Below are 115343 nucleotides of genomic sequence, written 5' to 3' on the forward strand. Positions count from 1 at the left end.
GGCTAGCAAAAGGACAAACACCCAATGCAGGGAGTATCGTCCTGATTCATGGAAATGGCAATGAAGAAATTGGGGTGAAAGATTTCATTCAATTGCTCAAAAACAAACAAGTTGACGTAAAAAATAAACAATGGTTATTATTTGATTTAAGGCAGGGCTTAGAAAAAGAGTTTGATCAATAACCTCCTTTATTTATGAAAGGTATCTACATATAAATCTTCCACCTTTTTACGGGCCCAAGGCATTCTTCTTAAGAAATTTAAACTCGATTTGATACTTTGATTATTGGTGAAACAATCAATCCTGATTAAAGAACCGAGTTTTTCCCAACCATAATGAAACTGTAAGTCAGTTACAATTTTTTCTAAAGTGATGCCATGTAAAGGATTGTTCTTTTGCGTTTCTGCCATAGCACAAAGGTAAATGATTTATCCTTTAATTACAGCTAGATAACACTAATCAAAAGACAAACTGATAAATGAAAAGCTAACCACTCCCTTCCCCTCATAGTTGTATAATATTAAACCTTTGGTTGGTGTTATCACCAATCAACCTTGCAAGTCAGCATTATAGACATCTTTAGCTGATCGGTGATAACACCAACTAGAAGAAGAAAAATCCCCTATCCGCCTAGCGGCACCTTTCCCCTGAAAGGGAAAGGGCGAAAGAAAATAAAACCTTTGTAATTAGAAAAGTTCAGAACTACGAACTACTATAAACCTTTGGTTGGTGTTATCACCAATCAACCTCACAAGTCAGCATTATAGGTATTTTAGCTGGTCGGTGATAACACCAACCAGAAGAAGAATAAAAACAGTATCTTAGATAATGTCATCAGGGATTGAATTTTTTACAGCCACTTGCTTAAACTGGCAAAATCTGCTCTTAGAAAAAAGGCATAAGGAGATAGTTCTAGATAGCTTAAAATTTCTTGTTAAGGAAAATAGAATATGGCTTTACGGATATGTTATCATGCCAAATCATATTCACATACTTTGGTCTAAGCAAGATGAATGGATAGAAAAAAGTATACAACAGCAATTCTTAAAATATACAGCCCAACAAATAAAATTCAATCTTATCGCAAATTTTCCAGAACAGCTTAGAAATTATAAAAGTACACAAGCAGATAGGCAGTATCATTTCTGGGAAAGGAGGCCATACAATGCAACAATATTAACGAGAGAAATTTTTGAACAAAAGTTAGAGTATGTTCATTATAATCCAGTAAAAAAAGGACTTTGCTTGGAAAGCCATGATTATGAGTACTCTTCTGCAAGATTTTATTTAATGAATCAGAAGAATGAAATTATCACACATTACATGGAACATATTTAACCCTTTGGTTGGTGTTATCACCAATCAACCTCGCAAGTCAGCATTATAGGTATTTTAGCTGGTCGGTGATAACACCAACCAGAAGAAGAATAAAACCTTTGTAATTAGAAAAGTTCAGAACTACGAATTACTATTTCAGACCTCGGAACTGAAAGTTTAGAACTATTAACTGACACTTTAAAACTATCATCAGAAAGTTCAGAACGACTAACTGATGGTTCAGAACTACCGTCAGAAAGTTTGGAACTATCATCGGAAAGTATAGAACTATGAACTGAAAGTTTAGAATTATTAACGGCAAGTACTGAACTACCGTCGGAAAGTTTAGAACTATGAACTGAAAATAAAAAATGGAAAGAAAAAAAGCCTCTATCCGCCTGGCAGCTCCTTTTCCCTGAAAGGAGAAGGGCGAGAGAAAATTAACCCTTTGGTTGGCTTTATCATCAACAAACCTCCTGTCCACTCATAGCTGTAAAATTAGTAGCTGGCACACTAATAACACCAATCAGACAGAAATTCTTAAGAATTATATTGTGCCATCCAAACGTTTGCACCACCACAGCTTTGATCATTAATCTGATGTTTGAGTACTTTAAAATTGTTGCCCAATAAAAGCGCTTCATAACTGGATGTATCTAATGATGCATGATATAAGTCCTCACCACCTATAAAGCCCCAGGCCTCGCCGTTTTCCGTTCCTGAAGTAAATAATAAAATACCTCTATCATGAAGATGATCTGCAAAAACACTAAACATATCCGGCTGATCTGCTGTAGGCAAATGAAAGAAACTGTGCCAGGCAATAATGGCATTAAACTTTCTACCCAATTTAAGTTTTCGCATATCTTCGAGTATAAAATTTTCTTCAGGGAAATTTTCTCTTGCCAGTTCAAGCATTTTATCACTGGCATCTACACCTGTTACCTTCAACCCTGACTGGAGCAAATATTCCATCATTGGTTTACCATTTCCGCAGCCTAAATCTAAAACTTCAGCCTCTGAAGGTAGAAACGTCATCGGTTCATCCAAATAATTCTTTTCTCCTATCGCATGAGATCGATTTTTTGAATACCAATCTGCAATCTGATCATAAACTTTATAAACGTTTTTTCGTTCGGCAGATTTATCCATTATTTAAAAACTAACAGCAACTGCATCAATTTCAATTAACATTCCTTCCAATGCTAACCTTCCCACCGGAATCAGGGTATTCACCGGAAATTTTAGGTCGGCCCATATTTTAGTTGATTCTTCTATCAGGATCTGATGTTTTTCATCATCATAACCTACTAAAAGCGTAGTCAGTTTTGCAATATGATGCATTGTTAATCCCTTACTGGCTAGTGCAATGGCAATATTTTCAAACACAATCTTTACCTGTGTTCTAAAATCGTTAATCAAAATCCCATCCATTCTGCTTCCCCCCTGTCCAGCTACAAAAACCAATAAATCTTTTGCTGATACGGTGGCCACATGCGAATAAGCATGTGGACGGGGATCATATATTCCAGCCGGGTTGGTAATTTCTAAAGCATGTTCTTCCATAATCACAATATTTAAAACACGAAAATATTCATTTATACAGATGAAAGTGTAGACCTATTGCCATAAAAAAAGCCTGGCAATCTAATTTGCCAGGCTTCAAGTTTAAAATTTTATAATTATTTATCCTTTGTAAAAAGTGTGGTTCCTCCACCTTGAGTAATGTTAAATTCTTTTTTAGCAGGGTTGAATAATATCTCTATACCAGCGTCTTCGAAGGAAAATTTATTTTCACTTACATAAGTTAATGGGAAAGATTGTTGTCCGGTTGCCTGTGCAACTAATCCGCCATCTTCTTTTGTAATCGTGAATTTGATAGCCATCTTAGTTGTAGAATATACACCTAAATACTGATCTAAATTAACCGTTGGCGTACTAGCGCCTGTTCCGGCAGTCCAGGTATTATTATCAGGGTTGCTATCTGGTAAAACCTTATTTGGGTCCAAAGTAACAGAAACAATTTCTTCAGTTGTTGGATAACGGACCAACCAGCTGTTATTTTTCATCCATACATCAACAGGAACTTTAACCGTATCAGTTTTACCGCTTTTGGTTTTCACCTGAAGGATAATAGGCATTGGCATTTTTTCCAAATTGAGTACTTTAATGGAATAGCCTGTAAGTTTTCCATCAGTTTTAACTTCCTGAACTGAACTCACCGCCTGATCCATCTTCCAGCTATTTAAAAACCAGCTTCTCCAAAACCAAGCTAAGTCTTCACCCGCACCATTTTCCATCGAGCGGAAAAAATCATAAGGTGTAGGATGTTTATATGCCCAATTCTTAATGTATTGGCGGAAGGCATAATCAAAACGATCCTCTCCTAAAATCTCTGTTCTCAAAATATCCAGTCCCCATCCTGGTTTTGCGTACAAGTTAATACCAATGTTACCTTCAATCATTCCATCAGGCATTAACATGATGTTTTCAAATTTCGGATTACCAATTACCTGCTTGCCAATGATATTCATATTTGTAGCACGCTTAGCATATTCACCCTTGTTGAAATTTTTAGATGAAATACCGTTGATAAAAGTATTAAAACCTTCATCCATCCACCCGAATTTACGTTCATTCGAGCCAACAATCATTGGGAACCAGGTGTGGCCAAACTCATGATCAATTACGCCCCATGCACTGCCTTTTTTAGCAGTCCATCCGCAGAAAACAATACCCGGATATTCCATCCCACCGATGTTTGTGGCTACATTAACAGCCATTGGATATGGATATTCAAACCATTTTGTAGAATAATGTTCAATTGATGTTTTTACATATTCCACACCTCTTCCATAAGCATCTACACCATTGCTTTCTACTGGCTGTGCAGAAACGGCCAGTGATTTTTTACCACTTGGCAAATTGATCCTTGCGGCATCCAGAACAAAAGCTTTTGATGAAGCCCAAGCCGCATCACGTGCATTGATAATTTTATATTTCCAGGTTAATTTATCTTTTTCAGGACGTGATTTTGGATCTGTAACTTCTGCTTCCGTGCGAATATGAACTGTTTCATCACTATTTTTTGCGGCGTTCCATCTTTTTAATTGCTCAGGCGTAAACACCTCCGACGGGTTCAAAAGCTCACCCGAACCCATCACAATGTGACTGGCAGGGGCTGTAATGGCGAAATTGATATCACCATATTCACAATAAAACTCACCTCCACCCCAGTAAGGCAAAGTGTTCCAGCCAATTACATCATCATATACGCACATGCGTGGAAACCATTGGGCAACGGCGAAGATTTCTCCATTTTTAGTGGTTAAATGACCTGTTCTATCCGATCCTTCTTTCGGTACCACATAAGAATAGTCGATTTTAATGGTAATCACCTCACCATTCGCAGCCAAAGGTTGATCCAGGCGAATTTGCATACGTGTATCTTCAATCAATGAGGTAAATTTTACCGCACTGGATTTTTTAGATACGCTCACATTTTTAATCTGGTAGCCACCATCAAACTTTTCGCCCTGGGCACCATAACGGCTACGGGATGGTGTAATTTGTTTGCCACGGGAATTTTCTTTGAATGTATTCTGATCCAACTGTAACCATAGATATGGAAGCTGATCAGGACTATTGTTTTTATATGTTAAGGTAACCGAACCGGTAACCAGATTTTGGGTTTCATCAAGATTTGCGGTGATATTATAATCTACCCGGTTCTGCCAATATTTAGCGCCCGGAGCGCCACTAGCAGAGCGAAATTCATTTCCATTTTGAGTGTAAAAAAGTGGTCCGAAGGCATCGGCCGAATTGTAATTGGATACTGGTGCAGCCTGTTGCGCAAAAGCAGATAAAGCGGAAGCACAACTAAAGGCGCACAAAGCGATTAGTCTGGTTATTTTCATGTGAATAAGTTGTATTACGGATGTAAATATAAATAATAAGCACATATGACGACATATGTGCTTATAATGTTACTGCCAGAAATTCGGTTTCCTATTAATTCACCTTTAATTTGGGTAAATCTTGTAACTTTTTTTGCTGTGGAGTTAATTTTTGCCACGCAACAAATGCTCTTGAGATATAATAATTATAACGATAAGGCCTTTCTGCTTTTATCTGCTCTATTGAAGGGCGGTAAATGATCATAAAATTTTTAAGATCTTCACCTTGCAGTTTAGTTAAATCTGTAACGGCTTTTTCGCTAAAGTTTGCATCAATCTCTTCCTGGTACATATCCTTCTCTTCCATTTCAGCCTCTTTGCGTTGTTGTCTTTTATACTTACCGTATCCCAAATTGAGGCTCAAGCCGCCAACTTTATCTGTCATTCTTTTTCTGTTCAGGTTTCCACCTGTATTTAATAGTGTATATTTCTCAGCTAAAGGATCTTTCGCATCAGTAATCTGGCTATTCATTCTTACCCCTCTTACATCAACATCAGCTAAGCTATTGGATTTTACCGGAAGGTAAATGGTTCTGTTTAATAAGTTGGTTAGGTATAAGGTATCGGTATGATAGCCAACCGCTGAGAATTCTATTAAATCGCCAACAGTAGCAGCAATAGTATACTTACCTTCTCTATTTGTACTGGTTGTCTTTTTGCTATTGATGTTTCGGACAGATACACCAGGTAATGAGATTGTTTTTTTTGAGTAATCGAACACCGTACCAGTGGTTACGGTTTGTGCGATAACGCCGGCAGGCAAGGCGAGGAAAAGAAAAATGATCAGCTTATACATATTCAAAAGTAAGTTAGGAAAATATCTAAAGCTTGCATTTAACAAACTTTAACAATACAACACATGAGTTAGGCTAGTGTTTTAGCATAAAGAGATTCATCAAAAGATATTAAAAGTGGCTGACCTTCCTTTTCAATCACCGGACGCTTGATGGCACTCGTATTATCGATCAGGTACGCAATCGCTTTTTCCTGATTGTTGATATTGGCTTGGTCTTCTTTGCTGAGTTTTTTCCAGGTAAGCCCCTTGCGATTCAACACCGTTTCCCAGCCAAAAACTTTACACCATTCATTTAGCTTTTCTGCAGTAATTCCTTTTTTCTTAAAGTCATGAAATTCAAAATCAATTTTATTTTCCTTTAACCAGTCGAGTGATTTCTTTACTGTATTGCAGTTGGGTATTCCGTAAACGATCATATAATTATTAAATGAATGAATTTTGAATGCGTGAGTGACTTATTGAATATTTTTTTTTGTGCTCAAAGATAATAAGTGAATACGGAATGAGATAATGAAATATTCATGTTTATCCCTTTACACCCATTAACTTGTAAATCTTACGTTCATCACATTTTTTAATGTATCCGTCACATTTTAAATAACAAATAAATAACTCTTTGTAGCATTGTGATATAATTTACAATCCATATGCACATCCTATCAGAAACTACACCTCCTACAAAAGCAAAAAACATCAACCAGCTGGAGTTCTGGATTTCTACTACCCTTTATATCCTGGCTTTGATCAGCATTTGCTCACAAACCACTTATGGCTCTGGTCACAGCTATCGGTTTGAAGATAATGATATTGATTTTTCGGTAATAGAAAATTTCTTCCTTCCTGAATTATTCAAAATCAGCATTATATACATCAGTTTTCTACTTTTTAATTTCTGTTTGATGCCCCAGTTAACCCGTAAAAATAACATTGCATTGAATGTTATTTTATCGGTTATCGTTACCGCTATTTCTGTAGTCACCTGGATGGTTGCCAATACCTACTCGCAAGCCTATCGCCTGGTAGAAATGGAAGATGTAAATAATGTGTACGGCATTTTTTTTGGGGAGGCCTTTACCTATATTTTCTTTCTCTACTTACTTTTTAATATCTATGCCTATTTTAATGAACAAGGACTGGCACTCATCAATAAAATTCAGTTTTTGAAAAGCTATAGTAAAAACATTATTCCTGAAATATTTATAACCACCAGAATATGGTTAATCTCTTTAATGATTTTGATGGCAGTGATATCTGCTAAATCTGATAATGAAATTCTGGTTTTTTGGCTCATTGCACCACCAGTAAATGTGATTATGGCTTTTATCTCTATATATTACATCATCCCTAACCTTAGAAAGGAAATGAAGGGATTTGGGCGATATTTTTGGGGAAATTTAGCCATTTCAATTCTGATCATTCCATTTATTCTCCTTTTACTTGCCGGTTTTATGAGCGGAGGAAATGCAGTGCCGCTTACATTGGCGTTCACATTGATCAGTTTAGTTTGTATAACTACCCCGGCCGCCTGGTACATTTATAAAAATAAATTCGAGAAGCAGAATGAAATTCAAATGCTTAAAACTGAACTAGGAAAATCGGATGCCAATTTAAATTTTCTAAAATCTCAAATTAATCCCCACTTCCTTTTCAATGCATTAAATACTTTATTTGGAACAGCCTTACAAGAAAATGCCGAACGAACTGGCGAAGGAATTCAGAAACTTGGAGACATGATGCGCTTTATGTTGCATGAAAATATGCAGGATAAAATTTCCTTAACCCGCGAAGTTGAATACCTGAATAATTATATTGACCTTCAAAAACTCAGAACATCACGCACCGGAGATATAAAAATCGACACCGCTATTGAGGAACAAATTAATAACCTAAAGATTACGCCGATGTTATTAATTCCCTTTATAGAAAATGCCTTTAAACATGGGATCAGTTTGCAACAGCCGTCTTATATCAAAATCACCCTACAAACAAAAGAAAACACCTTGTACTTCGATGTCAGCAACAGTATTTATATCAAGGCAGACAACGATCCTGAAAAACTTAAAAGTGGCATTGGACTTGAAAATGTGAAACAGCGTTTATCATTACTCTATTATGGCAAGCATGAACTGATCATCCGTGAAACCGCAAAAGAGTTTTTTGTTCATTTAACATTACAACTGGATTAATCTTATACCTATATTGCTGCATTGAATAAACTAAGATGATTGCTATTGCCATAGATGATGAACCCATTGCACTGGATATTGTGAAATCTCATGCAGCAAAAGTTCCCTTTTTAAATCTGTCTGAAACTTTTACAGATGCTTTTCTAGCCATTAGCTTCATGCAGCAAAATAAGGTTGATCTGATTTTTCTGGATATTAAAATGCCCGACATCAGCGGCATTGATTTTCTGAAAAGTTTAAGCAATCCACCTATGGTTATTTTTACAACAGCGTACACTGAACATGCGGTGCAAAGCTTTGAATTGGATGCAGTTGACTATCTGCTCAAACCTTTCTCACTTTCTCGCTTTTTAAAAGCCTGCAATAAGGCGCAAGAGTTATATAACCTTCGTAACCTAATCACAGGAGCAAAAGCAAATTATATTTTTATTAAAGATGGTTATGAACAGATTAAAGTGGAGTTGGCCGATATTCTTTACGTGGAAGCTTCAGGAAATTATACTCAGCTCCAATTGAAAGATAAGCTTTTAAGTTCAAGAGTCACGATTAACGATTTAGCAGAACTTTTACCTAAGGCTGCATTTATCAGATGCCACAGGGCTTTCATAGTGGCCAAAAGTCAAATTACAAAGTTCGACCGAAATCAGATTTGGGTAGGGAATAAAATCATTCCGATTGGTGCAACTTACAGTGGTATTCAATTAACCTGATTAAATCTTACAACCGTTAAACATTTCTGCTTCCAACATTGAAAGCTTAGCCTTATCTTTGCGCCATGTCAACACAACTTAAAAATCTTTCTGATTTCTCTCACACCACGGTACCAAATGGCGCTAACTATAAATTTGGAATTATTGTAGCCGAATGGAATGCTGAAATTACTGGTGCTTTATACAACGGTGCTTTAAAAACCCTGATAGAAAATGGTGTGAAGGAAGAAAATATTATTTCTTTGCCCGTTCCCGGGAGCTTTGAATTAACTGGTGGAGCTGAAATATTATTAAGTAAAAGAAGTGACATTGATGCCGTAATCTGTTTAGGTTGCGTGATTCAGGGCGACACCAAACATTTTGATTTTATTTGCGATGCCGTAGCTCAAGGCGTAACCAATGTAGGCATCAAATATAGCAAACCTGTTATTTTTGGTGTATTAACTACCAACAACCTGGAACAAGCTCAGGATCGTGCAGGCGGTAAGCATGGTAATAAAGGAGATGAAGCCGCAATAACGGCCATCAAAATGGCTGATTTCGCAGCAAATATTTAACCTTGCGCTTTCGTAAACTATTTGTACCTTAGCGAATTAAATTAACCAATCCAATGAAAAAAGTAGCCATCCTATTATTGGCGGTGTTTTGCACCATTACCATTTTAGAATCTTGTTCTTCTAAACTTTGTCCGGCATATAGCTCTTATCCTGAAGGCAAACGCAGGCGAAACTAATCTTCAATATTTATTAATTTTCATTTTTAGGTTATTTGCAGAACATTACCTTCATGCAAGTGTTATGCCTATAAAAAATATTTACTATGACTTGGGTTAATTTAACATCACTGGATCAGTTAAACGAAATTAAAAATGCAGAAGGCTATAGCTTAATTTTTAAGCACAGCACCCGTTGCTCCATTTCGATGATGGCAAAAAGAAATTTCGAATTTAACTGGGAAGTGATTCCGGAAGATACAAAACTTTACTTTTTGGATTTAATCAGCTATCGCGAAATTTCCAACTCAATTGCAGAAATTTTTAATGTAGCACACCAGTCTCCACAAATTTTATTAATCAAAGATGGAGAATGTGTTTTAGAAGCGTCACACAGTGATATCTCTGCAGAAGAAGTTGCAGAAGTAATCGCAGCCTAGAAATATTTAGAGTTATTAAAGCATAAAAAAGGGCGAAAAATAATTTTTCGCCCTTTTTTATAAGCTATCCTGAAATCGATCAGGCATTTTCTATTTCCAAAACTTTAGAAGTTCTTTCTCTCGTTTTTTTACAAAGGTCAGCATCATCAGATAGTTCCTGCCCATAAGTTGGGATCATATCTTTTATTTTAGCCTGCCACTCATCAGTAGCCAAATCTTCTTTGAAACAACGCGCCAGTAATTCCAGCATAATGGAAACAGCCGTTGAAGCACCTGGAGATGCACCTAAAAGCGCCGCAATAGAACCATCTGCCGCACTAACTACTTCAGTACCAAATTCTAAAACGCCACCTTTTTTCTCATCCTTTTTAATTACCTGTACCCTTTGTCCGGCATATTCCAACTCCCAGTCCTTTAATTCTGCCGTAGGTAAATATTCTTTTAAAGCCTCTAATCTATCTTCAGGTGATTGTCTTACCTGCTCGATTAAGTATTTTGTTAAATCAAGATTATGTAACCCCGCAGAAATCATTGGGCGGATATTGTTAAACTTGATGGATTTAGGCAAATCCAAAAAAGATCCATTTTTAAGAAACTTGGTAGAAAAACCAGCATAAGGACCAAAAAGGAGGGCCTGTTTGCCGTTAATCATTCTCGTATCTAAATGGGGAACAGACATTGGAGGTGCACCAACTGCCGCTTTGCCATAAACCTTTGCATGGTGTTTGGCAATAATTTCATCATTTGTACATTTTAACCACTGTCCGCTTACCGGGAAACCACCAAAACCCTTACCTTCCGGAATGCCCGACTTTTCTAATAGTGGCAAAGAACCACCACCAGCACCAATGAAAATGAATTTAGCCACACGCTTGCGCGTATCATTGGTTTCTAAATCTTTAACCTTAATTACCCAGTTGCCATCCTTATTTTTCTTTAAATCACGGATTTCGTGGTTAAAATATAAGTTTACGTTTTCCTGTTCCTTAAGGTGATTGAACATATCCCGGGTTAGAGAACCAAAATTAACATCGGTTCCTAAATCCATTTTAGTAGCTGCAATTTTTTCATCTTTCTTGCGTCCTTCCATAATCAGAGGGGCCCAGGTATCAATTACTTTTGCATCATCAGTATATTCCATTTCGCTAAAAAGCGTGCATTTTTGCAATGCTTCATAACGTTTTCTAAGATAATCTACATTTTTCTTTCCCCAAACAAAACTCATATGCGGAATTTTCCGAATAAAATTTCCTGGACTTGAAACCAATCCCTTTTCGATAAGATAAGCCCAGAACTGTTTAGAAACTTCAAAATTTTCGGCAATTTGTACCGCTTTTTTAGTTTCAACGGTACCATCACTTTTTTCGGGTGTATAATTTAATTCGCAAAAAGCAGAGTGACCCGTTCCTGCATTATTCCAGGCATCTGAACTTTCGGCTGCTGCAATATCAAGTCTTTCGTAAATTTCGATACTTAAACCGGGCTCTAACTCTTTTAATAAAACACCAAGGGTAGCGCTCATAATACCAGCGCCAATTAAAATCACATCTGCGTCAGTTTTGCCAACTGTCTTTTTCTTTTTAGTCATTTTATATTAAAGGAGTTACAAATTTAGAATCATTTCAAACATACAACGAATTTTGCATTTGGAAAACTAAAAAAATTGCCGAAAAATTAGAAATTAATTTAGTAAAACATTTCTTAAACAATCACTTTTCGCAAAAGCCATTCCGTTTTAAATCGCTAAAGGGAAAATTGATAAAAATGGCATTATAAAAACAGAACTAAAGACCAAATAGGTCGATTTGAAAATTTCCGCCCAATTTCATTGCTATTATTTAAGCATAATTTGAATTTACATGCCAAGTAGTATTCAAAATCAATTTCGTTAAAGGAATAATTGACACTAAAATAATAATGAAAAAGATTAGTTTTGATAAATCAGCCTCGGTATAACCATTTTATTTTCAATTGATGAAGTATTTACTTTTATTAATTTGTACTATTTTCCTTTGGGCTTGTTCTGGTGACAAGACAGATGAAGCCTTGCTCCTATTGGATAAACAAAAGCTAGACGAAAATATCAATTACGATAAAATCGTTTTTTATAAGTTCATCAAAATTGCCATTCGTTCAAATGCTGTACTAGACACAAATATGGCGGAATACCAGCATTTTTCTAGGCACACCCGATCTACTTTGGCATTAATGGACAAGATAGATACCAACGAGCATAGCATTTCGGTGATAGAGGCCCTTAAAATCTACAACAATTACCGTAAGGTGAAAGCCTTTGTAAAAGAAACTGATGAAGATATTTTCCCGGGATTGATTCAAGGACTCAATGTACTTCATGGCGCTCCTAAGGTAGATTTCAAAACCATTTCCCCGGCTGAAAAGCTTCGTACGCAGAATATAGAACACGCCATTTTAAGTATGGCCGTATTGACTACCCGTGATTTAGGTCAGCCATTTGCCCTATATGAATGTTCGAAAACACAGCCCGAACTTTTGCCTGATTCTGAAATCAAAACCCTATTAGAGTTTGTAAGAGGGTTTTTATTTTTTGGCAATAACCTGTACTATCTTTCAGAGGATGGATTATCAAGGAACATCAAGTGGCTTGATAAAAATGAAAATATCCCGTTGCCATATACCAAGGCATTTTTTGGCTGGAGAAATTTAAGTGATACCCAAACCCATACTGCATTTCATGGAATGAATTATCTTTTCAGAGGCTTTGACAGAATGCGGATGGAACGAAAGATTGATGAGGAAAGATCGTTGGAAGATTTTGAATTCTTTTTAACCGATATGAACAAACTCGGCCTTCAAAACGAATTGGTATGGATAATTGATGCCTATCTCAATTTAAAAAGAGACTATCCTGAAAAGGCTGTTCTGGCACTTGAAAAATTAAAGAAAAGCCCTCTGTTTTCTGAAACAGAACATCAAGCCTTTCAAGAAATCATTGATTTTGCAAACGAAAGAAAACCCGATGCCGCGTTGAAAGGTGTTTATGACAAAGCCTTTATAACAAAATTGGTATCAAAATATATGATTGCTACCATAGCAAAAATTAATTGGGAGCAGGTGATGAGAGATAACAATGTTCCGCACACTAAAGAGATTTTTGCAGGTGTTCATAAATTCAGAAACATTTCAAATGCTGTGAGTCAATATACGGAGTCATCCACGATAAATAACAGTAAAAAGGAAATTACTAAAAAGGGAAGTGAGTTGTTGAACAAAGCAAAAAATTTATGGTAAGCTGTTTAGTTTCTGGTTTACAAGTTTGCATAAAGTAAATCTGTATTCACTGAATTGAGTATTGAACCAATAAACCAGCAAACATTACAACATTACAACATTTCCATATTGTCACATTTCAATCCTAATCCTTAACTTTGCATTATGATTGATCTACCAGTAGTACCTGCTGTAACTGAAGTTAAACGTAAACCAGATTGGTTGCGTGTAAAGTTGCCTGTGGGCAAAGAATACGCTCAGGTTCGTAGTCTGGTTGATACCCATAAGCTTCACACCATTTGCGAAAGTGGTAACTGTCCGAATATGGGTGAATGCTGGGGTGCTGGTACTGCAACTTTCATGATTTTGGGAAATATTTGTACCCGTAGCTGCTCTTTTTGTGCAGTAGCAACCGGTCGGCCTTTAGCCGTTGATGTTGATGAACCCAATCGCATTGCAGATTCAGTAAGATTAATGGGAGTAAAGCATTGTGTCATCACATCTGTAGACCGTGATGACCTGAAAGATGGCGGTTCCATTATCTGGGCAGAAACACTGCAGGCTATCCGGAGAGAAAGTCCAATAACTACACTTGAAACATTAATCCCTGATTTTAAAGGTCAGTGGGATAATTTATACCGCGTATTAGAAGAACGTCCTGAAGTGGTTTCACATAATATGGAAACTGTTAAACGTTTAACCAGACAAGTAAGAATCCAGGCGAAATATGATAGAAGTCTGGAAGCTTTAAAAAGAATTTCTGAATTTGGCTTGAGAACTAAAACGGGTATTATGCTAGGCTTAGGTGAAACTGATGAAGATATTTTTGAAGCAATGGATGATCTGGTTGCAAATGGTGTACACATTTTAACACTTGGACAGTATTTACAACCTACCCGTAATCACCATCCGGTTATCGATTGGATTCATCCAGATCGGTTTGCCATGTACAAGGAAGTTGGTTTATCTAAAGGATTAAAATATGTAGAAAGTGGTCCTTTGGTTCGCTCTTCTTACCATGCTGAAAAACATCTTTTCCCTATTGAGGGTATAGCATAGCTCAAAAATTATAGATGATGAATAGAATGTTTTATAAATCGCACTCCATAAAGGAATTAGTTTATAAAACATTTTTTTGCTTTTTGTGTTCAGTAATGTATCTTAGTATTCATAGTGACTGCATTAAAAAAATCTACATTAACTGAACCTGAACTTGTTCTTGCACTGCAATCGAAAGATTCGACAGTGTTAAAAACATTGTACAGCATGTATTCACCGGCACTTTATGGCGTTATTTCCAGAATTATAACCCATACTGAACTGGCTGAAGATGTGTTACAGGAAACCTTTGTAAAGATCTGGCAATCTGCCGAGCATTATGACAATACAAAGGGAAGACTATTTACGTGGATGATGAATATCGCCCGTAATTTGTCTATAGATAAGTTACGTTCTAAAGATTTTAAAAATTCACTCAAAAACCAGGATATAGAAAATAACGTAAGTTTCGTTGATGAACAAAACAAAGTTACCTTTAACCCAGATGTACTTGGGATTAAGCAACTTGTTGAAAATCTTAAACCGGACTTACAAGCCGTTCTTGATTTAGTTTATTATAAGGGCTTCACGCATGTTGAAGCCGCAGAAAAGTTAGATCTGCCATTAGGTACGGTAAAAACCCGTATTCGTTTGGCTATTATTGAATTGAGAAGGAATTTTAATTGAGCGTGGAAAATTTAAAAGCATATATCGAATCAGGAGTACTTGAACTGTACGTTTTGGGTGATTTATCGCCTGAGGAAGCGTTGCAGGTAGAAGAAATAGCTATTAAACATCAGGAGGTTAGAGATGAACTTGCTGCCATTGAAAATGCCATTGAAAAATTTGCGATGCAAAACGCATTACAACCACCCGCATCTGTTGAAACAAAATTATTTGAAAAATTAGGTATCAGTCTAGATGAAGAGACTGAATCTGTTTCTATACCATCTTTAACACAGGAAACAAAAATAGTTCAGTTCGAAAGCCATGACGGAAAGGTTAGAACTTTACGTTATGCATTGGTAGCCTGCGTAGCACTTTTAGTGATTAGTACAGCTGCACTATTTATTACCTATACAAAGTTAACAGATGCACATGATCAGATTGCAAGCTTAAATTTAGACAAACAAAAATTTGCAGGCATTGTAAGCAAGCTGGAATATTCTAACCAAGGTTTAAGCAATCTGGTGGAGATGAATGACAGTAAGGAATGGGCAACCATCAAAATGCAGGGACAGGCTATTAGTCCTCAGTCAAAAATGAATGTCTATTGGAACAAAAAGAATAAAAGCGTACTGATTAATTACCTGGCAATGGATCTTCCAAAGGCAGATGCTCAACATGAATATCAACTTTGGGCAATGGTTAATGGCAAACCAGTAAGCCTCGGTGTGTTCGGTAAAACTGATTCTACTTCAAAGGAAGCACTTTTAAAAATGCAAACCATACAGGAAGCACAGGCTTTTGCAGTTACCTTAGAACCAATGGGTGGAAGTGTAAATCCAACCATGGAAAAACTAACCGTGATGGGTGGTGTATAATAACAGCGTTTTAAAATATTAATCCCGACAAATTAAGATTTGCCGGGATTTTTTTTTATGATGTAATTATTTTTGAGCGTATTTCACTTCTTCATATGGCTGAACTAAAACCCAACCTTCTCCAAAAAATTCTAACTGAAATGATTCCCCACTGCCTCTTCCTATAAATGATCCGAAAGTAAGATTCGTTTTAATATTTGGTGATAAATTTTCTGACCAGGCCACTGTAGCATTTGGATCAGTATATACAGGTTGATTTGCACTTACCCTTAACAAAATTGGCTCTCCATGAGTGGTAATCGCAATATATCCGCTACCTGATAGTTTAACTTGAAATAACCCACCACTCATCATTCCCGCTACACTTTTCAACATTTTGATTTCATTTTTAATGCTATCTTCAAGTGCCAGAACATCATTTCCGTTTACAAAAACTGATTCATTTTGAAGCTTAATGATTTTGACCTTTTTACCCTCATCAGCTAAATAAAGTTTTCCTGTTCCTGCGGCATGCATCAATGATGTACCTTCCCCAGAGATTGCTTTTTTTAATAAGCCTCCTAATCCTTTGCTTAACAAGCCTTCACGTTTAAAATCGACATTGCCAATATATGCAACCATTGATCCGGCCTTTGCCATAATCTTCTGATTTCTTAAATTGACTTCCAGTAGTGCTGGCTTCTCTAGTTCAAAAAAATCATTTTCGTTTGGATCCTCTGCAGATTCCTGAATAAGTTCCTTTAGGGTATACTCTTTTTTTGTTTCCATAATTAATTAAATTGTTTTCGGTTATGAACACCCATATCAATTCATGAGCCAAATTCATTTTAAATCATGCGCTTAAATGAAAACAAAAACATCAATAAGATGGTAAAACATCTATATACACCTATAGAATATTCTTAAAAGGGGTTTAGTAATTATGGTATTAATTTATTTATTTTTTAGTAATAGTTTATTTACATGCTGGCCATTGGAAGATAACAAGTACAATGCATACTTTTTAAAACATTTGCTGTGCTACCAGAACAGCAGTATTGATAAGTTTAGAACAAAAGCTATTAATAGTTATCGAACTTAAATTAATAAACAAATCACATCAGTTCGTGAATTGTTGAAGCAATTCCTGGAGCAACTTCCGATGCCGTTACCACATATTTATCTTTTGCCAACTGATCACCGGTTTTCCCATGAACATAACAGCCTAAAATCGCCGCATCAATTGTGGCATATTTTTGAGCAAGAAATGCAGCAATTACACCAGTTAAAACATCACCCATTCCACCTTGAGCCATGGCTGGATTACCTGTGGGATTGATATATACTTTCCCTTCAGAAGAGCAAACGAAGGTATACTGATTTTTAAGAACAATTACGATCTTCAATTTTACTGCTTGTTCTTTTGCGGTTTGTAGTCTTTCCCACCAGCTTTCATGAGCACCAAAAAGTCTGTCGAATTCTTTCATGTGAGGCGTTAAAAGAGAATGGGCAGGCAGTTTACTTAACAAATCCTGCCGCTCGGCTAATATATTCAGGCCATCAGCATCAATAATTAAGGGTTGATTTGTTGTGATTAAATGTTCCAATAAACGTTCATTTTCATTGGAAACACCTAAGCCTGGTCCGATGGCGATCGCCTGGTATTTTTCAGGGTTTTCGATTTTAGTATATTCATCACGCGGCAGGGACATCACTTCAGGTAATCTGGTGTTCAATGCAACTAATCCACTAGGTGGAATACAGGCCGTGGTTAAGCCCGCACCGGTATGCAGGCAAGCCATGGCGGATAGTAAAGCAGCACCCATTGTATCTGTATTTCCAGCTATAATTAAAGCGTGTCCATAAGTACCTTTATGGCTAAATAGTTTTCTCGGTTGGAGTATCTGTTTGATATCGTCTTCTTCAATCAAATAGAAATCAGCAGTTTGCTTCTGAATGAAGGCCTCATCCAATCCAATTGCTACAACTTCAAACTGTGCCGTTGCCAAGGCAGATTCGGGCATAAAAAAATTTATTTTTGGCCGCTGGAAACAAATCGTTTTTAAAGCTTTAATTCCATTATATTCCTTTGGCAATTTTCCTTCAGCGAAAAAACCTGTAGGCACATCAACAGCATAAACCCGTTTTTTTGATTGATTAATATGATCAACTAATACAGCATATTCGCCCTCTAAGGGCTTATTCAGCCCAGATCCTAAAATGGCATCAATAATAATATCTGATTTGATGCTTTTTAAATCTGCAGCGGTATTTAAGACTATTTTTTTACACCTCGATTCTTCTAAACGTTGTAAATTAATGGCGTAATCTAAACTTTGCTTATCACTGAAGTTAACCAGATAAACCTTAATGTTTGAATATCCATTATGAAGCAAAAGATGCGCTATCGCCAAGCCATCACCACCATTATTCCCTTTACCGCAAAATATAGCGATACTTTTATTGGTATCAAATTCATTTCTTAAGAAACAATGAACAAAAGCACGGGCTGCCTTTTCCATTAAGTCAATAGAAGCTATGGGCAGATGTTCAATGGTAAATTCATCTGCTTTACGCATTTGTGCTGAAGTAAGTAGAGTTTGCATGAAACTAAGTTAGGATTTAAGTATAATAAAGATTTGCGTATTATTGTTTTGGCAAGGTATTCAGGTATTAAAAATGATTGGCACGAATACTGACCAACCAAAAATTATATATCTTTAACCTTTACCAAAAAAATCAATTTTAATTAAATGCTAATCAAATGAATCAAAAACCATCAAATGCATTTATAGCCGCTTCGTGGATTGCCTTAGGCACTGGCATGATAGGATTTATTGTTGGCCTTTGGCGTTCAGACATGCTACTGAATGAAAAAGGATATTATTTTACTGTTTTAATGTTCGGCCTTTTTGCTGTAATCTCCCTACAAAAAGCTGTTCGTGATAGACTGGAAGGCATTCCGGTTACAGAGATTTACTATGGCATAAGCTGGTTTTCAACTTTACTCACCATCACCTTGCTGGTCATTGGTTTATGGAATGCCACACTTTTACCCAGTGAAAAAGGTTTTTATGCCTTTGCCTTTTTACTTTCCCTCTTCGGAGCCATCACCGTTCAAAAAAACACCAGGGATAACCAGATCATAAATAAAAATAAAGATCTCAATTAATTGCGTTTAATTTAATGGCTGAAAAAATAATCATTGGTGTAACAGATTGCAGCAAATTCTCTATTTATCGTGATTGGGTTTTATCATACGATAGCCGCATAGAAGTTATTCAGCTAGGTTATAAACTGAGTAATTTTGAAGATATCAAAAACTGCAATGGAATTGTATTAACTGGTGGAGAAGACGTTCATCCACGGTTTTACAATCATCCAGAGTATTATCCTTATTGCCATGAAGATGATGTTGATGAACTTCGGGATGAATTTGAATTTAAAATTTTAGCTTATACGGAGGCGAATCATATTCCGGTTTTAGGCATTTGTCGGGGAATACAGGTAGCCAATGTTTTTTTTGGTGGAACGCTAATTCCAGATATCGCGGCTTGGGGAAAGTTTGACCATGCTAAAATGCCCGATAAGCAGGATCGATATCATGATATCATTATTAATCCAACTTCATGGTTAAAGCAAATTGTACATACTGATTTAGGTTTGGTTAACAGCAATCACCATCAAAGTACCGATAGAATAGGAAAAGGCTTGGTGGTAAGTGCTATCTCGCCAGATGGCATTGCTGAAGCAATAGAACGCCTTGAACCAGCAGGCAAATCATTCCTTTTATTTGTACAATGGCATCCGGAACGTTTAAAAGATCAGCAAAGTCCGTTTAGCAAAAACCTACATCAGGCATTTATTCAAGCGATTATAAATCAACCCTAACCTTCTTAACTTACTGTTTCCCAATTCATAAAGGTTTGGCAAAACAGTTTAAATGCTGCAATAAATTAAGGGCTTATTTTGAAGATACTAAATCGACTTAGGAAGGCTACCCATTTATGATTAGTGAAGAGAATAATAGCTAATTCCTAACTTTTTAATAAATTGCAGATCAATAATTTTCAATTCATCAATTTAGATATTTAATGAAGAAACTATTCCTTTTGTTGTCATACTGTATTTTCACAGCCAATACATATGCTCAAACTTTAGTCAATGAAACTGAAATAGGCGATGCTGAAAATGCAGTTTCAACAGCACCAATTGCCATTATTCCAGAGCCTGTTTCGCTCATGAAAAAAGCCGGGCAATTTACCTTACCAGAAAATGTGAGTATTCAGGCGCCAAAAAATGAAGGTTTAAAACAGAGTATTGCTTTTTTATCAGAAAGAATTAAAACGGCTACAGGGAAATTTGTGAGCACCGTTTCTACAGCAAACCACCCTACAATTAAATTGATACTGAATACTCAAAATGATGTACAATTGGGCACGGAAGGCTATAAGTTAAATGTTAACCCCACTCAAATTATCATTACGGCCAATCAACCTGCTGGTATTTTCTGGGGTGTTCAATCATTAATTCAACTGTTTCCGGTAGCGATAGAAAGTAAGGAACTGGTAGAAAATGTAAAATGGAAATTGCCTTGCGTTGATGTAGTTGATTATCCAAAATTAGGCTGGAGGGGATTAATGTTTGATGTTGCCCGCCACTTTTTTACAAAAGACGAGGTGAAGCAATTTATCGATAATATGGTTCGCTATAAATTTAACCTGTTACATTTTCACTTAACGGATGATGAAGGATGGAGAATCGAAATTAAAGGTTTACCAAAATTAACCGAAGTGGGTGCCTGGAGTGTTAAGAAAACCGGCACTTTTGGTGACTTCATTCCGCCTACCGCCGATGAGCCCAGAAATTACGGTGGTTTTTACACACAGGAAGATATTAAAGAACTGGTACAATATGCACAAGAACGTTTTGTAAATATTATGCCGGAGATTGACGTTCCAGGTCATAGTTTAGCCGCAATCGCTTCTTATCCCGAACTTTCATGCACACCAGAAGCTGTTAATTACAAGGTCCGTTCAGGCGAAAAAATTATGGATTGGAGTCGTGGCGCTCCTCCCCTAGCTTTAGTTGATAATACACTTTGTCCGGCAAATGAGAAAGTTTACGTTTTTCTGGATTCGGTGATTACACAAGTCGCTAAACTTTTTCCTTTCGAGTACATCCATATGGGTGGTGATGAGGCACCACATAATTTCTGGGAAAAGAATGATCAGGTGAAAGCGCTTATGCAACGAGAAGGATTAAAAACCATTCCGCAAGTACAGGCTTATTTCGAAAAACGTGTAGAACAGATTGTAGTTTCTAAAGGCAAAAAATTTATGGGATGGGATGAAATTCTGGAAGGCGGTGTTTCGCCTACAGCATCGGTTATGAGTTGGAGAGGTTTAAAATATGGTATTGAGGCCTCAAAAGATAGGCATAACGTGGTGATGAGCCCAACTGAATTTGCTTATTTAGATTACATGCAGGCCGATGTAATCACAGAACCCAAGGTTTATGCCTCTTTGAGGTTAAATAAAGCATATCAGTTTAATCCAATACCTGCCGGCGCAGATCCTAAATATATTATCGGAGGGCAGGCCAATCTCTGGACGGAACAGATTTTTACTTTCCGCCAGGTACAATATATGGTATGGCCACGTGCCTTTGCCATTTCTGAAGCCATCTGGAGTCCTATAGAAAAGAAAAACTGGACGAGCTTTATAGATCGTACAGAAGAGCATTTTAAAAGATTGGATTTAGCTGAAGTTAAATATTCGCCAGCTATTTATGATCCGATTTTCACCGTGAAACGCAGTTCAGATAAACAATTGATGATTGAATTGACACCTGAAATTGATGGCTTAGACATTTATTATAGTTTCGATAATTCTATGCCAGATCGTTTCTACCCTAAATATACAACGGCCATTACGCCACCAAAAGATGCAAGTATGCTCCGTGTGATCACCTATAAAGGAAAACAGCCAATAGGAAGAATGATCAGTATGCCGATTGCTGATTTACAAAAAAGAGCCAGATAATGGGAATAGAAATCGAAAGAAAATTTTTGCTCCATCATGATGCATGGAATAAACTTGTTAAACCAGTTGGGAAAAGCTTAAGGCAAGGTTATATCTTGAATGACCCTGCTAAAACCATTCGGGTAAGAATAGCTGAAACAAAGGCTTGGTTAACAATAAAAGGCATTACACTTGGCGCATCAAGATTAGAATATGAATACGAAATCCCGTTAGAAGAAGCAAAGGAACTGCTGGATAATTTTTCGGAAGGTGAACTTGATAAAATCAGATATGAAATTGACTATCAGGGAAAAACCTGGGAAGTGGATGTATTCTCTGGTGATAATGATGGATTAATCGTAGCAGAAATCGAGCTGTTATCTGAAGACGAAGATTTTGAATGTCCAGAATGGATTGGTGTAGAAGTAACTGGCGACAAACGCTATTATAATGCCAGTTTAACTACCTATCCATTTAAAGACTGGACAGCGTAAATTAGATTGCAATCATTAAAATACCTCCAAAAAAATAAGGCTTAGAATTCTCGATTCTAAGCCTTATTTGTTATGAGTTAAATATGCTTTTTCTCAAAGCAGCGACTCTATTATTTAATTGCTTTTAAAGAGATATCAAAAACCAAAGGAGTAAAAGGATTGATCGGACCACCACCATTTTCTCCATACCCTAATTTGGAAGGAATGATAATTTTGATCTTTCCACCTACACCAATCATTTGAACGCCTTCAATAAATCCTGGAGCCAACTGCCCTAAAACTAATGGACGAGCTGAATATTGCGCCATTGGTGAATAAATACCAGCCTCTTTTGCAATCTTCGCATCAGATGTATCGAAAACATTAATTTTACCGTCAGCCTTTTTATTCGTGAACTGACCTGTATAGTCAACCATGATGGTATCAGTTAAGGTAGCCCGTTGAGTATTACCCGGTGCTTCAATTATGTATTGTAAACCTGATGCTGTTTTCTGCGTTTTCAAGTTGTTATCAGCAATATACTTGGCTATTTTCGAAGCTTCATTTGCTTTATTTTTAGCAATTAAAACTTTATATTCTTCTTCAAAAAATGAACGTTTCTTTTTCTCGAAGGTAGAATCAGCCTCATTGGCAGCTTTATGTAAAACCTTTTCTATTTTAATGGTGAAAGTAGAAAAGTTATCTTTTGCACCAGCTGGTTTAGGCTGACCAGAATATTTAGCCATAGAATCCAGATTCAATTTAAAAACAGCGCTATCCCCTTCACCTAATAATTTTAAAGCAGAAGCTAAATCCCCTTTAAACATCGATTTACTGATGGGAAAAAATGCTGGCCTTTCATTATCATATGTATTCACCAAAGTAGAATCTCCATTTTTGGTTTCAATCACCTGGATCCCATTTAACTTAACGAAATCGCCCTCTTTAATTTTAGGTTTTCCTTCGCTATTGTAAATTTTATAGGTCATATCACCCTCACCCTTTTCAAATTTATTACAGGCGGATAAACCTAAAGCTGCCACCAATATAATAATTACTCCTTTTTTCATCTTCTGCTATAATTTAATGCACAAAAAAAGTGTTGCTCAAATGAAACAACACTTTTTAAGATTTAAATTTATTTTTTAATCGGCGCTGCTGCAGCAGGTGCCTTTTTTATATCTGTTATTTCAATATCAAATACAATTGGATTGTAAGGCATAATTCCAACCTGTGGAGCACCTTGCTCACCATATCCTAATTTAGAAGGGATGATAGCGGTGATTTTTCCACCTTTACCAACCAATTGCAATGCTTCAGTAAAACCTGGGATGGTTCCACCCAAAGCCATTTTAGTTGGACCATATGGTCTGCCTGCCTGAAATTTATTTTCAGCTTTAGCAATTTTTTCATCACTGGTATCAAATACCGGATATTTACCTTTACTATCTTTTTTAGCCAGTCTTCCTGTGTAATTTAATGTTACTGTATCACCTAGTTGCGCACGTTCAGCATTTCCTGGAGCAGTAATGATATATTGTAATCCACTTGCTGAAGTTTTAGTTTTTAAATTGTTATCAGCAACGTAAGCTTTGATTTTACCGTCTTCAGCACCTTTCTTTTTCTCTGCAGATGCTTTAAAGTCTGCCTGGAAAAATTCACTTGCTCTTTTGTTGAAGGTTGAATCAGCTTCACCAGCATTCTTTTTGAAAACTTTCTCTACCTTAATCGTGAAAGTAATGTATTTATCTTTTTTAAACTGCTCTGGCTTAGGCTGTTTACTATAAAAAGCCATCGTATCTAAATTTACCTTAAAAGTTGCACTATCACCTTCTCCGAATAAAGTAAGCACATCATTCATGTCGCCAGCGTACATTTTCTTTTGAACAGGGAAAACCTGTGGGTTTTCGTTGTCATAAGTACTTCCTAAAACAGAGTCTTTATCGTTTTTCTGGATGAAATTCATTTTAATGATATCACCTTCTTTGATTTTCTCTTTACCTTCAGAATGGTGAATGGTATACAATAAACCGCCAGCACCTTTTTTCTCTTTGTTACAAGCTGCTAACCCTAATGTTGCTGCTACAAGAACAATAATTCCTTTTTTCATTTTGTATTTAAACTTTATTTAATTTGGTTATTTGCTTTACGCAATTAATTGGTTTTTATATTCTTCTAAAATGGATTTGAAATCGTTTACCACGTCATTCAAAGGCTTTTCTGAGGCGCCACCAGCAGCATTTCGGTGTCCCCCACCGTTAAAATATTTTTTACAGATTTCATTTGCAGGAAAATCGCCGGTAGATCTTACTGAAAGCTTCACCTTATCACTGCGTTCTACAATCAATGCAGCAAGCTTAATTCCGTTAATAGAAAGTGCATAATTTACGACACCTTCCGTGTCGCCCGTTGTACTATTAAAACGAGCAAGTTCTTCTTTGGTTACCGCAATAATTGCAGTATTGTATTCTCTGATGATTTCAAGTTTGTTAGACAGGCAATAACCTAAGAATCTTAAACGATCTTCGCTTGCATTATCATATACCTGCTGATGAATTTTCCAATGTTCAGCACCTAAATCGATTAAATCGGCAGCAATTCTATATACATTAGCGGTAGCCGACTCGAAACGAAACGATCCCGAATCCGTCATGATACCTGTGTATAAACAAGCTGCAACATCTTTATTAATTCCAGCTTTGTCTTCTAACTGATTGACAATAAAGTCATATACCAATTGTGCGGCCGCACAAGCATTAATACTCCAGTGGCGGTAATCATCAAAGTCTTCAGGTTCTAAATGATGATCAATCATCACTTTCTTAGCACCTGCCGCCCTAACAAGTTCACCTAATTCATTAATCCGACTTAAAGTATTAAAGTCCAGACAAAAAATCAGTGCAGCTTCATCGACCAGTTTGGCAGCCTTTTCCTGCTCTTCTGTAAAAATAATTACATCTGAGTTATTGGGCATCCAGTGTAAAAAAGTTGGATAATCAGTTGGCGTAATTACTTTTACGTGATGACCTTTTTGGATTAAATAGCCATACAAACCTAATGATGAACCCATTGCATCGCCATCTGGTTTGTGGTGCGTAGTGATGACAATTTGTTGTGGCGTAGCCAGTAATGATTTTAACTCAGGTAGTGTAAGCATATATTTTTTGCGTTGCAAAGCTAAGGATTTTTAGTATAGGATTAAAGGATTTTAAGATTAGCCAACTCATATATTATAAAAGTGATTATAAGTTACTCCATCTGGTTCTATCAACTTTGAATTGTATTAGGATCTTACATAAGGTTTGTGATTATTCATCAATAAAACGTATTTTTGCAGAAAAATTGATATTCAAACACAATGAGCACTAACAGAACTTTTACCATGATCAAGCCTGATGCAGTTGCAAATGGCCACATCGGATCGATCATAAACGACATTACCAATGCAGGTTTCAAAATCATTGCATTAAAATATACCAAATTAACTGATGAAACTGCTGGTGAGTTTTACGCAGTTCACGCTGAGCGTCCTTTTTATAAAGATTTAGTAAGCTTCATGTCTTCAGGACCAATTGTTGCTGCTATCCTTGAAAAAGATAATGCTATCGAAGATTTCAGAAAATTAATCGGTGCAACTAACCCTGCTGAAGCTGCAGAAGGTACGATCCGTCAGAAATATGCTAAATCTATCGATGCAAATGCAGTTCACGGTTCAGACTCTGATGAAAATGCTGAAATTGAAGGTAATTTCTTCTTCAAGGCAGATGAGCGTTTCTAGTCATCAATAAAAATATTTTTATTTAAAACCTCGATATTTTCGGGGTTTTATTGTTTTATCAATTTTGTATCTTTCAGGCTTAAAATATTCAGCCTATATAACCGTTTCAATACTACACCTTAATCATTAAATGAAAACAATTCTCTTGGCAGCATGCCTTTCAACCATTACCGTTGCATCTTATGCACAAAAAAAACCGGTGGCAAAAAAAACGATTACTAAAAAGATTATCAAAACCACCAGCATTATTTCTGGTTTAAGATCTGGATTAGATTCTACCAGTTATGCTTTCGGGACATCAATTGGTGCCGGATTAAAATCTACCGGATTATCAACATTAAACTATGAAATGCTGCTAAAAGGTTTAAAAGATTCATTTACGGGTGGAAAATTGATCTTAACACAACAACAGGCTCAGGAAACCATTAATGCAGCCATTACTAAAGCATCAGCAGTAAAAAATAAAGCTGAATCAGAAGCAAATAAAATTAAATACGGACCTATGATAAAAGAAGGACAAGATTTCTTAGAAGAAAACAAAAAACGTGCTGGTGTACAAACTACCGCCAGTGGCTTGCAATACGAAGTTTTAACGGCTGGAACAGGTGTTAAACCTACCGCTACAGATTCTGTTTTGGTACATTACAAAGGAACTTTGTTAAACGGGAAACAATTTGACAGCTCATACGATCGTGGCGAACCGATCAGCTTTCCACTAAATAGGGTTATTCCAGGATGGACAGAAGGGGTACAATTGATGCCAGCAGGATCTAAATACAAATTTTTTATTCCATACCAACTGGCTTATGGCGAACGTGGTGCTGGAGCTGATATTCCACCTTATAGCGCTTTAATTTTTGAAGTTGAATTGCTAAAAGTTAATGGCAAATAAGCATTTATTAAAACATTCTTTATTATTCAATGTTAGCTATTAAAAATTAGCATTAATATGAAAAGAATATTTCCAATAGCACTCATTGCATTTTTATGCACTACCTTAAGCAGTTGTGAACTGGTAGGAGGTATATTTAAAGCCGGCGTTTGGGTTGGTGTAATTGTGGTAGTTGTTGTAGTGGCACTACTGATCTGGATTCTGAGCAAAATATTTGGCGGCGGAAGAAGTTAGTTTTAATAGGGCTTTTAGTCCGAAATCAAAATAAGAAAGCGCTGGATTTTATTAATTCAGCGCTTTTTGCTTATAACGCATTGCATTAAAGAAATACCATTTCGTTAATCACCACACTACCGGCGTGTTCATTTAACTTTTGTATGATGCCCTGGCGAACCATCACCAGTTCATTTTTAATTACAGAGGATTCTATTCTGATAAATAACTTTTTATCCTTGATGTAGATTTGCGTGGTTCTATTCGCGATAGCTGTACCCATAATTTCCGGCCAGATTGCCAGAATGGAGGTTTCATCAAATTTTCGGCGTAAGCGATACACATCAAGCATTTTGCTAATGGCATCTTTCATGGTTACATCATTCGGTTTACGCATAGCTTATTTGTCCTTCCTTAACTTCAAACAAAGTTACATCAACTTCTATTTTTTCAAAAACTGATTTTACTCTTTCTTTTCCTGTATCTGTAATAAAGATTTGTCCAAAATCCTGGTGAGATACCATTTGCATTAATTTCTGCACGCGATGATCATCTAACTTATCGAAAATATCATCCAGCAGTAATAGTGGTTTAAAGCCTTTATTTTTAGCCAGATATGCATATTGTGCCAGTTTTAAAGCAATTAAAAATGACTTCTGCTGGCCTTGTGAACCAAACTTTTTCAATGGCATATCACTAATTACAAAAGCAAGCTCATCTTTGTGAATTCCGGTTGTAGTACGTTCGAGCACCCGATCTTTTTCCACGGATTTTCTCAATAACTCATCAAAGGGCATATCTAATAATTGCGATTGATAATTTAAAGCAACTGTTTCTTTATTTTCGGTAAGGTACAGATAATAGGCATTAAAGAGTGGAATAAACTCATCCATAAATGCTTTTCTGATTGCAAAAATTTTATTTCCTGCGATCACCAATTGTTCATCCAGAATTTCCAGTAATGTTGGATCATATTTTCTGGTTACTGCAATCTGCTTTAAAAAGGCATTTCTGTTTAAAAGAATGCGGTTATAAGTAATTAGCTGATCAAGATAATGAGAATCAGTCTGAGATATAACGTTATCTATAAATTTTCTTCGCTCCTCACTGCCTTCCATAATTAAGTTCACATCGTATGGAGAAACCATCACCACAGGAAACAAACCAATATGGTCAGCCAGTTTTTCGTATTCCTTTTTATTCCGTTTGAACTGCTTTTTTTGATTTCGTTTTACGCCACAGGTAATTTTATCATTTTTTTCATTGCGGTCAAAATCCCCCTGAATCATGAAAAGATCTTCTCCAGTCTTGATCTGCTGACCATCAATCGGGTTAAAATAGCTTTTACAAAGGCATAAATAATGAATGGCATCGAGCATATTGGTCTTACCCGATCCGTTATTCCCCGTAAAAACGTTTACAGTATCTGAAAATTGAAGATCTGCATCGCAATAGTTTTTAAAATTTAAAAGCGTAATATTCTTTAACCACATAAATATGGCGCAATTTACCGTTTTTTAACCTCTAAATAACTAATGTTTAATTAAATACTTCAAAATAAAGGTTGATACTTTGATTGAAAAATGTATTTTTGCAATCTTAATTTTTTAAACAAACATGTCTACAACAGATAACCAGACTACTCAACCTATTAAAAAAGGTTCATTTTTACAGGAAAACAATAAGAGCTTGCTTTTTATTGCAGGTGCTGTAGTTTTATTAATCGGTGTATATTTTTGGTATCAAAATGTGTACTTAAAAGGCCGTGCTGAAGAGGCTGCAAGCAAAATGTTTAAAGCTGAATCTTATGTAGGTGTTGATTCTTTATACAATAAAGCCGTTAAGGGTGAAGGTGGTTACCCAGGCTTAGCACAAATTGCGGACGAATACGACAATACTAAATCTGCTAACTTAGCCAACCTTTACCTTGGTGGAATTTATTTACGTAAAGGTGAATATAAACAAGCCATTGATGCATTAGGAAAATATAGCGCTACTGGCAGTCCGGTTGCAGATCCATTGGCTTTGGGTTTATTAGGAGATGCTTATAGTGAATTGAAAGACTATAAACAAGCTGCTACTTACTATAAAAAAGCATCTGATAAAGCCAGTAAATTTACTTCACCAATGTTTCTTAAAAAGTTAGGCTTGGTAAACGAAAACCTTAAAGATTTTAACGGTGCGGTTGATGCTTATACTAAAATTAAAACACAATATCCTGAAAGCGCTGAAGCACAATTAGTAGATGCATATATCGCTAGAGCACAAGGACAAGTTAAATAATTTAAACAACGATATAAAGATTGAAGACCATTGAAAGATGGTCTTTTTTTGTTAGTTGAAATTTTTAATTAATCTTATACTTTATCGTTAAGGATTTGCTTATAGAAATCGTATGACTAATTCTTGCCATTCTTCTTCTAAAGACATTTGTGAACGAGTTTCCTTGGCTCTCCTATACCAATAATCTGCATTCCAGATATCGCCTTCTTTACGATGTAAATAAGCATGAATTAAAGCAGATGAAGTATCATTTAATTGATCCACTTCATGATGGGCTTTATCCCAATCTCCTTTTCCATCATACCAAAGTGCCTTTAATGGAATAGCCAGGTCTAGTGGCGGTTGATCGGATTTTATGGAATCTTTAAATTCGAGGAAAGTCATGATAATATATGATTCGATCTTATTTATTAAAAGCAGTCATGGTATGTGCCGGACCAACTGTAACAAAACTCTTGATCAGTTCTACACTTTTATCAATCAGCGCTGGCAACTCTAATTGTTCATTTTTATCAAACAGACCTAAAACGAAATCAATCTGACGACCTTTAGGATAATCATTCCCGATACCGAACCGTAAGCGGGCATAATTTTGTCCACCACAAATTTCCTCTATGCTCTTTAAGCCATTATGGCCGGCACTTGAGCCTTGCAACTTTAAACGAAGTTTGCCCAGCGGAAGTGCTAAGTCATCAACAATAACCAATACGTTCTCTGGTGCGATCTTTAATTCCTTCATCCAATAGTTCACTGCTTTTCCACTCAGATTCATAAAGGTGGTTGGTTTAATTACATGAAGTTTTTTTCCTTTGAAACTTACCTCAGTATAATATGCCAACCGAATATTATCAAAACTCCCACCCAAGCCTTTTACCAATTCATCAGCAATATCAAACCCAATATTGTGCCTGGTATGTGCATAATCCGGACCAATATTACCCAAACCAACTATCAGATATTTCATGGTTGCAAAGGTAGAAAAAAAGGTTGAGGGCGGAAAGGGAGAGGGTGGAAAGGCAGAAAGTTAAAAGCTTAAAGGCTAAAGACCAAAGTGGAAGGACTAAAAAGCGATCCTGCCAACAAAGCAATCTACTCAAAACCATCATGCTGAATTTAGTTCAGCACCTATCTGGATAAGATCCTGAAACAAGTTCAGGAGGACGGGTCTTAATCAGCTCATCGTCAGCAATGACGACTGTTTGAGGGAAGACTAAAGCTAAAGACCTTCTTGATCCTGAAATCCTTAAATCCTAAAAAATCCTGATCACAAAAAAACGGCTCGAATAAATTCGAGCCGTTCCTTCTAATCAAGTTATCCTGACTATTTTTTACCTTTAGCAGCTTCAGTTTCTGCTTGTTTCAATGCTCTACTCATTCCTACAGACACGATTGTATCTTCTGGAGTATTTGTAATTACATATCCATCACCTTCAACATCACGAACGCGAACCAAACTACCAACTTCTAATTTAGCAATGCTCACTTCAACGCTTTGTGGCATTTTATTTGGCAACGCCTTAACACGAAGTTTACGTAATTTCTGAACCATTTTACCCCCCATTTTAACACCTGGAGAAGTTCCTGTTAGTTTAACCGGGATTTCCATAACGATTTCTTTTTCATCAAATAATTGAAGAAAATCGATGTGCATTAAAACATCAGTTAATGGATGAAATTGAGTATCTTTTACGATAGCTTTAGTTTTTGTACCGTTAACATCAAGCTCAACGAAGTTTACTTCAGCAGTATAAATTACATCTCTCAAATCTGAAATTACAACAGCGAAATGTTGTTGCTCTTTTCCACCGTACAATACCGCCGGAACTTTACCTTCGTAACGAAGTTCCTTGGCATCGCGTTTCCCTACGTTCTCTCTTGGAGAACCGCTAATTGCGATTGTTTTCATTTTATTTATATTTATTTATTAGTATCAAGTTTTTAGTATCGAGTATCAAGACCTTAAGCCCTAAACTATTAACCTCCAACTTTTTTAAACTCTTTTTTTGTTCAGCTTAAGTCGTTTTCTTCTTTTAAACGCTTAACGCTATACTCTAAACAAGTCGCTGATTGAACCGTGCTCATTTACATTGGCAATTGCCCTGGCGAATAAACTTGCGGTACTCAGCACTCTTATTTTTTCACTTTCCATTCTTAAAGGAATGGTATCCGTTACGATCAGTTCTGTTAACACAGAGTTTTCAACCGTTTCTATCGCTTTACCTGATAATACAGCATGCGTACAAACTGCTCTTACGCTGGCAGCACCATTTTCCATAATCAAGGCCGCAGCTTTTGATAATGTTCCGGCAGTATCACAAATATCATCAATCAATACCACGTCCTGCCCGGTTACATCACCAATAATCGACATGGATTCAATTTCATTGGCACGTTTACGACGTTTATCGCAGATAATCACTTCTGCATTAAAAAACTTAGCAAAAGTTCTAGCCCTGTATGAACCGCCCATATCAGGAGATGCAATAGTTAAATTCGGCAGATTTAAACTTTTAATATAAGGCACAAAAATAACCGATCCATCTAAGTGATCTACCGGAATATCAAAGAAACCCTGAATCTGAGCCGCATGCAAATCCATCGTCATGATGCGGTGGATACCTGCTGATTTTAATAAGTTTGCCACTAATTTGGCACCGATCGCTACACGGGGTTTATCCTTTCTATCCTGACGGGCTAAACCATAATATGGAACAACTGCTGTAATATAATGTGCCGACGCTCTTTTAGCCGCATCAACCATCAACAAAAGCTCCATTAAATTATCACTAGGCTGACAAGTAGATTGGATTAAAAAAACATCACAGCCGCGTATTGATTCGTCAAAAGAAGGTTGGAATTCTCCATCGCTAAATTTGTGGATCGTAACATCACCAAGTGGTTTGCCGTAACTTTCAGCAATTTTTAGTGATAATCCTCTAGAACCTGTTCCGGAAAATAATTTTACCGGGTTAAACTGCAATGGCATAATCCGTGTAGTTTACGGTTAAAAAAAATCGGATCATGTTATTTAAAAACACGATCCGATGATAAATTTGTTGTCCGACCTGGATTCGAACCAAGACAAACAGTACCAAAAACTGTCGTACTACCCTTATACTATCGGACAAACTTTCTCGAGGTTAACCCCTCGAAAGGGAACGCAAATGTAGGAAGCTTATTTGAAATATGCAAGAGTGATTTTAAAATATTTTTAATTTCTTTCCTGCTCTTCCTTTTTGCATTGCAAAGATAAAAAAATCATCATATGGTGTGCAACATTTTATTTTTTTCTACGACATTTTTAATCAAGAACCACATAAATCATTTATTATCAAAGACTAAATTTTTTACTATGAATTACTCAAAGATCAATACTATTGGCGGTTGGCTGTGTTTTATCGTTGCCGCGACCACTTATATCCTCACTTTAGATCAGTCTGTAAGTTTCTGGGATTGCGGTGAATTTATCGCATCAGCATACAGAATGGAGGTTGTTCACCAACCTGGTGCACCAATGGTATCCATGATTCAGAAGTTATTTTCTACCCTAGCCTTTGGCGATAAAACCAAAGTGGCCTATTTCATTAATGTTTCATCAGCATTGGCAAGTGCCGGAACCATTATGTTCTTATTCTGGACGATTACAGCATTAGCCAAAAAGACAGTTGTTAAAAAGAATGAAATCCTCACGAATCAGAACATCATTAGTATCATTGGCGCTGGTATAGTTGGCGCCTTGGCCTATGCTTTCTCTGATAGCTTTTGGTTTTCTGCAGTGGAGGCTGAAGTTTATGCCCTGTCATCGCTTTGCACCGCTGTAGTATTTTGGGGAATTTTGAAATGGGAATCGCAGGCTGATGAACCAAAAGCAGATCGCTGGCTCCTTTTTGTAGCTTACATTATGGGGATTTCCATTGGCATCCATATTTTAAACCTTTTAACTATCCCCGCAATTGTTTTTGTTTATTACTTTAAAAAAGTAGCCTCACCAGATTGGAAAGGAATCTTAAAAGCTTTCATCATTTCGATCATGGCATTGGCCATTGTTCAGTTTGGCATTATCCAATACCTCGTTTCTATCGCCGCAAACTTCGATTATTTCTTTGTAAACACATTGGGTTTTGGATTTGGGACTGGTATCATATGTTTCGCCATCTTATTAATTTCTGGTTTAATATTCGGCATCAGGTATTCTATTCTTAGAAAGAAAAGGATACTTAACCTGATTATGCTATTTACCGTGTTGCTTATTTTTGGATATAGTTCATTTGCCATGCTTATGATCAGGGCATACGCAAAACCAAATCTCAATAACTATAATGTAGATAATGTGTTTTCTTTCTCCAGATATGTGGGCAGAGATCAATATGGCGATCGTCCATTGCTATATGGAGAAAATTATAATTCTCAAAAAGTTGACATCAAAGAAACCGGAGAAATTTTTCGTAAAGGCGACAAGCGGTATGAATCGGCAGGAAAAAAATCAGCTTATGTGTATGCCGATAAAACCCTTTTGCCACGCATGTATAGTGATAAGCCAGAGCACATCAGGTTTTACAAAAACTATATGGGTTTTGATGATGAGCACAAACCATCTCTTGCGGATAATCTAAAATACATGTTTTCGTTTCAAGCTGGCCAAATGTACCTGCGCTATTTTATGTGGAATTTTGTGGGTAGACAAGATAATGAAGATGGGCAACGTGGTGGAAATGACGGTGCATGGCTGAGCGGAATAAAACCGATAGATGCAATACGTTTAGGTGATCAAAAAAATCTTCCTCCATCTACCCTGGAAAATAAAGCTTACAACCGTTTCTTCTTTTTACCCTTTTTGATTGGATTAATTGGCATTGTTTGGCACTTTAAAAGAAACCAGAAAGATGCAAGTGTTGTTGGATTGCTATTTGTTTTTACTGGTGCGGCCATTGTGATTTACCTTAACTCTGTTCCGGTAGAGCCACGCGAAAGGGATTATGCCTATGTTGGTTCTTTTTATGCTTTTGCCATTTGGATTGGCTTAGGTGTTTTCGGATTAAAGGAATGGGTATTTAAAAAAGTTACCCCTGCAAAGGCCGGTATTTTTGCTTCAGTTTTAGCCATGTTTGCGGCACCTATTTTGATGGCAAGCCAGGGCTGGGACGACCATGACCGTTCTCAAAGCCATGTAGCCAGAGACATGTCAGTAAATTACCTTAAGGCTTGTGCCCCAAATGCTATCCTTTTCACTTATGGAGATAATGATACTTATCCGGTTTGGTATGCCCAAGAGGTAGAAAATATCCGTCCGGATGTAAGAGTGGTTAACCTGAGTTTATTTACTGCTGACTGGTACATTGACGGAATGCGCAGAAAACAAAATCAATCAGCACCGTTACCCATCACTTTAAAACCTGAGCAATACGTAGAAGGAACAAGAGACATCATGTACTTTCAGGATTATAAAGTTGCACAGCATGTTGAACTCCAACAGATCTTAGACATTCTGCTATCTGATAACGATGCGGATAAAGTAACCATGAATGACGGTTCAAAATACAATATCTTACCTACAAAAAACCTTAAACTAACTGTAAACCCCCAACAAGTATTGGATACAGGAACTGTACCTAAAGAAGATGCTGGCAAAATCGCAGATAGCATTAAATGGACATTTAACCAGGAGTATGTAACCAAAGGTACGCTGGCCTTATTTGATATTCTTGTTCATAATCATTGGAAACGCCCTATTTACTTTACCGGGGCCATGCCTACTGAACAATATCTGGGTTTAGATCAATACCTATATACAGAAGGTCTTAACAGAAGGTTACTTCCACTTAAACCTAATCAAATTTCTGCAGACTCAGACCCTATTAACCTAAAGCCTCTATACCAAAACATGATGAATACCTATAGCTACGGCAATATCAAAAATGCCAATCATTTAGATCGGCAATCAGCTGATGATGTGGTGATGCTTTCTAATATGTTTGGCCGGTTGCTGAATGGCTTAATTGTGGAAGGCAATATCATAAAAGGCAAAAAGGTTGCAACTAAATATCTCGAGGTAATTCCCGATCAATTTTACACCTATCGACAGGCAATAAGCACAGTTTATCTTACTGAAAACTTGTATCAAATCAATGAATTAAAACAGGCTAATACCCTGATTAAAAAATCTGCAGATTACTTCGACAAAGAGCTTATTCATTTGGCTGATGTATCAGAAAGTCAGGGTTATCTGGCATCAGAGCAACAGGTTAGAATTTACATGAGCATGCTGAATGAGATGATCAAATTAACTGAAAAATTTAAACAGCCAGATTTGAGCAAAAAGATTGAAGGTAGATATAATATCCTTTTAAATCGCTTTACACCATTTGTGAGTGGTTAAGCTGAAACCATTGAACCTTAAATATGTAGGCAGATATTACAATTTAAAACTGATTTAAAAAAAATGAATGCCTTTTAAAATAGGTTAATCACGTTAAAAATTGTTAAATCAATCTTAAAATTTACCAGTTTTATCGACTAGAATAGTTAATTTCGGCAGCATTTTTATGTGAAAACCATTTTTTAATATCATTAAACAACCAATGAATTATTCTAAAGTCAATAATATAGTAGGCTGGATCTGCTTTCTAATTGCTACCATAACTTATGTTCTAACCTTGGAGCCTTCAGCAAGCTTTTGGGATTGTGGCGAATTTATAGCCTCAGCTTACAGAATGCAGGTTGTACACCAACCAGGTGCACCATTATTCTTAATGATTCAACGCTTTTTCTCTATTTTTGCCTTTGGTGATGTAACAAAAATTGCCTACTGGATGAACATTGGTTCTGCCGTTTCAAGCGGCGCCACCATCATGTTCTTATTCTGGACGATTACCGCATTGGCTAAGAAAACACTGGTTAAACCTGGTGAAGTGATTTTAAAAAGCACTTTAATTAGCATTATGGGTGCAGGAGCAGTTGGTGCATTGGCCTATACTTTCTCTGATAGTTTTTGGTTTTCTGCAGTAGAATCAGAAGTTTATGCACAGTCATCTTTATTTACTGCCATCGTATTTTGGGCGATATTAAAATGGGAATCTCATGCTGATGAGCCAAGAGCTGACAGATGGCTTTTATTCATTGCCTATATCATGGGTTTATCCATTGGTATTCACTTATTAAACTTATTAACCATTCCGGCAATTGCTTTTGTTTATTATTTCAGAAGAACAGGCAAAGCTACTACCGCTGGTATTTTTAAAACGTTGATTGTTGGAATCTTAATTTTAGCTGTTATTCAATATGGCATTATTCAATATTTAGTTTCCTTTGGTGCTTATTTCGATTTATTTTTCGTTAATACATTAGGTCTTGGTTTTGGAACTGGTGTTTTGTTTTTTGCGATTGTATTAATCGGATTATTGGTTTGGGGAATCAGATATTCTATTAAACATCAGAAGAAATTATTAAATCTGGGCTTAATTTCAACAGTACTGATCATTTTCGGATATGCCTCATTCTCCATGATCATCATCAGGGCAAAAGCTGATCCTAATCTAAACAACAGCGCACCTAAAGATGCCTTTTCATTTTTAAGTTACCTCAACCGTGAACAGTATGGCGACAGGCCATTAGGTTACGGGCCAAACTATAATTCGGAGCGGACAGGTATTAAAGAAGGTGGAAAAACCATCTGGAGAAAGGGAAATGATAAGTATGAGAAAGCGGGTACAAAAACTGAATATGAATACAGCAATAATACTTTGCTACCTCGTATGTACAGTGATGATGCCCCTCATGCTGCATTCTACAAAGAATGGATGCACCTTGATGATGCTAAAAAGCCAAACCTGGTAGATAATGTGGGTTTCTTATTCAGCTATCAGATTGGCTACATGTATATGCGTTATTTTGGCTGGAACTTTATTGGCCGCCAGAATGATGAACAAGGTCAGGGAAGTGGCTACGAAGGTGAATGGTTAAGTGGAATTAAGGCTTTCGATTCATGGAAAATTGGCGATCAAAGCCATCTTCCTCCATCAACTGTTGATAATAAAGCTTACAACCGCTTTTTCTTCCTACCACTAATTATTGGTTTGTTGGGTGCCATCTGGCATTTCCAACGCAATCAAAAAGATGCTGGCGTAGTTGCTTTGCTTTTCTTCTTTACTGGTATTGCCATTGTTTTATACTTAAATCAAAAGCCATTAGAACCACGTGAACGTGATTATGCTTATGTAGGATCGTTTTATGCTTTTGCCATTTGGATTGGGCTCGGCGTGCTCGCCATTCGAGAGTGGGTACTCAAAAAGCTTACGCCAACGACTGGTGCCATTGGCGCAACGGTAATTGGTTTATTGGTGGCTCCGGTAATTATGGCAGAACAAGGCTGGGATGATCACGACCGTTCAACAAAAATGGTGGCACATGATATTGCTTTGGATTATCTTCAATCCTGCGCACCAAATGCTATTTTATTTACTTACGGAGATAATGATACTTATCCGCTTTGGTATATTCAGGAGGTTGAAAATGTTCGTCCTGATGTTCGGATTGTGAATTTAAGTTTATTCGATACTGACTGGTACATTAATGGTTTAAGACAGAAACAAAATGAATCGGCGCCATTGCCAATCACTATGAAACCCGAGCAATATGTTCAGGGTGAAAGAGATGTAATGCCTTTCGATGACTATAAAATCGCCGGTAGTATTGAACTTAAAACCATCGTAGATTTACTTTTATCAAATGATGATAGTGATAAAGTAGCCATGCAGGATGGCACTAAATCGAACTTCCTGCCAACTAAAAATTTTAAAATCACCGTTGATCCGCAACAGGTAATTAGCACAGGAACAGTTTCTGCTGCGGATGCTGCAAAGATAACTCCCGAAATGGACTGGACCTTTAATAAAGGTTATGTTACCAAGGGTACATTAGCCATGTTAGATATCCTTGCGCATAATAACTGGAAAAGACCTATTTATTTTGCATCTACTGTTCCTTCTGAACAATACAATGGTTTAGATAAATATCTATACAATGAGGGTCTAGCTTTACACTTAATGCCATTAAAACCTGATACTACAACAAATCAGGAGAGAGCAGAACAGTTAAATACGCCTGTGTTGTACAATAATGTGATGACTAAGTTTAAATGGGGCAATATGAAAACTGCTACTTATTTAGATCCACAATCATCAGACGATACTTTTATTTTCACCAATATCTTCAGCAACTTAGCCGGAAGTTTAATTAAGGAAGGTAAAAATACTGAAGCTAAAAAGGTAGTTGATAAATATTATGAGATAATGCCTCAAAGGTTCTTTGGTTTGCGTACGGTAGTTGTAAAATACTACATGGCAGAAAATCTATATAAACTGGGTGAAACGGCAAGGGCAAATGAGATTTTAACCCAATCGGGTGATTACATCAATAAAGAACTTATTTTCTTAAGTGATATTTCAAAATCTAAAGGGTCGTTAACCGGATCTCAAAATGTTCAAACTGGTTTATACTATTTGGACAGAATGATTAAAACGAGTAAAGCCGCAGGACAAGAAAAGGTAAGTACACAACTGGGAAAAATATTCTCTGGTTTGGAAGCTAAATTTTCTGGTTATTACGCACAGCAAGGCCCTACTGAACAGTAATTAGTAATTAATTTTAAAGGATATGAAGCAGCTACTTTTCAGTAGCTGCTTTTTTTTGATTTAACTTAAGAAGTCTCAAAGGGTTTGTGGGCAGAAGGACTTAGGGCCTGTCGTTTCTATAATATAATATATTTACCGTAAAATACGGTTTCCTATATACAAACTCGTTATAAACGAGCGTGAGCACAAGCGCTGTTTGATATTTAGACTGACGAAGTTCCCCATTTCACACGGCCGACAAACTTCGTAAGTCTTGGTGTAAAGTTCAAAGGGTTTGTAGACTGAAGGACTTAGGGCCTGCACTCGTTTCTATCATATAATAATTTACCGTAAAATACGGTTTCCTATATACACACTCGTTATAAACGAGCGTGAGCACAAGCGCTGTTTGATATTTAGACTGATGAAGTTCCCCATTTCACACGGCCGACAAAACTTCATAAGTCTTGTTGTAAACTTCAAAGGGTTTGCCGGCTGAAGAACTTAGGGCCTGCGCTCGTTTCTAACGAGCGCATAATAGCTTTACGATTCTATCGTATAATAATTTACCGTAAAATACGGTTTCCTATATACACACTCGTTATAAACGAGCGTGAGCATAAGCGCTGTTTGATATTTAGACTGACGAAGTTCCCCATTTCACAGGCCAGCAAAACTTCGTAAGTCTTGGTGTAAACTTCAAAGGGTTTGCGGGCTGAAGGACTTAGGGCCTGCGCTCGTTTCTAACGAGCGCATAATAGCTTTACGATTCTATCGTAAAAAATAATTAGCTTTAAGCTATGTCTGACCAATATACAGCAAGAGATCCTAATGGAATTTACTTTTTAACCTTTACGATAGTAGATTGGGTTGATATTTTTACGCGTCAATCTTATAAAGGGATTATTATTATTGACTCATTAAAATATTGTCAAACAGCTAAAGGTTTAAAATTATTTGCCTTCTGCTTAATGACTAATCACATCCACTTGATTGCATCGTCATCCGGCAACTACCAGTTATTTGAAATTATTAGGGATTTTAAAAAATATACTAATCGAGCTATTATAAAGGAAATTGAGGATGGAGATGAAAGTCGTAAGAAATGGCTTTTAAATAAATTTGAGTTTGCAGGTAGATATCTAAAAAGGATTGAAAACTATAAAGTTTGGCAGGATGGATATCATGCAGTTGAATTAAACTCCATTCATTTTACTTATCAAAAACTTAATTACATTCATCAAAATCCGGTTAGAGCAGGGATAGTTTCAGAACCTGAACATTACATTTATAGCTCAGCCTCAAATTATACAAATATGGGTGGGGTTTTAGATGTGGAATTATTAGATATTTACTAAAATTACATTCTTTGAATTTTATTGGTATCCATTAGTTTTCTCATTATTTATCAGCTATTTGAATGATATCGTAAAATACGACTTTCTATTCTCACGCTCGTTAGAAACGAGCGTGAGCACAAGATAAATTTAGCGCCTGCACTCGTTTTTAACGAGCGCATAATAGCTTTACGATTGTATCGTATAAATACTTAGATTGATCATTAAATGATAATATTACCGTAAAATACGACTTCCTATATACACACTCGCTAGAGACGAGCGTGAGCACAAGCGCTGTTTGATATTTAGACTGACGAAGTTTCCCATCACAAAAGACCTACAAAACTTCGTAAGTCTTGGTGTAAACAAAAAATCCCGCTTGGCTAGGCCAAACGGGACAAAAAAAATATAGTTAGTTAATGATTATTCGTTTACAACACCCATGGCACAGAATTTATTAATTCTTTGCTCAATGAGTTTATCTGTTTTTAGCTTTACTAAAGAAGCTAAATCTTTTATGATATAATCTTTTAAAGTATTTCCCATCAATTCAGGATCCTGGTGTGCGCCGCCAAGTGGCTCAGGAATAATTCCATCAATCAGCTTGTTACCAAACATATCATCAGATGTTAGTTTTAGACACTCTGCGGCTTTTTCTTTAAAATCCCAGCTTCTCCATAAAATAGAAGAACAAGATTCTGGTGAAATTACAGAATACCAGGTATGTTCTAACATATAAACCTTGTCACCAATACCAATACCTAAAGCACCACCTGATGCTCCCTCTCCCACTACTATACAGATAATTGGCACGCGGAGAATAGACATTTCAAGTAGGTTTCTGGCAATTGCCTCACCTTGTCCACGCTCTTCTGCTTCTAAACCTGGGTAAGCACCCATCGTATCAATAAATGAAATCACTGGTTTATTAAACTTTTCTGCTAAACGCATTAAACGTAAGGCTTTACGGTAGCCTTCAGGATTGGCCATACCGAAATTACGAAACTGACGCTCTTTAGTATTTTTACCCTTCTGATGACCAATTACCATTACGGTTTGGCCGTTTATTGAAGCAAAACCACCAATAATAGCCTTATCATCTTTAACTGTTCTATCGCCATGTAACTCAATAAAATCATCACAAATCATGCTGATGTAATCAAGTGTTTGCGGACGATCTGGATGACGGCTCATCTGAACTTTATTCCAGCCAGTTAAATTTTTATATAAGTTATTGGTAGTTTCATTTAATTTACTATCAAGCTCATCTAAAGTGGCAGACATATCTACCTTGGTTTTATCGGCAACTTGCTGAACCTTTTCTATTTGCTGAACCAGATCGGCAATAGGTTTTTCAAAATCGAATGATGTTTTTATTTGCTGCATAATTGAACCACAAAAATAAGTAATTATTTTTAGTTTGCAGCCAACAGTTTTTTTACAATGTTTTTTAAAGCGTTAATCATGCTGTTAAAACTTAGCTGCCTCTCCCACTTTTGGCAAAGCATTCTGAATAAATTGCCTAATGTGGTTATTTGCAGTTTTGAGATCATCTTTACGCAAATACATCATATGGCCGCTACGGTAACCTTCCCAAAATATTCTATCTTTTAATTTCCCGGCAGCATCTAATTGCCACATACTATATTTTGCATTAAAATAATCGCAGGCTCCATCATAATAGCCCGACTGAACCAATAAGTGAAGAAATGGATTTTGTGCCATGGCCTGGCGGAGATTATCACCTGTTTGGTCGCCGGTTTTATCCCAAGGATAAACCGAGCCGAACATATTATACTTTAAATCGGTTTTATAATTGAGTTCATTGCGGATGTACATATTAATAGCTGGTGTAAAGGAATGTAGCCACGAAGTAAGCTCCGCATTGTAATCAGGCCCCTCACCTGCACTCATTTTATCGATACCACGGTATCGGGAATCTAAGCGCCCTACCGTAAAACCTTTATCCCGCATTAATTCTTTCCAGAAGAAATCAGTAGGAACATTAAGGTTATAATCTAAAATTACCTTTTCTGACAAGCCTGAATATCGGGCCATTTTAGCGGCTATTACTTTTCTTTTATCTGGGGCTAACATTCCTCCCTGCGCAATTGCCGGCATGAGTTCGTTAATGGTAAACATTTCTACCTCTGGCAACATCGCCGTTAAATCTTTCGATTGTAAATCTGTAGGCAATACTTTATGGTACCAGGCCGTAGCTGCGAAGTAAGGTAAACGCAATGCCGCATCAACGGGTCCACCTCTTTCAATCCCCAATTCTGTTGGAGAAACCAAAACCACCCCATTTAGGTACATCCATTGGTTATTTTGAAGTTCTAAAGCCAGGCCTGAAACACGTGTTGTACCGTAGCTTTCTCCTATTAAAAATTTTGGTGATGCCCAGCGGTTATTTCTGGTTACGAAAGTGTTTATCCACTCAGCTAAATATTTGATATCTGCCCGAACGCCAAAAAACTTTTCTTTAGGTATATCTTTGCTTATTGCTCGTGAATAACCTGTATTTACAGGGTCGACATAAACAACGTCAGCAACATCAAGAATAGAGTATGGATTTTCTTTATAACCATAAGGTTGTACCGGATAGCCCTCATCATCAATATTTAAAACTACCGGACCAGTATACGCGATGTGCATCCAAACTGATGCAGAACCTGGTCCTCCGTTAAAGGAAATAACCAATGGTCTTTTATCTCGATTGGAAACATCACTTCGCTCATAATAAGTGTAAAACAAGCCAGCAATTGGTTTTCCATCTTCATCCCACACCGGTAAAGTGCCGGTTGTGGCTTTATAAGGAACGGATTTGCCCGCTATATTAACAGTATGATTGGTAACTACAGCACTTTCTACCTTGATGGTCCGTTCATTTGCTGCAGTTTTAGCTTCATCTTTAACGGTAACTTGTGTGGTGGTGGTTGTTTCTTTTGCAGCTGTTTTCTTTTGTGGTTGTTGCGCAAAAACAACCATTCCGGTAAACAAAAAAGTGGTGAGTAAAAGTTTAAATTTCATGTAGTTTAGTTTGGATTATAAATATCCAACTAAAGCTTTATTATTCAAAAATCACAGTAGAAATGTTACTGAAAAATGGAATGACGGAAACGGCGGGTTCATAACAAGCGGATCAAACCCGTGCGGTTGAAATAAATAGCGCAAATTAACCACCCCGCCTTTCAGGCACCCCTCCTTGAAAAAAGGAGGGGAGTTAGCGATCGCTATAAAAGCTTGATAAGGTCTATAATATGCTGTGATCCTTTAATAATTCAAATCGTACGTCCTCCTGAACTTGATTCAGGATCTTTTGCGAAAGTTTCTTTCTTTTGGTGTCAAAAGAAAAAAGCCCGTCCTGCTATGATAAGATGAAATAGTAACAACCTGGGATGTTATGTTATTCGATAATTGATAGCTCTAGCTTTCATAGCTTGCAGATGCCTCATGCTTCGGCTTGACAGCGTTTGCTATAGCGATCGCATTAAGATAATCTCTAAACAGACCTATTTTCTTCAACACCTAATTTTGCTGTCAAAACATCATCTGATTTTTTAGGTTCTCTAATAAATAAATAACAGATTATAGCGGCCAGAATCATCAAACCACCACCCAATTGAACTGCTAAGAGTCTATCGTTATTCAATACATTTCTCATTAACCAGCCAAAGCCTAATGAAGCTATAATTTCTGGTAGCACAATAAAGAAGTTGAAAATGCCCATGTAAATGCCAATTTTATCTTTTGGCAGTGAACCGCTCAACATGGCGTAAGGCATAGAAAGAATACTGGCCCAGGCAATGCCAACACCCGTCATGCAGAGATACAACATATTTTTATCATGTACCCAGGCCACACTAATTAATCCAATGGCACCGCAGATTAAACATATAGCATGCGTAGTTTTTCTTCCTAAAGCATCGGCAATTTTAGGCAGAACTAAAGCAAAAAGAAATGTGATTACGCTATAATAGGCTAAAGTTAAACTTCCAAAATCGGCACCTTGGGCATAGATGGGATCTGCAGCATCTTTACCACCAAAAACATTTACGGCAACAGCAGTGGTGTAATAAAACCACATCAGAAATAATCCTGGCCAGGTAAAAAACTGAACTAAGGATACAATCTGCATTCGTTTCGGCATATTTCTCAACGCACTAAAAATTTCATTCACACCATCACTAAATCCGTTAGTGTTTTTTTTACTAGAATCTTCTTCCTGTGGAGGATATTCTTTGGTGGTAAAAACCGTCCACAATACGGCCGCAAAAAAGAAAAAAGCACCTATATAAAAGGAGAATCTTACATTTTCAGGAATGCTACCTTTAGCCGCTGTATTTTGTAAATGAAATACGTTGTTCATTAGCCATGGTAAAGCTGAAGCCACACTTCCACCTAAACCAATCATCATACTTTGCATGATAAAACCGCGGTTTACCTGGCTATCAGGCAATTTGTCCGTAACAAAGGCACGAAAGGGTTCCATGGCAATATTTCCAAAAACGTCTAAAACCCAAAGCAATCCTGCCGCCATCCAGAGCACACTACTATGTGGCATAAAGATTAGCGCAATGCTACTTACAATTGCACCAATCATAAAATAAGGTCTTCTCCTACCCCACTTTGGATGCCAGGTATGGTCACTTAAATAGCCGATAATGGGCTGCACTAAAAGTCCGGTTAGGGGTGCGGCTAAAAACAATAAGGGAACCTGATCTGGATTGGCACCCAGGTTTTCGTAAATACGGCCCATATTGGCACGCTGTAAATCCCAACCGAATTGGATGCCAAAAAAACCCACACTCATGTTGATGATCTGTACGAGGGTTAATTTCGGGTTCTCGAAAATTGTTTTTAAGCTCATTGTTTTTCGTTATTTTACCACTGAGGGCATAGAGTTTTTCACGGAGGACACAAAGTTTCTTTTTGCTAACTGTTCATTTCCTCTATAAGCTCATTGTTATTTGGTTCTGTTTTTTACCACATAGCACACCGAGTTTTTACACAAAAGACATTGACATTTTAAAACTTCTCTGCTTGCTCTGTGCTTTTTCTTTGTGTACTCTGTGGTTAATCCTTTTTAAAATTCTATCACCTGTGCCGATACCGGTCCGAGTTTAACCGGAATACTGGTTCCTGCAGGAATGTTTAATTTTCTATCCGTTAATAAATCTGTAACGGGAGATGAATTTTTAACTTTCAGAATCTGATCAGGGATTTCAATATTGGCTTCCAAAGTTTGTGTTCTGTCGAAATTGGCAACAACAAGCAAACGTTGCTTACCTGAATAACGGATAAAGGCGTACATTCGGTTATTCATGTTTCCAGTTTGCGGAACATCATAAATATCCCCATTTAAAATGGCATCACTAGCTGTTGTTACTTTTAAAAGCTGTTGATAATATGCACGTAAATGCTTTTGATCTTCGTTTAATTTTTTACCATCAAAAGCACCATTATTCATCCATTTCTGGTGATTAGGAACACCCCAGTAATCAAAAATAGTTGTGCGGTTATCATCACCACCATATCCTTCAGCACCTTTTCCAGGCTCACCTACTTCCTGACCGAAATAAAGCATTACTGGCCCGGCACCTAAAGTAGCAGAAACCACCATTGCAGGTAAAGCCAGTTCGGCCTTGCCTGCAAATCCTGCAGAAGCAATTCTTTCCTCATCATGGTTTTCTAAAAAGCGCAACATGTGTTTGCCAAAACCAGCACTTTCTACCTGCCATACCTGACGGATATCCTTTACATCTGCATTTGGTTCGTTCTTAATTAGTTTTTTTAATCCATCGTACAAGCCTACTTTATCATATAGGTAATCAAATTTACCATCTTCCAGGTATTGTTTGTACACTTGCGGATTATAAGCTTCACCAAGAAAAATTAAATCTGGATTAACTTTTTTCACTTGAGGAATTACCCAGTTCCAGAAAGCAATGGGCACCATTTCAGCCATATCGCAACGAAATCCATCCACACCCTTTTTAGTCCAGAAAATCAGGATATCCCGCATTTTCGTCCAAACAGGAGGAATCGGATCAAAATATTGTTTTTCGCCATTTTGATAATCTATCCCATAATTTAGTTTGATGGTTTCATACCAGTCGTCATACTTTGGGGAAGCAGAAAAAACGTTATTTCCGGTTGCCTTTGCTGGGACTTCATTAAACTTTCCATCCTGCAAAGCAGAAAGTGGCGTTTTTATTCCGTTGGTTGGCACCATAAAAGGCTGATTGGGGATATAATAAAAATCATTTTTCGGGCTAAAGCTTTTGGTGACATCATCTTCTGCTCCAAAATCAATTATATTTTGTGGCTTGGCACCAGAATGGTAACTCCTTGCTACATGATTGGGAATAAAATCAATAATTACTTTCAGGTTTTTAGTATGTGTTCGCTTAACTAATGCTTCAAATTCCTGCATCCGGTTTTTAACGTTTACGGCCAAATCTGGATTTACATCATAATAATCACGAATCGCATAGGGTGAACCTGCCCGGCCTTTCACTACATCTGCATCATCTACAGGAATTCCGTAAGCAGTATAATCTGTTAAACTGGCATGGGCAATGGCACCTGTATACCAAACATAATTGGCATGGAGTTCTTTAATTCCATCCAGCGCTTGATCGGTAATATCATTGAATTTACCAGAACCATTTTGTTCAATAGTGCCATAAGGGATGTTGGCTGTATTTTTATTTCCGAATAAACGAGGCAATAACTGATAGATAACGATTTGTTTATCGTTCATACTGATTTGTTTTTGTTGTGCAAAGGATGATGATGAAATAAATAAAAGGAAAAATGCAAATACAAAAACCTTCGAAGTGAGATTGCTTCGTTGTTTCTCCTCGCAATGACGAAGCATTGAAAGGTTGCGATTTTCCTTCTTACATTTTACCTCTACAATCATACCAACTCCGCGTTATTTACCACTATTTCAGCATTACCTGCCAGTTTATGATATTGGCCTTTGATTCCGATTTCTAAATCAACAGCATTGTTATTTTTGATATTGATTCCGTTTTCAGTGATGTTGATTTTTAAAGTAGCCCCTCTGAAACCGATGGTAAAAGAGAATGCTTTCCATTGCGTTGGCAAAAACGGACTGAAATGCAATTTACCTTTACGAACCCGCATTCCGGCAAAGCCTTCAACCACACTCATCCAGGTTCCAGCCATTGAAGTGATGTGCAAGCCATCCTCGGTATCGTTGTTGTAATCATCTAAATCTAACCGGGCTGTACGCAAATAAAATTCATATGCACGGGCTTCATCATTTAATTTTGCAGCTAAAATACTGTGTACGCAAGGCGATAGAGAACTTTCATGAACGGTACGTGGCTCGTAGAAATCGAAGTTTCTTCTAATCGTTTCCAAATCATAATTCTCCTCAAAGAAATACAATCCCTGCAAAACATCAGCTTGTTTAATAAAAGGCGAGCGTAAAATTCTATCCCAGCTCCATTTCTGGTTAATGGGTCTTTCACTAGCGGGAAGATCCTTTACTAAAATTTGTTCCTTATCTAAATAACCATCCTGTTGCAGAAAAATTCCTTTTTCCTGATCTTCCGGATAGTACATTTTTTCGATGATATCTGCCCAATCTGCAAATTCCTGATCATTAAAATTTAAGCTTTCGAGCAGGTTTTTATATTTTTCTGGTTGTTGTATTTTTACCATTTCCGCAGCTTCGGTGGCATATTTCATACACCATGTAGCCAGTAGGTTCGTATACCAGTTGTTGTTTACATTATTTTCGTATTCATTCGGACCGGTAACCCCAAGCATCACATACTGCTGTTTATCGCTGCTCCAGTTTACACGTTGTTTCCAAAAACGGGCAATGCCGATTAATACTTCCAAACCGAAATCAGCCAAATAACTTTCGTCACCGGTGTAACGGATGTAGTTGTAAATCGCAAAAGCAATGGCACCATTTCGGTGGATTTCTTCAAAGGTAATTTCCCATTCGTTATGACATTCTTCACCATTCATGGTCACCATTGGATAAAGTGCAGCTCCATCTTTGAAGCCAAGTTTTGCTGCATTTTCTATCGCTTTACCCAATTGTTTATGGCGATAAATCAATAAATTTTTACTTACCTCTTGTGGTGCGGTTGCCAGATAAAACGGTACGCAATAGGCTTCCGTGTCCCAATAGGTGGAACCTCCGTATTTCTCGCCGGTAAAGCCCTTTGGACCAATATTTAACCTATCATCTTTACCAGTATAAGTTTGAAACAACTGGAAAATATTGAAACGAATAGCTTGTTGAGCAGAAACGTCGCCCTCAATAATGATGTCGCTTTCTTCCCATTTGGTCGCCCAGGCTTCAGTTTGTTCTTTTAGTAAAGTATCAAAACCTTTCGCTGTTGCTTGAGCAATAACCGCTTTAGCTTCTTTTAAAAGAGATTCTTTTGTGTAATTTTCAGAAGATAGATTCGCAGCGATTTTAACCAAAGTGATTTCTTCGTTTGCCTTGATATCTACCGATAAAGTTTGCCCGACGAACTTTTCTTTGCGAACAGCGTCTGGATTTATCGCTACCTGTTCTCCGTTTTTATATAATTCAATATGACTTCCGGTACAAACTTCGAACTCCGTTTTCTTAGTTTTTAGTTTGATGTAGGCTTCTGTTCCGGTAATTTCATCAGCAACCAGTTCCCAGAATTTTTCGTCATAGTTACTGTCCTGATTTTTAATATCGCCATCAATGAAGGGCATTAAATTTAGTTTTCCATCAAAATCAACAGAAGTAATGCTATAACGGATGGCACCAACTTCATCATCAGCGATGCTGCAAAAACGGGTAGCCTTAACCTTTACTGATTTACCACTTTTTAATTTTGCTGTGAAACTCCGCTCTAACACACCCGCGTGCATGTTCAACACCCGTTTGAAATCGCTTACCTCAGCAGTCGCCAGATCTAAAATTTCATCATCCAGCTTTACTTCAATACCTACCCAGTTGGCAGCATTCAACACTTTGGCGAAATATTCCGGATAGCCATTTTTCCACCAACCTACACGGGTTTTATCCGGATAATAAACACCAGCGACATAATTGCCCAGTAAAGTTTCGCCAGAATACGTTTCTTCAAAGTTAGCACGTTGGCCCATCCGGCCGTTACCTAAACTGAAAATGCTTTCTGAAATTTTATTTAAATGTGGATCAAAGCCTTCTTCGATAATGTTCCACTCGTGTGCTTTAATGTAATTCTTCATCTTTTATGCTTTCATCATTACGAGGTACGAAGCAATCTCCTTTCAGAGTGTTCATACCCGCAACTGATTTGATTTTTTTATTAGATTGCTTCGTGCCTCGCAATGACGGCAGGACTTAACCTATAAGTTCTCTAAATCTTTAACCGTTAATTTGTCTAATCCACTTACCACCACATCTGCCTGGGTAAGTACACTTTTTTCGCCTATACCGATGGCTTTCATTCCACCTCGTTTTGCGGCTTCCACACCGGCTACAGCATCTTCAAAAACCACGCATTCTTCTGGTTTGAAACCTAACAGCTCTGCACCTTTAAGAAAAACCTCTGGGTCTGGTTTAGATTTAGTAACCATATTTCCATCTACAATTTCATCAAAGAAATGAGCCAGGTGGGTACGTTCTAAAATGATTCCTGAATTTTTACTGGCTGAACCGAGTGCCAGTTTATAACCTGCTTGATGAATTTCAGTTAAAAAACCAACTGTTCCTGGAAGTACTTCTGCAGGTGTCATCTTAGTGATCATCTCTACATACCAGCTGTTTTTTAATGTGGCCAGTTCTTCCTTTTCTACGTCGGTTTTTTCTACGCCACCCCAGGCTAAAATTTTATTTAAGCTTTCTACTCTGCTCACGCCTTTTAATTGCTCATTTTGTTCTTCTGTAAAATCAAAACCCATGGTATTGGCCAAACGCTTCCAGGCCTGATAGTGGTAAACTGCGGTATCTACCAATACGCCATCAAGATCAAAGAGACAGGCTTTAATTGGAGTTTGTGGTATAGCGTTTGAGGTTTGGAGTTCTTCTTGCATTGTGTTGTTTTTGGTATTGAGTAGTAAGTATTAAGCAATTAGTATCAAGTATCCAGACAGGGTGCTTTACCTGCATTGTACATAATCTTTCTACTTTTTCTTTATGCTTTAGTCTTTAAGCTTTCTTAGTTTAATTCTAAAACCAGCGTTGTCTTTGCAGGTACTTTAATTTCTTTAATGGATTGACTTTCGCCTGAAATCACATTCTTCGCAATCGTTATTCCATTTGTTCTTTCCGCAAAGCGATCAGTGTTCAATGTCTTTTCTTTTTCAGTATTGTTCACCGCCACCATTACGGTTCCTTTTGCATTTTCATTGTAACGAAAATAAACATAAACATCATCTTCTGGTACAAATTGCATTAATTTTCCTGTTTGTAAAGAGACGCTGTTTTTACGATAATTGGCTAAAGTTTTAACAAAATTAAATGCTTCGTTTTCTTTGCTTGTTCTACCTTTTGCGATGAACTTATCCTTTTTATCTCCAATCCATCCGCCAGGAAAATCAGAACGAACCAATCCATCTGGATTAGAAAAATTTTTCATTAGAATTTCGGTACCATAATACATTTGAGGAATGCCACGCATGGTTAGCAAAATGGACATTCCCATTTTATATTTATCAAAATCTTCATTCACAACAGAATAAAAACGACTCATATCGTGGTTATCTAAAGCGATACAGTTTTGAGTCGGGTCTTGATATAGGAAATCATGGGCAATCACATCATACAAACGATTCACACCATCTGTCCAGCCATTTTTACCATTTAATGCTTCGTAAATCCCCTCTTTCACTGCCATGTCGGTAATACCAGGCAAATGGGTATTAAAACCACGGTTTACAGTATTCCCTTGAGTAAAGTAAGCCTGATTAGCCACGCCGCTCACAAACGTTTCACCGAAGATGGACAAATTTGGGAATTCCGCTTTCAACTTCAACGCCCAATCGGCCATGTATGCCGGATCGTTGTAAGGATAAGTATCTAAACGTAATCCATCAATGCCTGCATATTCAATCCACCAGATGTGGTTTTGGGTTAAATAATTTTGCACGTAAGGATTTTGCTCATCCAAATCGGGCATAGAAGGCACAAACCAACCATCCAGCATTTTTTTCCGGTCTGCTTGTGAAGCATGCGTATCCATTACTGTTTGATCGCGATAGCTTGTTTGTGTGTATTTTGGCCATTGGTGTACCCAGCTTTTCATGGGTAAATCTTTATAAAACCAATGTCCGGTTCCAATATGGTTGTGTACAATATCTTTAATCACTTTCATGCCTTTCGCATGAGCAGTTTCTACATATTTCTTAAATAATTCGTTTGTTCCGTAACGAGGGTCTATTTTATAATGATCGGTTACCGCATAACCGTGATAAGAAGCCTTTGGCATGTCATTTTCAATCTCTGGAGTCATCCAAACGGTGGTGATGCCTAAATCTTTCAGGTAATCCAGGTGATTGATCACACCCTGAAGATCGCCACCATGGCGGTAGTACATGCTATCGCGATTGAGTGTGGTTTCAGTTAATCCCTTTACCACGTCGTTACTTTTATCACCATTCGAGAAACGATCTGGCATCAATAAGTAAATAAAATCTTTTTGTGTTACTCCTTGAATTCTTCCTTCACTCTTATCGCGATTTTTTAATTCATAGGTGTAGTTCAATAATTTTTTTCCGTTAACTGTAAAGTTAATTGGAAATTTTCCGGCCTTAGCCGTTGAGGCAATGGTTAAATCTAAAAACAGGTAATTTGGATTCTCCACTTTATTAACCTTCACCAGCTTTACGCCAGGATAAGTTAACGATACCGTACTTGATGCAATGTTTTCACCATGTACAATAAGTTGTAATGCCGGATTGTGCATGCCTGTAAACCAGAACATGGGTTCAATACGTTCCAATTTTTGAGCAGATAAATTAATGCCGCAAAAAAGAATGAGCAGTGTGATAAATGTTTTCTTTATTCCAGCAAAATATAATGAATGAGGATGAGCTATAGAAAAAGATGATGGAGTTTCGAGTTTGATCATGCTGAAAATATAAAAGATAAAATCCCAGAAGAACCATGTTCTTCTGGGTATATGTTTAAAATTAGTTTTTCACTAAGGTTGCTTTCTTAGCCGCAACATCTAACGTGATGGTATAAGTGCCGGCAGCAGTAATGGCAATGTTATCTCCACCAGTGGTTAAGGTTCCAAGTGCCCCACCCAAATTAGTCGCCCAGTCATGCTGGAATCTGAATTTTAATGCACCTACCGTTAAGTTGGTTTTAATGGTGTAAAAGTTTGCTTTACCATCATTGGTTACTTTCATATCCGTATCTGTCGTCCAGCCGCCTGGCGTAGCGTCACCAATAATCGACCATTCGTTTGGTGTACCGAAGGCAATGGTCTTTTTATTTAAATCTACTGTTACCTGTTTTACAAGGGCATCAGGAGAGATCAGGTCGCCACCAGAGGTGCTGATATTTCCTGATCCTGCATCACCATAAGCACCATCCCATTTCTTAGCAGGCGTAATTTTGAAAGCGAGGTTATCAGCCGTAAAGGCAATCATTCCGGTGTAAATACCATTGCTTGATAAAGACACTAAACTATCAGCAGTAGTTGGTTCCCAACCTTGATAAGCACCAGGTAAATAAATCCATGCTGAAGCCAGGTAAGGTGTTGCATTTAAAGTAACTACATTAGAATATGTGATATCATTCACAGCTGCACCAGATTTTAGCCTCACCTCTACTTGTGCAGGTGTACCTACTACACCACCTAAAGCCAAAATCATGCTATTGAATTGTGAAACCGTTGGTGCGTATGAGCCTGTGGTTAATACAATTTCTGTGGGTGTACTAAAGTTTTTTCCTTTTAAATCAAATTGTAAGGTTGAAGTGACTGGAACAACGTAACCTGTAACCGTTGAAAGCGGAAAACTTAAAGTAAGGGCCGCTTGTGTACCATTTGATTGCACTAAATTCAGGTTGGTTGACGAAGCCGTTAACGTTCCTGCAGGCGTAATGTTGGAAACGGTTTGTGTTTCCTCCTTTTTGCAAGACCATAGCGATAAGACCATTAAGCCTAACGCCAGGGATTTGAATAATTTTGATTTCATATCTTATTGAAAATTAAGATTAATAACCTGTGTTTTGAACCAGATTTGGATTGGCAATTAAATCGGCTGTTGGAAGGGCGAAAATATTGCGGTATGCCGGAATAGATGCACCAGCTTTCACACCACCTTTATATGGCCACAAATAGGTTGAACCTGCATATTTTCCAAACCGCACTAAATCTGTACGGCGATGTCCTTCCCAATATAATTCACGTCCACGTTCATCCAGATAAAAATCAGTTGTCAGCGCCGCAGCACTCACATTACCTGATGTATTTCCATAAGCCCTGAAACGCAATGCATTTACGTAAGTTAAAGCCTGTGCTGCGCTCCCGCCTGAACCACCACGGGCAACAGCCTCACCATAAATTAAATATTGCTCTGCTAAACGGAATAAAGCAAAATCCATGGAACTGAACACGCCATTTAAAGATGCAGGGGTTGTTCCTCCTGAGGTGACATTTTTGAATTTCGTTACACGCAAACCATCGGTAAAAGTACCCACGTCATCAATTGTATTTTTTGTCCCGAAGAAAACACCACGTTTATCAGCAGTTCCATTGACATCAGGAAATAGCGCAGGTAAATTCTGACGGGTTCTGTTACCGCTCCATCCACCGTTTGGAACACCGTAAGTTGCAGGCAGCATATCTGCGTTAATGGCCGCATTGATTAAGAAAGTGGTACCTCCATAATTTGTTCCGTTAACGCCATCGTAATTAATGGTTAAGATATTCTCTGTATTGTTTTTATCATTATCCGCTTTAAATAAATCCATGTAGTTATCTTTCAAAAAATAGCTTGATGCAATTACTTTACTGGAATAGGTAATGGCTTCAGTATATTTTGCTGTGCCAGTATAAACCTGTGCATTTAAATATAATCTTGCCAATAATGCCCAGTCTGCACCTTTATCTGCACGTCCATAATCGTTTGTGCGCGCATCTGCTAAATCGCCTTCTATGGCTTTCAACTCAGATTCAACATAGCTGAATAAAGCTGCCCGTTGAATTTGTTTAGGCGCTACTTTACCAATATTGTCATCTTCGGTTACGAAAGGTGGATTACCAAAGGCATCTAACAATACCCAATATTGAAAAGCACGTAAAAAACGAGCTTCAGCACGATACCTGGTAATTGCAGTAGCATCTGCACCTGTAATGTTACGACTGGCCAGTTTCTCCGGTGTACTTTCTCTTAAAAATTCGTTACAGAAAGTAATCTGCAATAAACTTCTGGAATATAAACCTCTTAAAAACTGATTATCATTACTCGGTATGCTGTAGTTTAATTCCGGAATCCCTACATCACCCCAGGCGCAAATGGCCTCATCGGTAGTCAGTTCTTGCGAAGTCCAGAATAACCTGAAGAAATCTGCAAAACCAGCATTTAATCCACCAACGTCGCTGTTATCAGAACCTGAAGGACTGGTTAGGGCATAGGTTGCATATAATTTGACTAAGCTATTTTTATATCCGGCCGGAGTGGCGTACACATCATCGGCGGTAACATCATTGGTTGGCTTTAAATTTAAATCCTCCTTTTTGCAGGAATTTAAGGATAAAAGCAATAACCCTGATGCTAATATGATTTTAAATGAATTTTTCATTTTTATGTTTCTTTGATATTAAAAACCAACATTTAAACCCAAAGTATAGGTTCTAGGTCTTGGATATAAATTGAAATCAATACCTGTAGATAATTCAGGATCTAAACCTTTATAATTAGATACAATAAATACATTCTGCACGTTCGCTGAAATTCGCATGGTGGTATTGCTGTTTCTAGAAAGTTTACCCAAATTATAAGATAGGCCAACGTTATCCATTTTCAGGAAGGATGCATTTTTGATAAAATAATCACTCAAATACTGGATACCAGAACTTCCGGAGAAATTGGTGTTATACAAATCTACACCTGCATTATTTAAAATTCCTTGGGTACTTAAGATGTTATTCCTGATGCCAAAGTTTGAGGAGATATTATCATAAACATAGTTACCAATACTTGCCCTCAGCACCGTGGTGGCTGTCCATTTTTTATACGTAAATGAAGTATTAAAACCAAAAGTAAAGTTTGGATCTGGTGATTTGTAGAAATATTGATCGTTGGTATTAATGATACCATCACCATTTAAATCTTCGTAAATTCCTTCCAAAGGCATTCCGTTTGCATTATACACTTGTTTGTAAACAAAGAATGCACTTGGAATCTGGTTAACGGCATTCCACTTTAATGTATTTCCCGTACCGCCAGTAATGTCACCAGCACCAACTTTAGATCCTGCATCAGGATTTAAGGTTAAATTGGTGATTTTTCTTTTGTTGTAAGCTGCATTTACCCCAAACTCCCAGGTTACATTTTCTTTCTGGATAGCAACAAAATTTAAGCTGGCTTCAGCACCTTTTACTTCCATATTCCCTACGTTAGTCGTCAGTAAATTGCTAAAATTCGTACCTACAGGGATGTTAATCGTACTTAATAAATCTTTTGTTTTTTTATAATAAACATCAACACTTCCATACAATCTTCCCTTTAAGAAACCGTAATCCAAGCCTGCATTATAAGTGCTTGTGGTTTCCCATTTCATGTCCGGATCGTATCCGGCAGGGCTATAATAATTATAATAGTCATTTCCAACCTGATATTGACCTTGATTGGTATTGGCATAGTATCTGGAAAGATAATTGTAGTTACCAATCGTTTCACCGTCTTTGTTTCCGGTTTCACCATAACTTAATCTCAGTTTCAAATCAGATACCACTTTGCTATCCTTTAAGAAATTCTCTCCAATAATTCTCCAGGTAAAGCCAGCTGAAGGGAAATATCCCCAACGGTTAGCTTCCGAAAATCTGGAAGATGCATCTGCACGCATGGTACCTGAAAGGATGTATTTATCGGCAAGGGTGTACACAAATCTACCGTAATAAGAAAGCAATTTTTGTCTTTCTACCGAATTGGCAAATACTGGAGTGGTTAATATTTCACCTGTTCCTCTGTATGTTGGAAAATTATAAGTGGTTGTAGCATTATCGTAATAACCATAACCTGCTGTTACATCAAATCTACTTTTAATGCTTTCTACAGTTTTAGCATAATTTAAATAGAATTCGGAAAATTTATCAGAACCTGTATTTTGTCTGCTTTCGTAATAACCATTGGTTGAGGCACGTTGCGCTGCATAAATGGGTACAGCAGTAGAGCCAGATCCTTTAGAAACATCATAACCTAAGTTTAGATTTGCATGTAATTCTGGCAAGAAGTGAAATGAATAATCAAACCTGGCATTACCAAAACTTCTGGCCACATCACCTTGATTATTTTGCTGTCTGATTAAAGCAACCGGATTACGTGGTGCATTCGGGTTGGGAACAGCTGCTGCTCCGGTTCCTGAAATCCACTCGTAATAACCACCGAATTTATTATCAGCGTAAACTGGCTGAGTCGGGTCAAATTGAATGGCATTTTGAATGGCTGCATCATTTGGATATTGAGAGTTGCTTAGCGTACCTTTTAAACTTAAATCAATTTTTAAATGATCTTTAAACAAACGCGGCGATAAAGTAAATCCGCCAGTTGCCCTTTTTAGTTTTCCGGTAATGACCACACCATCCTGATCCAGATACCCTGCCGAAACACGGTAAGGAACACCTTTAAACGATCCGGCAATGCTTAAGTTATTATCTGTAGAGAAGGCATTCTGATAAATTTCATCCTGCCAATCAGTGCTGGCCGTACCAAGCAATGCTTTCTGAGCAGCCGTTCCATTTGCATTTACATAAGCACGAACCTGATCTGCAGAAAACACATCTACTTTTTTAGCTACCGTAGCAATAGAATTATTGGTACTGAAATTAATTACCGGCGCACCTGAGGCACCTTTCTTGGTGGTGATTAAGATGACACCATTTGATGCTCTTGATCCATAAATGGCAGTTGCATTGGCATCTTTTAATACCGTAAAGGTTTCAATGTCATTCGGGTTAATTAAAGATAGCGGACTTGGTGCGTTACCAATACTATTTCCACTGAAAGGAACACCGTCTACCACAATAAGTGGGTCGTTGCTTGCATTCAAAGATGCGCCACCACGGATACGGATCTGACTTCCTGAACCAGGGGCACCGCCACCAGAAATAATGTTAACACCAGCTACTTTCCCTTGAATTAACTGTTCGGGATTAGTAATGGTACCTTTCTGGAAATCTTTTGCACTTACCGTAGTAATAGAACCCGTTAAGTTTTTCTTTTCAGCAGTACCGTAGCCGATCACCACTACCTCATTCAGTTTCTGTGCATCGGGCACCAGTTGAAAGTTAACTGTTGCATTTCCGGTAACGCTTACTGCTTTATCAAGTGTTTGGTAGCCAATAAAACTGGCAGATAAGGTTACCGAACCATTCGATAAACCTGCAAGTTTGAAATTTCCGGAACCATCTGTTGATGTACTTCTGGTGGTACCTTTTACAACCACAGAAGCACCAGGTAATGGCAGACCGGTTTCATCAAGCACTTTTCCGGAAATTGATCCGGATTGTGCTTTTACGATTAATGCTGAAAAAACTAACAGCACCAAAAGCCCCTGTTTTAACAGGTAAAATACTCTCATATTCGAAGCTCGTTTAAGTATAAAAATTTGGTTAAATATTATAGTGATTTACACACAGGCCTAATTTACAGCGCAGAATGAGATTTCAAAATTTATTTAAAAAATATATTTGAGGTGAAAATAAAGCGGATTTAAAATGATTGTTTCCTTAACTTTTTCTGAAAATAAAAAATTATAAAAAATGGATTATAAAAAATAAAACACTTACAATCAATTAGTTAAAAATGTAAAAACAATATTTAAAGTGTATTTTTTACACTAAGCCTATTTCGGCCTATTTTTCGGGAACGTTCCCGAAAAATGAAGAACGAAATCCATGGTGTTTTCGGGAACGTTCCCGAAATTTGATCAGAATTCTGCTTATTTTACACTAAGTGAAGATTTTTTTTAACTTTTTTGACCTTCAAAAGAAGGCGATTTTCAGGCTTTTTTTAGCTGATTTACCGTAGAATTTCTGATGATTATCTCAGACTCCAAAACCACTTCATTTAAGAAGTTTTTATCTTGCTCACAATCCAGAATTTTGAATAATAACTTCGCCGCTTCATCACCAATTTCTGCTGCAGGTTGTGTAATGGTAGTCAGTGATGGATTTAACAGTGGTGCAATTTCCAGGCTGGAAAAACTAATTACTTTTAAGTCATCAGGAATGCTGATTTCTAAATCATAACAGGCGTAATAGGTGGCAAAAGCCAGGCGTTCAACAGATGTAAAAACACCATCTGGCTTTAAATCAGTTAATGCGTTCTTAATAATGATGCTGTTTTCATCATAACTATTGGTACAATCCACAATCAATTGCTCTTCAAAATCTATTTGGTGTTTGGCTAAAGCATCTAGATAGCCCTGCATCCGCGTTTTACCAATGGATAAACTTTTGTTTACCACCAGATAGGCAATCCGTTGGCAACCTTGTGCTATCAAGTGCTCTGTTGCTAAAAAACTGCTCTTGTAGTCATTCGTAACTACCCTTGGTGTGGCAATGTCTTCGTAAATTCTATCAAAAAACACTAGAGGCAGGCGTTTCGTACCAAACTCATTCAGGTAATTGTGGTCGTTGGCTTCTCCGGAAACAGACATAATAATACCATCAGCCCGGCCATTATGCAAATGCTTAATAAAGGTTACCTCTTTATGATAATCATCATCGGTTACGTAAATAAGGATGTGATAACCATTTGCCCGGGCTACACGCTCAATACCATGTATCGCTTGTGAAAAATAGTTATTGGCCAGCTCAGGAACAATCACCGCAATGGTTTTGCTTTTTTGTTCCCTTAAATTACTGGCATAGTGGTTAGGCTGATAATTTAATTCTTTGGCCTTGGCGAGAATCCGTTCTTTGGTTGCTCCATTAATATCGCTGTTATCTCTAAAAGCCCGTGAAATTGTAGAAGTTGATAAATTTAAGGCTTCTGCTAATTTCTTGATATTAATATGATCCATTTGGCTCTAGACGCTAGATTGATAAATTTTGCTGTAAATATAGATTATAAAATCACTTTTTAATTTTCTTCCTTATCGTTCGCTTATAAAGAGGATATTTTTAGGCTGTATTTTGGATCAAGTTTCTTTAATACATCACCTTATTGTATTTAGGTAACAGGCAATTAATACCCTTAAACATCGCTAAAAGTGCATAAATAAATAATCTAATTTTTTAAAACAAAAAACAAGCTTTATACATTAATACTATTAGAGAATTTATGATATTTGCTTTTCACCAATAAACACTAACTAATAAGACAAAATCTACACTAAATGGGAATTAAGAAAATACTCATCGCCGATGATGATGAAGGGATTGTGGATGCAATAACGATGATATTGGAGGTAATGGGCTATGATGTTGAATTCACTTATGATGGTGGCGCAGTGGTTGATGCCGTTAAAAATAAACCTGATTTAATTTTGCTCGACATCTGGATGAGTGGACATGATGGTCGCGACATTTGTAAATTACTAAAGGGTGATCTTCAATATCAACAAATTCCTATTTTAATGATTTCAGCTAGCCGGGATATCAGACAATCTGCATTGGATGCCGGTGCGAATGATTTTATGGAGAAGCCTTTTGAGATGGATGCCTTATTGAATAAGGTTAAGGAGCTTTTAAATTAGCCTTTCTTCAAAATTACTTTTAAAATCATTAGTTATTATAAAGCTTATTCTACTGTATTAAATCATCAAGGTTAATCTTTTGTAAAGAAAGATATTGATCATTTGATATCATGATAATTTTTCGAAATTTAACAGCTGTCTTTTAGAACAAAACGCTGAAAGCCATCATCCCATAAATGTCCGATCAGCCTGAAAGCACTTTAAGAAAGATTATTCATATTGACATGGATGCCTTCTATGCGTCGGTAGAACAACGTGATTTTCCGGAATACAGAGGAAAACCACTTGTGGTTGGTGGCAAGCCAGATAGCCGTGGCGTGGTTGCCACAGCCAGTTATGAAGCTCGGCAGTATGGCATTCGTTCTGCCATGTCTTGCAGCAAAGCATATCAACTTTGCCCCACAGCCATATTTGTATATCCTCGGTTTGATGCCTATGCAGCGGTATCAAAGGCTATCAGAGAAATATTCAGCCGCTATACGGATATCATTGAGCCGCTTTCACTTGATGAGGCTTATTTAGATGTTACGGAAGATAAACTTGGCATCGGTTCGGCAATTGATATCGCAAAATCAATTAAAGATGCCATTAAGAATGAATTGAACCTTACCGCATCTGCGGGCGTTTCCATCAATAAATTCGTGGCTAAAGTGGCATCAGATATGAACAAACCTGATGGCTTGACTTTTATCGGTCCTTCAAAAATTAAGGCTTTTATGGAGAAACTTCCGGTAGAAAAGTTTTTTGGTGTTGGTAAAGTTACAGCTGCAAAAATGAAGGCCATGCAAATTAACACGGGTGCAGATTTGAAAAACCTAAGCGAATCGCAACTTATTGCACAGTTTGGAAAGTCAGGCAAATTTTATTATAAAATTGTGCGTGGACTGGATCATCGACCTGTTCAATCGCACCGGGAAACAAAATCTGTTGGTGCAGAAGATACCTTATCTGAAGACACCAACGACCTGGCAACACTTCATGATTTATTAAAACAGATTAGTGAAACGGTAGCCGCCAGGTTAGAGAAACATCAGTTAAAAGGTAAAACCATTACCCTGAAAATTAAATTTGAAGATTTTAAACAAATTACCAGAAGCCGTTCATTTTCAACACCATTTAATCAGGCTGAACAAATGTTTCAGGAAGCCGTAAAACTATTAGAAGAAGCTCAATTAGGCACGGCGAAAGTTCGTCTACTTGGCATTACCTTATCTCGTTTTTATGAAGAAATGCCACCAGAAGAAACTGAAAGCAATCAACTTGAATTTGATTTCTGATCTGCACTGGCATAACACTTAATCAACTTATTTTTGGTAACAGCTTGACAAAGAAAAAAATTGAGAGCGTCAATTTTTTCTTTAAATAAGCCTTAAATCAAAAGTAAAAGATTAATTAAATCTTATCTTTAATGTGTTTTCAACCATTCCAGTCTGCGCTGATCTGGCAAATGTTTCACTTTAAAATTTTCGAATTTTGCCTCAAAGCCATTCCCATCCGGACTGGCAGCCATTAAACCTATCATTACAGGTGTATTATCTTGTAAAGGTGCATTTCGGGTCATGATGTAATTTTTATCATCCAAAGAGTAAAAAATCTCTACTGCATCAAGTCGGCGTACCACTTTAATCCAGATAAATGGCGGCACTTTTTCTAACGGAAGCACACTCCAATCGCTTTTATCATGCGTAACTACTGTGCTGATGTTAAATTTTCCATCTACAAACTCCACCCCTGTTTTGATATAATTTTGATGATCTATCCGGATCATCAACCCCATTTGATCGAATCGGGCTTTATAGTCCCCGGTGAGTTTTACCTTTGCTTCGAATTCGCCACCATAGGTAGCATAATAAAATGGCGCATCATCAACAGTAAAGCCATAATGAGAAATACGCCAGTAATCGCTGTTTGGTGTAACCTGCATGGTTAAGGCATTGTTCTTAACTTCCCATTTATCTGGTTCATTAAACCACTGCATTTTTTCTAAACTTTGCGCCTTTACTTCGTTCAGACCGCATAAAATACCTATTGCCAAAAGAATTCTTTTCATTTAATATGATTGATTAATTTATGGTGATCACCTATTTAGAGCGTGTAAGCAATTGAAACATTTAATCCATTTGCTCAATCACCATCCAAATGAGTAAGTTCGCAAAGTTATTTAACGCTTCAGCCAATTTCAATGGTCATAAATAACCATCAATTTTTAGTTAAATGCGAGATCTGCTAGATATTAAACTCTTGTCTCAATCTTTTGAAACGATCCAAAATCCTGATGAAAAACTGGATAACGCGAAGCGTATTGCCCAGATGTATAGTCAGTTTGAAAACTGTATTGCAGTTTTAAGTGACATTAAAGCCAGGAAAAGCTTCCTTTACTACGGCGCTTTAGCTAGTCAGCTTGGACTCTCTGAACAGGATCAGGAAATCAAATCCATTTGGGAAGATCAATTATTATGCAAGGTACATCCAGAAGATTTACAGAAAAAATACAGGCTTGAATTTCAGTTTTTCAAACATCTTCATCACACACCTGCTGAAGAACGAATGGATTATGAGGTCATCACCAAACTTAGAATTAAAAACAGGGAGAGTAAATACGTGTTAGTCCGGCATCGTTTATTATATATCTCCAGTTCGGATGATGGCAGTATCTGGTTGGCACTGTGCCTCTACCACATGATTTATGACCATCCGGAATTTGAGGTTCCACAGGGCATAATAATCAATAATAAAAGTGGTAAAATTATTGAACAGAATGAAGTGCAGTTTAGCGTGCTGCTCTCCACAAGGGAAAAAGAGGTTTTACAGTTAATTAAACGTGGACGAAGAAGCAAAGAGATTGCGGATAAGCTGGCGCTAAGCATCAATACCATCAATCGCCACAGACAAAATATATTTCAAAAGCTGAATGTGAGTAATGCGATGGAAGCTTGTAGAATGGCTGAAACCATGGGACTGGTATAAAAAGTGAATATGCATAGCACTAAACAACAGCATATATTAAATGTAGAATCTTTGATATATTTCATTTAACATAAAAATGACAACTAAACGTATGATGTTTAAATCATACATCATACGTTTGCATCATGAATTCCGCTACAAGCCAAAAAAGTTTATCTCAGAAAATTTCCGCAGCCATCAGAGCAGATATCATTGATGGCAAATTTGAAGTTGGATCGAAGATTCCATCAGAACCAGATTTAATGGTAAGTTATGGCGTCGGTCGTTCAACCATCAGAGAAGCCATCAAATCTTTAAGTCAGGCAGGCGTACTTACCGTTAGGCAAGGTTACGGGACAATTGTAAATGACATTTCCAATGAACCTATCGAGGAACGCCTAAAAAATTCTGATTTCCAGGAAATAAATTATGTAAGAAGTCTGTTAGAAAAGGAAATGGTAACATTGGCGGTGAAGAACAGAAATGATCAGCACCTGTCTTTAATGGAAAATGCCCTAAACCATCGAAAAGCGGCTATTGTTGAAGGAAATCATGAAGCATGTATTACAGCTGATCTGGAATTCCACACCAGAATTGCTGAAGCATCAGGAAATAAAGTACTCTTCGATTTATACAAAAGTTTTACCAGCATCATTCGCGACTTTTTTACCCGACGTGAGCCTTCCGGAATCACTCAATTTGCCATGAGCCACCATTTACATGAAACACTTCTGACTGCCATAAAGGAACAAAATATGGATCAGGCTCTATCCACCATCACATACATATTAAATAACAATCATTAAATATTCAAAAAATGTCAATTGTAACTTTCACCATTATACTCATTTTAGGCGCTTACCTCGCTGGTCTTGTCGGATCATTAACTGGCTTAGGAGGCGGAGTTGTTGTGATCCCTTTATTAACCCTTGTTTTTCACGTAGATATCCGTTACGCCATTGGTGCTGCTTTACTAGCTTCCATCGCAAATTCTTCTGGTGCTGCAAGTGCTTACATTAAAGAAGGAATGACCAACATCAGACTGGGAATGTTCCTCGAAATTGCCACAACTGTTGGTGCGGTAATAGGTGCACTAATTGCGGTGTACACTCCAACGAATACTATAGCCATTCTATTCGGTGCCGTGCTACTTTTTTCTGCAGCCATGACATTAAGAAAGAAAAATCAGGAAGCTTTAACGGAAGGAAGCAAGTGGTCTGCCCGACTGAAGCTTGATAATAGCTATCCTACCCCTAACGGAGTAGTTAATTACAAATTAAAGAATATAGGAGGTGGCTTTTCTATTATGACACTTGCAGGCGTAATGTCTGGGCTATTGGGTATAGGATCTGGTGCTTTGAAGGTTTTGGCCATGGATACTACGATGAAAATACCTTTCAAAGTGAGCACAACAACCAGTAATTTCATGATTGGCGTTACGGCTGCGGCCAGTGCTGTGGTATATCTGCAACGTGGCTATATGGATCCGGGCATTGCCTTTCCCGTGGTACTGGGCGTATTGGGTGGCGCATTTACCGGAGCAAAACTATTAACTAAAATCAATCCGACAACACTGAGATGGATCTTTTGTATCGCCATCACTTTTGTAGCACTTGAAATGATATACAACGGATTACAACATAATTTTTAATCGAAGGAAAAATGAATCAGAAAATAGAACCAGCATCATTGCACGAAAGAGATGTGGAGAAAACCGTCGGAAAGTTATTAAGAACCGGCGTGATCATAGCCAGTATTGTGGTATTGGCTGGAGGTACACTTTACCTTAAAACATACGGCGGCTTAGCCAGACCAGATTATCATATTTTTAAAGGAGAAGAATCAAGCCTAATCACTTTTGATGGAATTTTTAAGGGCTTGTTTACAGCAAAACCTGCAGGCATTATCCAATTTGGTGTATTGTTATTAATTCTGACACCAATTTTCAGGATATTATTTTCATTGGTTGCCTTTGCTATCGAAAGAGATAGGCTTTATGTTTGTATCACCTTAATTGTATTAAGCATTATTTTAGCCAGTACATTTGGTGGGCTAAATATTTAGAATTTAAAAACCCCATTGAAACTGATGAAGTTAATAATCGACTTACGAGGTTTATTAAGCCAGTACGAAGGAAATACTTCCTCAGTCTAATAAGAAAATAAAAAGCCTCTCAGTTTCCTGAAAGGCTTAGTGTGGGAAATGAGGGGTTCGAACCCCCGACCCCCTCGGTGTAAACGAGGTGCTCTGAACCAGCTGAGCTAATTTCCCTTTTGTTAAAAGTTTTTGTTATTAATAATCTTTCAAATCCTTGAAAGTTGTGTGGGAAATGAGGGGTTCGAACCCCCGACCCCCTCGGTGTAAACGAGGTGCTCTGAACCAGCTGAGCTAATTTCCCTTTCCTTTTGGGAATGCAAATATAGCGCTATAATCTTGTTTCGCAAATCTTTTTTGTTTTTTTTCAGCTTAACAATGTTTCTAAAATTTTATGCGATTGCACTTCACCAAATGACGCAGTATGTAAGGTATAGAAAACCAATATCTTATCAAGAAGAAACCTCCTTCGGACATTACTCATTTTTAATTCAGAAATTTTTTCCAAAGGGGTATTAAATAAAGAAATAAAGCTTTGTGCATCCTCGAGCTGAAGATAATTTGAGTGAATGGGCAAACGAGAAACAAATTCACCTTCCTGCAAATCAAAATAAACCTGATCATTTCGTTTTTTCTCATTTGGAGAAAAGCCTAAAAATCTGGTCAGCTTCAACAAAAATGATAAATGGAAGTTTGGATTAGTTTCTTCCACTTCATCAAACCAGGCAATTGAATTAAAAAGATAATCGAAAAGACTTTCATCTGCTGATTGTTGCCTGATACTCTTATAAAGTACTTCGTTTAAAAAGATAACAATGCTGGTTTTAACAATATCGTAAGGAATGGTTTTAAACACCGGGGTTTGCCGAAGCTCAGAAATGCGCTGAATATTAGTATTTGCTTTATGATAAACCACCATATCTAAAAGATGTAACGACTGAAGCATATTCATCTTAATCTTCGCCTTTGGCTTTTTCACACCGTTGATCAAGTATGATTGCATTCCAAATTTATCAGTAAGAACCTGTACAATTACACTGGTTTCACTATAATTAGTGGTTTTTAAAACTATACCCCTCACTTTGTGCAACATCTTACGGAATCATTTTTTCAAAAGTATGTTATTTGTGCAAATTTAATTGTACCAAAAGTGATTACGATTTGTAAATAAGATTAGTTTTGTCGTTATCATTAAAATTTAAACCAGACAACACAATGTGGGTGAAGCTATCAAGGTTTATTCTTCAGAATCGAATTGCAATCATTGTTTTTTTTGTATTAGGCACCATCTTCATGGCTTACCAGGCCAAGAATGTAAAACTCTCTTATACGGGAAGTAAAATTTTACCGGTTACCGATAGCGCATTTGTAAAATACAACGCATTTAAAAAAACTTTTGGTGAAGATGGCAGTGTAATGGTTGTCGGAATTCAATCTCCTGATATTTTTAAGAAGGAAATCTATAACCAATGGGTTCAACTTTCTAGCGATATTCAAAAATTAAAGGGTATAAAACAGGTTCTATCATCTGGTCGGATTTTTCAGTTGGAAAAGGATACTGTAAATCAAAAGTTTACCTTAAAAGCAATTCCAGGTGGGTTGGTTGCTACTGATGCAGAAATGGATTCCATCAAAAGCACCCTCTACAATACACCGTTTTTTGAAGGCCTTGTTTACAATAAACAAAACGCCACGCTAATGGCGATTACCTTTGATACTAAAATATTAAACACGTCTGCGAGAAATCCGATTTTAAAACAAATTGAAGAAAAAGCAAAGGCATTTCAGAAAAAAACCAACATCCATGTTCATATTTCAGGTTTGCCATATATCCGAACTGCCGTAAGCAAATTAGTAAGTAATGAGTTTGTGCTTTTTCTGGGTTTATCTATTCTGGTTTCAGTAGCGATTCTATTATTCTTTTTTAAAAGGTTTTATGCGGTTTTCTTCCCCATTCTGGTGGTAATTATGGGCGTTATCTGGAGTATCGGAACATTGGTTTTATTTGGATTCGAGCTCACCATTTTAACAGGCTTGATTCCACCACTCATCGTGATTATTGGCATTCCGAATAGTATTTTACTGTTAAATAAATACCAGAATGAAATACGAAAGGATGGAGACAAACAGAGGGCGTTAAATATCACCATTGAAAGAATTGCAGTGACTACCCTCATCGCTAATATTACGGCTGCGATTGGTTTTGGCGTGTTATATTTTACAGGAAGCGAATTGTTGATGCAATTTGGAAGCGTAGCATCCATTAATGTGATGATTACCTGGTTAATGTGCCTATGTTTAATTCCGATTATTTTCAGCTACCTGCCAGCACCAAAATTAAAAGCACAGACACATGTTGAAGAGGGCTTTCTACACAAATTATTAATTAAAACAGATCATCTGGTACAACAAAGAAGCAGCTTGATTTACCTGGCTACCATTTTAATTTCTATTATCGCAATCATTGGGGTATTGAAAATAAATGTAAATGGTTATGTGGTTGATGATTTGCCTAAAAATTCTGAAATCTTAACTGATTTAAAGTTTTTCGAGAAAAATTTTGAAGGAATTTTGCCCTTAGAAGTTAGTGTTGATACGAAGAAAAAGAATGGCGTATTTAATTTAACCAACCTGAAAAGGATGGAGAAAATGGAAAGAATGATTGCCGCCTATCCGGAATTCTCCCGATCTATTTCAGTTAATATGGGTTTAAAATATGCGACTCAGGCTTTTTACAACAATGATTCAACCTTTTTCCGATTACCAGATAATATGGAGAAAAACTTCATTCTGGCTTATATCGCAAATGGTGGAAAAGGAAACTCAAATCTACTAACCAATTTCATCAGCAAAGGCAATCAGAGTACGAGAATCAGTTTCCAAATGGCTGATGTAGGTTCTAAACGCCTTGATGCAATTATGGCTGAATTAAAACCTCGTATTGATAGCATTTTACCACCTGATAAATTTGATGTAGAGCTTACCGGCTCAAGCGTAATCTTTTCTAAGGGAACGGATTATATGCTCAAACACTTATTTGAAAGCATTGGCTTAGCAATTATCTTAATTTCACTTTTACGTCTTGCGCAATTTAAGAGCTTAGGTATTATGTTTATTTCTTTGCTTCCAAACATTGTTCCTTTAATTATTACTGCAGGAATTATGGGTTATTTTAACATTTCTTTAAAACCATCAACAATTCTAATTTTTACCATCGCATTTGGACTGGCCTCAGATCAGACCATCTATTTCCTCACCCGTTATCAGCAGGAAATTATCCTGACTAATTTCTCCGTTCCTAAGGTGATTAAAGACACCATCACGGAAACCGGGGTGAGCATGACGCACATTGCCCTAATCTTGTTTTTTGGTTTTGGAATTTTCACTGCATCAACTTTTGGAGGAACCGTAATTTTAGGCTTATTACTTTCTATTACCTTGTTTGTTGCGCTGATTTTCAACCTTACGCTATTGCCTGCTTTGGTTTTATGGCTGGATAAAAAGAAAATTAGAAAATTTATTTCTGATGATGAATCGGCAAAAAATGCTGCTGAATTTGATCATTAGAATTATTTATTTTATAATAAGATAGCGCAGGATTTAATCTTCTTTTCGGTTGGTATCAACCTACCAAAACACTGATTATAGTACATTGGTTGGTGAGACACCAACCAATAGGAAGAAAAGAATTACAATAAACCTCGCAGATTTTCTTTATTCTGTAGCCGGCTTTTCTTCCTCCTCATCTACTGGAACCTCAACATTAGGATCAGTTAAAATCTCTGCATTCCCATCCCGATCTTTTTTAGCAAAAAGGATGGGATATAACATCCATAATGCGCCAATCATGACTAAAATACCCGCAATCATTTGCAGATATCTCGCACCATTAACATCAGAAGCATCTAAAACGAGATAAAGAATATAAAAGATCACGCCAGCAATAAGTACTAGAACAGCTTTCTGTAGTTTTAATAGTTTAATCATCGGGACATATTTTTAGATTAATAATATGAAATAAAACGCAAATAATTCCTAATAGTTCTAAAGCTGGCAAAAATAAAAACCATAAATCATTAATTTATTTGTTGCTGCCTGTGTAACCATAAGCAAGACAATCATAGCGGTAATCATTGCGATTAAACCAATTCACTTTAAAGTATTTACATCAAAACTACCGAATTTGAGTGAAAAACTTTAACTTTGCATCCTTAATTTTTTGAGGTACTTGATTGATGTATAGCGAATTTAAACAATTGGAACTGGCCAAAATAGGACAGGAAATACTGGATTTCTGGAAAAAGGAAAACATCTTTGAGAAGAGCATTTCTTCCCGTCCGAAATCTAATCCGTTTACCTTTTACGAAGGTCCGCCGTCGGCCAATGGCATGCCGGGGATTCACCACGTGATGGCGCGTGCAATCAAGGATATTTTTTGTCGCTATAAAACCTTAAAAGGCTATCAAGTTAAACGTAAAGGTGGCTGGGATACCCATGGTTTACCAATTGAACTTGCTGTGGAGAAAAAATTAGGAATCACCAAAGAAGACATCGGTAAGAAAATAAGTGTTGATGAATACAATGCAGCTTGCCGTACCGAAGTGATGAGATATACCGATGTTTGGAACGACCTGACTGAAAAAATGGGCTATTGGGTTGATCTTGAAAATCCTTATATCACTTACGAAAACGATTATATTGAAACCCTTTGGTGGATCTTAAAGCAACTTTATAACAAAGGATATTTATACAAAGGGTATACCGTTCAGCCCTACTCGCCAGCTGCTGGTACAGGTTTAAGCTCGCATGAGTTGAACCAACCAGGTACGTATAAAGATGTGAGCGATACCACAATTGTAGCCCAGTTTAAAGCAATTAATGAAACTTTACCTGAAGCATTAAGTGCATTTGGTACGGTTCACTTTTTAGCATGGACAACTACTCCATGGACATTACCCAGTAATACGGCATTAACCGTAGGACCAAAAATCGACTATGTATTGGTTAAATCGTTCAATCAATATACATTTGAACCAATTCAGGTAGTATTGGCTAAAGCCCTGGTAGGGAAACAATTTGCCGGAAAATACTTTTTATCAGAAAACGGTGAAGATTTCAATAACTTCAAAGCTGATGACAAAAAAATCCCTTATACCATTCTAGGAGAATTTGCTGGTGCAGATTTAGTAGGCATTAAATATGAGCAATTATTGCCTTATGCATTGCCTTATCAAAATGCTGAAAATGCTTTCAGGGTAATATCAGGAGATTTTGTAACCACCGAAGATGGTACAGGTATCGTTCACACCGCACCAACTTTTGGTGCTGATGATGCACGAGTAGCGAAACTGGCTACCCCTGAAGTACCACCAATGCTGGTATTGGATGAAAAAGGAAATGCTGTCCCTTTAGTGGATTTACAAGGAAAGTTTATCGCTTCTTTAGGTGGTAATTATGGCGGTAAATACGTTAAAAACGAATACTATAAAGATGGCGAGGCACCAGATAAATCTGTCGATGTAGAGTTGGCTATCCAGTTAAAAGAAGAAAACAAAGCTTTTAAGGTAGAAAAATACGTCCACACTTATCCACACTGTTGGAGAACTGATAAACCGGTATTATATTATCCTTTAGATAGCTGGTTCATTAAAACCACCGCTGTAAAAGATAAAATGGTGGAACTGAATAAAACCATCAACTGGAAACCAGAATCAACCGGAACAGGTCGTTTTGGCAACTGGTTAGAGAATTTAGTTGACTGGAATTTATCCCGCTCCCGTTATTGGGGAACTCCCCTACCCATCTGGCGCACTGCCGATGGTTTAGAAGAGAAATGTATCGGCTCAATAGCAGAATTAAACACCGAAATTGCAAAATCTATAGAAGCTGGTTTTATGCCCGCAGGTTTTGAATTAAAAGATATGCACCGCCCATATGTTGATGACGTGATTTTAATTTCATCAAAAGGCGAAAAAATGACTCGTGAAACTGACCTGATCGACGTTTGGTTTGATAGCGGCGCCATGCCTTATGCACAATGGCATTTCCCTTTTGAAAATAAAGAAGAATTTGCAAATGCTTATGCTGCCGATTTCATTGCAGAAGGTGTTGACCAAACCAGAGGTTGGTTCTTTACTTTACATGCACTTGCTGTAATGTTGAGTGAAGCCAGTGATGAGATTAAGGAAGTAAATACTAAAACGGGTAATCCTGGTGTTGCTTTTAAAAATGTGGTTTCAAATGGATTGGTACTGGATAAAAATGGCAACAAAATGTCTAAGCGATTAGGCAATGCAGTTGATCCTTTCAGCACCATTGAAACCTACAGTGCTGATGCGACACGCTGGTACATGATCAGCAATGCATCCCCTTGGGATAACCTGAAATTTAGCCTGGAAGGATTGGATGAAGTGCGCCGTAAATTCTTCGGAACACTATATAACACTTATGCCTTTTTTGCTTTGTATGCCAACATCGATAAATTTGAAATCGATAAAAATAATTTAAGCAAAGTTGCTGATAGAACAGAGTTAGACCGTTGGATTTTATCACTATTGCAAAACTTAATCAACGAAGTAGATGAGGCTTATAATACTTATGAGCCTACAAAAGCATCAAGAGCAATCCAAACTTTCGTAGATGAACATTTAAGCAACTGGTACATCAGGTTAAGTCGCCGCCGTTTTTGGAAGGGTGAAATGACAGATGATAAACGTGCTGCCTATGAAACGCTTTACACCTGTTTAGAAACTTTGTCGCAATTAATGAGCCCAGTAGCCCCATTCTTTGCAGACTGGTTGTACAGAAACCTTACCGTTACAGATGCATATGCGGAACAATCCGTTCATTTAACTTTATGGAATGAAGCAGACCAAAGCTTAATTGATTATGATTTAAATGAACGCATGGTTTACGCCCAGGATATTTCTTCGATGGTTTTATCATTGCGTAAAAAATCAAGCATCAATGTTCGTCAGCCATTAGAAAAAATCTTAATCCCATCTTTAAATGGAGATTTCGAGCGTAAAATATCAAAAGTTGCTGATTATATCCTTTCGGAAACCAATGTTAAGCACATCGAATTTATTACCGATACGCACGGCATTGTGAAGAAAAAGTTAAAGCCAAACTTTAAATCGTTAGGTAAAAAAGTAGGCAAGGACATGAGCATTGTAAAGGAGGCTTTGGAAAACATGACTCAGGATGATATCCAACGCCTGGAAGTTGATGGTTATCTGAATGTTTTCGGCAGTGATAATATTCAACATGCGATCGATTTAAACGATGATGTAGAAGTTTTTGCAGAAGATATACCGGGATGGCAAGTGACTAATCTGGGCAACTTAACGGTGGCTCTAGATGTAACGATTTCCGAGGAATTGAAACAAGAAGGACTTTCACGCGAACTGGTCAATAGAATCCAGAATTTACGTAAAGAATTAAACTTTGAAGTAACAGATCGGATTAAAGTAGCTTTACAAAATGATAACCTCGTGGCTACAGCAGTTGCTAAAAACAAGGCCTACATTTGCGCTGAAATTTTAGCCGATGAATTTGAATTAACAGATACTGGTTTAGACGCAAACAAAATCACCATTGATGATGTTGAATTAAGCATTTCAGTAACTAAAATATAAATCCATATATTAGAAAACTAAATTAAAAACATGGAAAACAGCAACAAAACGCGCTACTCAGACAGTGAGCTTCAGGAATTTAAAGAATTAATTCAAGATAAATTACGCAGTTCTAAAGAAGAACTAAATGCATTAACCTCATCATTGAGCAACCCGAATGCAAATGGCACTGAAGATACTTCTGGAGCTTATAAAACATTGGAAGATGGTTCTGCAACAATGGAGAAAGAACAAATCAATCAGTTAGCTGCACGTCAGAAAAAGTTTATTGATAACTTAGAGAATGCATTGGTTCGAATCGAAAACAAAACTTATGGCATTTGCCGAGAAACAGGTAAATTAATTCAAAAAGAACGTTTACGTGCAGTTCCTCATGCCACTTTAAGTATGGAAGCAAAATTAAAACAGAGTTAATGAAAGGCTATACAAAACCTTTACTTGTTATCTTTTTGGTTTTACTTGCTGACCAGTTGCTCAAAACCTGGATTAAAACCAATATGTACCTGGGCCAGGAGTTTAATATTATTGGTAAGTGGTTCATTATCCATTTTACTGAAAATAATGGTATGGCCTTCGGTATGGAGTTTGGTGGAGAATTTGGTAAGCTTGCTTTATCATTGTTTCGCATTGCTGCCGTTGCTGGTATTGGATACGGCCTTCATTATTTAATCAAACATAAATACCACCGTGGTTTAATCTTAAATGTTGCGCTGATTTTTGCAGGTGCTTTAGGAAATATCATAGATTCGGTTTTTTATGGAAAGATTTATGGCTACGAAACCTGGTTCCATGGCCGCGTGGTAGACATGCTTTATTTTCCAATTGCTGAAGGACACTTCCCGAGCTGGATTCCGATTTGGGGAGGAGATGAGTTTGTTTTCTTCAGACCTGTTTTTAACCTTGCTGATGCCGCAATCTCTCTCGGTGTAATACTAATCCTTACTTTCCAAAAAAACTACTTTAAAGAAGATGTTAAGGATGAGGTGAGCATTAATAGTGAAATTGTAGAAGATTAAGCGAATTACAATTGAAACCTATAGTTAGACAGTAATAGCTTTAAATAATTACAGGTCCGTTTCTTTACTGAAATGGGCTTTTTTGTTTTATTAATTTAGGTTTAAAAAAGTTGATAACTTTAATAGCACAATAGAAAAGAAAGTTATCAACTTTAAATTCCTAACCATGTCGATTAATGATAAATTTCTTCAATCTGTCCTACTTAAAATTAGGAAATCCAAAGCAACAAACCGCTTATCAGGTTTTAACCAGAAATAGTGTACTAGAGAAGCTGGCGGAGTTTACACCAATTTTAGTGGGAACCATCCCAATCAACATTGATATAGAAAGTAGTGATTTGGATATCATTTGTTATGTTCAGGATAAAGAAAAATTTAAGTATTCCTTGTTAAATTATTTTCACCATGAGAAAGGCTTTACAATTTCAGAAAATCAAACTTTTGATGCTGTTAAGGCAAATTTCTGCATAGAAGATTTTGAAATTGAAATCTTTGGTCAAAACATTCCTACTACAGAACAAAATGCCTATCGCCACATGGTGATTGAACATCAATTACTACTAGAAAATGGCGAAGACTTCAGGCTAAAAATTATTGACTTAAAAATGCAGGGATACAAAACGGAACCAGCTTTTGCAAAGCTACTGGGTCTAACTGGAAATGCTTATGAAGTACTTTTAAACTTATGGTAAAAAGATTTTAAGCGATCCTATTATAGAGATTACTTTGTCGTGTCTCCTCGCAAAGACGACCTGTCGTAGTTATTTAGAATACGAACATTAAAAAAATCTGGTTGTAACGTCTCGCCATGAATAAACGAATAAAGCGGGGGTCGAATTAAGATTGCTTTGTCGTGTCTCCTCGCAAAGACAACCGTTCATAGTTGGCGTATTCAATACCCGGGTGCCTCAACAAAAAAGCCTTCGATTTTTCAACCGAAGGCTTCTTATATATCAAGCTCTTTATAGGGATTTAGGGTTTATACACCTAATAATAATCTGGCTGGATCTTCCAATAGTTGTTTTACACGAACCAGGAAACCTACAGACTCACGTCCATCGATAATTCTATGGTCATAAGACAATGCAACATACATCATTGGACGAATAACCACCTCACCTTTTTCAGCAATTGGACGCTCAACAATATTATGCATACCTAAAATAGCAGATTGTGGTGCATTAATAATAGGAGTTGACATCATTGAACCAAATACACCACCGTTTGTGATCGTGAAAGTTCCACCTGTCATTTCTTCGATTGTTAATTTACTATCACGTGCTTTCAATGCCAATGTTAAAACTGATTTCTCAATTTCTGCAAGCGACATACTTTCAGCATTACGGATAACCGGAACAACTAAGCCTTTTGGTGCAGAAACAGCAATTGAAATATCTGCAAAATCATTGTAAATCAATTCCTCACCTTCAATACGGCCATTTACAGCAGGAAATTCTTTTAATGCAACTGTAACGGCTTTAGTAAAAAAGCTCATAAAGCCTAAACCTACACCGAACTTTTCTTTAAACTGATCTTTATATTTTCCGCGTAAATCCATAATTGGTTTCATGTTCACCTCATTAAATGTGGTTAACATTGCGGTTTCATTCTTAACGGCTACTAAACGTTTTGCAACGGTTCTGCGAAGTGGAGACATTTTCTCGCGACGTTCAGCACGTGCACCAGCTGGAGAAGCAACCGGAGCAGGAGCAGCAGCTTTAGGCGCTTCAGCTTTTTTAACGGTTTCTGCTTTTACTGCATCTTCTTTAGTAATGCGTCCATCAACACCTGTACCCTTTACAGCACCTGAGTCAATTCCTTTTTCTGCAAGAATTTTCCCTGCAGCAGGAGAAGGCGTACCCGTAGCATAAGAGTCTTTAGTTACTACTGCTGATTCTTGAGTCTTTGGCGCTTCATCCGGTGCAGGTGCATCAGGCTTAGGACTTTCAGCTTCTGACTTAGGACTTGCAGCAGCACCACCATCTTCAATATTACAAACTACTGCGCCTATGGCTAATGTATCACCTTCAGCGGCTATGGTTTTTAAAGTTCCAGCTTGTTCTGCGGTTAATTCGAAAGTAGCTTTGTCTGATTCTAATTCAGCAATAACTTCGTCCATCTCAACAACATCACCATCGTTCTTTATCCAACGTGATAAAACAACTTCTGTTATCGACTCACCAACTGGTGGAACTTTGATCTCTAAACTCATATTTTTAAAATTGTAATTTTTGTTGTTATATGTTTAAGATTCAAAAGCTGGAATGTTCTAGACTTTAAATCCTAAACCTTCTACTTTCGAATCTTTGCTTTAAAATTAATCTGCCTCAGCTAATTTCTTACTGGCTTTTTTAGTTTCATCTTTAACTTCTTCTTCTTTAACAGAAACTTCTAATGCTTTCGCTAAAATATAGGTTTGTTGCTTAGCATGTTGTTTAGCAAAACCTGTAGCGGTACTGCTGCTTTCTTTTCTCGAAATCACATCTATACCTTTTAAGCCTGTTTTATACAATTTGCGGAACAAATATGGCCATGCACCCATGTTTTCTGGTTCTTCCTGTACCCAGAAAATTTCGTTTGCATTTTTATATTTTGCCTTGATGGCTTCCATTTGATCAACTGGCGTTGGATATAATTGCTCAACACGAACTACAGCAACGTGTTTTACCTGATCTGCCTGTTGTTTTTCTAATAATTCGTAATAAATTTTACCACTACAGAAAACAATGCGGCTAACCTCATCAACATTTACGTTTATGTCATCAATAACCTCTTTAAAGCCACCATCGGTAAACTCTTCTAATTTGGATACACAAGATGGATGACGCAATAAACTTTTTGGAGAGAAAACCACCAAAGGTTTACGGAAATCACGTTTAAACTGACGGCGTAACACATGGAAAAAGTTAGCTGGAGTAGTACAGTTTACCACTTGCATGTTGTAATCAGCACAAAGCTCCATAAAACGCTCAATACGTGCTGATGAATGCTCAGGCCCCTGACCTTCATAACCATGTGGCAATAACATTACCAAACCATTTTCGCGTTGCCATTTGGTTTCAGCACTCGCTATATATTGATCGACAACAATTTGTGCTCCGTTAAAGAAATCGCCGAATTGTGCTTCCCAAATGGTTAAAGCATTAGGATTTGCCATGGCATAACCATATTCGAAACCTAAAACGCCATATTCTGATAAGTGAGAATTGTAAATATCAAATGGTGCCTGCTGATCTGAAATATTTGCTAATGGTACGTATTCTTCCTCGCTATCTTCTAAAGTTAAAACCGCATGACGGTGAGAAAAAGTACCACGTTCTACATCCTGACCGCTTAAACGGATGCGTTTACCTTCTGATAACAAAGTACCATAAGCCAGTTGCTCGCCCATTGCCCAGTCGAAAACGTTGGTTTCGTTAACCATTTTTGTACGCTCTGCAAAAAGTTTTTCAATTTTTTTGAAGAACTTCTTATCCGATGGTAAAGTGGTAATGCGCTTACCAATTTCTAATAACGTAGATTTTTTTACAGCCGTAACAGGAGAGGTTTCAAAATCTTTAGGTGTCGCCATCCGCAAATCTGCCCAGGCACCACCAAATTTAACTTCATCTTTACTTGCTACAAATTCTTTAGCTTCATTTAAGCGCTCCTGTAAAATTCCACGGAAATCTTTTTCCATTTCTTTTGCCAGGCCAGCTTCCAGTTTACCTTCTTTAGTTAACTGATCGATATATATTTCCCTTGGATTAGGGTGTTTTTCGATGGTTTTGTACAATAATGGCTGAGTAAATTTAGGTTCATCAGACTCATTATGACCGAAACGACGGTAACACAAAATATCAATAAAAACATCATTTTTATATTTCTGGCGATATTCCATTGCCAAATTAATGGCGTAAACCAATGCTTCAGGATCATCTCCATTCACATGGAAAACTGGTGATAAGGTCACCTTAGCAATATCTGTACAGTAGGTACTTGTACGTGCATCTTTATAATTGGTAGTAAAGCCGATCTGATTATTAATCACAAGGTGAATAGTTCCACCAGTTTTATAACCTTCTAGACCTGCCATCTGAATCACTTCATATACAATTCCCTGTCCAGCAACAGAAGCGTCGCCATGAATTAAAATAGGTGCTAAACGGCTATTGTCTCCACCATATTTAAAATCAATCTTCGAACGGCTCATTCCCTCTACCACGCCATCAACTGTTTCTAAGTGTGATGGATTTGGGCAAAGACTTAAGTGAACACTTTTTCCGGTAACCGTAGTCACATCTGTAGAGTAACCTAAGTGATATTTTACGTCGCCTCCAAATGGGGTATCAGGATTATAACTCTTACCTTCAAACTCAGCAAATATGTCCTTATAGGTTTTCTGCATGATATTCGCCAGTACGTTTAAACGACCACGATGCGCCATACCAATTACAAATTCTTCAATTCCTAAATCTGCACCTTTTTCGATTACCGAATCCAATGCAGGAATTAAAGCCTCTGCGCCTTCTAAAGAGAAACGTTTCTGTCCCAAAAATTTGGTTCCCAGAAAGTTTTCAAAACTTACCGCTTCATTTAATTTTTTTAGAATACGTTTCTTCTCATCAATTGAGAAGCTTGGCGTATTACGGGCACTTTCCATCTTTTGTTGAATCCAGTTCAACACATCCGGTGTACGTAAAAATTTATATTCAGCACCAATTGAACTGGTGTAAGTTTGTTTTAGAAAAGCAACAATATCTTTCAACTTTGCTGCGCCAATACCAATTTCAACACCTGAGTTAAAAACTGTTTCCAAATCGGCATCAGAAAGGCCAAAGTTTGAAAGATCTAAAGTCGGTAAATGTTTGCGTCTTTCGCGAACAGGATTGGTATGTGTAAATAAATGACCGCGACTTCTATAACCGTCAATCAGGTTTAAAACACTAACCTCTTTTAAAAACTGTTCAGGTGTTTCTACATTTACTGCAGAGGTCTCGGAATTTCTTCCGAAATCGAAACCTTCAAAAAACTTTTGCCAACCAAACTCAACTGATTCAGGATCTTGCTGATATGACTGATATAAAGAATCTACATATTCGGCGTTAGCGCCGTTGAGATAAGATAAACTATCCATTATTAACTGTTTACTATAAGCATTACAAAAGTAGAATTTTACCTTATATAATTGGCAAAAAACTGGATTAATTGCACAAAAAAATTATTTAGAAACATTCTGACATTTAGCAAAATTATGGCTGCATAAAATCAGATTTTTATTGCTTATAAGTTAAAGCAAAACCCAGGCCAGTATTTATAATTGAAAGAGAGAATGAAAGAATAAGAAACTGAAGTAGAGATTGAGTGAATGATACATGGCACGATCCGAATCCCATTCAATAATTCACTAACTCAATAATTCTTTAATTTAATCATTCCGAAGCCCAGGTTAATGCATAATTTCCTTTGGGATCTAAGTTCTTAATATTCTTATCCATATCAATTACGCCTTTTGACTTTTGATCATTACCTACTCCTGCGATATTGGCCCAGTTACCCCAATTACTAGCTGGATTATAATCGATAAGTTTCTCTTCAAAATAGGCAGCTCCGAATACCCAGCTTACCTCAAGATTATTAACAAGATAAAGCGCGGTGGTTTGCCTGGCAATATTAGATATGAATCCGGTCTGATTCAACTCAGTCATTACAGCATCAACAACAGCAAACCCAGTCTGACCAGTTCTCCATTTATTGAAATTTTCCTGCTCATTTTCGATGTCTACCAACCCCTGACTTCCAAAACCATTTGGATTAAAAAAGGTATTGCCATATTTTTTGAACATAAACCGGAAATAATCCCGCCAAAGCAAGCCTAATAAAATATGATTAAACATGGCCTTTGTATTTGGCATGCCTTCAATTTTCTTAATCTCCCAATATACTTTACGTGGAGACAGGCAACCCATCGCCAGCCAGGCAGAAAGTTTAGAAACCAGAATGAGATTTTTAGATGTTGCAGCTTGTTGCATAGCCACAATAACCTTTTGTAAATGCACCAGTCCTTCGGCTTCACCTCCTTCAAACTCGAAATCGGATCTTTGATCTTTTTGCTGGTGAAGCAAGCCCAGCTCTTCCAAAGTAGGTAGTGTTCCCCAATCAATTACCTCAGCAACATTAATTCGATCTGGTGAAGGAAAGCAAGGTTTTATAATGGAATCACGTTCGATTTTTTTCTTAAACTGATTAAAAGCATCAGGTATATCTTTAATAGGAAAAGGTAAATCTTCTTTATTGTATAAGGTATGACCAATAAAATGTTTAAGGTTGATGCGTAACTTCCAAAGGGCATTTTCTACCAGTGTAGATACATGTGTTTCTTCTCTAGCTACCTCCCGGTGATGATATACTTCAGTAATTTCATATTCTTGAATCAACTGTGGAATAATTTCTTCCGGGCTACCAGTTGCAATTAATAAATTCCCTCCAATCTGCTTTAGCGCAGCTCTGAGTCCGAGTACACTTTCTAATAAAAAATGTGCCCTGATGCTCCCAGTTTTTAATGTCCCATACTTTGTCACTCCAAACTGGCGGGGATCTAAAATATAAACGGGTAAAATTGAATCTGACTTAGCGATCGCCTCCACAAGCAATTCATTATCATGCAAACGAAGATCATTTCTAAACCATACTAAAATTTTTTTGGACATATTTTATCGGAAATGAAATTATTGGGGTGAACACAAATTTATCTTATTTTTCTTTGGCATCAAAAACAAGCAAAATTCTTTACACACAGTAAACAATATGAATCGATGTTATGGAATGTTGGCAAATCATTCATCTTAAATCTAAATATTGAATCCAACACACCCAAAAAACCAGAAGAATGAAACGAATTCTAATCACACTGTTATTTCCATTAAGTGTTTTTGCCCAGCAACAAATTAAAACCAAAGCAAATTTAGAAAGTGTAACTGTTTACAATAACGGTGCACAACTTACACACTCAGGAAGGGTTAATCTTCCAGCAGGAACATCCGAAATCGTAATAAATAACATCTCTGGTCGGGTGAACGAAAACTCTATTCAGGTAGGCGTTTCTTCAGGTGTAACCATTTTATCCGTTCAGTTTAACCGCGATTTCCTGAATACTGATGCCGCAAATCCTGAAATTAAAAAACTAGGTGATAGTGTTAAATTAATTTCAGCCGATTTAATTAAAACCAAAAACTCAAAAACTATTGAAGAACAAACACTGGCCTTATTAGATGAAAATAGAAAATCTGGCGGAACCACTTCGGGCACCAATGTGACGGAATTAATGAAACTGACTGAATATTATCGTACTAAAAATGCCGAAGTAAGAAATGCGATAGCCGCACTCAGCATTATTGAAGATAAACAAACTCAGAAACTGAATGCTTTACAGCAACAAATTGCAGAGCTAAGAGATCATCCTAATCAGCAACTTGGTCAATTGGTTTTACAATTAATGGCAAAAACCAATATAGATGCCAATTACAATCTATCATATATTACACCGAATGCAAGCTGGTTAGCCAGTTACGACATCAAATCCACCAGTACCTCCAAGCCGCTTGAAATAGTTTACAAAGCGGCCATTACACAAAATACTGGTTTAGACTGGAAAAAAGTGAAGCTTTCTTTATCAACCGGAAATCCGAATTACAATATTACGGCACCAACCTTAAATCCATGGTTTGTTTCTACCTATGCTCAAATGCAAAAAGCTTTGATGGGTAGAGTAGCAGGCCTTGAAGTTGCTGATCAAAAACTAAATGAAACAATCGTTCTTAGGGGAACAAATAGCCTCCAAAAACAAGCAATGCCTGCACCTTCTACCGTTAACAATTATACTTCCGTTAACGAAACTCAATTGGGTGTAACTTTTGATATTGACATTCCTTACGATGTAAATAGCGACAACAAACCACACACCGTTTCTTTTAAAGAATATGAAGTACCAGCGAAATATAAATATTATGCCGCACCAAAATTAAGCACTGATGCCTATTTATTAGCTGATGTGATTAATTGGGAAAAGTTAAACCTTCAAGCAGGAAATGCCAACATTATCTTTGAGGGGACATATACAGGCAAATCATACATCAACCCGGCCAATATTCAGGACACGTTAAGTCTGAGTATGGGTAAGGATAAGAAAATCATTATTTCGAAAGAGAAACAGGAAGATTTTAGCAGCACTAAATTTATCGGTGCCAACAAAAAACAGCTGTTTACTTACCTGATCAAAATTAGAAATACCAAAAAAGAAGCAATTGATTTATCACTAAAAGATCAATATCCCTTATCAACTGAAAGTGATATAGAAATTGAATTATTAGACAGTTCCGGCGCCGAAGTTAATAAGGAAACAGGAATGCTATCCTGGCAGTTAAAAATTGCACCTAACGAAACCAAAACCATTAAGTTGAGTTATGCGATAAAGGCTCCAAAAAACAAAGTTATTTCTGGTTTGTAAAAAAAATAACCAATAATATCTGATGAATACAAGCAATGCATTGATATTCATCAGATACTATTATGCTTAGTCTTTAGTCTTTAGTCTTTAGTCTTTAGTCTTTAGTCTTTAGTCTTTAAGAAAACCCTTTTGCATGTTTTGTGTTTTAAAACCATGGCAAAAAAGATTCTGATTACAGGCGCTACCGGACTTGTTGGAACTGAACTCAAAAAACAGTTGTTAAATCAAGGTTATGAGGTCAATACACTGTCCCGTAAAGATAATAATGATCCAAATAATTATCTCTGGGATGTTTACAAAGGAGAAATTGATGCGAACTGTTTAAATGGTGTTGATGCGATAATCCATTTGGCAGGAGAACCAGTAGCCGAAAAAAAATGGACTGAAGAACGTAAAAAGCAAATTATCGACAGTAGGGTAAAATCTACAGAATTACTTTTTAAAGCCATAAAACTTAAACCCGAACATCAGATAAAATCTTTCATTTCTGCTTCAGCGGTCGGCTACTATGGCGATTGCGGCGATGAGATTTTAACAGAGGAAAGTCAAAACGGCTATGGCTTTTTAGCAGAATGTTGTAAGTTATGGGAAGATGCTATTGATCAAGGTAAAAAATTAAGTCTACGCATTGTAAAGCTCCGTACCGGAATTGTTTTAAGTACAAAAGGTGGCGCTTTACCTCAATTGGATCAACCTGTGCGTTTATTTGCCGGTGCTGCTTTAGGAACTGGCAAGCAATGGACACCGTGGCTTCATATTGATGATATGGTAGCGATGTATATCTATGCGTTAGAAAACTTCAATATGGAAAATAGCTATAACGCCTGTGCGCCATTTCCAGTCACTAATGAAGGATTAACCAAAGCGATTGCCAAACATTTACATCGCCCTTTTTGGCCAATTAAAGTCCCGAGAAAAGGAATTGAATTGTTAATGGGCGAGAGAACTGAAGCCGTAATGATGAGCAATAATACCTCTGCACAAAAAATACTAGATGCTGGTTTTAAGTTTAAATTTACCCATCTTGATGATGCACTGGCGAATTTATACCTGCATAAATAGTCTGGCAAAAGCAATATCATAAATCATAATAAATGAAGAAAACAATTAGTATCTTTTGGTTCCGTCGTGATTTACGTCTGGAAGATAATGCCGCTTTATATCATGCTTTACGAGGTAAAAATCCGATTTTACCGATTTTTATTTTTGATCAGAATATTTTAGATAAACTCGCAAAGGACGATGCCAGGATAACATTTATTTACCAGACTATTGAAGATTTAAAAAAGACACTTCATAAAAATGGATCTGATTTATTGGTGAAATATGGCAAGCCTGAAACGGTATGGCCTGAGGTGTTAAAAGAATATGATGTTGCTGAAGTATATACCAATCATGATTATGAACCATATGCCCGCGAGCGGGATGATAACATGGCAGAGTTTTTAAGGAGTGAAAATATTGAATTTAAGACTTTTAAGGATCAGGTTATTTTTGAGAAAGGAGAGATTTTAAAGGCTGATCAAACACCTTATACCGTTTTCACACCATATTATAAACAGTGGCACGCCAAACTGAATGACTTTTCCACGAAAGCTTACCCAACTAAAAAACATTTTAAAAATTTATTAGACATCAAACACCTGCCATTGCCCAGCCTGAAGGAAATGGGTTTTGAAGTAAGTAGATTGCAATTTCCAAAAATCGAATATAAAAGTAAACTTGATGATTATGCAAAGGAACGCGATTTTCCGGCTGTAGAAGGTACTACTCGAATCGGTTTACATCTGCGTTTTGGAACCATCAGTATTCGTAAGTTAGCTAAAGATGCCATTGCCGCTAATTCTAATGTATGGCTTTCAGAACTGGCCTGGCGGGAATTTTACATGATGATTTTATGGCATTTTCCTTATTCAGCCTCTGATTCTTTTAAAAAACAATACGATAAAATTAAATGGCGCAATGATGAAAAGGAATTTAAAGCCTGGTGCGAAGGAAATACGGGATATCCGATTGTTGATGCTGGAATGAGACAACTTAATGAAATCGGCTGGATGCATAACCGTGTACGCATGGTTACTGCAAGTTTTTTATCAAAGCACCTCTTAATCGATTGGCGATGGGGTGAAGCTTATTTCGCCAATAAGTTGCTGGATTATGAGATGGCAAGCAACGTGGGTGGATGGCAGTGGGCGGCTGGATCAGGTAATGATGCTGCACCTTATTTCAGAGTCTTTAATCCTGAGTTACAGACCAAAAGATTTGATCCTAAATTCGAATACATTAAAAAGTGGGTACCAGAGTTTGGGACAAAAAAATATGCCCAACCAATAGTTGAGCATAAATTTGCAAGGGAAAGGGTTTTAAAAGTTTTTAAAGAGGCGTTAAGTTAGTAACCAAAACCTGGAGCATCAGGAACACCGCCAGTTGTAAACCGACCAGTTCCTGTAACAGAGCTACAGTACCCTGGAAAAGATGGCATATTATAAATAATTGGCCCCGTAACTCCTTGAATGGCATTAAAGCTTCCATTAAAACTATAAGAATTAGGTATTGATAAATTATGTGTACTAGTAAATTTCAAATTAACTCCATTTGAATAATAATCAGTTTCATTGGATCGCCATCCTCCAAATGTTTTTTTGAGCTCTTGAAGAACTACAAAATATAAACGACATGAACCAAATTCTACTAAGTTTGGTGGCGGAGTATTTTCAACCCATAATTCAACATATAAACGTCTCTTATTATCTCCACTATAAAATAAATACTGCGATACCATTCCATTGCCAAATGCTGAATTACCTTGAGGCGGTGCCAATGATTGAGCGTTTCGAACTGACATAAGAAGTTTTTTAATTGGTAAAACTTTTATATCTGTTGAATTTTTTAGTTCAGATAGATTTTTATGAGCACCTGTATAAAGTATTAAACTGCTCTCGTTTGTATATTTTCTAAATTGATCTCCTATTTTTAATTCACCAGAATTATTAGTTATAATCGCCGAAAATGGAGTTCCGAACTTATAAGTTAATGAGCTATCAGGTCTGATCGAGATTAAATCAGAATACTTCTTTTTAAACGAATTAAACGATTCGGAGCTATTTACATTAGCATATTCATTTTGTGCTTTTAGATAAGTACTTCGGTAAGAACTAAATCCTACTAGTGTTTTTTCCCAAGCATCTAATTGATGAGGCGAATAATTAATTATAATATTTTCTAAAGAATCAAAAGCTTTTTGATCTCTAAATTTCAAATAGCCATTCTCAATGCTAATAGCATTGGACAATGATTTATTCTCATTTACACTTTCCACGACAGCATCCTTTTTACAGGAATAAATAGATAATACGCATATAGAAAGTAATACTATACACTTTAATTTTTTATTGTTTCTCATATTTTATTTGTAAACTTTACCTTACATAGCAAACATACAACTAAATATTTAGTAATAAGAAATTATTTAATCTTTGTCAAAAAGCACCAAAACATTAATTTAATATTTAAAAAAAATACCAAACTTACTAGTTGAGCATAATTATTAGAACTAAAAGAATGTGAAGTATTTAAAAAGAGATACTATTTAATTAGTAACGCTTACAATTTCAATATCGAAATCTAAAGGCGTTGTTCCATTTCCTAAATCAGCGGGAATAATTAAACGAAGTTTTCCTCCAGCAGTTACTTTGCCTGGTAAAATTAATTGCCAACCTTTATATAATTCAAATAAAGAGCTAGTTATTTGACTTGATGATTGTGCTATTTCGGTACCATCCAAATACCTAACTACATAGTTTACTACTATTGTAGAGTTTAAATTTATAGCATCAGTTCCAGTTCCTGGAGTTATAATACTGTAACGAGCTCTTGATTCATCTTTAATTACAGTTAAATTATTATTTGAAATAAATTTATTAATTTCTAATTCGTCAATTTCATGTCTTTTGGATTGTGAGTAAATACCTAAATCAACAAGGATGTTTGCATTTGATTCAATATTTAAGCTGCTAATGCCATTTTTACCAAAAGCAAGATTAGAAGGCATGATTAAAGTTGCTTTCCCACCTCTATTTAATTTTGTAAGCACCTCTCTAATTGGAGTTAACAAATATTGTGTCTGGTTGAAAGTAAATCTGTCCGTATAACCTAAAAAATTACTAGGAATCATTAGATCGGTAGATTGATAAAAAACAGTTCCTGATAAAGTTCTAAAACTATATGAATAATATACAGAATCTGAATTTTTTACGGCGGCACCAGAACCTTGTGCACTTATATTATAGTAATAGCCCGTTGCATCTTTAGTATATTTGACATTGCTTGCTTTGATAAAAGTCTGAATTGCGGCATCATCAACCGTTTCGATTGAATCATATTCTTTTTCGCAAGCGCTGAAAAGTACTGTAGCCAATAAACCTAAGCAAAGGCCAAGTTTGGTAAATTTGTTCATCTAATTTGAAACTTCTGTAAGTGTGATATTAAAATCTAGTATAGAATTGGCAGGAATACTGGTACCTTGTGCCGTATTTCCATAGCCATAATAGGAAGGTATAATTAACCTGATTTTCCCTCCCTTTTGAATTTTCGGAATTCCAATTTGCCATCCGGCAATGATCCCGCCTAATGTAAATGTAATTGGATTTCCTTTTGAGCTGTCAAAAATAGTTCCGTTAAGTAGTCTACCTTCGTAATCAGCTGTAATTCTGGTATTGTTAGTATAGCTGATACTTCCTGTTCCTGGCTCAATAATCTGGTAAAAAACGCCAGATTGATCTTTAACAGCCTGAATGTTATTGGCATTTATAAAAGCCCTGATAGCAGTAGTATCTATGGTAAACTGTGGTGCAGGATCATAAGTTTCGAACGCCTCGTTTTTATTACAAGCAGCAAAGCAACCCGTAAGGCAAACCAACATTACAATATATCTGAACTTTAGCATCATTGGCAAAAATAAGCTTTTAATACGGTTGCGCCAATTTTTAACCAATTTTAACATTCCAGATAAAATCCAGTCAGCGTACTAAAGTTATTTAGCATCTGATAGTTGAATCGTAAAATCCAATACAGAATTCCCCGGAATCGGACCGGTGGCACTGCTTCCATAACCAAGACCTGGAGGAATAATTAACCTGATCTCGCCACCTTTCTGAATTTTCGGAATGCCGATTCTCCAGCCTTGAATTAATTGTGAAAGCACAAAAGTTTGTTCTTTACCACCACCATTGTCAAACACACTACCATCCAGCAATCTGCCTTCGTATTTGATCGTGATACTTGTATTTGCGGGATAAGTAAAGGTTCCACTTCCTGGTTTGATGATTTGATAATATAATCCAGAAGCATCTTTAGTGGCTGGGATATTATTCTTCTCAATAAAATTGGTAATTTGCTTATCTGAATCTTCATCCTTCTTACAGGAATTTAGCGCCAAAGCCAGAAAAAATAAAATAGTGAGTTGTTTAAATTTAAGCATCCGTAAAAATAGGGTTTAAATGCATAACTCTACCTATTTCAGGATTGATTGATTACAAAAAGTATAACTCATAAAGCTCTTTAAATTAAAACAAAAAAAAGGTTTAGCGCACAGGATATATCCATCCCATACGCCAAACCTTTAAATGCTAATTGCTAAAAAGCTAAAAAATATATTTATTTGCTTCAACTAACTGTTGTGCCACTCTTTGGCGTGCATCTTTTACGTTAAAAGGCTCTAATTTAGTAAATCTGCGTAAACCCACTAACATCATACGTTGCTCATCACCTTCTGCAAAAGCCCAAAGCGCTTCTTTACCAGCTTTGGCTATCCCATCCACCGCTTCAACCATATAAATTCTGAGTAAATCTAACTGACCTGCTGTAGCCTCCTCACCTTTTGTCGCCACCAACTTTTCTGTTCTTAGTAAAGCAGATTCCAGCACATAAACATAACCTGCCATATCAGCAATATTCATCAGGATTTCCTGCTCTTTGCTTAATGTCATCATGAGTTTTTGCACGGCGGCACCAGCAACCATTAAAGTTGCTTTTTTAAGGTTAGCCAATACCTTTTTCTCCGCAGCAAATAACGTAGTGTCTTCTTCTCCAAAATCAGGGATGCTCATTAATTCGGCTGCCACTGCTGTTGCCGGCCCCATCAAATCGAGTTCCCCTTTCATGGCACGTTTCAACATCATATCAACTGTTAACAATCGATTGATTTCATTCGTTCCCTCAAAAATTCTATTGATCCGGGCATCACGATAGGCCCTGTCCATCGGTGCATCGGCACTAAAGCCCATACCACCATAAATCTGAACACCTTCATCCACTGTATAATCCAGCGCTTCGGAACCCCAGACTTTTAAAATCGCACATTCAACCGCAAACTGCTCTACAGATTTTAACCTGGCTTTACCAGATTCCATTCCACCAGCAACCAGTTGGTCATAAGTATCATCGATATTCTGTCCAGCCCTGTAATTTGCCGCATCAACAGCATATAGTTTTGATGCAATCTCTGCAATTTTGAAACGAATGGCACCGTATTTTGAAATCGGGCGACCAAACTGACTGCGTTCATTCGAATAATTAATGGCTGTATTTAGTGTTGCTTTAGAAGCACCAATTGCTGCTGCAGATAATTTAATTCGTCCGATATTTAAAATGTTTACTGCGATTTTAAAACCATTTTCCCGATCGCTCAGCATATTCTCTACAGGCACAGGACAATCATTAAAGAAAACCTGACGGGTTGATGAACCCTTGATTCCCATTTTATGCTCTTCAGGGTTCATGGTGATACCACCAAAATCTTTCTCTACAATAAAGGCAGTTAAATTTTTATCATCATCTATTTTGGCAAAAACAATGAAAATATCTGCAAAACCACCATTCGTGATCCACATTTTTTGTCCGTTGATAATGTAATGTTTACCATCTTCACTCAACTTTGCCTTGGTTTTTCCAGAGTTTGCATCCGAACCTGAATTTGGTTCAGTTAGGCAATAAGCCGCTTTCCATTCACCAGAACCTAACTTTGGAATGTATTTAGCTTTTTGCTCTTCATTACCATAATAGAGGATTGGCAAAGTGCCGATTCCGGTATGCGCAGAAAGTGCCACAGCAAAAGAGTGACCTGCGCCCACAACATCAGCAACCAACATCGAAGTATTAAAGTTTTTACCAAAACCGCCATATTCTTCTGGAACAGAAACACCTAAAATTCCCAACTCACCAGCTTTAGTTAAAAGGGTTGGCATTAATTCAGGATCTTCCTGCTTATCAATTTTATCTAAGTTAGGGTAAACTTCAGCTTCCAGAAAATCACGACAAGTTTGCGCAATCATCTGCTGCTCTTCATCAAATTCTTCAGGGATAAATACATCCTGGTAAATGGTTTCCTTAATTAAGAATTCACCACCTTTAATTGTTTTTTTTTCTGCTGTTTCCATTGTTTTAGTATCTAGTAGCGAGTATCAAGTATCAAGACTGGGCTCGAAAACCGGACATCACTAAGTTTTATTGTTTAGTAACGAGTATTAAGCATCAAGACTGGGCTCGAAAACCGGATGTAACCAAATATCTATTAGCGAGTATCAGGTATCAAGACTGGTTCAAAACTGGAATCTTGATACTTTCTTCATATTTTAATACTCTTATCTAATGCATAAATCATTTTTTGTATCTCAGTTGTTTTTTCAATCAAACTTGTCGATAAATTATCATCAAGTAATTCTAATCGATTTGAAATAATTAGCTGTGTTTCTAATTCAAAAGCTGAACCTTGGCTTATATTCAAGAAATATTTAAATTGAGCACTACTTCCTCTCCCCGAACCTTCGGCAATATTCGAAGAAACCGAAACGGAGCACCTCTTCATTTGTGATATCAAACCATACTTTTCATCATTTGGTAAAAGTGAAGTCGCTTTATAAACTTCAACTGCAAGTTCAATCGATTTTTGCCAGACCTTTAAATCTTTAAAATTGTGCATGTTTTAATCATATTAAGATTAGAGTAAATATTTGGGATGGAATTCTTTTAGGGATGATTATTTCCTATCGGTATTCAATCTTGATACTTGCTACTCATATCTTGATACAAATTACAACAATTCAAAAATCCCCGCTGCACCTTGTCCGGTACCTACGCACATGGTAACCATGCCATATTTTTTATTCTGTCTTTTCAATTCATTCATCATCTGAACGGTTAGTTTTGCACCGGTGCATCCAAGCGGATGGCCCAAAGCAATAGCACCACCATTTACATTAATAATGTCTGGATTTAAATCAAGTGTTCTGATAATGGCTAAAGATTGAGAAGAAAAAGCCTCATTCAATTCAATTAAATCAATATCAGATTGTTGTAAACCAGCTTGTTTCAATGCCTTTGGAATGGCCTCAATTGGCCCTATACCCATAATTCTTGGAGGTACGCCGGCAACGCTATAACTAACTAATCTGGCGATTGGCTCTGCATTCAATTCTTTCATTTTCTTTTCAGAAACGACCAAAACAAATGCCGCTCCGTCAGAAGTTTGAGATGAGTTACCCGCAGTTACACTTCCAACAGCATCGAATACAGGCTTTAATTTTGACAGTTTTTCTAAAGTGGTATCAGCTCGTGGTCCCTCATCGGTATCTACCACATAAGAACGTGTTTTCTTTTTCAGGTTTTCATCCAGATAGTTTTCATTTATCGTGATAGGCAAAACACCGTCTTTTAAATGTCCGTTTTTGATAGCATGAATAGCTTTTTCATGAGATTTTAGTGCAAAGGCATCCTGATCGTCACGACTAACCTTATATTCTTTGGCTACGGCTTCGGCAGTTAAACCCATGCCCCAATACCATTCCGGATTATTTTTCGCTACTTCAGCATTCGGAACAAGCTTCCAGCCACCAAATGGCATTCCACTCATTACTTCCACACCACCAGCGATGATACAATCTGCCATGCCAGCCTTAATTTTCGCTACGGCAGTCGCGATGGTATCCAATCCGGATGCACAATAACGGTTTACAGTAACGCCGGGAACTTTATCAGTATCTAAACCCATCAGCGAAATCATCCGGCCAATATTTAAGCCCTGTTCTGCTTCCGGTGTAGCATTACCTACAATCACATCATCAATTTGTTCCTTATCTAAATTTGGAACTGATGCCACCAAAGCCCTGATCACTTCTGCAGCAAGATCATCTGCCCTCGTAAAACGGAATACGCCCCGTGGTGCTTTACCAACTGCTGTGCGATATCCGGCTATAATATATGCTTCCATTTTTATTAGTATTAAGTAGCGAGTATCAAGTATCAAGACATGGCTCGAAACTGGAATCGCCAATTTATTTATTTTAAATCTGTCAGGAATCTTGATACTTGATACTCATATCTCGATACTCCATTTAATTCCTCAACGGTTTCCCTTTTGTTATAATAGATTGAATTCTTTCTAACGATTTCCGCTCCCCTGCCAATGACAAAAATGCCTCTCTTTCCAAATCCAATAAATATTGTTCACTTACTTCTGTAGGAGATGACAGGTTACCACCACACATAACGTAACCTAATTTCTCGGAGATTTTTTTATCATGTTCAGAAATGTAATGACCGGCATACATACTATTTGCACCTGCATAAACAATTCCTAAACCCTGTTTACCCAGCACCTTAATATCTGTTCTTTGTACGGGCTTGGTATATCCGGCATCTGCCAGTTCAATTGCTTTCGCCTTAGCATCTGCCAGCAAGCGATTGCGATTCATAGAGATGGAAAATTTATCTTTTTGCAAATAACCCAGTTCAAAGGCTTCATAACCAGAAGTAGAAACTTTTGCCATTCCGATGGTCAAAAAGCGCTCTTTTAAGGCATTCTGAACGATTTGATCATCTTTATATTCATCAGAGGCACGTAAAGCAAACTCCTTTGTTCCGCCACCGCCTGGAATTACACCAACCCCAAATTCGACTAAACCCATATAAGTTTCGGCTGATAACTGAACATGATCAGCATGTAAACTAAATTCGCAACCACCACCTAAGGTTAAATTATGTGGCGCAACCACAACCGGAATGGAAGAATAACGAATGCGCATAGAGGTATTCTGAAACATGCGAATAGCCATATTTAATTCATCCCATTCCTGCTCTACTGCCATCATGAAAATCATTCCAACATTTGCACCTGCAGAGAAATTTGCCCCATCGTTACCAATTACCAGACCTCGATAGTCTTTTTCGGCCATATCGATAGCCTTATTGATACCTGAAATCACATCACCGCCAATGGTATTCATTTTGGTATGGAATTCCACGTTTAAAATGCCATCACCTAAGTCAATAATGGAAACGCCTGAATTTTTCCATAGGGTTTTATTTTCCCGGATATTTTCTAAAATAATAAATTCATCCGTTCCAGGCAAAGCCTTATAAGATTTGGTCGGAATATCATAGTACTTTTTAATGCCCGCTTCAACTTTATAAAATGAAGTGTTGCCAGCTTCAAGCATTTCATGCACCCAAGCCGCCGCCTGATTTCCATATTGCGCCATCCCCTCTATGCCTTCTTTCACACCAACAGCATCCCAAAGTTCAAATGGACCTAATTCCCAACCGAAACCAGCACGCATCGCATCATCAATACGGTACAACTCATCAGAAATTTCAGGGATACGATCTGAAACATATTCAAATAATCCAAAAGAAGAATGGCGGAATAATTCACCTGCCTTGTCTTTTCCTTTAGCAAAAATCTTCATGCGATCCTGAAGATTTTCAACAGGCTTAGTCATTTCTAATGTTGCTGATTTAACCTTTTCCTGAGGCTTATATTCAAGCGTTTTCAAATCCAGCGCCAGGATTTCTGTTTTTCCTTCTGCAGTTTTTGTTTTCTTGTAGAAGCCTTGTTTGGTTTTATCTCCAAGCCACTTATTTTCTTCCATTTTTTGCACGTAGGCAGGAAGTTTAAATAATTCGTGGGCTTTATCATCCGGGCAGTTATCATATAGCCCTTTTGCCACTTTAATCATGGTATCCAGCCCAACCACATCAGAGGTACGGAAAGTAGCAGACTTCGGCCTACCTAATGCAGGACCTGTAAATTTATCTACCTCTTCTACCGTTAAATCTAATTTATCAACCAAGTGAAGTAAGGCCATAATAGAATAAACCCCCACTCTGTTGGCAATAAATGCAGGCGTATCCTTACATAAAACAGTCGTTTTACCTAAAAATTTATCACCATAATGCATTAGAAAATCAACGATTTCTGGTTTGGTATGTGGTGTTGGAATTACTTCAAGTAATTTTAAATACCGTGGCGGATTAAAAAAGTGTGTCCCGCAGAAATGTGCTTTGAAATCTTCACTCCTACCTTCAGCCATTAAATGAATGGGAATTCCAGAAGTATTAGAGGTAATTAATGTGCCTGGTTTGCGAAATTGTTCTACCTGCTCAAAAACCTTTTTCTTAACATCTAGATTTTCTACCACTACTTCAATTACCCAATCAAAGCCCGCAATTTTCGACATATCATCATCAAAGTTTCCGGTTTTGATTTTATTCAGTACTTTCTTAGAATATACAGGTGATGGGTTTGTTTTCACTGCAGTTTGCAAAGCCGTATTAACAATTCGGTTCTTTACTGCCGGCTTATCTAAAATCAGCCCTTTTGCCTGTTCTTCTGCCGTCAGTTCTTTGGGTGCAATGTCCAAAAGCAAAACCTCTACACCAATATTGGCAAAGTGACATGCAATTCGCGAACCCATGATACCCGAACCCAGAACGGCAACTTTATTAATGCTTCGTTTCATCAGTTTTTATTTATTATTTTATTGATCTGATAAGTTTGGCAGATAAAGCTTTAATCTGCTTCTGTTCATCAGTATGCTAAATTTTTATTTCTGTAATGATCTTTAACTAAATACTGGCTTTGAAAATCATTTAAAAAAAGTTTCATAATCACATGATCAATCAACAGTATAGGCTACAGTAATGTCGTTCAATTTGATTAATAGATTGATAAAGGTTTCTTTTTCTTTTTTGGAGAAATGTTCATCAAGATATTCGTTAAACTTTCGCACAACGCCTTTAGCTAACTGTTTCTTTTCTTTACCAAAGTCAGTCAGAAAAACTTTTACCGAACGTTTATCTCCGGCAGAAGCTTCGCGATAAATTAATTTTGCCTCTTCCATGTTGTTTAACATTCTGGATAGACTGGTTGCCTTTACACCAAGCAAGCCTGCCAGGTTAGAAACAGCAGTACCTTCTTCGTCATTAATATTAATCAGCATATAACCAATAGCCTGGGTAATTCCAAAACCCGATGCCATCTGATTGTATTTGTTAAACATATTTTGCCATGCAAATTTCACATGGTAATCAATAGTTTGCTGTTGCTTCATTTCACTAATTTATTATGCTTGCATAACAAAGCTAATGAATGTATTTTGTTATTGCAATAGAAAATTTCAAAATAATTGTCAAAAGATTCTTATAATAGAGGGATACAAATCAGACCTTAAATATTATGCTTTTTAAGAAAAGAAATCTAGTGATATATCTAATGATGCTCCCGGGCTTATCCGCTCTGGCGCAGACATCATATTTTGGAAATACGGCAACCAACATTGAAAAGATAGAGAAATTTAAGAAAACGACTACCTTATTTACATTACCTTATTCTGGATATAAAGAAATTGAAAAATATAATGAAGCTATAAAAAAGGTTTGGACGGTTACACCCTTTAAAATTATTAAACCTGAAGAGTTGGCAACCTATCAGCGTTCAACAGATTATTCTTTTTTTTATCTTGACTCCTATCGTGAACAGATTGATACCATAAATAACTTAAACCTTGTTTACGGACTCAAGGTAATTTCTCCATCAATAAAGCCCGATAAGATGGAAGAAATCACGCTGGCTACGATCACTTTATTTCCTGATGCACTTACCAACCTACAAATGACGTTTATTGAGCAGTCAAATACCAAGAGAGCTGCAAGATCAAAACTGTTAAGTTTACTTTATAATCAAGCTGTTTTCTTCAACTGGTCTCCTGGCTTCCTTTCAGGTTATTTAAAACAGATTAATGATGGATTGTTATCGAATCAAACACGTGGATTAGATTATTCGTTTTACAACACTAAAAGACTTCCACAACTGGTTAATGAAACATTATATGTTCCTGAATATGTTCGGGAAGTTTTCTCTTCCCAGACCGCTCCTTCAGCACAAGAGACTCCGGCTGAAGAACAATATCGATATAAACTCAAATTCGTATCAAATGAAATATTAGATAGCTTAATCCTGAATAAAGACTCAAACATTAAATACTTGGTTTATACCAAACGTTCGAGTGATAAAATCATTAGCATTTATGATAGTACAGATGGATTATTGATTTATCAGATATTCTCCTTTCAGTCGCCAAATTTTAGCATGAGTGATTTGAATAATATAAAGAAGACAATCAAATTGATTCAATAGCAGAATGATGATCAACCAAGCGTAAAAATGTTATACCATAAAAAAAGCCTCCGATTTTCATCGGAGGCTTTAATTTTTATTTAACTATTGACTAGTACAATGTAAATTCTACACGACGATTTTTTTGACGACCAGCTGCAGTTTTGTTGGTTGCAATTGGTTGACCCATTCCGTAACCTGTAGCCTCAATACGTGATGCATTTGCACCTTGAGATACTAAGTAAGCTTTTACAGACTCAGCTCTTTCTTTAGATAAACGTAAGTTTAATTCTTTTGAACCTGTGTTATCTGTATGGCCAGCTAATTTTAAGCTAAAGTTTTTCTGCACTAATAATGCAGCAACTCTGTTTAATGAAGCATAAGATTTAGAACGGATAGTTGCTTTACCTAAATCAAACTCTAAGTTTTTAATGGCTTCGCTTACTACTTTACGATCTTCTTCAGTAATTACAGTTACTTGAGGTTTTGGAGTCACTAATGGACAACCTGAACCATCTACAACTGTTCCTGATGGAGTATCTGGACATTTATCTAATTTATCAGCAACACCGTCACCATCAGAATCTTTTAAAATGTCAGACATTTCTGAACGTAATTTTGCGTTTTCAGCTTTTTGAGCATCAAGATCACCTTTTAAAGCATCAGCAGTTTGTTTTGCTTTTAATGCCTCATCATAAGTTAAAGCAACCGGATTGTGGAAAGCCAATTGTTTTCCACTTCCCAATGCAAATTCTAAACCAGCATAAGCATAGTTATATTTGTCATTGCTTCCTCTGTAATAACCATCTAAGTTATCTCCATCAACAAAGTTGATTGTCCATCCTAAATCGAAGTTTACAGCATCAGAGATTTTAAATTTAGCACCAAGGCCTACCGGGATGATTAATTCACTGATTGTTTTATCACCAGCATATAATGAAGTACCGTTAGCAGTAGTAATTGTTGGTTTGTAACCAGCTAAACCTGCACCGGCAGATACATAAAGTTGCAAAGCATTCTCTTTTTTGAACATATCGATGTTAAACATGTTCACCACAGCATTTAAACTACCCGAATATTCTAATTGGGTATCAAAAGATGAAACAGAAGAGTTATTTGCTACGCCACTGTCATAAGCTTCAGTATTATCACCCTTTAATTTACCTCTTACCCCGTCTAAACGTAAAGAGAAATAAGGTGTAAATTGTTTCTTAATGTAAAGGCCATAACCAAAACTAGTTTTGTTATTGCTAAAATCATTTTTACCACCTAGCGGAGAAAGTGGCGTTAAAGCACCAGCGTTAACACCAATAGACCAAGTTCTGAAAGGTGTAGTTGAGGTAACTGGTTCCTGTGCCAAAGCAGCAGTTCCAATGAACAAACCGGCCAATGCTACCGGTAAAGACTTAAATAGATTTAATTTCATGTTCGTTATATTAATTTGTAAGCGTTAGCCATGATAAGCAATTGCCATACCAAAAATGACAATTTAAGAAAATTTTAACCAATTGAATCCTTAATATCCAATGGCTTGATCATCTCCACGTGGATCTGCTCCACCCTGATAACTTCCATTTTTAGTTTTCAAAATAGCATCTACTCTACCAATAGCTCCCCGAGGCACCATTTTATATCCTTTTAATTTTAGTTTTTCTAGTGATACACTATCAATCGCACCCTTTTCAAAATATACCTCATCAGGTAACCATTGGTGATGAAATTTCTTGGCAGAAACTGCCTGCGGCATATTCATGTCAAAATCAATCACATTAATGATCGTTTGAAATACAGAGGTGATAATCGTTGAACCACCTGGTGTACCTACTACCATAAATAAATTTCCATTTTTCTCTACAATGCTGGGGGTCATGGAACTTAACATTCGTTTATTAGGTGCAATGGCATTGGCCTCTCCACCAACCAATCCATACATATTGGGTGCGCCTGGTTTTACAGAAAAATCATCCATTTCATTATTTAAGAGAAAACCTGCACCTTTCACCACAACCAGCGACCCATAAGAACCATTAAGGGTAGTGGTGATGGAAACAGCATTTCCATCATGATCTACGATAGAAAAGTGTGTCGTTTCTTCATGTTCAGCACCATTGATTTCTCCAGCCATAACCTGGTTACTTGGTGTCGCGGCTGACCAGCTAAAATCGGCCATACGTTTTTTATTATAGGCCGCATTAAGTAACTGACTCTGCGGAACATTGTAAAAATCAGGATCACCAAGGTGCGTTGCACGATCTGCATAAACCCTTCGTTCTGCCTCCACAATCACCTGAACTGTAGAGTCTTTATTGTAACCCCATCTTTTTAGGGGAAAAGGTTCTACACTTTTTAATAATTGTATCAATGCAATACCACCGCTCGAAGTTGGCGGCATGGTAATAATTTTATAACCGCGATAATCACCTATAATAGGCTTGCGCCATTTAGCATGGTAATTTTGCAAATCTTCTTTGGTAATCAATCCCTTTCCACCCTGCATTTCTGCCACGATAGAATCAGCGACAGGCCCTTCGTAAAACCCTGCCCGGCCTTTTTCCTGAATGTGTTTTAATGTGTTGGCCAATTCATTTTGTACCAGTAAATCATTTTCTTTCCAGGTACTTTCTAAATTTATAAATGCTGTTCCTTTAGGATTAAACATCATCAGTTTTTGATGCAGACCGTTCAATTCTCCTGCTTGGCGTTTTGTAATTTTGAAACCGTTATGAGCTAAATCTATTGCTGGCTGAAGTACCTGCGCCCAGGTTAACTTACCATATTTGCGATGGGCTTCTACCATTCCATCCACAGATCCCGGAACACCTGCGGCCAGGTGACCGTATAAGCTTTTGTCTACAATAGGATTTCCAGCGGCATCCAGATACATATCTCTGCTTGCGCCTGCAGCAGCTTTTTCTCTAAAATCGAGCGTGTTTACTTCACCTTTGGCAGAACGATAAACCATAAAACCACCACCACCAATATTGCCCGCATTTGGATAAACTACAGCTAATGCAAATTGAACGGCTACCGCAGCATCAACTGCATTTCCTCCTTTTTTTAAGATATCAATCCCTACCTGGGAAGCTTCGGGATGCGCAGATACCACCATTCCATTTTTATATTCACCACTGTTATTTTTACCAAGCTGCCCGGTTACACATCCTGAAATGATAATGGCAATAGTGGTAAAAACCGATGAGAACTTAATGAGGGGCTTTATAGTTTTCTGCATCCTTATATATCTTTTCAATAATATCAATATTTTTTTCTGTAATTACTTTTCGTTTTAAACTAAGTTTTGGGGTTAGCTCGCCACCATCAATACTCCACTCTTTAGGCAGTAAAGCAAATCTTTTAACCTGTTCCCACTTGCCAAAATCAACACTTAACGATTCAACAACTTCATTATACTTAACTAAAACCTGCTCGTTTTTGATCAGTTCTTCCTGAGTGGTAAAGGTAATACCTTTTTTAGTTGCCCAGGATTTTAGGGTTTCAAAATTTGGAACAATTAAGGCTGATGGAAATTTTCTATTCTCACCCAAAACCATAATCTGCTCAATAAAAATAGATTCTTTATATTTATTCTCAAGCATTTGTGGCGCAACATATTTACCGCCTGCCGTTTTAAACATTTCTTTTTTGCGATCGGTAATTTTTAAGAATCTACCATCTATTAATTCTCCTATATCACCTGTATGAAACCACCCCTCCTGATCTAGTGCTTCATCTGTTAAGTCAGGGCGTTTATAATAACCTTTCATGACCTGATGGCCTCTGGTTAACACTTCACCATCCTGGGCAATTTTAACTTCAACACCCGTAATCACTTCGCCAACGGTTCCAAACATAGTGCCGCCGAAACGATTAACCGTGATTACCGGAGAGGTTTCTGTTAAGCCATAGCCTTCAAAAACAGGCATCCCCGCTGCCCAGAAAATTCGGGCCAGACGTGGGTTTAAAGCAGCTCCACCAGATACAATCACTACGATTTCTCCCCCCAAAGCTTCTTGCCACTTTTTAAACACCAGTTTTCTGGCAATACTTAATTTAAAGTTATACCAGGCCCCCGCATCAATCGTGTATCGTTCGGCCAAAGCCACAGACCAAAAAAAGATTCCTCTTTTAATACCTGTCAGGGCTTTACCCTTTTCCATGATCTTATCATATACCTTTTCCAGCAATCGCGGTACCGTAGAAAATGCATTCGGTTTTACATGCTGAATATCTGCTACAATAGTTTCCATGCTTTCTGCATAATAAACCGCGGTATGGTTGTATAAATACAGATAGATAATCATCCGCTCAAAAATGTGGGATAATGGCAAAAAGCTTAACCCCTTTTCTACACCTTTAGGCATCACTACCAGTGAATTAACAAAATTGGAAACAAGATTATTGTGCGTTAACATTACACCTTTTGGTGTTCCTGTCGTACCAGAGGTATAAATTAAGGTGAGAATATCTTCCGGATCTACCTTATCACGATATTTATCCAGATTAATATCAACTGAGGTTTTTCCAAGCTCAGTTAGAATTTTCCAATTCTCAACACCTTCAACCTCATTAAAACTATATATTTTGATGTCAGGATTGGTCTCTTGAATACAAGGCTTTACTTTTTCATATAGCTCCTGATCAGCAACAAAAATGATGGAAATTTCTGCATCTTTTAAAATGAACTGAATATCATGTCCGGCTAAGGTTGGATATAATGGAATCTGGTAAGCACCGATCTGATTGACGGCAAAATCAACAATGTTCCATTCTGGCCTGTTGTGAGACATTACCCCTACCCGGCTGTCTTTTGCCATTCCAACACTGATTAATCCGCGGCTCAAGTTGTCAACCGCACTACAGAATTCTGTTGTACTATAATTGACCCACTTTCCTTTAATTTTCCCACTAACAAATTCTTGCTTAGGTTGTTCCAAGCTGTATTTTAATAGATCGAAAACTCGTTTAATTTCTGCAGCCATATCATTCAATATATTTGGTTAAGTTAAAAAAATCAACACAAAAGATATCACATCCTATTATGTTTTCCTTTGAATAATTTTGTCTGAAGCTGGTAAACCAGAACAAAATCTATCATTCAAAAATATTTGACTAAACTTAAGAATTAGATAATTACTATGCAAGCATTGTTTTTTATCTTTAAAATTTTGACCCAAAAAACATAATCGGCATTAAAGTTGTTAGGCAGATCTTAATTAAGAAATTATTAATTTAAAAAGCTCGATTATGAGGAAGTTATTTACAATTTTAGGATGCATTGCTTTATTTACTGTTGCTACAACAACTGTTAAAGCACAAAATTACAAAAATGCAATTGGTGGTCGTTTTGGAACAGCTAATGGTGTGAGTTTTAAAACTGGCCTGAATAAAGGTGCTATGTTGGAATTAATTGGTAATTTCAGAAGTACAAAAGGTGTAGATTATTTAAGATTAACTGGTTTATATGAAGTGTATAACCCAATTAATGGCGCTGATGGACTTACTTGGTATTATGGTGGTGGTGGTACTATCGGATCATACAAAGTAAAAGGCTTTGATAGCGATGTTTATTTAGGATTAAATGGTGTTTTAGGTTTAGATTACAAATTTAAAGGTGCTCCAATTAACTTATCTTTGGATTGGGTACCAACTTTACAATTAACGCCTGATACAGATTTTTATAGTGGTGATGTTGGCTTAGGCGTTCGTTTCACTTTCTAGAAAAAAGTTTTTTTTATAAAAAGTCCTGCAAGATTCATTTCCTGCAGGACTTTTTTATTGACTTCAAACTTCAAATTTACTCCCCTAGCCATTTGGCAAAAACCGCCTTTTGTTCAGGTGTAGCATTCTCATTAATAGTAGCCTTTAAACGTACGTTTGGATTTTCTTTTAATGTTAAAGAAATTTCTTTCTCTATACCGTCACGCATTACTTTTAACTTCAACACATCACCAATTTTTTTCTTGGTCACCAAAGGCAAAACTTCTAAAGAAAGCATCGCACTTCGTAATTTGATGGATTCAAGTGCATCATTAACTATTTTATCATCCAATGAAATAATTTCATCGTTAACATTTAAACCAGCATCCCATGCAGCAGAATTTCTGGTAATTGAAGTAACATTGATGGTTCCGGCATTAGTTAGCTGACCATTCACACCGCTCACTGGTTTTTCAGGAGTAGCATTTTCTGTCGTAACATCTACACCAGCCAGCTTAAAGTATTTCTGATATTCCACATCATCTACTCCATTCACATACTTTGCCCAGAAATTTGTAAAACTGATTCCAGCAACTTTTTCTACCATTGCCTTAAACTCCGCATCTGTATAACCACGTTTAAGGGTTTTGCATTGCAAGTACATGGCTTTCATTACGTCATCAAGACTTTTGGCTCCTTTTGTGGCATTAATAATTTCCAGATCCATTAAAATACCGACTACCTCACCCTTATTGTAATAAGAAATGGAATTGTTCCTGGAGTTTTCATTCGGGCGATAGCCAATAATCCAGGCATCATAACTGGATGAGGCTGCCGATTGATATTTGGCTCCTGGCGTGTTCACCACCGTACCTACCGCACCTGCTAAATCATTTACAAATTTTGCCGCATCATTAAAGCCAGCCCTGTGCATATATTTATTTTCATAATAGGAAGTAAAACCTTCTGCCACCCAAAGATTAGTGGTGTAGTTCTCGTTATCATAATCAAATGGACCCAGCGCTACCGGACGTAAACGCTTCACATTCCACAGATGATGATATTCATGAGCTACAAGTGCCAGAAAACCTTTATAACCAGCCTCCGTATTGTAGGCATTTCTGGTAGCCCCTAATGTGGTTGAGTTTAAATGCTCTAAGCCCCCGCCACCTCTTAGAAAATTGTGAACAATAAAAACATAATGTTTATTGGGATTTTCTCCATAAACTTTAGTAGGCTCTTCTACAATTTTAGCCATATCTACTTTAAGTTTTTCCTTATCGTAGTTTCCGCCGCCATACATGGCTACTTCATGACGAACACCTGCTGCCATAAACTCGAAAACATCCTGGTTACCAACTTCAATTGGGCTATCATATAAAATATCAAAATCTGTAGCATGATAAGTAAATTGCTGGCCTGCAACAGGCTCCAATCCTGTAGATACTTTACTCCAGGTATTGAAAGGAATAATCTTAACTGTACTTGGCGATTTAATCATGCCATCGGGATGCATAAAAATTCCCGTAGGAGATAAGAAAGCATGTGATTCATCAATGAATGGTGTACGCACGGAAATTTCAAATGCATAAACACGATAATTTATTTTAATATGAGCAGCTTTAGCTGAAAAAATTCGCCATGTATTTTTTCTCACCTTTTCTACCTTAACGGCTTTGCCAGATGCAGTAGCTTTAAATTCTTCCACGCTTTTTTCAAACTCACGGATCAGATAAGAACCTGGTGTCCAAACGGGCATTTTAACATCTACATAATCTTTTGCCAAGCCAGAAATATCCATCTGAACTTCAGCATAATGTGCCTGTGGTTCTTTAAAAGAAACTTCAAAGCCAATTTTCACCTGCGCCTTCGCTTCCATAATACACGTTAGTACTAAAACTAAACCTAAAATTGATTTTTTAATAAACATATTTAAATGTGATTTGCCACAAATTTATATTTATTGCTTATGTTTTCGAATTAAAAACCAAAAAGGGCTGTAAAATAGTTGTGAGGCTTTAGTTTGAAGTCATGAATATGGAGAGTCGATAGTCATGAGTCCAAAGTCTTAAGTATAGCACCCATAGTCTAAAATGAATTATTAATGCATAACACCACACTCATACCTGAAGACTCAAAGCTAAGTAACATCCTTAGTACAACAAATTTAACACTAAACTATTTGAATATTTTTGCACTCTAATATCAGGCGTTAATTTTATTTTAACGATCAGATAAGCACGACACAAATATAAACATGAAGAAAAGGTATATCATTTATGCTGTTTTGGCTATTGGCTTGGCCTACCTCGTATATTACAGAATCAGTGCCAATAAAAAGATAGAAGGTAAAGGAGCCGGTGGAGCTCAGGCGAAAGGCGGAGATGGCGCAAAAGGAGGTGGTGGAGGCGCTCCACTGGTTGTTGAAGGCATTATAGTGAAACTTACTTCATTTGATAATGATTTAGAAGTAACCGGAGCCATCGATGCCAATGAATCTGTTGTTTTAAAAAGTGAAATTTCGGGCCTGGTAACTGGTATTTATTTTAAAGAGGGTACAAATGTAACCAAAGGCAGTGTGCTGGTTAAAATCAATGACAGAGATATTCAAGCGCAATTACAGGAAGCCATCACCAAACAGAAACTTTCTGCAACGAATGAAAACCGTGCAAAACAACTATTGGCAAAGGGCGCTATCAGTCAGGAAGAATATGACACATCATTAGCTGATTTCAGGTCATTACAATCACAGTCGCAATTGGTTAGAGCGCAATTGGCTAAAGCAACCATCAGGGCACCATTTTCTGGAAGAATTGGTTTGCGTAGCATTTCTGAAGGCACTTATTTAACACCAGCAACAGTGATTGCCAATTTGGTGAGTACCAATCCCATTAAAATTACCTTTTCCATTCCGGAGAAATATGCTGGTCAAATTAAATCCGGTTCATCCATTACATTTACAACGGATGGATCAACAATGGAAAACACCGGAAAAATATATGCGATAGAACCTGGAATTAATGCAACCACCAGAACATTGCAAATCAGGGCATCGGCACCAAATGCAGATAATGCTTTGTTACCAGGATCATTCGCCAAAATAAAACTGGCGCTGAACACTTTACAAGATGCCATATTGATTCCAAACCAAGCAGTAGTTCCGGTTTTAAAAGGAAAGATTGTGTACATCCAGAAAAATGGAAAAGCACAGGAAGTTAAAGTAGAAGCCGGCACGCGAACAGATGAAAACATTGTGATTACATCCGGATTAAAGGCTGGCGACACGGTATTAACAACCGGATCAATGGCTTTGAAAAAAGATGCTCCCGTAAAAGTTAACCTGGTTAAACAATAATTATGAGTATCTCTACCACGAGTATTAAAAGGCCTGTTCTAGCCATCGTAATGAACTTGTTGATCGTTCTTTTTGGCATCATCGGTTACACCTTTTTAGGCGTAAGGGAATATCCTTCCATTGATCCAACTGTGGTATCCGTTAGAACCTCCTACCCTGGTGCCAACTCTGATATCATCGAATCGCAGATTACAGAGCCTTTAGAAAAATCAATCAACTCTATTGATGGAATTCGGAACATTTCCTCTTCCAGTAATCAAGGTACCAGTAACATTACTATTGAATTTAATCTGGACAAAAATATCGAAGAGGCGGCGAATGACGTTCGCGATAAGGTTTCGCAGGCAGGCAGAACGCTACCAAAAGATATTGATGGATTGCCAGTGGTGAGCAAAGCGGATGCAAACTCCGATCCCATTTTATCCATGACCATTCAAAGTGATAAAAGAAACACATTGGATTTGAGTGATTTTGCTGAAAACGTGATTGCTGATCGGATTCAAACCATCCCGGGTGTAAGTAGTGTTCAAATTCAAGGTCAGCGGAAGTATGCCATGCGGATTTGGATGGACCCAAATAAATTAAGTGCTTACGGACTTACTTCACAAGATATTGTGACGGCGCTAGATAATGAGAACGTTGAATTACCTTCTGGAAAAATTACAGGAGCCACCACAGAATTAACGGTTAAAACTTTAGGAAAATTAACCAATGAAAGCCAGTTTAATAACCTGATTTTAAAATCAGACAGCAACCAGGTCATTAAATTAAAAGATGTGGGCTATGCTGTTCTAGGTCCTGAAAACGAAGAAACTATTTTAAGGGAGTCAGGCAAGCCAATGGTTGCAGTGGCTATCATTCCGCAACCAGGCGCCAATTACCTCGACATCAGTAATGAATTTTATAAACGTTTTGATAAGTTAAAGGCAGATATCCCGAAAGATATTAAGCTAAAAGTTGCGCTAGACAATACGCTTTTCATCAAGCGTTCGGTAACAGAAGTAGCCGAAACGATTGGTTTATCGCTCGTGCTGGTAATTCTGATTATTTATCTGTTTTTCAGAGATTGGGCAATTGCTTTCAGGCCCCTTATTGATATCCCGGTATCGTTGGTTTTTACCTTCTTTATTATGTATGCTTTTGGCTTTTCAATAAATGTTTTGAGTTTACTGGCCATTGTACTGGCAACCGGATTGGTAGTGGATGATGGTATTGTAGTGACCGAAAATATTTTCAAAAAGGTTGAAGAAGGCATGTCGCCTTTCGAAGCAGCGATTAAAGGCTCTAATGAAATTTTCTTTGCCGTAGTTTCTATCTCCATAACATTGGCTGCAGTTTTTTTACCTGTTATTTTTTTACAGGGCTTTGTCGGGCGATTATTCAGGGAATTTGGTATTGTAATTGGCGCAGCTGTTTTAATTTCCGCTTTCGTATCGCTTACCCTTACCCCAATGTTAAATGCTTATTTAATGAAACCGGGCGGACACAAGCCATCCAGGTTCTACAATTGGACGGAGCCTTATTTTGTTAAGTTAAATGATTCATACGCATCAAATCTCAATAAATTTTTAGATCGGCGTTGGCTTTCTATCCCCATTATTGTGGTTTGTATGGGACTGATTTTTTTATTCTGGAAATTATTACCGAAAGAAACAGCCCCTTATGATGATAGAAGTGCAATCAATATCAGTGCCACCACTCCTGAAGGTGCTTCATTTGCTTATACAGATCAATTTATCCTGAAATTAAATCAGTTGGTAATCGATTCTGTTCCAGAGAAAAATGTGAACATTACCATTACCTCACCAGGTTTTGGAGGTTCTGGTTCTGTAAACTCAGGCTTTGTGAGAATGGGTTTGGTTAATCCTGAAGACAGGGAACGATCGCAGAAAGATATTGCTGATATGCTAACCAGAATTACCAAAAAATACAGCGAAGGAAAAACAATCGTTAACCAACAACCTACTATTTCTGTAGGCCGTAGAGGTGGCTTACCAATCAGTTATATTATTCAGGCACAAAATTTCGAGAAACTGCGGGAGAAAATCCCATTGTTTATGGATGCAGTGGCAAAAGATCCAACCTTTACCGTTTCTGATGTTAACCTAAAATTTAATAAGCCTGAGATTAACCTTACCATCGATAGAGATAAGGCAAAAAATCTTGGGGTTTCCATCTCCGCCATTGCTCAAACTCTTAATTTAGGTTTAAGCGGACAACGTTTTTCGTACTTTTTTATGAACGGCAAACAATACCAGGTAATTGGTCAGTTTGATCGTGGCGACCGTAAAGATCCATTAGATTTAAGTTCGGTTTATGTACGTAGTGATAAAGGCGAATTGGTTCAGCTGGATAATCTAGTAACGGCAAAAGAAGAAAGTAGTCCGCCGCAGTTATACCGTAACAACCGTTTTATTGCCGCTACAGTTTCTGCAGGATTGGCACCAGGTAAAAGTATAGGTGAAGGAATTGATGCGATGGATGCCATTTCATCAAAAATTCTCGATGAAACTTTTTCAACGGATTTAAGTGGTGAATCCCGCGATTTTAAAGAAAGCTCTTCAAATACCTTTTTTGCTTTTGGCTTAGCTTTATTATTGGTTTACCTCATTCTTTCAGCACAGTTTGAAAGTTTCAAAGATCCGATTATCATTATCTTAACCGTACCTATGGCTGTTGCGGGTGCATTTCTTTCCCTCTGGTTATGTGGCCAAAGCTGGAATATTTTTAGTCAGATTGGAACGATTATGTTAATTGGTCTGGTGACGAAAAACGGCATCCTGATTGTGGAATTTGCCAATCAGTTGAAAGAAAAAGGAATTCCTATTCCGGAAGCGATCCGCGAAGCATCTGTTTCCCGTTTGCGCCCCATTTTAATGACGAGTTTAGCCATTGCCATTGGTGCCCTTCCTATTGCTTTGGCTTTAGGTGCAGCGGCGAAAAGCAGAATGAGTATGGGAACAGTAATTGTAGGAGGTACCATGTTTTCACTAATTCTTACCCTATTTGTTATCCCAGCCATCTATTCTTATTGGGCAAAGCCTTATAAACCAAATAAACAATTGAAAGATGCGCATCGCTTCGAAGAAGAAGCTTTAAACACAGCACATTAAGATGAGCATAAAGATTAAAACATTAATTATCCTTTTAAGCCTGTCTATCTCCGGATTTGCACAGGAAAAACTTAGTTTACAGGAAGCAATTACTGTGGCTTTGCAAAATAATTACGATATCAAAATCAGCAAGAATGATTTATCAATTGCAAGGAACAATGCAAACATAGGCAATGCGGGCATGTTGCCAACGATAGCCGGAACATATAGCAATGGCGGAAGTATTCAAAACACCCGACAAACCCCTGTAACTGGTGAAGACAGGGTAATTCGTGGCGCCAGAAGTACCAATAATGATTTAGGTGCAGACCTGAACTGGACCATTTTTGATGGTTTTACCATGTTTGCCAATTATGATCGTTTAAAAGAACTCCAAAAACAAGGCGAAATTACAGCCAGACTTAACGTTTTAACTACGGTTTCGGATGTGATCACAGCCTATTATGATGTAGTGAGGCAGCAACAGTTAATGGTAGCCGCTGATAGTGCCATTGATGTTTCCGTTCTGCGTACCAATATTGCAAATACTAAACTGCAACTCGGCCGTGGATCAAAGCTTGATGTTTTAACGGCCCAGGTAGATTATAACACAGATACTTCTAACTTTTTACAGATCAAAAATGCTTTGCAGGTAGCCAAGGTTCGATTAAACCAGCTCATGGTTAGAGATATTAGCAGTCAGTTTTCGGTAGTAGATGATATTGATGTTAACACCGGCATTCTCTTTAGCAAACAAGCTGAAATAGCGGCAAAGCAAAACCCCGATTTACAAAATGCATTTATCAATCAAAAAATAGCCTCCTTAAATCTGAAAGCCGTTCGCGGGGCAAGATATCCTGTAGTTAGTTTAAACTCAGGCTATAGTCGAACAAACAGCACCAGTCCGACAGGATTTAACCAAAAATTTGCGGCGAATGGTTTTACTTACGGTGTAACAGCGAGCCTCAATATTTTCAACGGATTTTTACAACGACAGAATGAACGGAATGCAAAAGTCAACATCGAAACTTCAAAACTCAACTTCGAAAAAACAAAGCTTGATGTTAATTCACAATTATTAACGGCTTATCAAAACTATAGCACTTATTTAGATTTGATTAAGTTAGAGCAACGAAACGTAGACCTGGCAAAAGAAAATTTAGACATTACCCTGGCCAAATATCGTTTGGGAAGTATTGCCCCGCTTGAATTACGAGAGGCCCAACGCAATGCCATCGAAGCACAAAACCGATTTATTGAAATGCAGTTTCAAGCCAAATTAGCAGAAACTACACTAAAAGAAATTAGCGGAAATATTGATTTGTCGAATTAATTTAAAATCAGTTAAACTAAGATTAATTTATCTGCGAAGTCTGTACTCTTGTGCGCTGAACTTCGCAGGTTTTTTATCCTGAATTCAATCTATTCATTAATAAATGGTTCGCGAAAATACGAACCTTAGAAGCAATAATCATAGCAAACATAAATTAATACAAAAATTTGGTTGTGAAGTTGTATAATTAATTATTATATTGACAAACCCAATATACTTATCATGACTACTGATTTAGTACATGCCATAAGCGCCAACCTGGCCATACTGCAAAACCAGCCTTTATCTGGCGGTATTGTAGCCAAAAATCTTCATATTAGTGATAATGGAAGTGGTGAATTAAGTTTATACGGCGATTTTACCATTACACTTAAAGTGTTAGACCTTACTACAAATGGTGCTCCAAGCTTAAATAATTTAATGACTTTTACCCAGCAAGTGATGACAGCAAAATTAAGGGGTGGTGGTTATAAGGGTGGAATCAGGACGTTTAAATATAATTCAGCTAAAAATATATTTGATAAAAGTAAAAACTGGACTTATTCCATTCGTTATAATTTCAATTTCATTGTTAACGTGATACAAATAAGTATGTTGAATCAGCTTAAGGGAAATGATTTTGTATTAGCTGTTGTCGATAGTATTGGCCATCAATTTACCGATCAATATGGTAGAAGGCAAAGTTCAGGGGGGCTTACTCAGGGTGAGGGGGGACCAGCTACAGTAAGCTATAATAGTTGGAAAAAAAATAAATACATTGGTGTACATGAGTTTTTTCACACCCTAAGTTTAGATGATATTGAAGATCCAGATAAAAAAAACAGATTAATGTATCATTTAGGAGATAACTCTGGGCAGATCATATCAGACACAGAACGAGGAGACATTTTTGATTTTATTAGGAAGTATTTGGGTGATATAACAAAGGTAAGTCAATCCAATATTAACCTTAATACAGTAAATCAATTAAAAACATTTTTAAATAACCCAATAAATGGTTTCAAATTTAATAAAACTAGGTTTAGGTAGCTTATCAGTCTTAGTAGTTTTCAGTTGCCAACCCTCAGCAGAACATAAAAATAGCATAGTCAAGAGGACTACAGATAGCTGTAGGTACTACAGGTACAATGTTGGTCAAATTATTTCCAACCTTGGATGTAAAAATTGTCACGTTTCGTTTAATGTAGATAAAATTGATGTTTATGGCATAACAACATGGAGAGGCCTGGCAGCTATGGATAGCCTAAAGCTAATTGATTATGCATTTACTAAAAAACATAAAGGTTGGTATAGTAAAAATGGAGATTTTAAAACGGCTAGGATGGATACTTTAAGTGATTGCGAAATAAGAAGTGTGATTCGTTATATTAAAGATTTTGGCAGAGATATACCAATGCCCAGCCAATAATGCCAATGGTTTCAAATATAATAAAGCTAAGTTTAGGTAGTTTACTTTTCACATCAATATTTGCTTGTCGCAATGTAGATGAAAATGCAAATATAAACTCTATAGACACGTGCAAATTCTATAGGTACGATGTAGGTGAAAATATATCTAATTTAGGTTGTATGAATTGTCATTTAGCTTCTATTGATGAAAAATTTGATGGTAGGGGATTTATTAGTTTTAATGGTTTAGCAGCAATAGATAGCTTAAAATTATTTGATTACGCTTTTACTAAAAAACATAAAGGTTGGTATAGCAAAACTGGTACATTTAAAGCCTCCCGAATGGATACCTAAAGTAGTTGTGAAATAAGAAATATCATCCGCTATATCAAAGATGCCGGTAGAGATATCCCAATAGCCAATTAATAATGAAAAGCGTTTATAATTTAATAAAGCTAAGTTTAAGTAGTTTATTATTCTTGTTTGTTTTGAGTTGCCAGAATTCAAAAACCAATAAAAAAATTATGGTCAGGAAGGATATAGACACGTGCAGATATTATAGATATGATGCCGGCAGAATTGTCTCTAACCTTGGCTGTACAAATTGTCATTTGTTAACTGATGTTGAGAGAAAAAATGATAAAGGATGGACAACATTTGAAGGATTGGCCTTAATGGACAGCTTAAAACTATTAGATTATACATTTACAAAAAAGCATAAAGGCTGGTATGCTGATACTGGTTCGTATAAGGGTGTTAAAATGGATACCTTAAATGATTGCGAAATAAGAAGTTTGATTCGTTATATTAAAGACTTTGGCAGAGATATACCGATGCCTGTACATTAATATTTAAAGTTTATAAGTATAATGATCAAATAATATTAGGCAAACTGATATGGAATCAACCCTAATTGCAAGTAACGAAATTATTGCAAGTATAATATTCTCCAATTAATATTTATATTTATTGCCATGATACTTGTTGCAGATAGTGGCTCATCAAAAACCGATTGGATGGGTTATCTTAATGGCGAAACCATAAGATTTAATACCACTGGAATAAACCCCTATTTTTTAAGTGAGCAGGATATTTCGAAGTTAATTTCGAAAAATGAAACGGTAATACAATATGCCGATCAGGTAAAGGAAATTTACTTTTTTGGTGCTGGTTGCTCCTCTCCAGATAAGCATGAAGTAGTTTCTAATGGATTATCTGAAGTTTTTCAGAATGCCTTTATTTCCGTAGATCACGATTTGCTGGGCTCGGTATATGCAACATGCGGCAATGCCGAAGGCTTGAATTGCATTTTAGGAACCGGATCTAACATTTGCTATTTTGATGGCAAGAAAATCCATGATGGCCATCATGGTCTGGGTTACGTTCTGGGTGATGAAGGTTCAGGCACCTTCTTTGGCAAAAAGGTATTATTGGCTTATTTATACAATAAAATGCCAACAAGCCTGGCTGCTGAATTTAAAAAAGCTTTCCCTGCCGATAAGGAGCAAATTATCACTAATGTTTACCAGAAACCTTTCCCTAACATTTATCTGGCTGGTTTCAGTCGTTTTATGGCCAACCATCGTGACCATCCTTTTATTCAAGACATTTTAAGAACCGGATTTCAGGAATTTGTAGACTCCAACGTTAAGGATTATCCTAAATATAAAGATGTTCCATGCCATTTCGTAGGCTCCATTGCCTACTATTACCAGGAAACCCTGATTGAAGTTTTAGAACAAAATGGAATTGAAGTAGGTAAAATATTACAAAAACCCATCGAAGAGCTCTTCAACTTTATACTTCACAAAGAAGGAATTGTTCAACAAGCAAGTTAATCTCTCCAAAAATCTTTCGATATAAATTAATTGTTAAAATATTCTTAAGATTGTAAACTTAACAAGATACATTTTGTTATAATTTTAACGGCAATTAAATGGCTCATAACATATGAAAAGAATACTGGTAGTAGATGATGATATTGAGGTTTTAGAAACCATACAATTAATACTGGAAATCGGTGGCTTCAAAGTATCGTCGCTTAACGATGGTGAAGAAGTATTTAATAGAATTGAGAGTTTTAAACCAGATTTGATTTTACTTGATATATCACTTGGTCATATTGATGGACGTGTTTTATGTGAGCAGTTAAAATCCATCGAAAGCACTTCCAAAATTCCAATTTTATTAATCTCTGGCCTATATAATCAAAATGATTTTACAACATTAAATTATGGACAGGATGATTTTCTTTCTAAACCATTTCAAATGGACGTATTGTTGAAAAAGATCACCAAAATCCTTTCCTTAGAAGAAGACAAACCAAGTTTTCATTTGAATTAAAATAGAAATAAATACTTGATTTAATGCCAAAAGACTAATCGTTTTTTGGCATTTTTAGTTTACTCATTTATCGCGTAAAGGCAAACATAAGATCGCAACTGGGAGGATAATATTCCAGGCATACATCTCCATCTAAACTCAATCTTGTTGTTGAAACACTTTACATTATACAGCTATGAGGGGAACTCCCCTCCTGATTTAGGAGGGGCAAGGGGTGGTTAACCATTAAATAGCAATTTTCAATTGACTAATCATAATCTTCAGAACACTTATGGTAATGGCTGTCATTTTGGCAAACAAAACCCTTTGGAACAGGCATTGATAAGCAATTGTAGATTAAACAATTATTTACATATGAGCATACAAGAAAAAGGAAACATCTCGATACATACCGAGAACATCTTCCCGATAATTAAAAAGTTTTTATACTCCGATAATGAGATTTTTCTTCGTGAGTTGGTTTCAAACGCAGTAGATGCAGTTCAGAAAATCAAAAGACTAGGTTCATTAGGTCAGTTTAATGGCGAAGTAGGCCAACCGTTAGTAAAAGTAGCGGTTGATAAAGAAGCTAAAACCATTACCATCAGCGATAATGGTTTAGGTATGACCGCCGAAGAAATTAAAAAATACATCAATCAGGTTGCATTTTCTGGTGCAAGCGAGTTTGTAGAGAAATTTAAAGACGCTAAAGATGCCAATGAAATTATTGGTAAATTTGGTTTAGGCTTTTACTCAGCCTTTATGGTTGCTGATTTGGTTGAGATTCAAACTTTATCTTATCAGGATGGTGCAGAACCTGCCCGTTGGGTTTGTGATGGTAGCACAGAATTTGAAATTACTGAAGGCACGAAAACAACCCGTGGTACAGATATTATTCTTCACGTAAATAAAGATTCTGAAGAGTTTTTAGAAGAATCAAAATTGCAGGAAATACTGAATAAATATGCTAAATTCTTACCTGTTCCCATTCAGTTTGGTACAAAAACCGAATCTGTAGAAGATGGCGAAGACGAAGAAGGAAAGAAAAAGTATAAAGATATTGAAGTTGATAACATCATCAATACTACTAATCCAATCTGGACAAAAGCACCTGCAGATTTGTCAGATGAAGATTACTTAAACTTCTATCGCGAATTGTATCCATTTAGTGAAGAACCATTATTCTGGATTCATTTAAATGTAGATTATCCGTTCAACTTAACTGGCGTATTGTATTTCCCGAAATTGAAAAACGATTTCGAAATGCAACGCAATAAAATCAAATTATACTCCCGCCAGGTATTCATTACCGATGAGGTTAAAGATATCGTTCCAGAATTTTTAATGTTGCTTCATGGTGTAATCGATTCACCAGATATCCCTTTAAACGTATCCCGCAGCTTCTTACAGGCAGACAGTAATGTTAAAAAAATCAATAACTACATCACTAAAAAGGTTGCTGATAAATTAGCAGAGCTATTTACTAAGGATAGAAAAGCTTTTGAAGATAAATGGAAAGACATTGGTTTATTCGTAAAATACGGAATGATCAGTGAAGATAAATTCTATGATAAGGCAAAAGACTTCGCTTTAGTTGGAAACACTAAAAACGAACTCTTCACACTAAATGAGTATAAAGAGAAAGTTGCGCCTTTACAAACAGATAAAAATGGAACCGTAGTTTATCTGTATTCAAATGATGCAGCTAAACAAGATGCATTTATTCAATCGGCTAATAAAAAAGATTATGATGTTTTGGTATTAGATTCACCAATTGATAATCACTTTATTAACCAAATGGAGCAGAAACTGGAAAAAACATCTATCAAACGTGTTGATTCTAGTGTTGCTGACAAATTGATTGAGAAAGATGAAGTGAATGAGCATGTATTATCTGAAGATCAGGTTAAGGAAGTAACTACAATTTTTGAGAAAGCAATTACTAAACCTGGTATGCAGGTAGAGGTTATTGCGTTAAATCCTGATGAATTACCTGTTACCATTACAATGGATGAATTTATGCGGAGGATGAAAGATATGGCTGCTATGGGTGGCGGAATGGGCTTTTATGGCCAGATGCCTGATAGCTATAAAGTTGC

96 protein-coding genes and 2 tRNA genes (2 of these 98 cut by a window edge) are annotated in these 115343 nt (G+C 37.0%); 48 read left to right on the forward strand and 50 right to left on the reverse strand.

From position 1 onward, the window contains the following. Positions 1-182: the end of a polysaccharide deacetylase family protein gene (locus EV200_RS13375; RefSeq protein ID WP_229676830.1), read on the forward strand. The gene continues 805 nt to the left of window position 1, outside the view; the window shows 182 of its 987 coding nt (coding positions 806-987); the start codon falls outside the window, past its left edge; its stop codon occupies positions 180-182. A gap of 6 nt (positions 183-188) precedes the next feature. Here EV200_RS13375 and EV200_RS13380 read toward each other — a convergent pair whose 3' ends face one another. Then, on the reverse strand, positions 189-410 hold the full coding sequence (locus tag EV200_RS13380) for a VF530 family protein (protein ID WP_132533436.1): 222 nt from the start codon (positions 408-410) through the stop codon (positions 189-191). A 418-nt stretch (positions 411-828) separates the two neighbouring features. Here EV200_RS13380 and EV200_RS13385 point away from each other — a divergent pair, with 418 nt between their 5' ends. After that, the gene (locus tag EV200_RS13385; RefSeq protein WP_132533438.1) at positions 829-1338 is read left to right on the forward strand and encodes an REP-associated tyrosine transposase; all 510 of its coding nucleotides are present in this window, start codon (positions 829-831) and stop codon (positions 1336-1338) included. Positions 1339-1857: 519 nt separating this feature from the next. Here EV200_RS13385 and EV200_RS13390 read toward each other — a convergent pair. The 5 genes from EV200_RS13390 to EV200_RS13410 form a co-directional block, all read right to left on the reverse strand. Continuing rightward, positions 1858-2469: a class I SAM-dependent methyltransferase gene (locus EV200_RS13390; protein WP_132533440.1), complete on the reverse strand. Its 612-nt coding sequence runs from the start codon at positions 2467-2469 to the stop codon at positions 1858-1860. Positions 2470-2472: 3 nt separating this feature from the next. After that, on the reverse strand, positions 2473-2883 hold the full coding sequence (locus EV200_RS13395) for a RidA family protein (RefSeq protein ID WP_132533442.1): 411 nt from the start codon (positions 2881-2883) through the stop codon (positions 2473-2475). A 116-nt stretch (positions 2884-2999) separates the two neighbouring features. After that, on the reverse strand, positions 3000-5234 hold the full coding sequence (locus EV200_RS13400) for a M1 family metallopeptidase (protein ID WP_132533444.1): 2235 nt from the start codon (positions 5232-5234) through the stop codon (positions 3000-3002). Positions 5235-5328: 94 nt separating this feature from the next. Next, the gene (locus EV200_RS13405) at positions 5329-6069 is read right to left on the reverse strand and encodes a carboxypeptidase-like regulatory domain-containing protein (protein ID WP_132533446.1); all 741 of its coding nucleotides are present in this window, start codon (positions 6067-6069) and stop codon (positions 5329-5331) included. Positions 6070-6137: 68 nt separating this feature from the next. After that, the gene (locus EV200_RS13410; protein ID WP_132533448.1) at positions 6138-6485 is read right to left on the reverse strand and encodes a Spx/MgsR family RNA polymerase-binding regulatory protein; all 348 of its coding nucleotides are present in this window, start codon (positions 6483-6485) and stop codon (positions 6138-6140) included. A 231-nt stretch (positions 6486-6716) separates the two neighbouring features. Between EV200_RS13410 and EV200_RS13415 the strand changes: the two genes are divergently transcribed. The 5 genes from EV200_RS13415 (at position 6717) to ytxJ (ending at position 10117) form a co-directional block, all read left to right on the forward strand. Next, positions 6717-8255, forward strand: coding sequence for a sensor histidine kinase (locus EV200_RS13415; protein WP_208864550.1), 1539 nt, complete (start codon positions 6717-6719; stop codon positions 8253-8255). Between the two features lie 35 nt (positions 8256-8290). Further along, positions 8291-8965 carry a LytR/AlgR family response regulator transcription factor gene (locus EV200_RS13420; protein ID WP_132533450.1) on the forward strand — a complete coding sequence of 225 codons (675 nt, stop codon included), beginning with the start codon at positions 8291-8293 and terminating at the stop codon, positions 8963-8965. Between the two features lie 65 nt (positions 8966-9030). Beyond that, on the forward strand, positions 9031-9522 hold the full coding sequence (gene ribH, locus EV200_RS13425) for a 6,7-dimethyl-8-ribityllumazine synthase (protein ID WP_132533452.1): 492 nt from the start codon (positions 9031-9033) through the stop codon (positions 9520-9522). A 53-nt stretch (positions 9523-9575) separates the two neighbouring features. Continuing rightward, complete coding sequence (locus EV200_RS22105; RefSeq protein WP_255352363.1) at positions 9576-9698, forward strand: hypothetical protein; 123 nt, start codon at positions 9576-9578, stop codon at positions 9696-9698. An 86-nt stretch (positions 9699-9784) separates the two neighbouring features. Then, entirely contained in the window at positions 9785-10117 is a 333-nt protein-coding gene (gene ytxJ, locus EV200_RS13430; protein ID WP_132533454.1) for a bacillithiol system redox-active protein YtxJ, read from the forward strand. Between the two features lie 79 nt (positions 10118-10196). Here the strand turns inward: ytxJ and EV200_RS13435 are convergent, their stop codons facing one another. Then, a complete protein-coding gene (locus tag EV200_RS13435; protein ID WP_132533456.1) occupies positions 10197-11705 on the reverse strand; it encodes a malate:quinone oxidoreductase in 1509 nt (502 codons plus the stop codon). Positions 11706-12091: 386 nt separating this feature from the next. Between EV200_RS13435 and EV200_RS13440 the strand changes: the two genes are divergently transcribed. From EV200_RS13440 to EV200_RS13455, 4 genes are all read left to right on the forward strand, one after another. Next, a complete protein-coding gene (locus EV200_RS13440; protein WP_132533458.1) occupies positions 12092-13387 on the forward strand; it encodes a short-chain dehydrogenase in 1296 nt (431 codons plus the stop codon). A 144-nt stretch (positions 13388-13531) separates the two neighbouring features. Then, the gene (lipA, locus tag EV200_RS13445; protein ID WP_132533460.1) at positions 13532-14425 is read left to right on the forward strand and encodes a lipoyl synthase; all 894 of its coding nucleotides are present in this window, start codon (positions 13532-13534) and stop codon (positions 14423-14425) included. A 114-nt stretch (positions 14426-14539) separates the two neighbouring features. Further along, complete coding sequence (locus tag EV200_RS13450) at positions 14540-15091, forward strand: RNA polymerase sigma factor (RefSeq protein ID WP_132533462.1); 552 nt, start codon at positions 14540-14542, stop codon at positions 15089-15091. A gap of 2 nt (positions 15092-15093) precedes the next feature. Continuing rightward, positions 15094-15948 (forward strand): anti-sigma factor, encoded by an 855-nt coding sequence (locus EV200_RS13455; protein ID WP_132533464.1) that lies wholly within the window; start codon positions 15094-15096, stop codon positions 15946-15948. A 66-nt stretch (positions 15949-16014) separates the two neighbouring features. Here the strand turns inward: EV200_RS13455 and EV200_RS13460 are convergent, their stop codons facing one another. Both EV200_RS13460 and EV200_RS13465 read right to left on the reverse strand, forming a co-directional pair. Then, on the reverse strand, positions 16015-16716 hold the full coding sequence (locus tag EV200_RS13460; RefSeq protein WP_132533466.1) for an AIM24 family protein: 702 nt from the start codon (positions 16714-16716) through the stop codon (positions 16015-16017). 326 nt (positions 16717-17042) lie between these two features. Then, on the reverse strand, positions 17043-18533 hold the full coding sequence (locus EV200_RS13465) for an NAD(P)H-hydrate dehydratase (protein ID WP_229676831.1): 1491 nt from the start codon (positions 18531-18533) through the stop codon (positions 17043-17045). A 158-nt stretch (positions 18534-18691) separates the two neighbouring features. Between EV200_RS13465 and yiaA the strand changes: the two genes are divergently transcribed. From yiaA to EV200_RS13485, 4 genes are all read left to right on the forward strand, one after another. Beyond that, positions 18692-19099 (forward strand): inner membrane protein YiaA, encoded by a 408-nt coding sequence (gene yiaA, locus EV200_RS13470; RefSeq protein WP_132533468.1) that lies wholly within the window; start codon positions 18692-18694, stop codon positions 19097-19099. Positions 19100-19113: 14 nt separating this feature from the next. After that, on the forward strand, positions 19114-19818 hold the full coding sequence (locus tag EV200_RS13475) for a gamma-glutamyl-gamma-aminobutyrate hydrolase family protein (protein WP_132533470.1): 705 nt from the start codon (positions 19114-19116) through the stop codon (positions 19816-19818). A gap of 203 nt (positions 19819-20021) precedes the next feature. Beyond that, entirely contained in the window at positions 20022-21971 is a 1950-nt protein-coding gene (locus EV200_RS13480; RefSeq protein WP_132533472.1) for a beta-N-acetylhexosaminidase, read from the forward strand. Next, positions 21971-22444 carry a CYTH domain-containing protein gene (locus EV200_RS13485; RefSeq protein ID WP_132533474.1) on the forward strand — a complete coding sequence of 158 codons (474 nt, stop codon included), beginning with the start codon at positions 21971-21973 and terminating at the stop codon, positions 22442-22444. The genes EV200_RS13480 and EV200_RS13485 overlap by 1 nt, the downstream gene beginning before the upstream one ends. 110 nt (positions 22445-22554) lie before the next feature. On the opposite strand, the gene EV200_RS13490 is transcribed toward EV200_RS13485, so the two are convergent. The 3 genes from EV200_RS13490 to EV200_RS13500 form a co-directional block, all read right to left on the reverse strand. Then, positions 22555-23493, reverse strand: a complete 939-nt coding sequence (locus tag EV200_RS13490) for an FKBP-type peptidyl-prolyl cis-trans isomerase (RefSeq protein WP_132533476.1) — start codon at positions 23491-23493, stop codon at positions 22555-22557. Positions 23494-23561: 68 nt separating this feature from the next. Further along, positions 23562-24533, reverse strand: a complete 972-nt coding sequence (locus EV200_RS13495) for an FKBP-type peptidyl-prolyl cis-trans isomerase (protein WP_132533478.1) — start codon at positions 24531-24533, stop codon at positions 23562-23564. A gap of 36 nt (positions 24534-24569) precedes the next feature. Continuing rightward, positions 24570-25580 (reverse strand): DHH family phosphoesterase, encoded by a 1011-nt coding sequence (locus EV200_RS13500; protein ID WP_132533480.1) that lies wholly within the window; start codon positions 25578-25580, stop codon positions 24570-24572. A gap of 201 nt (positions 25581-25781) precedes the next feature. Here EV200_RS13500 and EV200_RS13505 point away from each other — a divergent pair, with 201 nt between their 5' ends. The 3 genes from EV200_RS13505 (at position 25782) to EV200_RS13515 (ending at position 27327) form a co-directional block, all read left to right on the forward strand. Continuing rightward, positions 25782-26201, forward strand: a complete 420-nt coding sequence (locus EV200_RS13505) for a nucleoside-diphosphate kinase (RefSeq protein ID WP_132533482.1) — start codon at positions 25782-25784, stop codon at positions 26199-26201. Between the two features lie 130 nt (positions 26202-26331). Further along, on the forward strand, positions 26332-27093 hold the full coding sequence (locus tag EV200_RS13510; protein WP_132533484.1) for an FKBP-type peptidyl-prolyl cis-trans isomerase: 762 nt from the start codon (positions 26332-26334) through the stop codon (positions 27091-27093). Positions 27094-27150: 57 nt separating this feature from the next. Next, positions 27151-27327, forward strand: a complete 177-nt coding sequence (locus EV200_RS13515; protein ID WP_165877931.1) for a hypothetical protein — start codon at positions 27151-27153, stop codon at positions 27325-27327. An 85-nt stretch (positions 27328-27412) separates the two neighbouring features. Here EV200_RS13515 and EV200_RS13520 read toward each other — a convergent pair whose 3' ends face one another. Both EV200_RS13520 and recF read right to left on the reverse strand, forming a co-directional pair. Then, on the reverse strand, positions 27413-27703 hold the full coding sequence (locus tag EV200_RS13520; protein WP_132533488.1) for a DUF721 domain-containing protein: 291 nt from the start codon (positions 27701-27703) through the stop codon (positions 27413-27415). Further along, entirely contained in the window at positions 27696-28799 is a 1104-nt protein-coding gene (gene recF / locus EV200_RS13525) for a DNA replication/repair protein RecF (RefSeq protein ID WP_132533490.1), read from the reverse strand. The genes EV200_RS13520 and recF overlap by 8 nt, the downstream gene beginning before the upstream one ends. A 124-nt stretch (positions 28800-28923) precedes the next feature. Here recF and EV200_RS13530 point away from each other — a divergent pair, with 124 nt between their 5' ends. Continuing rightward, on the forward strand, positions 28924-29589 hold the full coding sequence (locus EV200_RS13530) for a tetratricopeptide repeat protein (protein WP_132533492.1): 666 nt from the start codon (positions 28924-28926) through the stop codon (positions 29587-29589). A gap of 99 nt (positions 29590-29688) precedes the next feature. Here EV200_RS13530 and EV200_RS13535 read toward each other — a convergent pair whose 3' ends face one another. The 4 genes from EV200_RS13535 to EV200_RS13550 all read right to left on the reverse strand — a co-directional run bounded on the left by EV200_RS13535 (position 29689) and on the right by EV200_RS13550 (position 32575). Beyond that, positions 29689-29973: a hypothetical protein gene (locus EV200_RS13535; RefSeq protein ID WP_132533494.1), complete on the reverse strand. Its 285-nt coding sequence runs from the start codon at positions 29971-29973 to the stop codon at positions 29689-29691. Positions 29974-29992: 19 nt separating this feature from the next. Next, complete coding sequence (gene pth, locus EV200_RS13540) at positions 29993-30553, reverse strand: aminoacyl-tRNA hydrolase (protein ID WP_132533496.1); 561 nt, start codon at positions 30551-30553, stop codon at positions 29993-29995. Positions 30554-30910: 357 nt separating this feature from the next. Next, a complete protein-coding gene (locus tag EV200_RS13545) occupies positions 30911-31495 on the reverse strand; it encodes a 50S ribosomal protein L25/general stress protein Ctc (RefSeq protein WP_132533498.1) in 585 nt (194 codons plus the stop codon). Between the two features lie 138 nt (positions 31496-31633). Further along, positions 31634-32575 (reverse strand): ribose-phosphate pyrophosphokinase, encoded by a 942-nt coding sequence (locus EV200_RS13550; protein WP_132533500.1) that lies wholly within the window; start codon positions 32573-32575, stop codon positions 31634-31636. 366 nt (positions 32576-32941) lie between these two features. Between EV200_RS13550 and EV200_RS13565 the strand changes: the two genes are divergently transcribed. The 3 genes from EV200_RS13565 (at position 32942) to EV200_RS13575 (ending at position 40555) form a co-directional block, all read left to right on the forward strand. Then, the gene (locus tag EV200_RS13565; RefSeq protein WP_132533502.1) at positions 32942-35965 is read left to right on the forward strand and encodes a glycosyltransferase family 117 protein; all 3024 of its coding nucleotides are present in this window, start codon (positions 32942-32944) and stop codon (positions 35963-35965) included. A 202-nt stretch (positions 35966-36167) separates the two neighbouring features. Then, entirely contained in the window at positions 36168-39218 is a 3051-nt protein-coding gene (locus tag EV200_RS13570; RefSeq protein ID WP_132533504.1) for a DUF2723 domain-containing protein, read from the forward strand. A 779-nt stretch (positions 39219-39997) separates the two neighbouring features. Then, on the forward strand, positions 39998-40555 hold the full coding sequence (locus EV200_RS13575) for an REP-associated tyrosine transposase (RefSeq protein ID WP_132533506.1): 558 nt from the start codon (positions 39998-40000) through the stop codon (positions 40553-40555). Between the two features lie 405 nt (positions 40556-40960). Here EV200_RS13575 and EV200_RS13580 read toward each other — a convergent pair whose 3' ends face one another. From EV200_RS13580 to EV200_RS13630, 11 genes are all read right to left on the reverse strand, one after another. Beyond that, positions 40961-41923 carry an acetyl-CoA carboxylase carboxyltransferase subunit alpha gene (locus EV200_RS13580; RefSeq protein ID WP_132533508.1) on the reverse strand — a complete coding sequence of 321 codons (963 nt, stop codon included), beginning with the start codon at positions 41921-41923 and terminating at the stop codon, positions 40961-40963. A gap of 84 nt (positions 41924-42007) precedes the next feature. Then, positions 42008-43567, reverse strand: coding sequence for a S10 family peptidase (locus EV200_RS13585; protein ID WP_132533510.1), 1560 nt, complete (start codon positions 43565-43567; stop codon positions 42008-42010). A gap of 472 nt (positions 43568-44039) precedes the next feature. Further along, on the reverse strand, positions 44040-45407 hold the full coding sequence (locus tag EV200_RS13590) for an MFS transporter (RefSeq protein ID WP_132533512.1): 1368 nt from the start codon (positions 45405-45407) through the stop codon (positions 44040-44042). A 216-nt stretch (positions 45408-45623) separates the two neighbouring features. Continuing rightward, entirely contained in the window at positions 45624-47303 is a 1680-nt protein-coding gene (locus EV200_RS13595; protein ID WP_229676832.1) for an alpha-amylase family glycosyl hydrolase, read from the reverse strand. A 158-nt stretch (positions 47304-47461) separates the two neighbouring features. Continuing rightward, positions 47462-49780 (reverse strand): glycoside hydrolase family 65 protein, encoded by a 2319-nt coding sequence (locus EV200_RS13600; protein ID WP_132533516.1) that lies wholly within the window; start codon positions 49778-49780, stop codon positions 47462-47464. 120 nt (positions 49781-49900) lie between these two features. Further along, positions 49901-50587 carry a beta-phosphoglucomutase gene (pgmB, locus tag EV200_RS13605; RefSeq protein ID WP_132533518.1) on the reverse strand — a complete coding sequence of 229 codons (687 nt, stop codon included), beginning with the start codon at positions 50585-50587 and terminating at the stop codon, positions 49901-49903. Positions 50588-50712: 125 nt separating this feature from the next. Then, on the reverse strand, positions 50713-52623 hold the full coding sequence (locus EV200_RS13610) for a glycoside hydrolase family 13 protein (RefSeq protein ID WP_132533520.1): 1911 nt from the start codon (positions 52621-52623) through the stop codon (positions 50713-50715). 61 nt (positions 52624-52684) lie between these two features. Then, a complete protein-coding gene (locus EV200_RS13615) occupies positions 52685-53698 on the reverse strand; it encodes a SusE domain-containing protein (protein ID WP_132533522.1) in 1014 nt (337 codons plus the stop codon). Between the two features lie 19 nt (positions 53699-53717). Further along, entirely contained in the window at positions 53718-55307 is a 1590-nt protein-coding gene (locus tag EV200_RS13620; protein ID WP_132533524.1) for a RagB/SusD family nutrient uptake outer membrane protein, read from the reverse strand. An 18-nt stretch (positions 55308-55325) separates the two neighbouring features. Further along, the gene (locus EV200_RS13625; RefSeq protein WP_132533526.1) at positions 55326-58307 is read right to left on the reverse strand and encodes a SusC/RagA family TonB-linked outer membrane protein; all 2982 of its coding nucleotides are present in this window, start codon (positions 58305-58307) and stop codon (positions 55326-55328) included. Between the two features lie 420 nt (positions 58308-58727). Further along, entirely contained in the window at positions 58728-59753 is a 1026-nt protein-coding gene (locus EV200_RS13630; protein ID WP_132533528.1) for a LacI family DNA-binding transcriptional regulator, read from the reverse strand. A gap of 315 nt (positions 59754-60068) precedes the next feature. Here EV200_RS13630 and EV200_RS13635 point away from each other — a divergent pair, with 315 nt between their 5' ends. After that, positions 60069-60428, forward strand: coding sequence for a response regulator (locus EV200_RS13635; RefSeq protein ID WP_132533530.1), 360 nt, complete (start codon positions 60069-60071; stop codon positions 60426-60428). A gap of 176 nt (positions 60429-60604) precedes the next feature. After that, positions 60605-61705 carry a DNA polymerase IV gene (dinB, locus tag EV200_RS13640; RefSeq protein ID WP_132533532.1) on the forward strand — a complete coding sequence of 367 codons (1101 nt, stop codon included), beginning with the start codon at positions 60605-60607 and terminating at the stop codon, positions 61703-61705. 128 nt (positions 61706-61833) lie between these two features. On the opposite strand, the gene EV200_RS13645 is transcribed toward dinB, so the two are convergent. Then, complete coding sequence (locus tag EV200_RS13645) at positions 61834-62478, reverse strand: DUF1349 domain-containing protein (protein ID WP_132533535.1); 645 nt, start codon at positions 62476-62478, stop codon at positions 61834-61836. A gap of 164 nt (positions 62479-62642) precedes the next feature. On the opposite strand from EV200_RS13645, the gene EV200_RS13650 reads away from it, so the two are divergent. The 4 genes from EV200_RS13650 (at position 62643) to EV200_RS13665 (ending at position 65438) form a co-directional block, all read left to right on the forward strand. After that, on the forward strand, positions 62643-63395 hold the full coding sequence (locus EV200_RS13650; RefSeq protein ID WP_132533537.1) for a response regulator transcription factor: 753 nt from the start codon (positions 62643-62645) through the stop codon (positions 63393-63395). A gap of 125 nt (positions 63396-63520) precedes the next feature. Next, entirely contained in the window at positions 63521-64180 is a 660-nt protein-coding gene (locus EV200_RS13655) for a FadR/GntR family transcriptional regulator (RefSeq protein ID WP_132533539.1), read from the forward strand. 11 nt (positions 64181-64191) lie between these two features. After that, positions 64192-65025 (forward strand): sulfite exporter TauE/SafE family protein, encoded by an 834-nt coding sequence (locus EV200_RS13660; protein ID WP_132533541.1) that lies wholly within the window; start codon positions 64192-64194, stop codon positions 65023-65025. Between the two features lie 11 nt (positions 65026-65036). Further along, the gene (locus EV200_RS13665; protein ID WP_132533543.1) at positions 65037-65438 is read left to right on the forward strand and encodes a DUF1634 domain-containing protein; all 402 of its coding nucleotides are present in this window, start codon (positions 65037-65039) and stop codon (positions 65436-65438) included. Positions 65439-65570: 132 nt separating this feature from the next. Here the strand turns inward: EV200_RS13665 and EV200_RS13670 are convergent. From EV200_RS13670 to recO, 3 genes are all read right to left on the reverse strand, one after another. Beyond that, positions 65571-65645: transfer RNA gene (locus EV200_RS13670), tRNA-Val, on the reverse strand. A 52-nt stretch (positions 65646-65697) separates the two neighbouring features. Continuing rightward, positions 65698-65772, reverse strand: a tRNA-Val gene (locus tag EV200_RS13675). Between the two features lie 63 nt (positions 65773-65835). After that, complete coding sequence (gene recO / locus EV200_RS13680; RefSeq protein WP_132533545.1) at positions 65836-66561, reverse strand: DNA repair protein RecO; 726 nt, start codon at positions 66559-66561, stop codon at positions 65836-65838. An 86-nt stretch (positions 66562-66647) separates the two neighbouring features. Here recO and EV200_RS13685 point away from each other — a divergent pair, with 86 nt between their 5' ends. Beyond that, entirely contained in the window at positions 66648-69035 is a 2388-nt protein-coding gene (locus tag EV200_RS13685; protein ID WP_244313004.1) for an efflux RND transporter permease subunit, read from the forward strand. Between the two features lie 147 nt (positions 69036-69182). On the opposite strand, the gene EV200_RS13690 is transcribed toward EV200_RS13685, so the two are convergent. Then, positions 69183-69455: an isoleucyl-tRNA synthetase gene (locus EV200_RS13690; protein WP_132533547.1), complete on the reverse strand. Its 273-nt coding sequence runs from the start codon at positions 69453-69455 to the stop codon at positions 69183-69185. A 248-nt stretch (positions 69456-69703) separates the two neighbouring features. Between EV200_RS13690 and ileS the strand changes: the two genes are divergently transcribed. The 4 genes from ileS (at position 69704) to EV200_RS13710 (ending at position 74813) form a co-directional block, all read left to right on the forward strand. Beyond that, the gene (gene ileS, locus EV200_RS13695) at positions 69704-73105 is read left to right on the forward strand and encodes an isoleucine--tRNA ligase (protein ID WP_132533549.1); all 3402 of its coding nucleotides are present in this window, start codon (positions 69704-69706) and stop codon (positions 73103-73105) included. A gap of 30 nt (positions 73106-73135) precedes the next feature. Next, positions 73136-73519 (forward strand): TraR/DksA family transcriptional regulator, encoded by a 384-nt coding sequence (locus EV200_RS13700; RefSeq protein ID WP_029286865.1) that lies wholly within the window; start codon positions 73136-73138, stop codon positions 73517-73519. After that, positions 73519-74121 (forward strand): lipoprotein signal peptidase, encoded by a 603-nt coding sequence (locus EV200_RS13705; protein ID WP_132533551.1) that lies wholly within the window; start codon positions 73519-73521, stop codon positions 74119-74121. The genes EV200_RS13700 and EV200_RS13705 overlap by 1 nt, the downstream gene beginning before the upstream one ends. Before the next feature lie 176 nt (positions 74122-74297). Next, a complete protein-coding gene (locus EV200_RS13710; protein WP_132533553.1) occupies positions 74298-74813 on the forward strand; it encodes a DUF4269 domain-containing protein in 516 nt (171 codons plus the stop codon). A gap of 287 nt (positions 74814-75100) precedes the next feature. Here the strand turns inward: EV200_RS13710 and odhB are convergent, their stop codons facing one another. The 3 genes from odhB to EV200_RS13725 all read right to left on the reverse strand — a co-directional run bounded on the left by odhB (position 75101) and on the right by EV200_RS13725 (position 80810). Further along, entirely contained in the window at positions 75101-76333 is a 1233-nt protein-coding gene (gene odhB / locus EV200_RS13715) for a 2-oxoglutarate dehydrogenase complex dihydrolipoyllysine-residue succinyltransferase (RefSeq protein WP_132533555.1), read from the reverse strand. A gap of 105 nt (positions 76334-76438) precedes the next feature. Then, positions 76439-79237 (reverse strand): 2-oxoglutarate dehydrogenase E1 component, encoded by a 2799-nt coding sequence (locus tag EV200_RS13720; RefSeq protein WP_132533557.1) that lies wholly within the window; start codon positions 79235-79237, stop codon positions 76439-76441. A gap of 295 nt (positions 79238-79532) precedes the next feature. After that, a complete protein-coding gene (locus EV200_RS13725; RefSeq protein WP_132533559.1) occupies positions 79533-80810 on the reverse strand; it encodes a DASH family cryptochrome in 1278 nt (425 codons plus the stop codon). 179 nt (positions 80811-80989) lie between these two features. Between EV200_RS13725 and EV200_RS13730 the strand changes: the two genes are divergently transcribed. The 3 genes from EV200_RS13730 (at position 80990) to EV200_RS13740 (ending at position 84999) form a co-directional block, all read left to right on the forward strand. Then, on the forward strand, positions 80990-82606 hold the full coding sequence (locus EV200_RS13730; protein WP_132533561.1) for a DUF4139 domain-containing protein: 1617 nt from the start codon (positions 80990-80992) through the stop codon (positions 82604-82606). Positions 82607-82759: 153 nt separating this feature from the next. After that, positions 82760-83668, forward strand: coding sequence for a TIGR01777 family oxidoreductase (locus EV200_RS13735; protein WP_132533563.1), 909 nt, complete (start codon positions 82760-82762; stop codon positions 83666-83668). Positions 83669-83700: 32 nt separating this feature from the next. Continuing rightward, on the forward strand, positions 83701-84999 hold the full coding sequence (locus EV200_RS13740; RefSeq protein ID WP_132533565.1) for a cryptochrome/photolyase family protein: 1299 nt from the start codon (positions 83701-83703) through the stop codon (positions 84997-84999). On the opposite strand, the gene EV200_RS13745 is transcribed toward EV200_RS13740, so the two are convergent. The 9 genes from EV200_RS13745 to EV200_RS13785 form a co-directional block, all read right to left on the reverse strand. Next, on the reverse strand, positions 84996-86009 hold the full coding sequence (locus tag EV200_RS13745; protein WP_132533567.1) for a hypothetical protein: 1014 nt from the start codon (positions 86007-86009) through the stop codon (positions 84996-84998). The genes EV200_RS13740 and EV200_RS13745 overlap by 4 nt on opposite strands. A 186-nt stretch (positions 86010-86195) precedes the next feature. Continuing rightward, positions 86196-87062, reverse strand: a complete 867-nt coding sequence (locus tag EV200_RS13750; RefSeq protein ID WP_132533569.1) for an FKBP-type peptidyl-prolyl cis-trans isomerase — start codon at positions 87060-87062, stop codon at positions 86196-86198. Beyond that, positions 87063-87554 carry an FKBP-type peptidyl-prolyl cis-trans isomerase gene (locus tag EV200_RS13755; RefSeq protein WP_229676836.1) on the reverse strand — a complete coding sequence of 164 codons (492 nt, stop codon included), beginning with the start codon at positions 87552-87554 and terminating at the stop codon, positions 87063-87065. It abuts the gene before it with no gap. Between the two features lie 84 nt (positions 87555-87638). Then, positions 87639-88085, reverse strand: a complete 447-nt coding sequence (locus EV200_RS13760) for an FKBP-type peptidyl-prolyl cis-trans isomerase (protein WP_132533573.1) — start codon at positions 88083-88085, stop codon at positions 87639-87641. 163 nt (positions 88086-88248) lie between these two features. Beyond that, positions 88249-90042 carry an acyl-CoA dehydrogenase family protein gene (locus tag EV200_RS13765; RefSeq protein WP_132533575.1) on the reverse strand — a complete coding sequence of 598 codons (1794 nt, stop codon included), beginning with the start codon at positions 90040-90042 and terminating at the stop codon, positions 88249-88251. A gap of 188 nt (positions 90043-90230) precedes the next feature. After that, on the reverse strand, positions 90231-90584 hold the full coding sequence (locus EV200_RS13770; RefSeq protein WP_132533577.1) for a four helix bundle protein: 354 nt from the start codon (positions 90582-90584) through the stop codon (positions 90231-90233). A gap of 111 nt (positions 90585-90695) precedes the next feature. Continuing rightward, complete coding sequence (locus EV200_RS13775) at positions 90696-91871, reverse strand: acetyl-CoA C-acyltransferase (RefSeq protein WP_132533579.1); 1176 nt, start codon at positions 91869-91871, stop codon at positions 90696-90698. Positions 91872-91995: 124 nt separating this feature from the next. Next, positions 91996-94401 (reverse strand): 3-hydroxyacyl-CoA dehydrogenase/enoyl-CoA hydratase family protein, encoded by a 2406-nt coding sequence (locus tag EV200_RS13780; RefSeq protein ID WP_188754119.1) that lies wholly within the window; start codon positions 94399-94401, stop codon positions 91996-91998. Positions 94402-94557: 156 nt separating this feature from the next. Continuing rightward, a complete protein-coding gene (locus EV200_RS13785) occupies positions 94558-94992 on the reverse strand; it encodes a MarR family winged helix-turn-helix transcriptional regulator (RefSeq protein WP_029286882.1) in 435 nt (144 codons plus the stop codon). A 125-nt stretch (positions 94993-95117) separates the two neighbouring features. Between EV200_RS13785 and EV200_RS13790 the strand changes: the two genes are divergently transcribed. Then, positions 95118-96077, forward strand: coding sequence for a hypothetical protein (locus tag EV200_RS13790; RefSeq protein WP_132533583.1), 960 nt, complete (start codon positions 95118-95120; stop codon positions 96075-96077). Between the two features lie 91 nt (positions 96078-96168). Here EV200_RS13790 and EV200_RS13795 read toward each other — a convergent pair whose 3' ends face one another. From EV200_RS13795 to EV200_RS13805, 3 genes are all read right to left on the reverse strand, one after another. Then, positions 96169-97482, reverse strand: coding sequence for an OmpA family protein (locus EV200_RS13795; protein WP_132533585.1), 1314 nt, complete (start codon positions 97480-97482; stop codon positions 96169-96171). Between the two features lie 90 nt (positions 97483-97572). Further along, positions 97573-99288 carry a gamma-glutamyltransferase gene (ggt, locus tag EV200_RS13800; protein ID WP_132533587.1) on the reverse strand — a complete coding sequence of 572 codons (1716 nt, stop codon included), beginning with the start codon at positions 99286-99288 and terminating at the stop codon, positions 97573-97575. After that, a complete protein-coding gene (locus EV200_RS13805; protein ID WP_132533589.1) occupies positions 99260-101035 on the reverse strand; it encodes an AMP-dependent synthetase/ligase in 1776 nt (591 codons plus the stop codon). Before EV200_RS13805 ends, ggt begins: the two co-directional genes overlap by 29 nt. 265 nt (positions 101036-101300) lie before the next feature. On the opposite strand from EV200_RS13805, the gene EV200_RS13810 reads away from it, so the two are divergent. Beyond that, entirely contained in the window at positions 101301-101774 is a 474-nt protein-coding gene (locus EV200_RS13810; protein WP_132533591.1) for a hypothetical protein, read from the forward strand. Between the two features lie 76 nt (positions 101775-101850). Here EV200_RS13810 and EV200_RS13815 read toward each other — a convergent pair whose 3' ends face one another. Next, positions 101851-103683, reverse strand: a complete 1833-nt coding sequence (locus EV200_RS13815) for a M61 family metallopeptidase (protein ID WP_132533593.1) — start codon at positions 103681-103683, stop codon at positions 101851-101853. Between the two features lie 327 nt (positions 103684-104010). On the opposite strand from EV200_RS13815, the gene EV200_RS13820 reads away from it, so the two are divergent. The 10 genes from EV200_RS13820 to htpG form a co-directional block, all read left to right on the forward strand. Next, positions 104011-105108: an efflux RND transporter periplasmic adaptor subunit gene (locus EV200_RS13820; RefSeq protein ID WP_132533595.1), complete on the forward strand. Its 1098-nt coding sequence runs from the start codon at positions 104011-104013 to the stop codon at positions 105106-105108. A gap of 2 nt (positions 105109-105110) precedes the next feature. Continuing rightward, a complete protein-coding gene (locus EV200_RS13825) occupies positions 105111-108221 on the forward strand; it encodes an efflux RND transporter permease subunit (RefSeq protein ID WP_132533597.1) in 3111 nt (1036 codons plus the stop codon). A gap of 1 nt (position 108222) precedes the next feature. Beyond that, a complete protein-coding gene (locus EV200_RS13830; protein ID WP_132533599.1) occupies positions 108223-109533 on the forward strand; it encodes a TolC family protein in 1311 nt (436 codons plus the stop codon). A 222-nt stretch (positions 109534-109755) separates the two neighbouring features. Continuing rightward, the gene (locus tag EV200_RS13835) at positions 109756-110562 is read left to right on the forward strand and encodes a hypothetical protein (protein ID WP_132533601.1); all 807 of its coding nucleotides are present in this window, start codon (positions 109756-109758) and stop codon (positions 110560-110562) included. Further along, positions 110528-110941: a hypothetical protein gene (locus EV200_RS13840; protein ID WP_132533603.1), complete on the forward strand. Its 414-nt coding sequence runs from the start codon at positions 110528-110530 to the stop codon at positions 110939-110941. The genes EV200_RS13835 and EV200_RS13840 overlap by 35 nt, the downstream gene beginning before the upstream one ends. Positions 110942-110946: 5 nt before the next feature. Continuing rightward, positions 110947-111276, forward strand: a complete 330-nt coding sequence (locus EV200_RS13845) for a hypothetical protein (RefSeq protein WP_132533605.1) — start codon at positions 110947-110949, stop codon at positions 111274-111276. A gap of 74 nt (positions 111277-111350) precedes the next feature. Continuing rightward, positions 111351-111770: a hypothetical protein gene (locus tag EV200_RS13850; RefSeq protein WP_132533607.1), complete on the forward strand. Its 420-nt coding sequence runs from the start codon at positions 111351-111353 to the stop codon at positions 111768-111770. A gap of 126 nt (positions 111771-111896) precedes the next feature. Then, on the forward strand, positions 111897-112760 hold the full coding sequence (locus tag EV200_RS13855; RefSeq protein WP_229676837.1) for an N-acetylglucosamine kinase: 864 nt from the start codon (positions 111897-111899) through the stop codon (positions 112758-112760). A 112-nt stretch (positions 112761-112872) separates the two neighbouring features. Continuing rightward, positions 112873-113265 (forward strand): response regulator, encoded by a 393-nt coding sequence (locus tag EV200_RS13860; protein ID WP_132533610.1) that lies wholly within the window; start codon positions 112873-112875, stop codon positions 113263-113265. Positions 113266-113619: 354 nt separating this feature from the next. Next, positions 113620-115343 carry the 5' portion of a molecular chaperone HtpG gene (gene htpG / locus EV200_RS13865; RefSeq protein WP_208864551.1) on the forward strand. It continues 163 nt past the right edge of the window, so only the first 1724 of its 1887 coding nucleotides appear in the window; its start codon is at positions 113620-113622; the stop codon falls past the right edge of the window.

The organism is Pedobacter psychrotolerans (genome assembly GCF_004340665.1).
GTDB lineage: Bacteria > Bacteroidota > Bacteroidia > Sphingobacteriales > Sphingobacteriaceae > Pedobacter > Pedobacter psychrotolerans.

What these genes read in the sequence shown, in the direction of transcription:
- EV200_RS13740 (WP_132533565.1), top strand. Translation starts at nt 83,701, where the DNA reads ATGAAGAAAACAATTAGTATCTTTTGGTTCCGTCGTGATTTACGTCTG.
- pgmB (WP_132533518.1), bottom strand. Translation starts at nt 50,587, where the DNA reads ATGCAAGAAGAACTCCAAACCTCAAACGCTATACCACAAACTCCAATT.
- EV200_RS13790 (WP_132533583.1), top strand. Translation starts at nt 95,118, where the DNA reads ATGCTTTTTAAGAAAAGAAATCTAGTGATATATCTAATGATGCTCCCG.
- ggt (WP_132533587.1), bottom strand. Translation starts at nt 99,288, where the DNA reads ATGCAGAAAACTATAAAGCCCCTCATTAAGTTCTCATCGGTTTTTACC.
- EV200_RS13395 (WP_132533442.1), bottom strand. Translation starts at nt 2,883, where the DNA reads ATGGAAGAACATGCTTTAGAAATTACCAACCCGGCTGGAATATATGAT.
- EV200_RS13575 (WP_132533506.1), top strand. Translation starts at nt 39,998, where the DNA reads ATGTCTGACCAATATACAGCAAGAGATCCTAATGGAATTTACTTTTTA.
- EV200_RS13855 (WP_229676837.1), top strand. Translation starts at nt 111,897, where the DNA reads ATGATACTTGTTGCAGATAGTGGCTCATCAAAAACCGATTGGATGGGT.
- EV200_RS13440 (WP_132533458.1), top strand. Translation starts at nt 12,092, where the DNA reads ATGAAGTATTTACTTTTATTAATTTGTACTATTTTCCTTTGGGCTTGT.
- EV200_RS13730 (WP_132533561.1), top strand. Translation starts at nt 80,990, where the DNA reads ATGAAACGAATTCTAATCACACTGTTATTTCCATTAAGTGTTTTTGCC.
- EV200_RS13635 (WP_132533530.1), top strand. Translation starts at nt 60,069, where the DNA reads ATGGGAATTAAGAAAATACTCATCGCCGATGATGATGAAGGGATTGTG.
- EV200_RS13475 (WP_132533470.1), top strand. Translation starts at nt 19,114, where the DNA reads ATGGCTGAAAAAATAATCATTGGTGTAACAGATTGCAGCAAATTCTCT.
- EV200_RS13515 (WP_165877931.1), top strand. Translation starts at nt 27,151, where the DNA reads ATGAAAAGAATATTTCCAATAGCACTCATTGCATTTTTATGCACTACC.
- EV200_RS13780 (WP_188754119.1), bottom strand. Translation starts at nt 94,401, where the DNA reads ATGAAACGAAGCATTAATAAAGTTGCCGTTCTGGGTTCGGGTATCATG.
- EV200_RS13700 (WP_029286865.1), top strand. Translation starts at nt 73,136, where the DNA reads ATGGAAAACAGCAACAAAACGCGCTACTCAGACAGTGAGCTTCAGGAA.
- EV200_RS13520 (WP_132533488.1), bottom strand. Translation starts at nt 27,703, where the DNA reads ATGCGTAAACCGAATGATGTAACCATGAAAGATGCCATTAGCAAAATG.
- EV200_RS13500 (WP_132533480.1), bottom strand. Translation starts at nt 25,580, where the DNA reads ATGCTTACACTACCTGAGTTAAAATCATTACTGGCTACGCCACAACAA.
- EV200_RS13480 (WP_132533472.1), top strand. Translation starts at nt 20,022, where the DNA reads ATGAAGAAACTATTCCTTTTGTTGTCATACTGTATTTTCACAGCCAAT.
- EV200_RS13495 (WP_132533478.1), bottom strand. Translation starts at nt 24,533, where the DNA reads ATGAAAAAAGGAATTATTGTTCTTGTAGCAGCAACATTAGGGTTAGCA.
- EV200_RS13810 (WP_132533591.1), top strand. Translation starts at nt 101,301, where the DNA reads ATGAGGAAGTTATTTACAATTTTAGGATGCATTGCTTTATTTACTGTT.
- EV200_RS13805 (WP_132533589.1), bottom strand. Translation starts at nt 101,035, where the DNA reads ATGGCTGCAGAAATTAAACGAGTTTTCGATCTATTAAAATACAGCTTG.
- EV200_RS13845 (WP_132533605.1), top strand. Translation starts at nt 110,947, where the DNA reads ATGGTTTCAAATATAATAAAGCTAAGTTTAGGTAGTTTACTTTTCACA.
- EV200_RS13490 (WP_132533476.1), bottom strand. Translation starts at nt 23,493, where the DNA reads ATGAAAAAAGGAGTAATTATTATATTGGTGGCAGCTTTAGGTTTATCC.
- EV200_RS13850 (WP_132533607.1), top strand. Translation starts at nt 111,351, where the DNA reads ATGAAAAGCGTTTATAATTTAATAAAGCTAAGTTTAAGTAGTTTATTA.
- EV200_RS13815 (WP_132533593.1), bottom strand. Translation starts at nt 103,683, where the DNA reads ATGTTTATTAAAAAATCAATTTTAGGTTTAGTTTTAGTACTAACGTGT.
- EV200_RS13720 (WP_132533557.1), bottom strand. Translation starts at nt 79,237, where the DNA reads ATGGATAGTTTATCTTATCTCAACGGCGCTAACGCCGAATATGTAGAT.
- EV200_RS13505 (WP_132533482.1), top strand. Translation starts at nt 25,782, where the DNA reads ATGAGCACTAACAGAACTTTTACCATGATCAAGCCTGATGCAGTTGCA.
- EV200_RS13735 (WP_132533563.1), top strand. Translation starts at nt 82,760, where the DNA reads ATGGCAAAAAAGATTCTGATTACAGGCGCTACCGGACTTGTTGGAACT.
- recF (WP_132533490.1), bottom strand. Translation starts at nt 28,799, where the DNA reads ATGTGGTTAAAGAATATTACGCTTTTAAATTTTAAAAACTATTGCGAT.
- EV200_RS13795 (WP_132533585.1), bottom strand. Translation starts at nt 97,482, where the DNA reads ATGAAATTAAATCTATTTAAGTCTTTACCGGTAGCATTGGCCGGTTTG.
- EV200_RS13765 (WP_132533575.1), bottom strand. Translation starts at nt 90,042, where the DNA reads ATGGAAACAGCAGAAAAAAAAACAATTAAAGGTGGTGAATTCTTAATT.
- EV200_RS13725 (WP_132533559.1), bottom strand. Translation starts at nt 80,810, where the DNA reads ATGTCCAAAAAAATTTTAGTATGGTTTAGAAATGATCTTCGTTTGCAT.
- EV200_RS13760 (WP_132533573.1), bottom strand. Translation starts at nt 88,085, where the DNA reads ATGCTTAAATTTAAACAACTCACTATTTTATTTTTTCTGGCTTTGGCG.
- ileS (WP_132533549.1), top strand. Translation starts at nt 69,704, where the DNA reads ATGTATAGCGAATTTAAACAATTGGAACTGGCCAAAATAGGACAGGAA.
- EV200_RS13830 (WP_132533599.1), top strand. Translation starts at nt 108,223, where the DNA reads ATGAGCATAAAGATTAAAACATTAATTATCCTTTTAAGCCTGTCTATC.
- EV200_RS13535 (WP_132533494.1), bottom strand. Translation starts at nt 29,973, where the DNA reads ATGACTTTCCTCGAATTTAAAGATTCCATAAAATCCGATCAACCGCCA.
- EV200_RS13825 (WP_132533597.1), top strand. Translation starts at nt 105,111, where the DNA reads ATGAGTATCTCTACCACGAGTATTAAAAGGCCTGTTCTAGCCATCGTA.
- EV200_RS13610 (WP_132533520.1), bottom strand. Translation starts at nt 52,623, where the DNA reads ATGATCAAACTCGAAACTCCATCATCTTTTTCTATAGCTCATCCTCAT.
- EV200_RS13745 (WP_132533567.1), bottom strand. Translation starts at nt 86,009, where the DNA reads ATGAGAAACAATAAAAAATTAAAGTGTATAGTATTACTTTCTATATGC.
- EV200_RS13645 (WP_132533535.1), bottom strand. Translation starts at nt 62,478, where the DNA reads ATGAAAAGAATTCTTTTGGCAATAGGTATTTTATGCGGTCTGAACGAA.
- EV200_RS13390 (WP_132533440.1), bottom strand. Translation starts at nt 2,469, where the DNA reads ATGGATAAATCTGCCGAACGAAAAAACGTTTATAAAGTTTATGATCAG.
- EV200_RS13550 (WP_132533500.1), bottom strand. Translation starts at nt 32,575, where the DNA reads ATGCCATTGCAGTTTAACCCGGTAAAATTATTTTCCGGAACAGGTTCT.
- EV200_RS22105 (WP_255352363.1), top strand. Translation starts at nt 9,576, where the DNA reads ATGAAAAAAGTAGCCATCCTATTATTGGCGGTGTTTTGCACCATTACC.
- EV200_RS13410 (WP_132533448.1), bottom strand. Translation starts at nt 6,485, where the DNA reads ATGATCGTTTACGGAATACCCAACTGCAATACAGTAAAGAAATCACTC.
- ytxJ (WP_132533454.1), top strand. Translation starts at nt 9,785, where the DNA reads ATGACTTGGGTTAATTTAACATCACTGGATCAGTTAAACGAAATTAAA.
- EV200_RS13705 (WP_132533551.1), top strand. Translation starts at nt 73,519, where the DNA reads ATGAAAGGCTATACAAAACCTTTACTTGTTATCTTTTTGGTTTTACTT.
- EV200_RS13545 (WP_132533498.1), bottom strand. Translation starts at nt 31,495, where the DNA reads ATGAAAACAATCGCAATTAGCGGTTCTCCAAGAGAGAACGTAGGGAAA.
- ribH (WP_132533452.1), top strand. Translation starts at nt 9,031, where the DNA reads ATGTCAACACAACTTAAAAATCTTTCTGATTTCTCTCACACCACGGTA.
- EV200_RS13400 (WP_132533444.1), bottom strand. Translation starts at nt 5,234, where the DNA reads ATGAAAATAACCAGACTAATCGCTTTGTGCGCCTTTAGTTGTGCTTCC.
- EV200_RS13690 (WP_132533547.1), bottom strand. Translation starts at nt 69,455, where the DNA reads ATGATTAAACTATTAAAACTACAGAAAGCTGTTCTAGTACTTATTGCT.
- EV200_RS13655 (WP_132533539.1), top strand. Translation starts at nt 63,521, where the DNA reads ATGAATTCCGCTACAAGCCAAAAAAGTTTATCTCAGAAAATTTCCGCA.
- EV200_RS13840 (WP_132533603.1), top strand. Translation starts at nt 110,528, where the DNA reads ATGGTTTCAAATTTAATAAAACTAGGTTTAGGTAGCTTATCAGTCTTA.
- pth (WP_132533496.1), bottom strand. Translation starts at nt 30,553, where the DNA reads ATGAAATATCTGATAGTTGGTTTGGGTAATATTGGTCCGGATTATGCA.
- EV200_RS13860 (WP_132533610.1), top strand. Translation starts at nt 112,873, where the DNA reads ATGAAAAGAATACTGGTAGTAGATGATGATATTGAGGTTTTAGAAACC.
- EV200_RS13665 (WP_132533543.1), top strand. Translation starts at nt 65,037, where the DNA reads ATGAATCAGAAAATAGAACCAGCATCATTGCACGAAAGAGATGTGGAG.
- EV200_RS13530 (WP_132533492.1), top strand. Translation starts at nt 28,924, where the DNA reads ATGTCTACAACAGATAACCAGACTACTCAACCTATTAAAAAAGGTTCA.
- EV200_RS13785 (WP_029286882.1), bottom strand. Translation starts at nt 94,992, where the DNA reads ATGAAGCAACAGCAAACTATTGATTACCATGTGAAATTTGCATGGCAA.
- EV200_RS13590 (WP_132533512.1), bottom strand. Translation starts at nt 45,407, where the DNA reads ATGAGCTTAAAAACAATTTTCGAGAACCCGAAATTAACCCTCGTACAG.
- EV200_RS13615 (WP_132533522.1), bottom strand. Translation starts at nt 53,698, where the DNA reads ATGAAATCAAAATTATTCAAATCCCTGGCGTTAGGCTTAATGGTCTTA.
- EV200_RS13435 (WP_132533456.1), bottom strand. Translation starts at nt 11,705, where the DNA reads ATGACTAAAAAGAAAAAGACAGTTGGCAAAACTGACGCAGATGTGATT.
- odhB (WP_132533555.1), bottom strand. Translation starts at nt 76,333, where the DNA reads ATGAGTTTAGAGATCAAAGTTCCACCAGTTGGTGAGTCGATAACAGAA.
- dinB (WP_132533532.1), top strand. Translation starts at nt 60,605, where the DNA reads ATGTCCGATCAGCCTGAAAGCACTTTAAGAAAGATTATTCATATTGAC.
- EV200_RS13570 (WP_132533504.1), top strand. Translation starts at nt 36,168, where the DNA reads ATGAATTATTCTAAAGTCAATAATATAGTAGGCTGGATCTGCTTTCTA.
- recO (WP_132533545.1), bottom strand. Translation starts at nt 66,561, where the DNA reads ATGTTGCACAAAGTGAGGGGTATAGTTTTAAAAACCACTAATTATAGT.
- EV200_RS13820 (WP_132533595.1), top strand. Translation starts at nt 104,011, where the DNA reads ATGAAGAAAAGGTATATCATTTATGCTGTTTTGGCTATTGGCTTGGCC.
- EV200_RS13405 (WP_132533446.1), bottom strand. Translation starts at nt 6,069, where the DNA reads ATGTATAAGCTGATCATTTTTCTTTTCCTCGCCTTGCCTGCCGGCGTT.
- EV200_RS13415 (WP_208864550.1), top strand. Translation starts at nt 6,717, where the DNA reads ATGCACATCCTATCAGAAACTACACCTCCTACAAAAGCAAAAAACATC.
- EV200_RS13620 (WP_132533524.1), bottom strand. Translation starts at nt 55,307, where the DNA reads ATGAAAAATTCATTTAAAATCATATTAGCATCAGGGTTATTGCTTTTA.
- EV200_RS13485 (WP_132533474.1), top strand. Translation starts at nt 21,971, where the DNA reads ATGGGAATAGAAATCGAAAGAAAATTTTTGCTCCATCATGATGCATGG.
- EV200_RS13625 (WP_132533526.1), bottom strand. Translation starts at nt 58,307, where the DNA reads ATGAGAGTATTTTACCTGTTAAAACAGGGGCTTTTGGTGCTGTTAGTT.
- EV200_RS13755 (WP_229676836.1), bottom strand. Translation starts at nt 87,554, where the DNA reads ATGATGCTAAAGTTCAGATATATTGTAATGTTGGTTTGCCTTACGGGT.
- EV200_RS13660 (WP_132533541.1), top strand. Translation starts at nt 64,192, where the DNA reads ATGTCAATTGTAACTTTCACCATTATACTCATTTTAGGCGCTTACCTC.
- EV200_RS13750 (WP_132533569.1), bottom strand. Translation starts at nt 87,062, where the DNA reads ATGAACAAATTTACCAAACTTGGCCTTTGCTTAGGTTTATTGGCTACA.
- yiaA (WP_132533468.1), top strand. Translation starts at nt 18,692, where the DNA reads ATGAATCAAAAACCATCAAATGCATTTATAGCCGCTTCGTGGATTGCC.
- EV200_RS13595 (WP_229676832.1), bottom strand. Translation starts at nt 47,303, where the DNA reads ATGAACGATAAACAAATCGTTATCTATCAGTTATTGCCTCGTTTATTC.
- EV200_RS13585 (WP_132533510.1), bottom strand. Translation starts at nt 43,567, where the DNA reads ATGAAATTTAAACTTTTACTCACCACTTTTTTGTTTACCGGAATGGTT.
- EV200_RS13630 (WP_132533528.1), bottom strand. Translation starts at nt 59,753, where the DNA reads ATGGATCATATTAATATCAAGAAATTAGCAGAAGCCTTAAATTTATCA.
- EV200_RS13650 (WP_132533537.1), top strand. Translation starts at nt 62,643, where the DNA reads ATGCGAGATCTGCTAGATATTAAACTCTTGTCTCAATCTTTTGAAACG.
- EV200_RS13460 (WP_132533466.1), bottom strand. Translation starts at nt 16,716, where the DNA reads ATGGAAACAAAAAAAGAGTATACCCTAAAGGAACTTATTCAGGAATCT.
- EV200_RS13775 (WP_132533579.1), bottom strand. Translation starts at nt 91,871, where the DNA reads ATGGAAGCATATATTATAGCCGGATATCGCACAGCAGTTGGTAAAGCA.
- EV200_RS13385 (WP_132533438.1), top strand. Translation starts at nt 829, where the DNA reads ATGTCATCAGGGATTGAATTTTTTACAGCCACTTGCTTAAACTGGCAA.
- EV200_RS13465 (WP_229676831.1), bottom strand. Translation starts at nt 18,533, where the DNA reads ATGCAAACTCTACTTACTTCAGCACAAATGCGTAAAGCAGATGAATTT.
- EV200_RS13835 (WP_132533601.1), top strand. Translation starts at nt 109,756, where the DNA reads ATGACTACTGATTTAGTACATGCCATAAGCGCCAACCTGGCCATACTG.
- EV200_RS13510 (WP_132533484.1), top strand. Translation starts at nt 26,332, where the DNA reads ATGAAAACAATTCTCTTGGCAGCATGCCTTTCAACCATTACCGTTGCA.
- EV200_RS13380 (WP_132533436.1), bottom strand. Translation starts at nt 410, where the DNA reads ATGGCAGAAACGCAAAAGAACAATCCTTTACATGGCATCACTTTAGAA.
- EV200_RS13710 (WP_132533553.1), top strand. Translation starts at nt 74,298, where the DNA reads ATGATAAATTTCTTCAATCTGTCCTACTTAAAATTAGGAAATCCAAAG.
- EV200_RS13580 (WP_132533508.1), bottom strand. Translation starts at nt 41,923, where the DNA reads ATGCAGCAAATAAAAACATCATTCGATTTTGAAAAACCTATTGCCGAT.
- EV200_RS13600 (WP_132533516.1), bottom strand. Translation starts at nt 49,780, where the DNA reads ATGAAGAATTACATTAAAGCACACGAGTGGAACATTATCGAAGAAGGC.
- lipA (WP_132533460.1), top strand. Translation starts at nt 13,532, where the DNA reads ATGATTGATCTACCAGTAGTACCTGCTGTAACTGAAGTTAAACGTAAA.
- EV200_RS13420 (WP_132533450.1), top strand. Translation starts at nt 8,291, where the DNA reads ATGATTGCTATTGCCATAGATGATGAACCCATTGCACTGGATATTGTG.
- EV200_RS13770 (WP_132533577.1), bottom strand. Translation starts at nt 90,584, where the DNA reads ATGCACAATTTTAAAGATTTAAAGGTCTGGCAAAAATCGATTGAACTT.
- EV200_RS13565 (WP_132533502.1), top strand. Translation starts at nt 32,942, where the DNA reads ATGAATTACTCAAAGATCAATACTATTGGCGGTTGGCTGTGTTTTATC.